Consider the following 111,316-nt stretch of genomic DNA (forward strand, 5'->3'; position numbering starts at 1 on the left):
ACCACGCTCGGTCACCTGTTTGACGGCTTCTGCCTTGAACTCAGCCGGGTATCGCACTCTCTTCATTTCTCACTCTCCAGTTCAATTTCGACCTTGATAGGTGTCTATTGAACCGGGTGAAGTCCAATCCCTGAGATCGGGAACGCTTGGCCGTGCACAGCGAACGCCAGACCGGCTCGCACAGCCGGAGGATCCTGCCGGCCCGCTACGCCTGCTACCATGTTGCACTGCAACATAGCCTGCGCCGATGAGATCATGGACCTCGACGACCCTTACCACGAACTTGGCCTGGAACCAGGCTCCAGCGATGCCGAGGTGAAGGTTGCGTGGCGCCGGCTGTCCGCACGCTGGCACCCGGATCGCAACAACAGCCCGCATGCCCTGCGAAAGATTCAGCGTATCAATCGGGCGCTGGAAATGATCCGCAACGCCCGGGCTGAACCAGAGGCTGAAACCGAAGATCCCACCCCCGGTGCGGAACAATCCACCGTCGAGCACACCATCAGCCTCACGCTCGAGGAGGTGGTGACCGGCTGCGTCAGGGAAGTTCGAGGCGAGGTGATCGAAGACTGCGCCGAGTGCACCGGAAGTGGACTGCAACTGCAGGCTACCGAGTGCAGTGAATGCGGTGGCGCTGGCCACAGCCGGCAGAATCTTTGGTTCGCCTGGATCTCGTCCACGGACAAATGCACAGCCTGCCAGGGACAGGGGAAGAAGCGCCATAGTTGCACTGCCTGCGCAGCGAGCGGTAAGGCACCGGCGAGCAAGTACCGCTGCCGGGTGCCGGTTGCGCCTGGCGCGCGCGCTGGCGACCTGCTCGATGTCACCGCCCGAGTGAAAGGCCATCGACGCCAGCACAAACTGGCGCTGCGCGTGCGCGTGGAGCTGCAGCCGCACGAATTCTTCACGGCTGAAGCCGGTGGGACCTTGAAGTGCGAGCTGCCCGTCGATGGTTTTGCATGGATGGCCAATCGCTGGATTGAGGTTCCGACCCCCCGCGGGCTGCAGCAGATGAAGCTGCGGCGTGGCCATCTGAACTACCGCATCAAAAACGCGGGCCTGCCGTGGACGAACGAGGCACAGGCTGGGGACTGCATTGTCACCGTCATACCGATGTTTCCACAGGAGTTCAGCCAGGAGCAGGAGGCCGTGATCGATCGGCTGGTGGTCGGCAACTCCGGGACAGCCGGCACGCCGGCAGGTGATCGCATGGCGGCATGGAGCCGGTTGGTGAACAACTGGCAGGATCGGCGCAGGTGAGATCCTCGATGACCATCAGCATGGTGGACTGATGGCGGCTCGCTTTGACCAAGATCATCGGTACCGAGCTATTGTTGGCCGCCAAGTTATGTCCGACCTGTTCAGGCTGGAAGCGACCGGTCTGGGTCACGCCTCCAGCGGCAGCTCTCATGAAGCCTCCCAGGGACGAAGTGCCTCGATCTCGTCCAGCCATGCGGTAAATACAGCCCGTGCCGCCTGCGGCAAGCGGGATTGCAAAGCTTGCGCTTGGCTGCGCAACGCACGCAGGTCGATGCCAGCCTGTACCAGTTCGTAGGCATGACCAACGAGCCAACGCTCAATTTGGCGCGGGTTGGCTTCCAGATGGCATTGCAGCGCCAGCACATTGCGCCCTTTGCTAAAAGCTTGGTTGGCACAGGTTTGTGTCCCCGCCAGCCTCGTTGCCCCGTCGGGAATGCCGAAGTGGTCGCCATGCCAGTGCAGCACCGGCGTTTGGCCCAGCGCCGCCAATGGTGACCCCTCGCCTTTCTGGGTCAGTGTCAGTGGCGCAAAGCCGATTTCCTTGACATCCATGCTGGCAACACTCGCGCCAAGTGCGCGGGCAATCAGCTGTGCACCCAGGCAGATGCCCAGCAGCGGGCGCCCGCTTGCCAGCCACTGTAGAACTACTGCCAGTTCGTCGCGGAGGAAAGGGTAGATGTGGTCATCGAAGGCGCCTATGGGACCACCCAGTACCACCAGCAGATCAGCCGCAGCCATGTCCACTGCATACAAGTCATCGGTGGGGGCATCCAGATAACGCACCGCATACCTACGTGCCGTCAGCAGCGGTTCGAGCGTACCGAGGTCTTCAAAATGCAGATGTCGCAGGGCAATGGCAGTTTTCACGGGCGTGGCTCCTTGCTACTGGGTTCATCGGGCCAATAGTGGCTATCCGTCAAGTGGCGAGCGCCAAAGATGGCTTGCCCAACACGGACCACCGTCGCGCCTTCCTCGATGGCGATCTCGAAATCGCCAGACATACCCATGGACAGTTCATCCAGGGCGATGCGGGCGGGTGCACTCTGGCGCAACCGGTCGCGTAAAGTGCGCAGCAGAACGAAGCACTGCCGCACCCGCTCACTCTCGGAAGAAAACAACGCGAGCGTCATCAACCCGCGCACGCGCAGCGCGTGGAAAGCAGGCAGCGCGTTCAGGAAGGCTGGCACGTCCTCGGGCGGCAGCCCGTACTTGCTGGCCTCGCCCGAGGTGTTGACCTGCACGAACACATCCAGCGCGCGGCCCTCAGCCTGCAGGCGCCGCTCCAGCGCCTCGGCCACGCGCAAACTGTCCAGCGCCTGGAACTCACTGGCGAAGCGCGCCACCAGCCTGGCCTTGTTGGTCTGCAGGTGGCCGATGACCGACCAATGCAGATCGGCCAGGTCTTGCATGGCGTCCCACTTGCCGAAGGCTTCCTGCACCTTGTTTTCACCCAGCACGCGGCAACCCGCCGCGTAGGCTAGGCGCAGACTGGGCTCAGGTTTGGTCTTGCTCACCGGCAGCAGGCGGACTCCGGTCGGATCGCGCCCGGCGCGGTGGCAGGCGGCGTCCATACGGGCCCGCACTGCAGCCAGGTTGCGCCGGAAGTCCTCGACGGAGACAGCCTGAGGATAGTCGCCATGCTGGTTGCGACGGGTCTGTGTGTGCGATGACTCAGGCATTTGCCCTCTCCCCCTTGATAGCGGTCTTGGCAATCGGTGTCGCGATGACCTGTCGCCCACGGCGCGGCAGTTGTCCGTTGAGCGCGGCATGGGCCACCAATCCAATGACCAGACCCCAGAACGCGCCACCGATACCCAGCAACGTGATGTTGGCCGCCGCGGCCAGGAAGGTGATCAGCGACGCTTCGCGGGTCTTCATGTCGGCCAAGGCGGTAGCCAGGCTACCGCCAATGGTGCCCAGCAGCGCCAAGCCCGCCAGCGTGGTGATGAAGGTCGCCGGGGGGGCCATGAAGACGGCGGTCAGCGTCACCCCGAACACGCCTACGAGGATGTAGCTCACACCTGCGGCGATGCCTGCAATCCAGCGCTTGGACGGGTCTTCATGCGCCTCCCGGCCCGTTGCAATGGCTGCCGTGATGGCGGCAAGATTGAAAGCGTGCGAACCGAACGGCGCCATCAGCAGGGAGCCGAGCCCGGTCAGCGTCACGATCGGACTGGCGCTGGTCTTGAACCCGTCGTTGCGCAGCACCAGCATGCCGGGCATGTACTGGCCGGTCAGCGTGATGAGAAACAGCGGCAGTGCTACGCTCAGCAGGGCATTGAGCGAAAACACCGGCATGGTGAAAACCGGCGCGGCGAGCTTCAACGCCAACCCCGACAAGTCCACCCGATCCTGCAGGCGCAGAAAGAGCAGCCCCAGCATCAGGATGCCAATGACGGCATAGCGCGCACTGAACCGCTTGAGCACCACATAGGTCACGATCAGCAAACCGGCCAGCAACGGGTCGACGTTCATGCCGCCGAAAGCCTTGGTCCCGAATGAGAGCAGGATGCCCGCCAGCAAACCTGCGGCCACGCCCGGCGGAATCAGCCGGATCAAGCGCTCAAACCAGCCTGACAGCCCCAGTGCCACAAAGGCCGCGGCAGATATCAGATAAGCGCCCACCGCTTCGGCATAGGGCGTAGTCGCCAGTGCCGTCACCAGGAACGCTGCAGCCGGCGTGGACCACGCGGTAATGATCGGCTCGCGCGTCAGCCAGCTCAGGAAGATTCCCGTGGCTCCCACGCCAATCGAAATCGACCACACCCACGATGCCGTCAACTCCGGGCTGAGGCCCGCCACCTTGGCCGCGTGGAATACCAAGATGAAGGTCCCGCCATAGTTGACGATGACCGAAATGAGACCCGCAACCATGGGATGGGTGAGATCAAGCAGGCGAGAGGATGGGGAGGACGAGGCGGATGACATGGCTTGTATCGGGCTCTTGAACGTGATCTATGGGGCTGAAGCAGGTAAGGGTTTATAGATCCTGAATGGCATACTGTGCCCCACCAATTTTTTGATGTGATACCAGCCAATTGTTCAAACACGCGCAACTCGAATCCGTCAAAGCCTGGGTTCTTGATCCGGCAAATGGGGCGTTGCCTCTGCACGCGCGCATCCAACGCGCGATCCGGCAACTGATACTCGGCGGCGCACTCGATGTCGCCACGCCGTTGCCTGCTTCCCGCGCCCTGGCGAAGTCGCTGGACGTGTCTCGCGACACGGTGGAGGCGGCCTACAACCAGTTGCACGCAGAGGGATTTATCGAGCGGCGCGTGGGCAGCGGGAGCTTTGTTTCGGAGCGGGCGCTACGTTTGCCTGGACGTGGCACAGCGCGGCGCCTTGGGCCACAGCGGGAACCTCTGCGACTGAGCCAGCGCGGAGCGGCCATGTACCGCGCTGGCGGGGTGCGAGACTTTCTGACTCCCCGCCCATTCGCTCCTGGCGTGCCGGAAACACGCACGTTCCCGCTGGCCACCTGGGAGCGGCTGGAGCGGCAGGTGTTGAAGGACTGGGGCACCACAGCACTGCTGCACAGCCCCCCACAAGGGATGGAGCCGCTACGGCGCGCGATTGCAAACTACGTCAACCTCGAACGCGGCGCGCATGCCACCCCCGAGCGTGTGCTGGTGGTCACCAGTTCTCAGCAAGCCTTGACCCTGTGCGCTACCGTGCTGCTGGACGCTGGCGACCGCATCTTCATTGAGGACCCCGTGTACCACGGTGCGCGCAAGGCGTTCGACGCTGCGGGGCTGGAATGCGTGCCCGTCCCGCTGGATGCCGAGGGAATGCAGGTGGAGCATCTGCGCAAGTTGCGACAACCGGGCAAGGCGGTGTTTCTCACGCCTTCGCACCAGTTTCCGACCGGGGCCACCCTGGCGCTGGACCGGCGGCTGGGCATCATCGAATGGGCCCGGCAGCACCAGACCTGGATCATCGAGGACGACTACGACAGCGAGTTCCACTACGCAGGCAAACCCACGGCCTGCGTGCAGGGGCTGGACCCGCATCAGCGAACGATCTACATCGGCACGTTCACCAAGTCGATGTTTCCGGGCTTGCGTATTGCCTTCATGGTGCTGCCACCCGAGCTAGTGGCCCCGATGACCGCTGCACGCACCTTGCTGGACGGACACAGCGCGCCAATTGCGCAACTGACCCTGGCACGCTTCATGGAGGGGGGGCATTTTGGAGCGTATGTGCGAACCATGCGTGCCGTTTATTGCGAGCGGCGCGACGTCCTGGCGCAGCTTGTGCGCAAGCATTTGGCAGACTTCGTGGAGCCAGAAGTGCCGGACGGTGGCATGCAAATGCCTTGTCGACTCATTCGCGACATTCCCGAACCGGAAGCCGTGGGCGCGGCGCAGCGTGCCGGTATCGATTTGCTGGGACTGACGCCATTGCATGCATCGGGCGCGTGCCGGCCCGGGTTCCTCATGGGCTTTGCGGCGTATGCGCCGAAGGAACTGGAGATCGCGGTGAAGAACTTTGCGGTTGTATTGCGTGCGCTAGACCGCTGAATCTGGAGGTCAGGCGAGGGCGAATTCATCCACCACTTCTTCGCTATTTGCGCCTGACATTTCACCACCGTAACCCGAGCGAGACAGCAGCCTGATTCACTACTCCGACAGGGGCTCGCAATACGTCAGCATTCGATTTACTGAACGCTTGGCAGAAGCTGGCGTCGAGCCCTCGGTGGGCAGCAAAAGCACTGCGACAACCATATACCCGAACTTCAACCAGACTTCGCTCGCTGGGTATCCGAAAAAGGCTTTTCCAGTAGCGTATAGACTTTTTCCAACGATTCCAGTTTCTCATCGAAGTAATCATGCTCGTCGTAGTGACGGGCTTGGACTCCGGCAATGCCGTGTGATTGCAGACGCCCCCGGATGTCGGAATTCATGTTCATCGGCATGTCGACCGGGGCGGCGCTGGGGGGCCGGATGGCGGGGCGGGCACGCTGATTTGAATGAAAATCGGCCCTGGCGCTTGTGATGTATGCGCTAATAGCTATCAAAAAAAGAGCAGCCATGGGGCCGCTCTTTTTACTGGCTGCGTTTTCCTGGCAGGCGGGCTCAGGCCTTCTTCACCTCAATGTGATACAGCCCCCAGGGGCACAGCCCAAAGCGTTCCTTCACCGGTTTGTCTTTGAAGGCCGGCAGCACATCGGCATCGTACACGGCCCACTGCGGGCCCAGGCCGCCCAGGGCCATGGGCTGGCCGTCGATGTGGGTGGCGACGATCATGCGGTAGGCCTGGGCGTCTGCCATGCTGATGTTGACGTTGTAGCCGTCCACCGCGCGCAGGCCCAGTTGCACGGGGCTGCCAGCGGCCACGCCAGCGGCGGCCAGCACGGTGGTGAGCAGGGGGCCCTTGAGTGTGTGGGGCTTGCTGTCGTATTCGACCGTGGGCTTGATGGTGATGGCGGGCATGCGCAGCAGGGCGGTAGCGTCCAGCGCCAAAGCCTTGTCAAACTGGATGCCGTGTTTGCCCATCATCTGGTCGATGGCGGGGTCTAGCGCGCCCCGGTTGGATTGGGCGATGGCGCCGCTGATGGTGAGCAGCGTGGGGCCCGAGGGGGCATTGGCTTGCGAGGCGGCTTGGCTGCTGCCGGTGGCAGACCAGAGGCCGACCAGACCCATGCCGGTGGCGACGAAGTTGCGCTTGTTCATGCTCATTTTTGGGGGCTCCTTGGTGGAAATCAGGGGCGCATGGTAAGCGCAGGCTAGGCACTTGCCACCATAAAAAATGGCCGTCGCCGGGGCGGTGCGCGCTCAACCTTGCACTACCGGGGTGCATGCTACCCCGCGCCAGCAACCTCGCGTCGGTCGCACCACAATCAGGTCATATGACCTCTTCTTCGACGATGCTGCGGGTGATCAGCCTGGCAGCCTTTTGCAGCATGGCTTCCATGCGAGTGTGCGACCCGATGCTGGTGTCTCTGGCACGCGAGTTTTCTGTCACCACGGGCGATGCGTCGGCCGTCATTGCCGCGTTTGCCGTGTCTTATGGCGTGCTGCAGTTGTTCTACGGCCCCTTGGGCGACCGGCTGGGCAAGGTGCGTGTGGTGATTGGTGCCACGTTTGCCTGTGCGCTCTTTAGCGGCGTGACGGCGCTGGCGCCCACTTTGCCGGTGCTGGTGGCGGCGCGTGCGGCCATGGGGGCGTCGGCGGCGGGGATCATCCCGCTGTCGATGGCGTGGATCGGTGACAACGTGCCGTACGAGCAGCGGCAGGAGACCCTGGCGCAGCTCATGGTGGCCACGGTGTCGGGGATGATGGCCGGGCAGTGGTTTGGCGGCTTTGCGGTGGAGGCGCTGGGCTGGCGGGCCGCGTTTGTGGTGCTGTCGCTGCTGTTTTTGACCGCCGCCAGCCTGCTGTGGCGGCAGGCCCGCGCCATGGCGGCCAGCACTCCGGCGCCCGCAGCTGGTAGTGCAGTGCCGCCCGCTTTTTCGCTGTCGGCTTACTTGGCCAACACGGCCGCGCTGCTGCGCATGCCCCGGGTGCGCTGGGTGTTGACCGTGGTGGCAGTGGAGGGCGCCCTGGCCTTTGGCACGCTGGCTTTTGTACCCGCACGCATGGTGGACGGGTTTGGGCTGTCGGCCTCGGCGGCCGGTGGGGTGATGGTGCTGTATGGCGTGGGTGGGCTCATCTACAGCCTGCTGGCGCGCCGCTGGCTGGCGCTGTTGGGTGAGCGGGGCCTGGCGCTGGTGGGCGCGTCGCTGATCGCCGCCGGGCTGCTGCTGCTGGCCTGGGGCCCGGTGGCCGCCTGGGGGGTACTGGGCTGCTTCTTTGCCGGGGTGGGTTTTTACATGTTGCACAACACGCTGCAGGTGCAGGCCACGCAGATGGCGCCCGAGGCGCGTGGCACGGCGGTCACGTTGTTTGCGTGCCTGCTGTTCCTGGGGCAATCGCTGGGGGTGCTGCTGGTGGCGGCCAGTGTGGACCGGGGCTGGATCGCACCGGTGTTCTCGGTGGCGGCCCTCGGGGTTTTGGTGCTGGGAGGGCTGGTGTCGCGCAAGGTGAACGGCCGGGTGGCGGCGCCTGCTGGCGCGTAGCTGTGCGCCTGGGGCGCACAGTGCAAATAACTTTGATGTCTTATTACTTTATTTTTTGATTGTTGGATTCTTTATGATGCAATAGTACATTCCCTTATCTTTGTGTCTTTTGGGGCCGAACCCACGCCGCCCGGCGTGTGGCGGCCCTTTGTGTTTCATGATCGAACTACGGGGTATCACCCAAACCTACCAGGGCCCACAAGGCCCGGTCGAGGCGCTCAAGGGCATCGACCTCACCATCCAGCCGGGCGAAGTGTTCGGCATCATCGGCAAGAGCGGCGCGGGCAAAAGCTCGCTGGTGCGGGTGATCAACCTGCTCAACCGGCCCACCACGGGCCAGGTCATCGTGGGCGGGCAGGACCTGACCCAGCTGAACGACGCGCAGCTGCGCGAGGCGCGCCGCGAGATCGGCATGGTGTTCCAGCACTTCAACCTGCTGTCTTCACGCACCGTGTTTGACAACGCCGCGCTGCCGCTGGAGCTGGCGGGCATGGACAAGGCCGCCATCCGCGAGCGTGTGAACCCGCTGCTGGAGCTGGTGGGCCTGTCGGCCCTGGCCGACCGCTACCCGGCGCAGATCAGCGGCGGGCAAAAGCAGCGTGTGGGCATTGCGCGTGCGCTGGCCAGCCGCCCCAAGGTGCTGCTGAGCGACGAGGCCACCTCTGCGCTGGACCCGGAGACCACACGCTCCATCCTCGACCTGCTGCGCCAGGTCAACCGCGAGCTGGGCCTGACGGTGGTGCTGATCACCCACCAGATGCAGGTCATCAAGCAGGTGGCCGACCGCGTGGCCGTGATCGAGGCTGGCCGCATCGTGGAGCAGGGCCGGGTGCTGGACGTGTTCACCCGCCCGCAGCAGGCCATCACCAAGAGCCTGATCGACGAGATCCTGCCGCAAGAGCTGCCCGCCAGCGTGCTGGACCATGTGCGCAAGCTGGCAGGCCAGCTGAGCGCAGGACGAACCGGCCAGCTGCTGCGCCTGTCGTACGCCGGAGACAGCGCCTACCAGCCCATCCTGTCGCAGCTGATCCGCCAGTTTGGCGTGGACATGAGCATCCTGCACGGGCAGGTGGACGAGATCCAGGACGAAACCTTTGGCTCGCTGGCCGTGTATGCCAGCGGCGAGGCCGACAGCGTGCGGGACGCCGTGGCGCACCTGCGCGCGGGTGGTGTCGAAGTAGAATAAGTGGCCGTGGCCGGTTAAGAGGGAGCACACATCATGTTCAACAACTTCACGCCAGCCATGCTGGATCTGTTTGCTTCGTCGCTGTGGGAGACGCTCATCATGGTCGGCATCTCCGGCCTGGTGGGCGGCTTGCTGGGGGTGCCGCTGGGCGTGTTCCTGCGCCTGACCGACGACGGCGGTGTGCTGGAGAACGGCCCCGTCAACAAACTGGTGGGCTGGCTGGTCAACGCCGTGCGGTCCACGCCCTTCATCATCTTGCTGGTGGCCATCATCCCGTTCACGCGGCTCATCACCGGCTCGTCCATCGGCACTGCCGCAGCCGTGGTGCCGCTGACCATTGCCGCCGCCCCGTTTGTGGCCCGTCTGGTCGAGGCCGCGCTGCGCGAGGTGGAGCACGGCCTGGTCGAAGCCGCGCAGGCCATGGGCGCCACCACCAGCCAGATCGTGTGGAAGGTTCTGCTGCCCGAGGCGTTGCCTGGCATCGTGGCGGGCCTGACCATCACGTTCGTGAGCCTGACCGGCTACTCGGCCATGGCCGGTGCCATTGGCGGCGGCGGCCTGGGCGACCTGGGCATCCGCTACGGTTACCAGCGCTTTTTGCCCGAGATCATGCTGGCCGTGGTGCTGGTGTTGATCTTCTTTGTGCAGGCCGTGCAAAGCCTGGGCGACTGGGCGGTGCGCAGGCTCAGCCACCGTTGAGTCGGTGGGCGCTATAAAAATAATAGCTGCAAGCGCATGATTTAAAAGCGCTTGCGGCCTTTTTTGCTTCAAACCACGCTTGGGGCGCTGCGCGGGCCGCAGCGCCGGTCTTCACTCCCTCTCCCCGTGCGGAAGAGGGCGGGGTGCAGGGGCATCAAAACCACCCTCAGCCCGGCACCCGGTAGTGGTAGCCGTAGGCCGTCTTGAACCCCATCGATTCATACAGCCGTAGCGCAGGCGTGTTCTGCGCCCGCACCTGCAGGTAGGCACTGCTCGCCCCGGCCTCGGCGCCCCAGTGCAGCAGGGCCTGCACCAGCGCGCGCCCGCGCCCGCTGCCCCGGTGTTCGGGCGCCACGGCCAAGTCGTACAGGCCCACGGCGCCGCGCTCCAGCACCGCCAGGCCAAAGCCCACGGCACGGCCCTGGGCGTCGTGTTGCAGCGCATAGCCCACCGGGTGGGCGATGGCGTTCAAGATGCTGCGGTGGTGTGCTGCCACGCCGTTGGCCGCAGCAAAACCTTCCAGCCACGCGGGCGATGGCGAGCTGCTGACCACGGTGCTGCCGTCGGGTCGGGGCACCGCGCCCGGCGCCAGCGGCCGGTGCAGGACCAGTGAGGGGTCGAAGTGCTGGTAGCCCGCGTCCGCCAGCTCCTGGTCGGCTTCAGCCGGGGCCAGGGGGGAGATGCGAAACACGGCGGGCAACCCATGCCGTGCATACAGCGCCGCCGCCGCCTCGCGCACGCCGTCAAACGGCGCGCCGGGCACGAGTGCGTTGACCGAATTGGCACGCTTGGTGTAGCCGCCCGACAGCCGGAACACCCAGCCTCGGTGAAACACCGTCTGGTGCGCGGGCCAGGCGTTGAAGGCGCGCTCTTCCAGCGCGCGGACGAGGGCTGCAGGTGCGGTGTTGGAAATGGCGGCGACGTCGGTCATCGTGGGTTTATACCAACCCACTTTGACCATTCGCCTTCAGTCGGTGGTGATCTTGTTGTCGGCCACCAGCTTGGCAAACCGTGCGGTGTCGGCCGCAATCTGCTCGGCCATCTGCGCGGGGGTGTTGCCGATGGGTTCGGCGCCAATGTCCTGCATGCGCTTTTGGAATTCGGGCGATTGGATGACCTTGACCATTTCGGTGTTCAGCCGTGCCACCACATCGGCGGGCGTGCGGGCGGGGGCCAGCACACCAAACCAGGTACCGATGTCAAAGCCCGCAAAGCCGCTTTCTTGCAGCGTGGGCACATCGGGCAGGGTGGACGAGCGCTTGGCCGTGGTCACCGCCAGCGCTCGCAGCTTGCCCGCCTTGATGTGCGGCAGCACGGGGGTGACGGTGTCGAACGACATCGACACCTGCCCGCCCAGCAGGTCGGTGGTGAGCGGGCCGCTGCCCTTGTAGGGCACATGCAGCATGGGCTGGCCGATGGACGTGGCGAACTGCGTGCCGATCAGGTGCTGCGCTGTGCCTGCGCCGTTGGAGCCGTAGGAGAACTTGTTGGGCATGGCCTTGATCAGCGCCACCAGCTCCTTCACGTCCTTGGCGGGCGTGGTGGCACTCACGGCCAGCACGTTGGGCACCAGCGCCACGGTGGTGATGGGGGCAAAGCTCTTTTGAAAGTCGTAGTTGAGCTTTTTGTACACGCTGGTGGCAATGGTGTGGTGCACCGCGCCCATCAGCAGTGTGTAGCCGTCGGCAGGGGCCTTGGCCACATAGTCGGCCCCGATGGTGGCGCCTGCGCCACCCCGGTTTTCCACGATCACGGGCTGGCCCAGGGCCGTGCCCAGTTTTTCGCCCAACGCGCGTGCCAGCACATCGGTGGTGCCACCCGCTGCAAAGGGCACAACGATGGTGACGGGCTTGGCTGGCCAGGCCTGCGCGTGCGCCGGTGCGCTGGGCAGGCCACAGGCAGCGCCAGCCAGGGCTGCCAGCGCCAGCAGGTGGTGCCGGCGTGTGGAGGGCGTTGTGGGCGGCGTTGACGGTGGGTGGTGGGGGGTTGCAATGCGTGGCATGGTTGTCTCCGTTGGGTTGTGTTTCTTGTGGTTGCTGGGCTAGGGACGTCGGTGCATGGCGTCAGCCCGTGGCTGCGATCAGGATCGCGCGGAAGTCGTTGACGTTGGTGCCCGTGGGCCCGGTGACCACGGCATCGCCCAGCGCGCCAAAAAAGGTGTGGGCGTCGTGTGCGTCCAGCGCGGCGGTGGCGCTGTGGCCCTGGGCCGTGGCGCGTTCCAGCGTGCCGGGCGTGGCAATGGCGCCTGCCACGGGCTCCAGGCCGTCGATGCCATCGGTGTCTCCGGCCAGGGCATACACGCTTGCCAGGCCCTTGAGCGACAAGGCCATGGACAGCAGGCATTCCACATTGCGCCCGCCGCGCCCTGGGGCTGGCATGGGTTGCCCTGGTACCGGTGTGCGCAGGGTGACAGTGCTTTCGCCGCCACTCAGCAGCACACGGTGCCGTGGTGACGGGGTCTTGGCAGCGTAGCGGGCGACACCGGCCAGCACGGTGCCCATGTCGCGGGCTTCGCCCTCCAGCGCGTCACCGAGCAGCGTGGGCTCGATGCCCGCCTGGCGCGCCACCTGGGCGGCTGCCTGCAGGGCCAGGTCGGGTGTTGCAATGACGTGGGTGGTGATGGGGCCCAGCCGGGTGTCGCCGGGCTTGATGCTTTCGCAGGCGGCAGTGTTCAGTGCGGCCAGTACGGCGGGCTGCAGCGCAATGCGGTAACGCTGCAAGATGGCCAGCGCCTGTGCGCGGGTGGTCGGGTCGGCCACGGTGGGGCCCGAGGCCACGTCCAGCGGGTCGTCGCCCGGCACATCGGACATCACCAGGTTGACCACGTGGGCAGGGCTGCAGGCCAGGGCCAGGCGCCCGCCCTTGATGGCTGAGAGGTGTCGCCGCACACAGTTCATCTCGCCGATGCTGGCGCCGCTACGCAGCAGGGCCTGGTTGAGCGCCTGCTTGTCGGCCAGCGTGACCCCCGGCAATGGCAAGGGCAGCAGTGCCGAGCCGCCGCCCGACCACAGGCCAATCACCAGGTCGTCCGCACTGAGCCCGTCCACTGCAGCCAGCATGTGCTGGGCGGCGGCCAGACCCGCCGCATCAGGCACGGGGTGGGCGGCCTCCAGCACGCGGATGTGCTGGCAGGCGGCAGCATGCCCATAGCGCGTGACCACCACGCCTGTGAGTGGTGCCGGCCAGTGGGCCTCCAGCACCTGCGCCATCTGCGCCGATGCCTTGCCCGCCCCGATCACCACCGTGCGGCCCCGGGGCGGGGCCGGCAGGTACGGCGGCAGGCATACGGCGGGCTGCGCCGATGCGATGGCGGCATCGAACATGCTGCGCAGCCAGTGGCGGGCCTGTGTGTCGATGTGCGGGTTCATCGGGTCGTGGGGCAGGGCGCAGTGCGTGGGAGCCACGCGGCTCAGGCGGCCTTTTGCAGCGGTGCGCTGCCGATCAGCGTGCACACGGCGTCGGTCACCTGCGCCGTGGTGGCCGTGCCGCCCAGGTCGCGGGTGTGCAGGGCGGGGTTGGCTGTGACCTGTTCGATGGCCTGCATCACGGCGCGGGCGGCGTCGGCCTCGCCCAGGTGCTCCAGCAGCATCACCACCGACCAGAAGGTGCCGATGGGGTTGGCGAGGCCCTTGCCCATGATGTCGAACGCCGATCCGTGGATGGGCTCGAACATGCTGGGGTAGCGGCGCTCGGGGTCGATGTTGCCGGTGGGCGCAATGCCCAGGCTGCCCGCCAGCGCGGCGGCCAGGTCGCTGAGGATGTCGGCGTGCAGGTTGGTGGCCACGATGGTGTCGAGCGTGGCGGGGCGGTTGACCATGCGGGCCGTGGCGGCGTCCACCAGCTCCTTGTCCCACTTCACGTCGGGGAACTCGGTGGCCACTTGCGCGGCGATCTCGTCCCACATCACCATGGCATGGCGCTGCGCGTTGCTCTTGGTGATGACGGTGAGTTGCTTGCGGGGGCGGGACTGCGCTAGGCGGAAGGCGTAGCGCAGGATGCGTTCCACGCCCACGCGGGTCATGATGGACACGTCGGTCGCCGCCTCGATGGGGTGGCCCTGGTGCACGCGGCCACCCACGCCCGAGTATTCGCCCTCGGAGTTTTCGCGCACGATGACCCAGTCCAGGTCCTTGGGTGTGCAGCGCTTCAGGGGCGCATCAATGCCCGGCAGGATGCGCGTGGGCCGCACGTTGGCGTACTGATCGAACCCTTGGCAGATCTTCAGGCGCAGGCCCCACAGGGTGATGTGGTCGGGGATGTCCGGGTCGCCCGCCGAGCCGAACAGGATGGCGTCCTTGCCGCGCAGCGCATTTAGCCCATCGGCCGGCATCATCACGCCGTGGGCGCGGTACCAGTCGCCGCCCCAGCCGAAGTTCTCGAACTGGAACTGCAGGCCCGCATGGCGGGCGGCCAGGGCTTCGAGCACACGCTGGCCGGCGGGAATCACTTCCTTGCCGATGCCGTCTCCGGGGATGGTGGCGATTTGGTAGGTTTTCATGAAGGTCTCTTGTCTTGGTGTGTGAAAGCGCCGGGGAAGGCCAGCGGGAATAGCGGGCCGCGAAAAATGGGTGAAACAAAAACAGTGAGAGCGACTGTAGGCATCCGCTCATTGGAAAAACGGCGACCAAGTGAATCCACCGTTAACTTGCAGTTGATAATGCGGCGATGAGCTCCACCATCCAGCCCGCAGAACTGGGCTTCTTCTCCGCGCTGGCCGCCAGCCCCAGCCTGAGCGCCGCCGGGCGCGAAATGGGCGTCACCACCGCAGCGGTCAGCAAACACCTGGCGCAGATGGAAAAGCGCCTGGGCGTGGTGCTCATCAACCGCACCACGCGGCGCATGAGCCTCACGCCCGAGGGCGAGCTGCTGCTGGAGCACGCGCGCCGCATCCTGCGCGAGATCGATGCGCTGGATGAACTCATCGTGCAGTCCAAGGCCACCCCCAAGGGCCTGCTGCGCGTGAATGCCACCCTGGGCTTTGGCCGCATGCACATCGCCCCCGTGATCTCCGACTTTGTGCGCCAGTACCCCGAGGTGGATGTGCAACTGCAGCTGTCGGTGCACCCGCCACCGATCACCGACGATGCCTACGACGTGTGCGTGCGTTTTGGCGAGCCGCCCGATGGCCGCGTGATTGCCCGCCGCATGGCACCCAACCGGCGCGTGCTGTGCGCCGCACCCGCCTACCTGGAGCAGCATGGCAGGCCCCGCGTGCCGCGCGACCTGATGGAGCACCACTGCATCGGTATCCGCCAGGGCGATGAGGCCTACGGCCTGTGGCGCCTGACCACCGGGCGTGGCAGCAAGGCGCACACCGAGTCGATCAAGATCACCGGCAACCTCACCACCAACGACGGCGAGATCGCTGTGCTGTGGGCGCTGCAGGGCCATGGCATCGTGATGCGCGCCGAGTGGGACGTGAACCGCCACCTGGCCCAGGGCCTGCTGGAGCCCGTGCTGCCGCAGTACCACACGCCTGCGGCCGACATCTATGCGGTGTACCCGCAGCGGCACCAGTTCTCCACGCGGGTGCAGGCGTTTGTGGGGTTCCTGTCCGAGGCGCTGGCTGCGTCGGGCACGCTGGCGGGGGTGGGCGTGGGCGCCCGTGTGAATAGAAAACGGGCCGTGCGGGTTTCTTGACCTGGTGGGGCGCGCGCGGGCCGCAGCCGGGTTAGGGTTAAGGTGTCACTGATGCCGCCGTGTGGTGCTTCTGTTCCCCTGGCGGCTGCACCTTGTTTTCTTCGCCCCCGCTTTGCCCATGAAAACGTTTTTGCTGCTCATCCCCTCACTGTTCGGCGCTCTGCTCGCCGGGCCCGTGCAGGCTGCCGATTCGCAGGTGGCGGCCGACTGGTCCCTGTCGGCCGATGGCGCCTACGTGCTGGACCAGCGCGCTGGCCTGGCCTGGCCGCGTTGTGTGGAGGGCATGCAATGGAGCGGCAAAAACTGCACGGGCCAGCCCCTGCTGCTGGACCGCGCCGAGGCCACCGCCCTGGCCGCTGACCGCTGGAAAGCCGAAGGCGTGGGCTGGCGCCTGCCCCGCGCTGCAGAGCTGCAGCGGCTGGTGGATAAATCGTTGTCACCGCCGGGCCTCAACCCCCTGCTGTTTCCGGCGGCGCCTGGCCAGTGGCACTGGTCATCCACCGCCAACGTGAGCGCGCCCAGCGTCAACCAGTACACCTACGGCAACATCGCCCAGGGCCGCGCAGGCGACAGTGCGCGGCAGGTCTCCATGATCAACGGCTGGGCCGTGAACCTGTCCAGCGGCGAGGCGCGGGGTGATGCGGCACGGGCCAGCAAGCTGCCCGTGCGGCTGGTGCGGCCAATGCCGGTGGGTGGGGCAGGGCGGTAGGGGCGTCAATCAGCCCGCGCCTCGTCGCCGCGCTGTCCCAGGCGCTCTTGCAAGAACTCGATGAAGCGCTGCACCTTGGCAGGCAGCAAGCGGGTTTCCGTCAACGCATAGACCGGCGTCGGCTTGCCCGTCCAGTCCGGCAGGATCTTCTGCAGGCGACCCGCCGCCACATCGTCGGCCACGATTTCTGCAGGCAGGAGAACGATGCCCATGTCCAATGTGGCCAAGCTGCGGAACATGCCCACGCTGTTGACCAGAAACCGCCCGCCCACATCCACCTTCACGGTTTCTTCGCCCCGGTGCAGCTCCCAGGTGGCGGCCTTGGCAAACCCGAGGCATTCGTGCCCGGACAGTTGCGACGGATGTTCTGGCGCACCCGACACCTTCAGGTAGCCGGGTGACGCATAGGCCTGCACCGACAGCCGGGCCAGCAGCCGGGCAATCAGATTGGAGTCGCGGAGTTCACCCATGCGGATGGCCACGTCAAACGGCTCGGAAACCAGGTCCACCCGCCGGGGAGTGAGGTCGAAATCGAAGCTGATGCCGGGATAGCGGCGCGCGAAGTCTGCCACCAGCGGCGCCATGTAGATGGTCGCGAAATCGACCGGTAGCGAAGCGCGCAGCACGCCGCTGGGCTGCGCGAGCATTTCGCTGAGCTGCTCGTGCGCAATGCGCGCTTCATCCACGATCCGTCGGCTGCGCTCGTAGTACAGCTGCCCGGCTTCCGTGAGTTCGACCTTGCGTGTCGTGCGATGCAGCAGTCGCAGGCCGATGGCTTTCTCCAGCGCGCTGATCCTGCGCGACAGGGTCGAGTTCGGTACGCCGGTCACATCGGCTGCGCCCCTGAAGCTGCGAGCGTGTGCCACCTCCACAAACAGCGCCATGTCATTCAGCAACTCCAATTGATTGCTCCATTTATGAATCAATGATTGCCATTTTGATGTATTTATCTCTTGGTGGGAATAATAAAAAATACCGACATCGCATTCACAGGACCGATTCGATGTTCACCAGCACGGCAGTTCTTCCTGCAGCGGCCCCAAAGCAAAAGGGACTGGCCGACCGGACGGGCTGCTTCTGCAGCCAGTGCTTGTGACACCGCCGTCGCGGCCTATTTGCCAACCCCAATCCCAACGCCCCAGGAATCCAGAATGAATCCACTTTTCACTCCCGTCCGCATCGGCCGCCTCGTCGCCCCGAACCGCGTCCTCATGGCACCCATGACACGCTCTCGCGCCAGCGAAGATGGCATCGTTGGTGATTTGACGGTGACCTACTACGCCCAGCGCGCCAGTGCCGGTTTGATCATCACCGAGGGCGTGTTTCCTTCGGCCTTGGGCAAGGGCTACGTCAACACGCCCGGCATCGAGACGCCAGCCCAAGTGGCGGCCTGGAGGAAGGTGACCGAAGCGGTGCACGCCCGTGGCGGGCGCATCTTCATGCAGCTCATGCACTGCGGCCGCGTGTCGCACCCTTCACTGCTCAATGGCCAGACGCCTGTGGCGCCCTCTGCCATCCAGCCCGTAGGCCAAGCCTGGACGCCTGCGGGCCAGGTGGACTTCGTGACACCCCGTGCGCTGGGGCTGGAAGAAATTGCCGAGGTCATCGACGACTACCGCCAGGCCACCCGCCGGGCCCTCGACGCGGGCTTTGACGGCGTCGAGTTGCACGCTGCGTCGGGGTACCTTCCCGAACAGTTCCTGTCCTCGGGAAGCAACCAGCGCACGGACTTGTACGGCGGCTCGGTCGAGAACCGCGCGCGGTTCGTTCTGGAGGTGCTGGACGCCATGACCGTCGAAGCTGGCGCAGACCGTGTCGGTATCAAGATTTCGCCGGAGATGAACTACAACAGCATCACGGATGCTGCGCCCCAAGAGACCTACACGTACCTCGTGGGCCAACTGCGCGAGCGGGGCCTGGCGTACCTGCATGTCGCACTGTTCGGCAACCCGGCCGTGGACTACCACGCCGTGCTGCGCCCCCTGTTCAACGGCACCTACCTGATGGGCAGTGGCCTCACGCAAGAAAGCGCCGAGAAGCTGCTGCAAGACCAGCAGGCCGACGCTGCCGTGTTTGGTGCACCGTTTCTTGCCAACCCCGACCTGCCGGAGCGTTTTCGCGTGGGTGCTGCGCTCAACGCACCCGACCGCAACACGTTCTTCGCACCACCCACTGCCAAGGGCTACATCGACTATCCCGCGCTGGTGCCCGCACCAGCCGCCTGAGGCGGCGCGACTCCACAAGGAGAAACCACCATGACCACCATTGCCCGCATGCAGCGCGCCAACCGGGGAACGCAGTTCCGCGCCTACCGCTTGCACGGCTCCGATCCCACGCTGCTCGACCCCTTCATGGGCATCGACCATGCCTGGATGAGTGCGCCCACGTTCCCGCCGCATCCGCATGCAGGGTTCTCCGCCGTGACCTACTTGTTCCTCGACTCGGAGACCGGCATTGCCAACCGCGACTCGCAAGGGAACAGGACGCTGATTGAGCCTGGCGGACTGCACTGGACGGCTGCAGGGCGCGGGGTGGTGCATGAAGAAAACCCGGCTGTCCTTGGCAGCACCACGCACCTGCTGCAAATCTTCGTCAACTTGCCACAGGCCCGCCAGACCGACGCACCGTTCGCATTGACCTTGCACCCGCAGGACGTTCCGGTCGTGCAACGCTCGGGGGGCCGAGTGCGCGTGCCATTGGGCAGCTTTGCAGAGGCGAAGTCGCCATTGAATCCGCCCACCGACGTCACCCTGCTGGACGTTGCATTGGAGCCATGGGCCTCGGTGGACATACCCGTGCCCGCCGGTCAACGGGCGTTCTTCATGCCCGTGTTTGGCAGCGCGGAGATCGACGGCGAGGTGTTCGGCCTCGACGACCTCAGTGCGCCCATCTTGCCGACCAGTGCGAAGGCGACGACTCACAAACTGATGGCCAGAGCGAGCGGAGCCAAGGTTGCCGTCTTCATCGGCCAACCCCTGCACCAGCCCATTCTGTCGAATGGACCGATGACGTTTGCTAACCAGGAGCACCTGGTCGCTGCAGCCGCCGCCTATCAACGTGGCGAGTTGGGAAGCCTGTAAAGGCGCCGCACACCGCCGGGGCAGGTGTCCCGCACGCCCCATCTACTACGTAAGGAGCTACATCATGAAAGTTGAACAATTTACCGCCGAGAACTCTGCCTTGCTGCTCATCGATCACCAGGTCGGCACCATGCAGCTCATCAAGAACATCGACAAGGAGCTGGCGGCCAAGCAGTCAATTGCACTGGCGAAGATGGCCAAGATTCTCAACATGCCGGTCGTCATCACGTCCAGCCAGGAAGACCGCGCCCAGGGCCCGATCCTTCCGGAGATTGCACAAATCCTGCCGCAGGCGCACGAGGCACGCATCAAGCGCCCTGGCGTGGTGAACGCGTGGGCCTATCCTGATTTTCGCAAGGCCGTGCTCGCCACCGGTCGCAAGAACCTCATCATGGCGGGCGTGACCACCGACGTCTGTCTTATCTTCCCCGCCATTGATGCCGCCAAGGAAGGCTTCGGCGTGCAGGCGGTGATGGATGCCTCCGGCTCGCCCAGCGACCTGTCCGAAGAATTCTCGCGCCAGCGCATGCACGATGCCGGTGTGGTGCTCACCGCCACCAACACGCTGATGGCTGAAATTGCACAAGACTGGTCCACCCCCACCGGCCAGCAACTGATCACCCTGCTGTTCACCGACGTGTTCCCGGCACTGGGTGCAGGCATTGTCTGACGATTGGCCCGGTCAGCGGGTAAGGCCGCAGTTGGTTGGGGGCGGGAAAGTGACCAGCGACGTCATGGTCACTTGGGCATAGGGGCGGCGCTTCAGGCCTCCACCGGTTCCGCATCGCCTGCTGCAAACACTTCGCGTGCCGCTGCCAGTCCGTTGAGCGCGGCGGGAAAGCCTGCGTACACCGCCATCTGCATGAGCACTTCCACGATCTCTTCGCGGGTGACGCCCACATTCAACGCTGCCTGCAAATGCACCTTGAGTTGCGGCGTGGCGTTGCCCAGCGCGGTGAGCGCGGCGATCACCGCAATCTCGCGGCTGCGCAGATCCAGGCCGGGGCGCGAATAGATGTCGCCAAACGGAAACTCGATCAGGTAGCGGGCAAAGTCGGGCGCAATGTCGGCCAGGCTGGCGACGACGCGCTCACCGGCGTGGCCGTCGATTTCGCGCAGCTTGGCGAGGCCCTGGAGATAGCGGGGTTGGGTTTCGGGGGACATGGGGGCTTCCTTGGTGAGGTGACGATGGCGTGTGGCGAAGGGAAGCCTCCAGATCCCGGTAGTGCCCGATCTTGGCTTGCAGCACCTGTGCGGCTTGCTGCATGGCGGTGATGGTGGCCAGCACCTGAGCCAGGTGTTGCTCCAGCAGCTCGCGTCGCTCGGGGGCGGTGGCGTTCCCTTCGCTGCGCAGCCGCGCGAAGGCCTGCATTTGCCCGATGGGCATTTGGGTCTCGCGCAGGCGCAGCAGGAATCCGATCCATTCCATGTCCGAAGCCGCATAACGGCGCTGGCCGCCCGGCGCACGCGCCACGGGCGCGATCAGCCCGGCGCGCTCGTAGTAGCGCAGGGTGTGTGCGGTCAGGCCGGTGCGTTCGGCGACTTCGGCAATGGTGAGGAGGGATGCCATGGGAACGATTCTGAAAGTTAGAGCGCACTCTAAGTCAAGTGCCAAGTGCAGGCCTTGGGGCTTGGCCGGACGGAGCACTTTTAGCCTGCGGCTGCGGCCCCCCTTTTTTGCATCTTTCGTCCCAGTGCATCGGGGCAGCCCAGCCGTGAACCCAGGGGACAGCGCGGTGGCGCCGCTTGGTCGAGAATGCGGGTTGGTGCTGCGGCGGCGCCGTCGAATACGACCCCCTTTCACCACACTGCGCGGTCCAGGGCGCAGGCCCTTAGTCCTATCTTCTCACTGCGAGTCCTCCATGAACCCCTCCATCCCTACCACCGCGCTGCAGCTGCGCTCGCTTGTGCAAGCCGATGGCACCTTGCAGATCAGCCTGGAGCCGACACCCGTGCCCACGCCGGGGCCTGAAGAGGTGCTGATCCAGGTGCAGGCCACGCCCATCAACCCGTCGGACATCGGCCTGCTGCTGGGCCCCGCCGATTTGTCCACCGTGCAGGTCACGGGCACGGCCGAGCGGCCGGTGGCCACGGCCCGCATCCCTGAGCGCGCCATGCCGGGCATGGCGGCACGCCTGGGCCAGAGCATGCCGGTGGGCAACGAGGGCGCGGGCCTGGTGGTGGCCGCTGGCGCTTCGCCCGCCGCGCAGGCGCTGCTGGGGCGCACGGTGGCTGTGATTGGCGGCGCCATGTATGGGCAGTACCGTGCCATGCCCGCCGCACAGTGCCTGGTGCTGCCGACCGGCACCACGGCGGCCGAAGGGGCGTCGTGTTTTGTCAACCCGCTGACGGCGCTGAGCATGGTCGAGACCATGAAGCGCGAAGGCCACACCGCGCTGGTGCACACCGCAGCGGCCAGTAACCTGGGCCAGATGCTCAACAAGGTATGCCAGAAGGACGGCATTGGCCTGGTCAACATCGTGCGCAAGCCAGAGCAGGCGGCGCTGCTGCGCGGGCTGGGCGCGCAGCATGTGTGCGACAGCAGCGCGCCTACCTTCATGGCCGAGCTGACCGACGCGCTGGCCGCCACCGGCGCCACCATTGCGTTCGACGCCACGGGCGGTGGCACGCTGGCCGGGCAGATACTGCAGTGCATGGAAGCCGCCATCAACCGCACGGCCAAGGAGTACAGCCGCTACGGCTCGGCCGTGCACAAGCAGGTGTACCTGTATGGCCACCTGGACACCCGCCCCACCGAAATCCAGCGCACCTTTGGCATGGCATGGGGCGTGGGCGGGTGGCTGCTGTTTCCGTTTCTGCAGAAGATTGGCGACGAGGCCACCCAGGCGCTGCGGGCGCGTGTGGCTGCAGAGCTCAAGACCACCTTTGCCAGCCACTACGCACGCACGGTGTCGCTGGCAGGTGCGCTGAGCGCGGATGCCATCGCTTTTTATGGGCCGCGCAACACCGGGGCGAAGGTGTTGATGGATCCGTCGATGTGATTTGGGGCCCCCAACTTTGCGCAATGCATGGTTGGCGGCCTTTTTGAAGCACTAACAACCATCTCCGTTTGATCAGCCAATGACCCTCAAACTTCTTGCCGCTGCAGCGCTTGTGGCGTTGCCTGTGTACTCGTTCAGCCAGACATTTGATTGCTCTGCGTATAGCAACGTGGCTGACAACATGGCGTGTAAAAACCCAGCCATCCAGCAGCAAAAAGCAACGTACGAAAACATGCTGATGCAATTGCGGCGAGCCAATCCTGAGGCGAACAGGGCCATTGCTCAAATTGACCGCCAGAAGAAGCTGGAGGTACAGGCTCAATGCCAGGATGCCCGGTGCGTCTCGGCTTGGTACGACGCCCAAATGGCTGCCTTGCGCGATGGCACATGGGCACCGAAGCCGCCACCACCTGTTCAGCGCGCTCCTCACCCCATCAGCAATGAGGAGCGCAACGGCCTGCCTGCAGCGGGCAAAAGCGCACCGCAAGAATTGCGAGACCACCCGCAGCCACCAAAGGTTTTGGCTCCGAAGCCATCCGCGCAGCCCAAACCTGAACCGATGGTGGTCTCAGAGGAAGACAAAGCCCAGATGGCCGATGTCGTAACGCGCTTTTGGACAGGCAAGAAGTGCGCGGACTTCAGAGGACTCATGGCCAAGGGGACGTGGGATGCGCTGGCCGAAAATCTTGGGGCGTCGGACGACGCGATTTGCCGCACCTATGAGTCCATGCATGCCAAGGTTCAACGGGTACAGATCACAAGGTTCAAAGCCGAGGCGAAGGGGGTAGAGGTGGAGTCTGAAGTCTTTCTGGCGGGGGGTGTTTCCATGAGCCAATCGGACTACTTGGAGAAAGACAGCGGTACATGGAAGTTTGGCTCCCGGCCTTCTTCCCGTCCAAGTCGTTAGAGCCAGTCAAGCCGCACCTCCCTGAGGGCGCGATGCTGTGTGTACATTGCATTCCTGTTCCATACCAACACCGGAGACAAACCCGCCATGACCCTGCCGCTTCACCCCCTGGATGCTGACCTGTTTGCCCGCGCGCAGCCGCTGCTGGACGACGAGTGGCTGGCCCGCGACCCCGAACTGGCCCCCGTGCTGCCCACCGTGCTGGCGCGCAATGTGGGGCAGGACTGGCACAAGGCGGGCACGTTTCGCCACCACCTGGTGGGCGTGACGCGCACGCTGACGGTGTGGCAGCAGCCGCGCGACGTGCGTCTGCTGGGGCTGCTGCACAGCGTGTATGGCAATGCGTTTGTGGACCTGGTGAAGTTTGACCCCGCCAAGGAGCGCGCCCGCGTGCGCGAGATTGCGGGCGAGTCGGCCGAGCATCTGGTGTATTTGTTCTGTACCCAGTCGCGCACGCAGTTTGTGCAAAAGGTGCTGGCCCACGCGCTGGAGGCCGACGGCAGCCTGGTGCTGCAAAAAGACGGGCAGGACCACGTGCTCACGCCGTATGAGGTAGCGGCCTTCATCATCGTGAGCATGGCCGACACCATTGAGCAGTGGTTCAGCTGGCAGGACGACATCTTTTCGCGCTTCCCCGAGGTGCAGCACCGCAACCAGAAGGCGCACTGGGCGGCATCGCTCTGGCCTGGGCCCATGCGGCCGTCGGGGCGCATGGTGCACCAGATCAACGGGCTGGCCAAGGCGCTGCAGCACCCTGGCCTGAAGGATGTGCTGCCCATGCCGCCCGTGTTTGCGCACTGCACGCAGCACCTGTCTGCCGCCAACGAGGCGGCGGCTACGTCGCTGTACTGGTCCGTCATCCAGCAAGACCAGCCCCTGGTGGACCTGGACGTGGCCACAGGCGTGCTGGAGTCTGCCGTGCGCCACAACCCCTGGGTAGGCGAGCCGCAGATGGTGCTGGCACAGCTGTACCTGTCGGCTGGCCGCAAGGACGACGCCAAGGCCGCTGCCGAGAGCGCGCTGCACCTGTTCAGCGCCTGGGGCAACTCTTGGGACAAGCGCGTGCAGTGGGACGCCTGGGTGGCCTGGACGCGCATTCTGTTGCAGGGCGCGACGGTGGAGGGCACCTGGCCTGAGCGCTTGGACAAGCTCAATAACGTGGCGTTGCGCGGGTGAACGCAGAAGCAGGCGCAGGCAGTTTGATATGCGATTGGGTTGGAACGAAATAAAAACTTATTCGTTCCTGTTTTAACGGGAAAACCCTAGGATACGAGTCATCTCTCAACGAAAGGTTTTCCCTGTGAACAACAAGCGCCTCCTCCTGCAATCCGCTCTGGCCCTGGCCGCCGCTGCAGCTTTCTCCACCGGCGCCATGGCCCAAGACAAGCCCATCAAGGTGGGTGTGACGGGTGGCCCCCACGCGCAGATCTTTGAGCAGGTGAAGAAGGTTGCCGAGAAGGATGGCCTCAAGATCCAGGTCATTGAGTTCAGCGACTATGTGCAGCCCAACGCCGCGCTGGCTGCGGGCGACCTGGACGCCAACAGCTACCAGCACAAGCCTTACCTCGATGCGCAAGTGGCAGACCGTGGCTACAAGCTGGTGTCGGTGGGCTACACCGTCAACTTCCCCATCGGCCTGTATTCCAAGAAGGTCAAGAAGCTCGAAGACCTGAAGGAAGGCGCCAAGTTCGGCATCCCCAACGACCCCACCAACGGCGGCCGTGTGCTGCTGGTGCTGCAGGACAAGGGCCTGATCAAGCTGCGTGACGGCGCGGGCCTCAAGGCCACGCCGCTGGACGTGGTGAGCAACCCCAAGAAGCTCAAGTTCGTCGAACTCGACGCCGCCCAGCTGCCCCGTTCGCTGGACGACCTGGACGCCTCGGCCATCAACACCAACTTTGCGTTGTCGGCGGGCCTGAACCCTGGCAAGGACGCGATTGCCCAAGAAAACGCCAAGAGCCCCTACGTCAACCTGATCGCGGTGCGCGAGGCCGACAAGGACAAGCCCTGGGTGGCCAAGCTGGTGAAGGCCTACCACTCGGAAGAGGTGAAGAAGTTCATCCAGACCGAGTTCAAGGGCTCGGTGCTGCCAGGGTTCTGAGACTGAGCGCTCAGCGCAGACACGTCATTTGCAGACACGTCATGGCAACGGGGCCGCAGCGGCCCTGGGCTGTGGCTTCCTCTCCCCAACCCTCTCCCGCAAGGGGAGAGGGGGCGGATGAGTGGTGACTTCAACAACAGTCACATATCCAAGCATTTTGGCTGCTGGCGCTTATCCATAAAGCGCAAGTAGCTATTTAAATGATAGCAAATAGCCGACCCCATTCCCCAGCGTTGCACTGGGAAAACAGCGGTGTCGCGCTTGCATACACAATGAGAGAGTAACGTCCGGTAACACCCACCCCCCTCCAACATGCCCTTCGCGGAACGAATCCTCACAGCGGTCTGGTTGAGTACGACCACGCTGTTGTTCGTTGCGTCGCTGTGGGCTCCGGCTCCAGGCGTGCGGCTGTTTTTGGACAATGCCTCCTGGACGCTGGCGTTTGGGCTATCGGCCTTCTGGGCCTGGCGCGGCTGGCGGCTGGTGCCACCCGCAGACCGCACGCTGCACACCGGCTTGCTCGCTTTTGCCGTGTTGCTGGCCCTGGGGCAGATGGTGTGGAACCTGCAGGTGGCGCTGGACTGGAACTCGTTCCCTGCACCCGCCGACCTGTTGTTTCTGGCCGGTGGGCCGCTGTGGGCCGCCACCGTCATCCGCGCCACGTTTGCTCGCCTCTCGCGCGACCGGGCCTACCCTGCAGCGCTGGACTTTGCCGGGGCAGTGCTGGCGCTACTGGCCTTCACGCTGGTGGTTTACCTGCCCTCGGGCGGGGTGGAGTCACTGGCCGTGGGCGCGGTGCTGGTGTTGTACCCGGCGGGGTTTCTTGCTGCGGCGGGTGTCACCGCGCTGGCCATTCCCACGGTGGGTGTGCGCATTGAGCGCGCCCACCTGCAGGTGCTGGCGGGTCTGCTGGGCTATGGCCTGAGCTGGATGCAGTGGAACATCATGGTCATCAGCGGCACGGTGCAGCCGGGCATCTGGTTCAACGCCAGCTTCAGCGTGTCGGCGCTGTTGTTGGGCTGGGGCTCGCGCTGGCTGCGTTTCGAGATATCGGCGGACGCCGACTACCGCCGCGAATGCGACCAGGCCATGAACTACGTGCCGCTGCTGTCGATGACGCTGGCGGCCATCACCCTGGTGCTTTTGTTTGTGGCGCCCGACGGGCGGGCCGGGCTGCAGGCGCTGATCCTGGCGTGCTGCCTGCTGGTGCTGCTGCTGGCCGCGCTGCGCCAGACCATTGTGGTCAGCCTGCTCAACCGCCTGCGCACGGCCGAGGCCGCTGTGCTGCGCAACGAAGAGCTGCTGTACCGGGTGGCGCACTTTGATGCGCTCACCGGCCTGCCCAACCGCCGCTACTTTGAAGACGCGCTGGAGCGCGCGGTGGCCGGGGCGGCCCGCGACACGCAGAGCACCAACCGCCGTGTGGCGCTGCTGCTGATCGACCTGGACCACTTCAAGAGCGTGAACGAAACCTACGGCCACCGCGTGGGCGACGCGTTGCTGAGTGAGGTGGCCCAGCGCATCACCCAGCTGCTGGCAGGGCAGGGCCTGGTGTCGCGGCTGGCCAATGACCAGTTCACCGTGATGCTGCTGCGCCCTGCGTCGCGCACCGAGCTGGCGCAGCTGGCCACCTCGCTGGTGGAGGGCCTGGCGCAGCCCTGGGATCTGTTGGAAGTGGGCGCGCAGTACATGGGCGCCAGCCTGGGCATCAGCCTGTACCCGGACGACTCTGCCAACAGCGTGGAGCTGGTGCGCCACGCCCATTCGGCGCTGCACGCCACCAAGAGCGCAGGGCGGGGCTCGTACCGCTTCTACATCGAGGAGTTCACGCAGATCACGCGCGACCGGCTGGAGTTGCGCCGCCGCCTGCACAGCGCGCTGCAGGGGGGCGAGTTCACGCTGGTGTACCAACCCCAGCTCAACCAGCAGCGCCAGACTGTGGGCGCCGAGGCGCTGCTGCGCTGGTCGGTGGACGGCAAGGTGGTGTCGCCCGATGAGTTCATCCCGTTGGCCGAAGAGAGCGGGCTCATCGTGCCGATTGGGCTGTGGGTGTTCGAGACCGCCTGCCGCCAGGTGGCGCAGTGGCGCGCCGAGGGCTGGCAGGTGCCGGTGGTGTCGGTCAATGTCTCCACCATCCAGCTGCGCGAGCCGGGGTTTACCCAGACCCTGCTGGGCGTGACCCAGCGCGCTGGGGTGGCACCTGCAGGCCTGGTGCTGGAGTTCACCGAGTCACAGTTGCTGGACGAGTCGCTGTACGCCATAGCGCTGGACTTGAAGAACGCGGGTTTTGCGCTGTCGATCGACGACTTTGGCACCGGCCACTCGTCGCTCATCAAACTGCGGCGCCTGCCGGTGAGCGAACTGAAGATCGACAAGGTGTTTGTGCGCGACATCGCGCACGACGTGAACGACCGCGAGATCTGCGCCACAGTCAACGCACTGGCCCGCACGCTGGGCCTGGAGGTGGTGGCCGAAGGCGTCGAGACCGAGGAGCAGCTGCAGTTCCTGATCCGCATGGGCTGCGATCGTTTTCAGGGCTGGTTGTTTGCGCCGGCCCTGGCGCCCCAGCAGCTGGCCCAGCAGTGGCTGCAGCGGCAGGCACCGCCCGCTACGCAGTGACTGTGGGCACCGTACGGTGTTGTGAGTGGTGGCGATTAATCAAAAATGATAGCTGTTCAGGCATATTCCACCGGCGCATCTGGCCACTTTGCCTTCATAAACGCCAAAACCCGGCGCAGGGCCGGGTTTCAGGGGCATCGCAGGGCTGGCGCCCTGGGCGTTGTCAGCTGTGCAGCACTTATGCGGCCTGCGACACGCGGGCCTGGTTGGCGGCCACGCTGGTGTGGGTGGTGATTTCCACATCGGCCGAGGCCAGGGCGGCGGCCTTGGCGTCGGGGCCCATGGCCACGCCTTCAGCGCGCACAAAGCGCACGTCGGTGATGCCGAAGAAGCCAAACACCACCTTCAGGTAGCTCTCCTGGTGTTCCATCGCCTGGCCGCCTTCGCTGGTCGAGTACACGCCGCCACGGGTGGAGGCCACGATCACCGTCTTGCCACCGGCCAGACCCACGGGGCCCTTGTCGGTGTACTTGAAGGTGCGGCCAGCCTGGGCCAGGCGGTCGATCCAGGCCTTGAGCTGGCTGGGGATGGAGAAGTTGTACAGCGGTGCGCCAATCACGATCACGTCGGAGGCCAGGAACTGGCTCACCAGTGCTTCAGACAGCGCGTTTTCAGCGCGTTCTGCCTCGGTGGTAGCGGCCTGGCCGGTGCGGAAACCCAGCGACTGGGCCGACAGGTGCGAAGGGGCCTGCTGTGCCAGGTCCAGGTATTGCACGGTGGTGGCGGGGTGAGCCGCTTGCCATGCAGCCACGGTGCGGGCGGTCAGTTGGCGGGACACGGATTGATCGCCCGTGATGGCTGAGTCGACGTGAAGCAGTTGCATGAGGGAACTCCTTGGGTTCTGTGGATCGGAGCCACAGCGTGTGGCCATGGGGTGAATTGTGAGGATGGATCAATTTGTTGATAAGGTAGTGAACTTGCGATAGATTGTTCTATCCATAGGACGATGAAGCCCATGCAAGATCTCAACGACATGCTGTATTTCGCCGAAGTGGTGGAGCGCGGTGGCTTTGCCGCTGCGGGCCGCGCGCTCGGTATCCCCAAGTCGCGCCTGTCGCGCCGGGTGTCTGACCTGGAAACGCAGCTGGGTGTGCGTCTGCTGCAGCGCACCACCCGCAAGCTCTCGCTGACCGAAGTGGGCGAAGCGTATCTGCGCCATTGCCAGGCCATGCGCGAGTCGGCTCAGGCGGCGGCCGACACCGTGGCCCAGGTGCAGACCACGCCGCGCGGCACCATCCGCGTGAGCTGCCCGGTGACGCTGGCGCAGACCGTGGTGGCCGAGCTGATGCCCCGGTTTCTCGCCCAGTACCCCGAGGTGCGCATCGACATGCTGGTGAGCAACCGCGCGGTGAACCTGGTGGAGGAGGGCATCGATGTGGCGTTGCGCGTGCGCCCGTCGGTGGACGACAGCGGCAGCATGGTTGTCAAGCGCCTGGACCACACCACACAGATCCTGGTGGCCAGCCCCGAGCTGCTGATCCGCCAGGGCACGCCCAAGACGCTGGACGATCTGGCCAAGCTCGACAGCATTGCCATGTCGGCCCCCGAGGGCCGGTCCACCTGGAACCTGATTGGCCCCGGCGGCGCGCACCAGGTGGTGCAGCACACCCCGCGCTATGTGGCCGATGACCTGCTCACGCTCAAATACGCCGCCGTGGCGGGCACGGGCGTGTGCTGGATGCCCGACTACATGTGCCAGGAAGAAATGCGCGAGCGCAAGCTGGTGCGGGTGCTGCCTGACTGGGCGCCGGCGCCGGCCATCGTGCACGCCGTGTTCCCCTCACGCCGGGGCCTGTCGCCCGCCGTGCGGCGGTTTCTGGACTACCTGGGCGAGGTGATGCCCGGACTCAGCAGCCTGAGCACGCGGCAGGCGCAGCAAGGGCTGGACGGAGCCAATATCTGAGCAAAGGCAACTGGCTGGCTCGGGTTCACTCAGCGTCGCGCCTTTTGGCGCCACAATGCAACGAATTGCAACTGTGCGGGACCTGCTCTGCGCGTACCGGTCGGTACGGTAAAGACATGGCCCCGGGGACTTCCTGTGACCACTTCTCACCCTATAGACGCCGACATCCGGCAAGCGCGCCTGCATCCCGCCGTGCGCGCCATTGTGGTCCCGCCGTGCCCTGAGTCGTTGTTGCGCCTGCAGCAGATCGTCGCGGCACCTGAGCTGGATTCAACCGCCCTGGAGCAACTGGCGTCGTCGGATGTGGCCCTGGCCGCTGCCGTCATGCGGCTGGCCAACAGCCCGCTCTATGGCCTGGCGCAGCCGGTGCCGACTGTGGGTATGGCGCTTACCGTGGTGGGGCTGCGGCCTGCGGTGGAGCTGCTGTCGGCATTCATCACGCGCAACGCACTGCAGGTGCGGTCCCCGCTGCTGGAGCATTTCTGGGAAAGCTCCCAGCGCCGGGCCATGGCCTGCGAACACATTGGCCACCAGCTCTACAGTTTTAACCCCGGCCTCGGCTACAGCTTCGGCCTGTTCTGCCATGTGGGCATGCCCGTGCTGGTGAAGGCCGTGCGTGGGTACGCAGGTACGGTGACCGAAGCTCTGGCCCGCAAGGATCGCACCTTCACGCAAACAGAAAACGCCAGCCACCGCACCGACCACGCCGTGATGGGCGCCATCGTGGCGCGCACCTGGCATCTGCCCGGTGACGTGGCCCAGGCTATCTGGTTGCATCACGACTTTGCGTGTCTGGATGACGAGCGTTTTGACCCCACCGTGCGCCACCTGGTGGCGATGGGCCTGCTGGCCGAGTTTCTGGTCAACCAGCACGACAACCTGCCGCCCACGCGCGAATGGCTGCAGCACGGGCAGGCCTGCATGGATCACCTGCATGTGACGCAAGATGAACTGGACCACTGGATCGACGCACTGCACCCGGCGTTTGAGGCCGTGCGGTTCTGAGGTTTGCTGATACAGGTTCGCGTTTGCTCCATCAAAACCGCGCGGGCTGAGCCCGCCGAAGCCGCCCTCAGCGGGCCGTGTTCATCAACTCGGCAAGGCGTGTATGCCCCCGCTGTGTGGCCCACTGCGCAGCAGTCAGGCCGTCGCGGTCCACCAGCTTGGGGTTGGCTCCCAAGGCCAGAAGCTTCTGGACGGTGGTGGTGTGGCCGTTCATGGCCGCCAGCATCAAGGCGGTCCTGCCCTCGTTGTCGCGGGTGTCCACGGGGGTGCCTTGCTGGATGAGGTTTTCCACCTGCAAGGCACTGCCTGCGCGGGCGGCGTCCCAAATACTGCCTGGCAACGGCTCGGCGAGTCTCTTTGATACCGAGGGAGTTGCGGCGGCGTTTGCAGCCTGGGGTGCTGGCGCTGCTTTCTGGAGGGCCTGGTCCGCGTGCGCCGTGGCGCGCTCCTGCCGGTCGGCACTGGGGGCTGCGGCCGTGGAGGGCGATGCAGGAAAGTCTGCCATGGCGCCGGTTGCGCGGGGCTCTGGTGCTGCTTCGGCCTCAGCGGTTGCTGGAGAGGCTGGTGCAGGCCAAGGTGCGGCCGCGGGTTTTGGCGCAGGCGCAGCCTTGGCCAATGGCTGGGTCGGTGCCGGTGTGGTGGACGGGGGGCGCGCGGCTCCAGCCTCAGCCGATGAACTGGTCGATGAACTGGTGGCGCCGCGAGTGCGCTCCTGCAGGCTTTCGGGGGCGGACGGGGTTGCCGGTGTGGGCTCGGCTGAAGGGGCTGAAGGGGCTGGGACGGGCAGTGTTGCGGGTGCCGGTGTCGCCGCCCGCCGGTGGCTGAAGGCCGCGTCCCTTTCTTCGGGCGTGCCGTGCTCAAACTGCAGCATCAGCAAACCGGTCAGGCCCACTACGGCCACTGTGGCCAGGGCGGAGATTTTCCAGCGCGGCTGGTTGGCGGCATTGTGTGCAGCGGCGGGCGTTGCAGGCTGTGGCGCCGAGGCAGCATGGCTTGCGGTTGCCATCATCTGCGCATGGGCCCGCACGGCCTCGCGCACATGCGCGCCGGGGCGGGCGCCCTCCTGCGCGCTGGCTTCGTGGTAGCGCCGGACCAGCTCGTCGTCCTGCCGGTTCATACAAACTCCTTGAGGTGCTGGCGCAGGCTGGCCCGCGCGTAACGCAGGCGGCTCTTGGCGGTTTCAAAGTTCACGCCGGTGGCCTCGGCAATCTCCTGCACGCTCAGGTCGCCCTCGGCCTGCAGCAAGAAGGCCTCGCGCTGCTCCAGCGGCAGTTGCTCCACGGCGGCGATGAGCGCGGTGGCTTGCTGGCGCGATTGCAGTTGTCGCACGGGGCCAAAGCCGGAGTCCGCCACCAGCGTGTCTGCCAGGCGGCGCGCGTCGTCGTCGCTGGCGTCCAGGCTGGTGTGGTGTTTGGCGGTGCGCAGGTGGTCCACCAGCCGGTGGTGTGCCAGGGTGAACAGCCAGGTGCGGAACTTGGCCTTGACTTCATAGCTACGGGCGTTGCGCGCCACGGCAAACCACACGTCCTGCAGCAGGTCGTCGGCCACCGCCTGCACCTTGACGCTGCGAAACACAAACCGCCATACGGCCAGTTCGTGCCGGGCGTACAGCGTGTCGAATGCGCCCAGGTCACCCCCGGCATAAAGCAGCATGAGTGTTTCGTCAGACCCGTCCGAATGGGTGGGGGCGGTGGAGGAGGCGGCTGGCACCCGCGCATTATGCGAGGCTCTCATGCCGCCCGTGGGCCCGTGCGCAGCGGGTGCTTTCAAGCCCTACCTTGGGTCGGGAACATAAGACAGGTTGTCCGACTGTGGAAACGCGCGGGGCGCATGGGGCCGCGCGATGGGTTCGCGGATCACACCCGCAGCGATCAGGTTCTCGCGGCTGTCGTAGCGAATGCTGATGACTTCGTTGGGGCGGTTCTGCAGTCGGGTGAAAGTGGTGTGCGAGACGACGGATGTCTCGCGCTGGCCGTGAGCCGTACCCAGCTTGGCCGATGGCATAGGCGCCGCCTTGGTCACGCTGTCTGCGGGTATTGAGCGCGCTGCAGACTCGGCTTCCGACGCCGGTGCAGGGGCTGCGGCGGCGGGCGCAGCCGGTGCAGCCCCCTGCGGCGAGGGAAGCAAGGGCGCGGGTTCTTGGCGCAGACGCCCCAGGCTGTTGCCGGTCTCGTTGCTGCTGTCGCGGCGCTGGCTGTAGGGCTCGGGGATGGCGGCAGGCAGGGGCAGCTGCTCGCGGAACAGCGCCACGCCAATCACCCCTACATGTGCCGGGCGCCCCGTGCGACTGGCATACGCGTTGGCAACGTGGGAGAACTCAAACGCGGCCACCTGGCTGTCGCTTTTGCGCCAGCCAGTGATCTGGTAGCGCTCGTAGGGCGAGAACACATACCCGCGCTGGTCCCACGCAGCGGTTTCGCCGCTGAGCACATTGACACCGTCCACCGACGGCACGGCCAGCACCCGCTCGCCCATCCGGTTGCGCACGGTGATGGCATACCGCGCACCGGGGCGCCCGGCCACCCAGTATTCGCCTTGGGCGTAATGCACCGGCAATGTGGCACCCGTGTCGCGGTCCACGATGGTGACGTCGGCCAGGCGGCCAATGGCATGGGCAGGAAGGTGGGCCAGGCCCAGCAGCGCGGCCAGTGCCGCAAGGGCGGGGAGGGTAAGGGACCAGGGTTTCATGGCAGCTCCATCAAAAAAGTGGTGGTGCTGGGTGAAACGAACGGGGCGGGTGAATGGGGTTAAACCCGGCGCAAAAAATACAGAGGCGCCAATGGCGCAGGAAATAGCGGGCGCTTTTAGATGATTTGGCGATTAAATAACAAAAATTAAGTCGTTTGGGTTTTAAGGCGCGGCTCGCAGAATGCCAGACCTGTGACCTCCACCACCTCCATCATCATCGTCCCCGGCTGGCGTGACTCAGGCCCCGGCCACTGGCAGAGCCTGTGGGCCGAGCGCCTGCCCCACGCGCGCCGTGTGGTGCAGGACGACTGGATCACGCCCACCCGCTCGGCCTGGGTGAGTCAGTTGGAAAAAACGGTGCTGGCCGCGCCGCACCCCGTGGTGGTCGTGGCGCACAGCCTGGGTTGTATTGCCACCACCCACATGGGCCCCGAGGCAGCGGCCAAGGTGTGTGGTGCGTTGCTGGTGGCCCCGGCCGACCCCGAGCGCCGCGCCATCCTGAGCGACTTTGCCCCCGTGCCCTATGCCCCGCTGCCTTACCGCAGCATCGTGGTGGCCAGCAGCAACGACCCGTTCTGTCCCATCCGCCTGGCGGGCGCCTATGCCAGGGCCTGGGGCAGCGAGTTTGTGCGCATGCAGAACGCAGGGCACATCAACATCGACTCCGGCCATGGCGAATGGCCCTTGGGCTGGGCGTTGCTGCAGTCGCTGGAGGGCGGCCATGCCACCGTCCAGCCAGCGGCAGGGTACTCGCACGCTTCTCCCGCTGTGGTTTGACTGCTACTTAATTGATAGCTGTCTGCGCATGTTGTACCTGCGCTTGAAGCTTTTTTGGCTTGAAAGTCCAGGCATGGGCCGCTGCTGACGGCTTGAGTGCCATGACGCCTGCACACCATCCTAAAAAACCATATGCCAATTTATGATTAATTAACAAGAATATATTCTTTTGAGTTTTAAGAGGTGCTCCGCACAATGCGGAATCTCCAGCATTTTTTGGGCGACCTCACCATGACTTCTTTGAAACTCAAGACCCTCCTGGCCTCCCTGGCCCTGGCCGCGAGCGGCATGGCTGCCGCACAAAACTCGCTGCTCAACGTGTCATACGACGTGGCCCGCGAGTTTTACAAGGACTACAACGCTGCCTTTGCCGCGCACTACAAGAAGACCACCGGCCAGGACGTGAAGATCGACCAGTCGCACGCAGGCTCCAGCGCCCAGGCGCGTGCCGTGAACGACGGCTTGGCGGCCGACGTGGTGACCATGAACACGACGACGGACGTGCAGTTTCTGGCCGACAGCGGCGTGGTCGCCAAAGACTGGGCCAAGAAATTCCCGCACGATGCATCGCCCACCACCTCGACCATGCTGTTCCTGGTGCGCAACGGCAACCCCAAGGGCATCAAGGACTGGGACGACCTCATCAAGCCCGGCGTGCAGGTGATCGTGGTGAACCCCAAGACCGGCGGCAACGGCCGCTATGCCTACCTGGCCGCCTGGGGCGCCGTGCGTGAAAAGGGCGGCACCGAGGCACAGGCCGCAGAGTTCGTGGGCAAGCTCTACAAGAATGTGCCCGTGTTGGCCAAGGGTGGCCGCGATGCTACCGCCACCTTTCTGCAGCGCAACCAGGGCGATGTGCTGATCACCTTTGAATCTGAAGTGGTCTCCATCGACCGCGAATTCGGCGCGGGCAAGGTCGATGCGATCTACCCCTCGGTGAGCGTGGTGGCCGAGAACCCCGTGGCCGTGGTCGAGCGCACCGTGGCCAAGAAGGGTACAGCCCAACTGGCCAAGGCGTATCTGGACTACCTGTATTCGGATGAGGCACAAGAGATCGCTGCCAAGCACGCCATCCGTCCGCGCTCGGAGAAGGTGCTCAAGAAGTACGAGACCACCTTCAAGCCGCTCAAGCAGTTCACCGTGGCCAAGTATTTCGGCTCGCTGACCGAAGCGCAGAAGGTGCACTTTAATGATGGCGGCCAGTTCGACAAGCTCTACACGCCCGGCGCCAAATAAATAGGCCCGGCGCTTCTCCCGTCTCACCACTGCATCTATGACCACTGCGACCGCTGTGGCCGCAGCCCCGGCCGGACGGCGCGCGCCCAAGCGCGTGCTGCCCGGCTTCGGGCTGTCACTGGGCTACACCCTTTTCTACTTGAGCATCATCGTGCTGATCCCGCTGTCGGCACTGATCTTCAAGACGTTCACCCTCACCTGGGACCAGTTCTGGGCCGCCATCAGTGCGCCGCGCGTGCTGGCGTCGTACCGGCTGACCTTCGGTGCCTCGTTTCTTGCGGCGTTGGTCAATCTGGTGTTTGGCCTACTGATCGCCTGGGTGCTGGTGCGCTACAAGTTTCCGGGCAAGAAAATCGTGGACGCGCTGGTGGACCTGCCTTTTGCGCTGCCCACCGCCGTGGCGGGTATCTCGCTTACGGCTTTGCTGGCGGGCAATGGCTGGGTGGGCAGCATTCTGGAGCCCATGGGCATCCAGCTGGCGTTCAAGCCCGCGGGCATCGTGATTGCGCTCATCTTCATCGGCCTGCCGTTTGTGGTGCGCACGGTGCAACCCGTGCTGGAAGACGCCGAGAAAGAGCTGGAAGAAGCCGCCACCTGCCTGGGCGCCACACGCTGGCAGACCTTCACCATGGTCATCCTGCCTTCCATCACACCCGCACTGCTCACCGGCTTTGCCATGGCGTTTGCGCGGGCGGTGGGTGAGTACGGCTCGGTCATCTTCATCGCAGGCAACATGCCCATGGTGTCGGAGATCACACCCCTCATCATCATCGGCAAGCTGGAGCAGTACGACTACGCGGGCGCTACGGCCGTGGCCGTGGTGATGCTCGTCATCTCCTTCATCCTGCTGCTCATCATCAATGCGCTGCAAGCCTGGCAGCGACGTCACGCGGGGGCACCAGCATGAGCGGCAACAACTCCCGGACCATTCGCCGCGCACAAGCGGGCACGACCGAAGCGCCTTGGGTGCGCTGGACGCTCATCGCCGTCGCACTGGCCTTCATGCTGCTGTTCTTGGTGCTGCCACTGGCCGCCGTGTTTGCCGAGGCACTGCGCAAGGGCTTTGGCGCGTACCTGGAAGGCCTGCGCGAGCCCGACGCCTGGTCGGCCATCAAGCTCACGCTGATCACCGCGCTGATTGCTGTGCCGCTGAACCTGGTGTTCGGCGTGGCGGCTGCCTGGTGCATTGCCAAGTACGAGTTCAAGGGCAAGGCGTTCTTGACCACGCTGGTGGACCTGCCGTTCTCCGTCTCGCCCGTGGTGGCGGGTTTGATCTACGTGCTGATGTTTGGCGCGCAGGGCTGGTTTGGCCCGTGGCTGCAGGCGCACGACATCAAGATCATCTTCGCCGTGCCCGGCATTGTGCTGGCCACCGTGTTCGTGACCTTTCCATTCATCGCCCGCGAGCTGATCCCGCTGATGCAGGCGCAAGGCAACGACGAGGAGCAGGCCGCCATCGTGCTGGGCGCTACCGGCTGGCAGACCTTTTGGTACGTGACGCTGCCCAACATCAAGTGGGGCCTGCTGTACGGCGTGATCTTGTGCAACGCGCGGGCCATGGGCGAGTTTGGTGCGGTGTCGGTGGTGTCGGGCCACATCCGGGGCCAGACCAACACCATCCCGCTGCACGTCGAAATCCTCTACAACGAGTACCAGTCCGTGGCTGCGTTCGCTGCCGCATCGCTGCTGGCCCTGCTGGCCCTGGTCACGCTGGTCATCAAGACGATTGCCGAACACCGCAACGAACAGGCCCTGAAGGCCGCCGCCGAACTTCCTCCCGAGCGGCCCTCCCAAGGAACGACACCATGAGCATTGAAATCCGTAACGTCAGCAAGCAGTTCGGCGACTTCCAGGCCCTGCGCGATGTGAGCCTGGACATCGCCTCGGGCGAACTCATCGCGCTGCTCGGCCCCTCGGGCTGCGGCAAGACCACGCTCTTGCGCATCATCGCCGGGCTGGAGACGGCCGATGTGGGCACTATCCACTTCAGCGGTGAAGACACCACCGACGTGCATGTGCGCGAGCGCAACGTGGGCTTTGTGTTTCAGCACTACGCTCTGTTCCGTCACATGACCGTGTTCGAGAACGTGGCCTTTGGCCTGCGAGTCAAGCCCCGCAGCGAACGCCCGAGCGAGGCGCAGATCAAGAAAAAGGTGATGGACCTGCTCAAGCTGGTGCAGCTCGACTGGCTGGCCGAGCGCTACCCCTCGCAACTGTCGGGCGGCCAGCGCCAGCGCATTGCGCTGGCCCGCGCCCTGGCGGTGGAGCCCAAGGTGCTGTTGCTGGACGAGCCCTTTGGCGCCCTGGATGCCAAGGTGCGCAAGGAACTGCGTCGTTGGCTGCGCCGCCTGCACGACGAACTGCATGTCACCTCGATCTTTGTGACCCACGACCAGGAAGAGGCGCTCGAAGTGGCTGACCGCGTGGTGGTGATCAACCAGGGCCGCATCGAGCAAAGCGGCTCGCCCCAGCAGGTGTGGGACCAGCCCGCCAGCCCGTTTGTCTACGGCTTTTTGGGCGATGTGAACCTGTTCCACGGCCGTGCCCATGAAGGCCTGGTGCACCTGGAGGGTATGCAGATCGACTCGCCCGAGCACAGCCAGGCGCAAAACGCCAAGGCCTTTGCCTACGTGCGCCCGCACGACCTGGATGTGGAGCGCTACTCCCCCGGCGCGGGCCTGGACGCCGCTGGCCGCCCCCGTGGCATCGTGGCCCAACTGAGCCGCGCCATTGTGGTGGGGCCTATTGCGCGGCTGGAACTTATTCCCTTGGGCGATCACAAACCAGCGGACAATGCGTCCCCAGACCCCTTGATCGAAGCGCAGATCCCTGCGCAGCAGTTCAAGGAAATGGGTTTCAAAGAGGGTGAAACGTTGGTGGTGACACCGCGCCGCGCCCGCGTTTTTCTGGATCACGCTGCTGGGATTTGACTCCCCCCTGAGCCGCTTCGCGTCTTCCCCCTGAGGGGGACGCACCCGGTGGACTGGCGGAGCCAGATCCACGGGTGCACTGGCATGGGCCGTGCCCGTATTGGACGGCGGCACCGTTTGCAACGGCTATTGGATGAGGGATAAGAATGATGGTGTTGAACTGGATTGATCAGGCCCCGCGCCGCGTGCTGGCACTGATCAGCGTGGCTTGCGTAGGCATGCTGGCTTTTGGCATGTACCTGCAACACGTGGTGGGCCTGGAGCCTTGCCCCATGTGCATCGTGCAGCGCTATGCTCTCATTGGTATAGCAATTTTTACAGGTCTGGCAAGCGTCAGGGGCAAAAAAGGCTGGTGGATGACCTGGGCGGTGTTGGCGGTGATCGCGGCCGGGTTTGGCGCCTTTGTGGCGGCCCGCCAGAGCTGGTTGCAGTGGTATCCGCCAGAAATCGCCACCTGCGGCCGTGACTTCTACGGCATGATCGAAAACTACCCCATCAGCCGCGCCATCCCGATGATCTTCCGGGGCTCGGGTGATTGCACGGCGATCGACTGGACCTTCCTGGGCGGCTCGATTGCCAACTGGTCGTTCATCTGCTTTGTGGGGTTTGGCCTGGTACTGCTGGTACTGCTGGTGCGGGCCCTGAAGGGCGGCAACCAGCGGGGCTCTGGTTACTCGATGGCTTGATGCTTGCCGATGCATTGGCTCTCATGAAATCATAAAAAGGCGCTCCATGGAGCGCCTTTTTCGTTGTGAGACGGGCTTCAAACGCCTAGCCGTCTGCTCCCGACCGCCCTTGTCGCCTGAGCGGGAGGAGGAGGCAGGGGGGGCTAGCCGAGCACGGCATCACCTGCGTCCAGCGACGGCGGACGCAGAAGGTCCTCGTTGATGCCCATGGTTTGGCTGGCGCGTTCCACGGCCTGCCACAGGGGCGCGGGCATTTGCAAGATCTCGTCAGGCGAGGAGGAGCGTGCTATCCATGCGCTGATTTGCACGTGCTGCTCGTGCGTGAGCAGGTCCAGGTTCAGCATCTCGTCGATGATCTTCATGTAGGGGCAATCTGGGGTTCTTGGACAGGGCTCTGCGCCGCGAAGGCCTGGAGGGCTGTGTAGCGTGTGCGCGGCCGACAGGGGGCGTTTGGGCCACCATGGGGCCTGGAGCGTGGTGTGGCCTGAAGAAGATGGTGCCCGCAGCAGCAATCTCAAGCAGGACCTGGACGACGGCGTCAGTGTGCCATCTCGGCACCGTGCGCAAATGGCACGCCTTCTGTGCCGTCCACCCATGCGGGCAGCTTGTGCATCACGCTTTCAAACAACGGGCTTGCCTGCCAATGCGCCAGCCAGGCCTGCAAGCGTGGCCAGGGCTGGGCGCTCCACCAGGTGGCGTCAATGCCCGCAAACTGCCGCACGAAGGGCGCAATGGCCGTGTCGGCAAGGGCTGCCCGGTCGCCAAACAGACAGGCGTGTCCAGCCAGTCGCGTCTCCAGCCGTTGCAACCACTCCATGGCCTGAGTGCGTGCCAGGGCAGCATCCGCATCGGGGTAGCGGCCGGGGTATTTGCACCGGTCCAGCGCCTGTTTGAATGGGCCATCGCATTGCGCAATCAGTGCCAGCATGTCTTGCAGATTGCCATGGCTGGGGGTGAGCCAGCCCTCGGGGTCATGCTGCCTCAGCGCCCAGAGCATGATGTCCAGGCTTTGCTCCAGCACCTGGCCGCTCGGCAGCACTAGCACGGGCACAGTGCCTTTGGGTGATGCCTGCAACAAACCCCGTGGCTTGTTCTTGAGCACCACCTCACGCAGCTCGCAAGCCTGGCCGCTCACCGCCAGGGCCAGACGGGCGCGCATGGCGTAGGGGCACCGGCGAAAGGAGTAGAGGACGGGCAGGGCGGTCATGCTGCGTCCTCTGGATGGCCAGCATCGGCTTTGCCGTCTTGGGTGCTGGGCCGCGCAACGCTGCCGGGCTGGCGTGCGCCAATGTGTTCCTGGCCACGTTGGGCGGCCAGCTGCATTTGCCGCTCGCGCTCTGCCAGGGCGCGTTCCTGCTCGGGCGTGCGGGTGCCGTGGCAATACGGGCAGCTCACGCCGGGTACGTAGTGGGGCGACTGCAGCTCGGCCTCGCCCAGCGGCATGCGGCAGGAGCGGCACAGCTGGTGCGGGCCGCGCACCAGGCCATGGCCTACGGAAACGCGCTCGTCAAACACAAAACAGTCGCCCTGCCAGCGGCTGGATTCTTCGGGCACGGTTTCCAGGTATTTGAGGATGCCGCCTTCCAGGTGGTACACCTCGTCAAAGCCCTGCGACCTGAGGAAGGCGGTGGATTTTTCGCAGCGGATACCACCGGTGCAGAACATGGCCACTTTGGGTTTGCCTGCCAGTACACCGCCCGGTTGTGACTGCTGCGCCACCCAGGCCGGAAACTCTGCAAAGCTCTTGGTGTGCGGGTTGATCGCGCGCTCAAACGTTCCAATGCCCACCTCATAGTCATTGCGTGTGTCCACCACCACCACATCGGGGGCGTCGATGAGCGCGTTCCAGTCACCGGGCTTCACGTAGGTGCCCGCGTTGCGCGCGGGGTTCAGGCCCGGTACGCCCAGGGTGACGATCTCGCGTTTGAGCCGCACCCGCATGCGGTAGAACGGCATGCGCTCTGCGAGCGCCTCCTTGTGCTGCAGGGCGGCAAAACGCGCATCGCTGCGCAGCCAGGCCAGCACGGTGTGTACGCCCTGCGGCTCGCCCGCGATGGTGCCGTTGATGCCCTCGGGCGCCAGCAGCAGCATGCCGCGCACGCCATTCGCGTCGCACAAGGACTGCAGGGGCTCACGCAGGGCAACAAAGTCCGGCAAGTCCACAAACTGGTAGAGCGCGGCGGTGAGAAAGTGGGGTGTGACCGAGTCCACGAAATGGGCGGTTTTGAAATAGAAAGGGTGATGATAGCTGTCACCTTTCGTTACGATGCGGGGTTACCAACGCTGCTTGCAAGGTGGTCGCATGAGCAAGGAATCCACTCTCAATCTGTTCCGTCGGCTGGAGCAGCTCAACGGCATCGGTGCCGCTCTCTCGCGCGAGCGGGACATCGACCGGCTGCTGGAGAACATCCTGGAGGCAGCCAAGACCATCACCGGTGCCGATGGCGGCACGCTCTACAGCGTGACGGAAGACCAGTCGGCCCTCAAGTTCGAGATCTTGCGCACCGACTCGCTGGGCATCCGCCTCGGCGGCACCACGGGCAAACCCATTGACCTGCCGCTGCTGCCCCTGCGCACGGCCGATGGCGCGCCCAACGATTCGCTGGTGGCGGCCCACTCTGCCATCCACGACCGCACGGTGAACATTGCCGACGCGTACAGCGCAGCGGGGTTTGATTTTTCGGGCACCCGGGCGTTTGACTTGCGTACTGGCTACCGTTCGCAGTCGTTCCTGACGGTGCCGATGAAGAACCACGACCGCGAGCTCATCGGCGTGCTGCAACTCATCAACGCGCGCGACCCAGTGACGGGGGATGTGATCACCTTCTCGCAAGCCGACCAGAGCCTGGCCGAGTCGCTGGCATCGCAGGCGGCCATTGCGCTGACCAACCGGCTGCTCATCACGCAGCTGGAGCGCCTGTTCGAGTCGTTCGTGAACCTCATCAACTTGGCCATCGACGAAAAATCGCCCTACACCGGTGGCCACTGCCAGCGCGTGCCCGCCCTCACGATGATGCTGGCCGAGGCTGTGGATGCCAACCGCGAGGGGCCGCTGGCGGCGTTCAAGATGAGCGACCGCGACCGCTACGAGCTCAAGATGGCGGGCCTGCTGCACGACTGCGGCAAGATCACCACGCCCGTGCATGTGGTGGACAAGGCCACCAAGCTGCAAACCCTTTACGACCGCATCGGCCTGGTGGACACGCGGTTTGAAGTGCTCAAGCGCGACGCTGAGCTGGCGGCGCTGCGCCGCCAGCTGGCACTGCGCCCGGTGGTGGACGCGCGTGCCGAGGGGCAGGAGCTGCAGGCCCTGCAGCACGAGATCCATGCGCTGGAGGAAGACCGCGAGTTTCTGCGTCGCAGCAACACCGGCACCGAGGCCATGCGCCCCGAGGACCAGCAGCGCGTGCGCGACATCGCTGCCATGCGCCACTGGCGCAACCCGCAGGGCGTGCAAACGAGCTTTTTGACGGCCGAGGAGGTGGAGAACCTCACCATCCGTGCGGGCACGCTGACCCAGGCCGAGCGCGACACCATCAACTACCACATCGTCGCCACCATCAAGATGCTGGAGACGCTGCCCTGGCCGCGCCACCTCAAGAACGTGCCCGAATACGCAGGTGGTCACCACGAGCGCATGGACGGCAAGGGCTACCCGCGTGGCCTCACGCGCGACCAGATGTCGGTGCAGGCTCGCATGATGGGCATTGCCGACATTTTTGAGGCGCTGACCGCCGCAGACCGCCCTTACAAGAGCGGCATGCCACTGTCCCAGGCCTTGGCCATCATGCAGAAAATGATGCGCAACGGGCACATCGACCCCGACCTGTTCGATGTATTCATCCGCGGGCGCGTGTACCAGAGTTACGCCGAGCAGTTTCTCGACCCGGCCCAGGTCGATGAGGTGGACCTGGCCAGTCTGGGATATGCAGATATGCTATGAAATTAATAGCTTCTAGCGCTTATTGGGAGGCGCCAGGGCCTTTTTTGCATGACATCCCGGCCCAGGCTTGCACCAGGGTGTGTGCGCACGGTTGGAGGCGCAGGTTCGCGAACGTGGCAGTCAGAAGCCGAGCGAAGCGAGCAGGTCGTCTACGTCGTCTTGCTTGAGGGCCTTTTCCGGCACCTGCGGTCCGGCCAGTTCGTTCTTGGACTGGATCAGCGGGGCGCTCAAGTGCTCCGGCGCGCTGTGCATCAGCAGTTCCAGCAACTGCTGCTCCGTCTGGCCAATGATGTCGATGACCTTCTTGATGATCTGGCCTGACAGGTCCTGGAAGTCCTGCGTCATCATGATGTCGACCAGGAGCTGGTTCTGCCGCTCGGCGAAGCTGGCTGCCTGCGCGCCATAGGTCTCACAGCGGGTCAGCATGTCATGCACTTCGGCGTTGATCGGGCCGGTGTGTTGGCGCAGTTGCCTCAGCGTGGAGGCGAAGTGGTGGCTGTCGGCCTGAAAATTCCGGCACGCAGGCTGGCCGGCGTCGATGAGGTTCAGCACCTTGTTGGCGGCGGCCTCCGTCATGTGGCCCACATGGGTGAGGCGGTCGCGCGCATCCGGGAACTCCTGGGCGATGGCGTGGAGACTGTTGCTCAGCCCGAGCTCGGACATGGCCTCGTGCAGCGAGCGCGTGATGCGGCCCAGACGCTCGAATGCCTCGGTCGATGCATTGGCCGGCATGCTGGTCGGCGAAACGGCGGATACGGCGGTGACAGTCATGCTGCTGCTCCCTTTCTTTGCAAGATGGCTTTGATTTTTTCGTGCAAGGTGCCTGCCGTGAACGGCTTGACGATGTAGCCGTCTGCACCAGCCTGGGCGGCGTCCACGATGTTTTCCTTGCGCGCCTCGGCCGTGACAAGCAGAAACGGCAGGGGGGCCAACTGGGAGGATCCGCGCACGGCTTGCAGCAGCTCCAGCCCGTTCATCTGGGGCATGTTCCAGTCACTGATCACAAACTTGATGCCGCCGGCCTCCAGTTTGCGCAGGGCCTCGGCGCCGTTTTCAGCTTCGGTGATGTGGGTGACTCCGGCTTCGCGCAGCAGATTGCTGACGATGCGGCGCATGGTGGCAAAGTCGTCAACCACCAAGAACGTGTGCGCGGACAGGTTCATGGATGTGTTGTCGCTGGGTGGGCGCGCATGGTCTCCCGCACCTGAGGGATGCTGCCGCCGCAGTCTTCCTGGCCTTGGCGAAAGGTCAGGCGCCAATCTGGACCGGTCTCTCCGCCGGCAATGAAGGATGGATTGAACATTTTTCAATTCTATCAAATTAATCAAAGTGTTCAATCATTTATTGCATTTGAGATGTTTTCTGCGGCACGTAGAGGCGGGGGCTCGCCAGCATTCACTGTCGATTGCGAGCATGGAAGGATCCAACACGCACTCCGATCGTGGGAGAATTTGCTATGTATTTGAGAGCATTTGGCGCTTGCTGTAAAAGCGCTGGAGGGGCATTTTCCCCATTATTCGTCTGGGGCCGCGTTGGCCTGGGTCAGGAGCCATACCCTGAACGCCGCCATGGCTGCGGTCACTGGCCGTGATTGCAGGCAAGTCAGCCAGTAGGCGCCCCGGTGCAGCTCTTGCGCAAAAGGCTGCGCCAATCGGCCCTGCTGCAGTTCGCGCATGAACATCTTCACCGGCAACAACGCCATGCCCGCGCCCTGCGCTGCCGCCTCGGCCAGCGTGAGGGACGAGTCGAACACCGCGCCGCGCACCACGGGGCAGGGCGCACCTGCGGCCTCGAACCAGGCCGTCCATTCGTCGGTGCGGTAGCTGCGCAGCAAGGGCTGGCGCGCCAGGTCGGCCGCTGTGCGCAGGCCGTGGGCCAAGGCGGGCGAGCACATCACGGACATGGGCGCGTCCATGATGCGGTCGGCATGCGTGCCGTGCCAGGCGCCGTCGCCAAAGCGGATGGCGTAGTCCAGCCCTTCGCCCGCCATGTCCACCCGGTTGTTGTGCGTGAGCAAGCGCAGGTCCACAAAAGGGCAGGCCTGCTGAAAGTCGCGCAGCCGGGGCAGCAGCCAGCCCACCGCAAACGTGCCCACGGCGCCCACGGTCAGCACCTCGCGCGGGCGGGTGTCGCCCAGCTTTTCCAATGCGCGCTGCAGGTTGCCAAACGATTCCACCACCACCGGTAGCAGCGCCTGGCCTTCGTCCGTCAACGCCAGGCCGCGCGGCAGGCGCCGGAACAGCGCCTTGCCCAGTCGGGCCTCCAGTTTGCGAATGTGCTGGCTCACGGCGGTCTGGGTCACGTGCAACTCCTGGGCGGCGCGCGTGAGGTTCAGGTGGCGTGCCGATGCCTCAAAGGCACGCAGGGCGTTGAGCGGCAGGTGCATGGTGCTTTGAGCTCAAAGTTTTTCTTGGGGTTGGCGGCAATTATTGTCGATGGTGCTGCGGGCGAAGTCTCTTTATCGTTCGGGCCTTGCTTCAACTTCTGCAAAATTTTCTATGCAAAGACGACAGTTTTCCTTGGGTTTGATGGCTGCCACAGCTGCTGTGCCGCTGTGGGGCTGCGCAGGCTCCAACCAAACCGGCCACCGCCGCGACACCATGGCGCGCCAGTGGAACGATGCGCTGGCAGACATCGAGCGCAGTGCGCAGGGCCGCCTGGGCGTGGCCATGCTCGATACCGGATCGGGGTTGGCGCTGGGCTGGCGGCAGGATGAGCGGTTTGCCATGGCCAGCACCTTCAAGCTGGTGTTGGCAGGCTGGATGCTGGCACTGGTGGACCAGGGCAAGGAGCGCCTCGACAACCGCGTGCGTTATGCCAGCAGCGACGTGGTGGCCTATTCGCCCGTCAGCGGCCCGCGCGCGGGCGATGGCGGCGGGCTGACGGTGGGCGAGTTGTGTGCGGCCACCGTCAGCCTGAGCGACAACACGGCGGCCAACGTGCTCATGGCGCGCCATGGTGGCCCGGCCGGGTTCACTGCGTTTGCGCGTTTGCTGGGCGACGAGGTCACGCGGCTGGACCGCACCGAGCCCACACTGAACGAGGCTGCCGTAGGCGACCCGCGCGACACCACCAGGCCGTTGGCCATGCTGCAGACGATGCAGAAACTGGTGCTGGGCAATGCGCTCAGCCCCGCATCACGCGCCTGGCTGCAGCGCTGGCTGGTAGAGACGAGCACGGGTGACAAGCGCCTGCGCGCCGGTGTGCCGGGCTGGAAGGTGGGCGACAAGACCGGCACGGCGGGCGACAGCGGCACGGCCAACGACATTGGCGTGCTGTGGCCGCAGGGCGGCGGCGCGCCGTTGCTGGTGACCTGCTACCTCACGCGGTCTGCAGCTTCACCCGAGCAGCGTGACGCAGCCATTGCGCAGGTGGCGCGGGCTGTGGTGGCCGCGCGCAATACGTTCAGAGCTTCTTGACCAGCACCTGGCTCTTGCGGTCCCAGTTGTACTTGCGCTTGCGTGCGTCTGGCAGCCAGTCCGGGTCCACGGGCTGGAAGCCGCGTTTGATGAACCAGTGCATGGTGCGCGTGGTCAGCACAAAAATGCTGTCCAGTCCCAGCAGGCGCGCGCGCTGCTCGATGCGTTTGAGCAGCTTCTCGCCATCGCCCGTGCCCTGGCTTTGGGGTGACACGGTCACGGCGGCCATCTCGGCCGTCTTGGCTTCGGGGTAGGGGTACAGCGCGGCGCAGCCAAAGATCACGCCGTCGTGCTCGATGATGGTGTAGGTGGCGATGTCGCGCTCAATCTCGGTGCGGTCGCGCTTGACCAGCGTGCCGTCCTTCTCGAAAGGCTCGATCAGCTGCAGGATGCCGCCCACGTCGTCGATGGTGGCCTCGCGCAGCTCTTCGAGCTTTTCGTCGATGACCATGGTGCCGATGCCGTCGTGCACATACACCTCCAGCAGCAGCGAGCCATCCACCGCAAACGGCAGGATGTGGCTGCGCTCCACCCCGGCCTTGCAGGCCTTCACGCAGTGCTGCAGGTAAAAGCCCGTGTCAGTGGGCTGCTGGGCGGGCGGCAGCTGGGCCAGCAGGGCTTGCGCGGCGGCCAGTGGCAGCTCGGTGTCGATGGGGTTGTCGTCGCTCTCGGGCTCGGTGGGCGACATGCGGATGCCCTGCACCTCGGTCAAGAAGATCAGTTTGTCGGCCCGCAGCTCGATGGCCACGCTGGTGGCCACCTCTTCCATGCTCAGGTTGAAAGCCTCGCCCGTGGGCGAGAAGCCGAACGGCGACAGCAGCACCAGCGCGCCCATGTCCAAAGTACGCTGGATGCCGGCCACATCCACCTTGCGTACCAGGCCCGAGTGCTGAAAATCCACGCCGTCCACAATGCCCACGGGCCGCGCCGTGAGAAAGTTGCCCGAGATCACCCGCACCGTGGCGCCCGCCATGGGCGTGTTGGGCAGGCCCTGGCTGAAGGCGGCCTCGATCTCATAGCGCAGCTGGCCCGCAGCCTCCTGCGCGCAATCGAGCGCCACGGAGTCGGTGATGCGGATGCCGTGCGAATACTTGGCTGCATGCCCTTTGGCCGCCAGTTGTTCGTTCACCTGCGGGCGAAAGCCGTGCACCAGCACGATCTTGACGCCCATGGCCTGGATCAGCGCCAAGTCCTGCGCAATGTTGTGCAGCTTGCCCGCCGCAATCGCCTCACCCGTCAGCCCGATCACAAACGTCTGGTTGCGGAACTTGTGGATATAGGGCGCCACCGAGCGGAACCAGGGGACGAAGGTGAAGTTGAAGACGGCGGACATGACTGTGCGAACGGTGGGGCGGGCTGTGAAATGGCGGAATAAACGGCGGCGGCGGGCGGCCCCGCAGGGCCACCAAACCGCGCATCATAAGCATGCTGAGCTTTGGGGCGCCACATTCAGCGCCACATAGGGTGCAGCCGTGCCGTCTGTGTGTTGCCGAAACGCCGCCAGCCGTGCCGCAAACGGCTCCAGCACCAGGGTTTCGTCCGGCCCGCAAGCGGGTGGCACGGCAATGTGGATGCCGCTGCGGTCCATCAGCGCCTGCATCTCGTGGCGGGCGATCATGCCGTGGTCCATCAGCGCATCGACCAGATGGTTCAGCGCACCCTGGTGCTGGCGCAGCAGGGCACCTGCGCGCTGGTACTGGGCCTGTAGCAGCTCCTCGATGGCGGCATTGCTGGGCGCCACGTCGGTGTTGATGTGGTGGTCTATCTCCACCGTCACATCGGTGCGCGCCAGGCGGGCACCAAAACCGTGGTGGCGGATGTAGCGCGCGGCCTCTGCCGTCACCTGTTTGTAGTCTTGCTCGGCGCCCGTGGTGCAGGCCATCTCGCCAAACACCAGCTCCTCGGCCACGCGGCCCGCCAAGCCTACGCACATCATGTCCAGTGCGTTCTGACGCGTGGTCACCTTCAGGCCCGCGAAGCTGTTGTAGCCGCCTTCAAACGACGCAATGTTGATCTTCACCTCCTGCGGGGCCTGGCCCAACAGCAGGCCGTACACCAGTGCGTGGCCCGCCTCGTGCACCGCCAGCAGCGCGCGAAAGTCGGCGTTGGCGCGCTGCTTGAGCCGGTTCAGCTCCAGAGTGACCGGGAAGAGGGCCTGCTGCGCCCCGGCCTGCACCGCCAAGTGTCGCTTGTCCGCCGACAGGGTGATGGCGTAAGTCGTGCCAAGTGGCAGCGCCTGCTCCAGCACCCACAGCGCGGCCTTGACGAGGTTGGCGCTCAGGATGGCGTGCACCGACGAGAACAGCGGCCGCGTGCCCTGGGCAGGGAACACGGCGTTGGCGTACAGCTCGTCGTGCACATCCTGGGCAATGGCAAAGCGCACGCCACAGTGGGCCGCAATGTCGTCGCAATAGCGCGCACACAGGTTGCGGATGAGCTGCTCGTAGGTTGCCTTGTTGAAGGACGGATAGACCACATGCTCATTGCCCAGGCGGGCAATCTGCTCGGGCTTGAAGCGCTCGCTCAGGGCCTTCTTCACGTCGATGAGCGAGAGCTTGCGCGTAAGGCGGTGGAAGATGTCGGCATCGGTGTCGCAGTCTTCCACGCGCTGTGCGGTCTCGTGGTACATCTCGTCCAGGTTGCCGCACACGAACACCAGCAGTTTGCTGAAGTCGGTTTCCCAGGACGACAGCGACTGCTGAAACCGCGTGAACAGCGCCTGCACCTGCGCGGGCGGCCATTGCATGATCTCGGCCAGGGGCTCTTGCAGCTTGAGCATGCGCTTGAGTTCCTGTGCGTCCCAGGCGTCGAGTTGAAAGCGGTAGGGCTTCTTGCCCGCGCGTTCACCCTCGTCGTCATCGGCGCGTTCGGCTTCATAGTGGGCATCGGCCAGCTTGCGTTCGATGTTGGTGAGCGCGCTCAGGGCAGGGGGCAGGCGCCCGTCGGAGAGCAGCGTCCACACATCCTGGTAGCGCTCCACCTTCACGTCCTCGCCCTTGCGGTCCACGGTGCGAAAGCGCTGAAACTCGTCCAGCACCAGGATGCCGGGCGTGCCCTCGTGGATGCCCGAGTCGCCCAGCATGCCCGAGATGGACGAGCTGCGGTAGCTGGCGCCGTGGCTGAAGCCGTCCATCTGCACTTCGACAAAGCGGTCGTAAAAGCCCAGCAGTTGCGCCAGGCGCCGCGTGAGCTGCGTTTTGCCCGTGCCCGTCAGGCCCCACAGGCAGACGATGACGGGCCGGGTAATGAGCTGGGGCAGCACATACCAGGCGCGGATGGCATCGATCACGCGGTCGATCACGTCGTCGATGCCAAACAGCTCGGTCTTGAGTTGCTCGGCCGCCTGTGTCAGCGCCTGTTGGCGCTGGGCCAGCAGGGCCCGATGGGCCTGCGCTGGCGGGTGCTGCCCATGTGGTATTTGCTGCACTTCGCGCAGCGGTAGGGTGGGGGTTGAAAGGTCCATGGTGTTCAATCGTTCTTGTCAGTCGCTCTCGGTAAAGCGAGTGTTCAGGGTCGCCTTGCGCAGGGCGACGTTGTCCGCACGGCGCTGGGCGCCACGGGCTCGGATGTGTTTGCCTGCTGCGCTGGACAGGCTGCGTTGGGCCAGTGCGATGGCCACAGGGTTTCGGGGCGGGCCCGAGGCTTCGAGCTTCAGCACCAGGGGCTGCTTCATGCGGCGCAGCTTTTTGATTTCACCCTGGGCGAAGGCCCGAGACAGTTTTTTGGCACTCATGATGTGCACGTACTCCACAAACAAAAAACCCCGGCGATAGAGCCAGGGCTTGCGGAGCGCGTGAAAGAGTGCGCGGGTGCATTTGCCATGGCTGAACTGTGTGTGCACAGTCCAGCCGGGGCGGTGGACTGTGGTCAGACGGGTGCGGTGTAAAAGGCAGACATGTCGGGGGACCTCCAGGGGTTCGTTCGGGCCGTGCGCCGAGGGTGGCGCGGTATGCAGGCTTGCGAAGAATGGGCGCGATTTTGGCGGCGCTGGTGGGCTTTGGCAACGAAAAGCGCTGAAAACGCCGCGAAATGTCGCTCCAAAAGCACAGATGCGGCCCAGGGGGCAGGGTGCCGCTACCGATAATGCGGGCCTATGTCTTCTTCTGATCCGCGTTTGCCTGCGTCGTCCCGCGTTCCTGCTCCTGCCCCCGTACCTGCACCCGCCGCGCCGCCAGCGCCGCTGCGCATCACGTTCCCCGAGTCGTTGCCTGTATCGGGCAAGCGTGACGAGATCATGGAGGCTATCACCCAGCACCAGGTCATCATCGTGTGCGGCGAAACCGGCTCGGGCAAGACCACGCAGTTACCCAAGATTGCGCTGGCCCTCGGCCGTGGCAAGTGCAACGCCAAGCCGGGCCAAAAAGGCCAGCTCATCGGCCACACCCAGCCGCGCCGTATTGCCGCCAGCAGCGTGGCCAAGCGCATCGCCGAAGAGCTGAACACGCCACTGGGCGACGTGGTGGGCTTCAAGGTGCGGTTCCAGGACCGCTTGAGTCGCGATGCCTCCGTCAAGCTCATGACCGACGGCATCTTGCTGGCCGAGACGCAGACCGACCCGCTGCTCAAGGCCTACGACACCATCATCATCGACGAGGCGCACGAACGCAGCCTGAACATCGACTTCCTGCTGGGCTACCTGCGCCAGATCCTGCCGCGCAGGCCTGACCTCAAGGTCATCGTCACCTCGGCCACGATTGATGCGGACCGGTTTGCCAAGCACTTTGAAAGTGCCAAGGGCCCGGCCCCGGTCATCATGGTGTCTGGCCGTACCTTTCCGGTGGAGCAGCGCTACCGCCCGTTTGAAGAAAGCCGCGACTACGGCCTGAACGAGGCCATTGCCGATGGCGTGGACGACCTTTGGCAGGGCAATGCGGCAGGGGACATCCTGGTCTTCTTGCCCGGCGAGCGCGAGATTCGCGAGGCCGCCGACCACCTGCGCAAGCACCTGGCGCACCAGCCCGTGATGCGCAATGCCGAGGTGTTGCCACTGTTCGCGCGTCTGTCGCAGGCCGAGCAGGACCGCATCTTTGACGGCCACACGGGCCGCCGCATCGTGCTGGCCACCAACGTGGCCGAGACCTCGCTCACCGTGCCCGGAGTCCGATACGTCATTGACGCAGGAACAGCGCGCGTCAAGCGCTACAGTTTTAGAAGCAAGGTGGAGCAACTGCTGGTCGAGCCTGTCAGCCAGGCGGCGGCCAACCAGCGCGCAGGCCGCTGCGGACGTGTGGCCAACGGCATCTGCATTCGCCTGTACGACGAGGCTGGTTTCAACGGCCGCCCGCGTTTTACCGATCCCGAAATTTTGCGCAGCTCGCTGGCAGGCGTCATCCTGCGCATGAAGTCGCTGCACCTGGGCGACGTGACGCAGTTCCCCTTCATCGAGGCGCCTTCGGGCCGCGCCATTGCCGACGGCTACCAGCTGCTGGCCGAGCTGGGCGCGGTGGACGATGCTAACGAACTCACCCCCATGGGCGTGGAGCTGTCGCGCCTGCCGCTGGACCCGCGCGTGGGCCGCATGATCATCGAGGCGCGCGACCGCAAGGCGCTCGATGAAGTCCTGGTGATTGCCAGCGCCCTGAGCGTTCAGGACGTGCGCGACCGTCCCATGGAGGCGCAGCAGCAGGCTGACCAGGCGCACGCCAAGTTCGACGACGATAAGAGCGAGTTCAGCGGCTACCTCAAGCTGTGGAAGTGGATCAACGAAGCGCGGGGCGGAGCGCCCAGCCTGCCGTCGGCCCGTGCCCAGAAGGCGATGGCCGCGCAGAAAGCGCCTTCGCAGGCCTACTTGCCGGTGGCGCAGCGCAGTGGCGGGGGCAGTCCTGCCGCAGCGCCTGCTGTACCCGCCGCCGTCCCCGCTGCGACTCACAAACTCAGCAACCGCCAGTACGAGCAGCTGCTGCGCCAGAACTTCATCAGCATCCGGCGCCTGCGCGAGTGGCGCGACATCCACACCCAGCTGCTCACGGTGGTCACCGAGCACAAGTGGCAGATCAACACCCAGCCCGCCAGCTACGAGCAGCTGCACCTGTCGATGCTGGCCGGGCTGCTGGGCAACGTGGGCGCCAAGAGCGACGAGGAAGACTGGTACCTGGGCGCGCGCGGCATCAAGTTTTACAAGCACCCCGGCGCGCACCTGAACAAGAAGCCCGGCCGCTGGATCGTGGCGTCCGAACTGGTGGAGACCACGCGTCTGTTTGGGCGGGGCATTGCGGCCATCGAGCCGCAGTGGCTGGAACAGATTGGCGGGCATGTGCTGCGCAAGCAGTTGCTCGACCCGCACTGGGAGAAGAAGTCTGCCGAGGTGGTGGCGCTGGAGCGCGCCACGCTCTACGGCATCGTGGTCTACAACAACCGCCGCGTGAACTTCGGCAAGGTAGACCCTCATGCCGCGCGCGAAGTGTTCATCCGCGAGGCGCTGGTGGACGGCAATTGGGAGACCAAACTGCCCTTCCTGGCTGCCAACCAGAAGATGATCGCCAAGGTCGAAGAGCTGGAGCACAAGTCCCGCCGCCAAGACGTGCTGGTGGACGATGAGCTCATCTACGCCTTCTACGACCAGCAGCTGCCGCCCGAAGTGTGCAGCGGCCACAGCTTTGAGGCGTGGTACCGCGAGGAAAGTAAAAAGCAACCCGACCTGCTCAAGCTCACCCGCGACGAGCTGATGCGCCACGAGGCTGCAGGCATCACCACCAACGCGTTTCCCAAAACCGTGCGCCTGGGTGGCGTGGACTGCGCTGCCAGCTACCTGCACGAGCCCGGCGACGCGCGCGACGGCATCACCGTGACCATCCCGCTCTTCGTCCTCAACCAGGTGAGCGACGAGCGCTGCGAATGGCTGGTGCCCGGCATGCTCAAGGACAAGATCCAGGCCCTGCTCAAGAGCCTGCACCAGCGCCCGCGCAGCCGCTTTGTGCCGCTGCCCGAGTCGGCCACGCGGCTGGCCGAGCTGTTCAACGCGCCTGAGCGGTTTGGTACCGGCAGCCTGACGGACGCTTTGCTCAAGCAGGTGCGCGATGAGACCTCGCTTGATGTGAAGCGCGCGGACTTCAAGCTCGACATGCTCAGCCCGCACCTTTTCATGAACTTCCGCGTGGTGGACGAGCACGGCCGCCAGCTGGGCCACGGACGCAACCTGGGCGCACTCAAGGCTGAGTGGGGCGCCAAGGCGCGTGGTGCGTTCCAGGCGCTGGCAGGTCTCAAGCTGGGTACTGTGGCGGCACAAAGCGAGAAATCTGAATCAAATATGCCTCTAGCGCTTGATGGTAAAGCGCAGGCAGCTATCAAATCAGGAGTAAAGGGTGCAGCCCCCGTTGCGGCGAGACCCGCGAGCGCTGCGCCATCGGCCCCGGCAGGCCAGCGCTACACGGCCTGGACGTTTGGTGAGCTGCCCGAGCTGATGGAGATCAGGAAGGCTGGCCAGACACTGATCGGCTTCCCGGCGCTCATCGACGGCGGTGACGCCGTCACCATCGAGGTCTTCGACGAGCCCGAAGTCGCCGCCGCCAAACACCGCGCGGGCCTGCGCCGCCTGTTTGCGATGCAGATCAAGGACGCGCTCAAGTACCTCGAAAAAAACATCCCCGACCTGCAGAAGATGGCCGTGGCCTACATGCCCCTGGGTACACAAGAAGAGCTGCGCACCCAGATCATCGACGTGGCGCTGGACCGGGCCTTTTTGCTCGACCCGCTGCCTACCGACGAATACGCCTTCAAACGCCGCGTGGAAGAGGGCAGAGGCCGCCTCACGCTGATCGCGAACGAGGTCGCCCGCCTGGCTGCCACCATCCTTACCGAATACGCCGCCGCCGCCCGCAAGATCAAGGACACCAAGAACGCCCCCGAGGCCACGCAGGATGCGCAGCAACAACTGCAGCGCCTGGTGCCCAAGAACTTCATCGCCGTGGCGCCGTGGGCCCAACTGGCCCACTACGCCCGCTACCTCAAGGCCATCACCCTGCGCCTGGACAAATACCGCGCTGACCCCGCCCGCGACGCCGCCAAGCTGGCCGAACTGCGCCCGCAAGAGCAGCGCTACTGGCGCCTGGTGGCCGAGCGCAAGGGCGCGGTGGATGCGCGCATGCAGGAGCTGCGCTGGCTGCTGGAGGAGCTGCGCGTGAGCTTCTTCGCACAAGAGCTGCGCACTCCGCAGCCGGTGAGCGTGAAGCGGCTGGACAAGCTGTGGGAGCAGGTCAATAGCTGACGAAGAGGGCTTGCCGGTGGCCGATCGTGACGAGGCTGGCGTCACATGGGCGACGATGCATCGGGGCATCCCCCTTGCTTGGCTTTGGTGGGGCATCTAGGCTGGAGGGCACAAGGAGTCTGTTTGCCCCATGCGCCCTCACCACAAGTTCTGGCCCCGTCGCCTTCCCCACGCCATCACGCTGCCCGCCACCTCGCTGTGGGACAACCTGGCCATCAATGCACGCCGCTACCCTGACAAGGCGGCGCTGGTGTTTTTTGGGACCACCACCAGCTACCGGCAACTGATGCAAGGCGCGGAGCGCCTGGCCGCGCGGCTGGCTCAACTGGGTGTGCAGCGGGGCGACCGCGTGGTGCTGTGCATGCAGAACTGCCCGCAGCTCGTGATGGCGCACTTTGCCATCCTGCGGGCCAATGCGGTGGTGGTGCCGGTCAATCCCATGAACCGTGCCGAGGAGCTCAAGCACTACATCACCGACCCCGACACCAGGGTAGCCATCACCACCGGTGATCTGGCTCCCGAGATGGCCAAGGCCAGCGATGCGTTGGCCCCTGGCGAGCGCCTGGCGCATCTGGTGGTCACGCAGTTTTCGGACGCGTTCGATGTGGCCGTGACCGGCATTGATGCGCCGCCTGAGGCCTGGATGAACTGGCTGGGCACGCGCCACCCGCTGCCAGCCCTCGATGGTGGGCAGGTTCATGCCTGGACGGATGCTCTGGCCTGTGCGGACTCGCCGCCCGCCTTGTCGGTAGGTCCGGCCGATCTGGCGCTGCTGCCCTACACCAGCGGCACCACGGGGCTGCCCAAGGGCTGCATGCACCTGCACAAAAGCATCATGCACAACGCGGTGGCGGGTGCGCTGTGGGGCAATGGGTCTGCCGACAACGTGACACTGGCGGTGGTGCCCATGTTTCACATCACCGGCATGGTGAGCGTGATGCACACGGCCATCTACTGCGGCGCCACGCTGGTCATCATGCCCCGGTGGGACCGCGACCTGGCGGGGCGCCTGATATCGCGCTACCAGGTCACCACCTGGACCAACATTCCCACCATGGTCATCGACCTACTGGGCAGCCCGAACTTTGCCAGCTATGACCTGTCCAGCCTGGCCTACATCGGCGGTGGGGGCGCGGCCATGCCGCAGGCGGTGGCGCAGCGCCTGCTGGAGCAATACAGCCTGCGATATGCCGAAGGCTATGGCCTGACCGAGACGGCGGCCCCCTCGCACTCGAACCCGCCGGACCACCCCAAGCAGCAGTGCCTGGGCATTCCGTTCATGAGCACGGATGCGCGTGTGATCGACCCCGACACGCTGCAGGAGCTGCCCGTGGGTGAACAGGGCGAGATCATCATCCATGGCCCCGAGGTATTTGAGGGCTACTGGAAGCGGCCCGACGCCACGGCCTCGGCCTTCATCGAGTTCGAGGGCAAGCGTTTCTTTCGCTCCGGCGACCTGGGCCGCATGGACGAGGACGGCTATTTCTTTTTGACCGACCGGCTCAAACGCATGATCAACGCCAGTGGCTTCAAGGTCTGGCCGGCCGAGGTCGAGGCCCTGATGTTTCGCCACCCCGCCATCCAGGAGGCCTGCATCATTGCGGCCAAGGACAGCTACCGGGGCGAGACGGTGAAGGCGGTGGTGGTGCTGCGCGCTACCCACAAAGACACAACCGAGCAGCAGATCATGGACTGGTGCCGCGAGAACATGGCGGTCTACAAGGTGCCGCGCATCGTGCAGTTTGTGAGCGCGCTGCCCAAGAGCGGCAGCGGCAAGGTGATGTGGCGCACCCTGCAGGAACAGGAATCGCAATAATAGTAAACAATTCGATGCTATCTAATAGATAGCATTGCGTGGTCGATTTTGTTCAAGTACGAAAAATGTACGAAAAACAACACTACGCGACCGCCTTGCACATCAGCACCAGCTCGCGGTGGTCTGAGCGCACGTCCACCATGCTCTCAATGCCGTAGATTTTGCCGTTGTGGATCACACGATCCTCGGCGGTCATCCATGGCCTAAACCGCATCCTGATTCGGGCCGTCACCTCAGATTGCGCGGCCTGCGCTGCGATGAACTCCCGGCCCGTCAGCGGCTCCACAGCCGCCCAGCAGGTGAACAGGGGTGCCCAGGACTGGATGGGCTGGCCTAGCTCGTCCTCGGTGCTTGTGTAGCGCTCCACCGTCACGCGCTGGTCAAGGTCGCCCGCCTTCATGCGTACACCCGATAAGGTGCCAGCAGGCGGTCGAATGCCTGATTGCGGAACAGTTGGCGGTCGGTCTGAGCTTCCCTGTTCTCGTACAGGTCGCCCACCAGCAGCAGAGCGGCGGCCTTGATGGGTGGTGCGGCGGTGTCGTCCAGGCTGGCCACGCCCAGCTCGTTGGCCACTGCGGTGGTGCTGGCGGTAATGAGTGCGCCCAGCAGAGCGTCTTCGTCGTTGGTGTCGATGCGGCAGTGCAGCTTCACGTCTGCCAGGGTCAATAGTGCGGCCATGTCGGTTCCTCAGTTGTAGGGGTGCCAGCGCCGTGGTGAAAGGTCAGGGCCAGGCCCGCATTGGTGAATCACTCACTTCTGCACGCCGTCCGTGAAGCCCACTCGCTGGCTGTCGGGGTTTTGCTGAAACGCGGCACTGCCCGACTAATCCGCGTCCTGGCTTACCTTGCGGCCCCCCAGGCTAGGGTGAATCAAACGAACGTGAAGGCGTCAAACCCCACGAACTGCGCTTGCTCTGCTCTGGATGCCGCGCCCATGGCCATCGCCAGGGCCTGCAATCCGTCAATCCGTCCTGTTGCCTTCGCCTTGTCCAGCTTGCGCGCGCCGGTCGGGTCTTTGGTCACCACGGCATTGGCGGCGCACATGGTCAGCACCGGGTGGCCACCGTGGGCAATGCGCCCATTCAGCAGCTCGGCTTCCAGCGCATCCAAGGCCGGGGCCATGTCTTTGAACCCTTGCCCCCACTCGGTCAGTGGCAGGTCTGCGCCCAGCTTCTCCAGCTCCTTGCGCAGCAGGTCGATGCGCCAGCGGTCGTACCCAATGCCCAGCACGTCCAGGCCGTCGAATATCTCCAGCATGTCGGCCGCAACGTGTTCATAGTCCACCGTGGCCCCCGGCGTGGTGCGCAAAAAGCCTTGGCGGTGCCACAGGTCATAGGGGGCGCGGTCACGGCGGGCGCGGTCGTGCAATCCCTGCTCGGGCGTCCAGAAGTGCGGGTGCACATGCCACACCCCATCCACCTGGCCCACCAGCACCAGGGCTGTCAGGTCGGTGCGGGCCGATAGGTCCAGGCCAGCATAAACAGGGGTACATCCGAGATTGGAGACACCCTCGCCGCAAGCCTTCCACACGGTTTGCGAGATGAATGGCGAGACAGTCGAAACCCGCTGATTGAGCAGCAGATTGCGGGCGGTGTTCTCCATGCTGGGCATGCGCTGGGCCTGCGTCAGTTGCTCGCGCAGGTCGTCCAGGCTGCGGAAGGTGCCAAGGGCGGGATTTGCAGCCCTCCAGGCGTCAGCGTCCAGCAGGTTGCAGCCCTCGGGCGCGGCGTACAGGTGGCACACAATGCGCGGATCGTCGCTGCGCTGGGCGTCGTCAATCCACTGTGAAAGCAGGTCGGCGTCGTTTGCGGCTTGGGTGCTGATAGCGATCAGCAGCGGCGCTTCGTGTGCCCCCTGTTGAATATCGCGGCGTACCCGGTCAGCGTCTTACCGTTGCTGCTCAGGCCGCCTGTTGAGCGGATCTCCAACATTCGCAACCCCTTACAGCGTCAGGTCGTCAGCGACCACGAACGCCTTGGGCTGGCGCACGACTGCATCCATGGTGTGCAGGATGCGGATTCGGTAACGTTGCAGTAACGGTGCAAGCTCCATGCAAGGGCCTTGGAAGATTTGGGAGGGGGTGATGGTTTGCAAACACCCCCTACAAGGGGGTGTTTGAATCTTTACGCGATTCGCCATCCTGTACGCAGCACTGAGGGCGTTAATTCGGCCCTCTAGCCCGTACAAACCTGTTCTTCCCCTTTACGAGAATTAGGAGGCCGGTGGCTGGAGTTGCAGGCTCACCCCCGGAAGTTGATAGAGCAGGCAGCCGCCGTTTAGGCGCTTGGGCTGTTTGTGTTTTGCAGGTGCTGGCGTTGGCTCTTTGTTCAGTGCGGCTGTTTGTGCCATGCAGTCGATATACATGCGGGCGGCGGTTTTTCGGATAGCTTTCATTTTTCCCCGTGTGTGCGAAAGGTGGCCGCGCGCGAAGCGTGCGGGGTTGCTCTTACTTTTCTTTGATAAAACCTTGATGAATACATTGAGGAAACCTTGATTAATACCTTGATGTCTTCCCGATGCTCAAAACAGATCAAAATCAAAGGTGCCGGTGCCTTTCGAGCTTGGCGCTCCTGCCTGCGCTTTCGGTGCTGCTAGGGCGTTGTACTGCTCCGTAAAGGCGCTGCACACGCTGTGATGCTCTGCCCACCATGCGCTAGTCAGGGTGGTGTGCGGGCGGTATCTCAGGCGGGCAATGCCGATCATGGTGGCCTCTGCAATGTGCGTTTGCACTGGCACTGCAATCCCCTCGATGCTTTGTGCCCACGACTCGCCAATCATCCTTGCGGCGGCGTCTGTAGCGGCTTCGTACAGAGCTTTTTCTGCTTGCAGGCCATTACATGCCAGCGCGTGCATGGGCTCACCGTTGGGGCCGTCGTAGAGGTAGGGCACCCACTCGATCAACCCAAGTGCCTCCAAGGTTTTGAGCCTGCGGAAAAAGTCCACGGCACGCACATCTTCCGGCTTCTTGCCTGCCATCTTTTCCTCGGCCGTCAGCGCTTCGCGTCGGTGTGCTTTGGCGGCATCGGAATTCATGAAAACCCACTGTGATCCGCTGCTGGTGAAGTCCCACACCGTGTAAGCGCCTTGCTGGCCTGCTTTGCGACGATCAAAGGCTTGATACACCGTCTTTGCGTTGATCCCGCCGTCCTCGCGCAGATTCTGGGCGGTGTACAGCTCCACCAGTAGGCGTAGTGCCATGGGGTCTTGAGTCTGGCGCATCTTGGCAACGGGTGCCACTTCATTGGCCGCGCCTTCCACAAGCGTCCTTGGCAACCAGATCAAGTCGCCATCTTTTTGCAGCTTGTAACTAGGCCTGGCTGGCTTTCCTCCCTTGGTAGCTATGCCGTGGCTACACAGCGCCTCTATGGCCTCTTTTGCCGCACTCCAGCGCATGCCCACATGGCTTCCCACGGCCTCGGCACTCCAGCGCGTAGATACATTGTCTTTGCCGGTGCCGCACGCCATAACGAGAAACGCGCAAGCTGGGTTCATGCCCAGCTTGCACGCTGCTGTAAAGCTGTTGCGACCTACGGCGAAAAAGCCGGTGGTGCTCATTATTTCCCTTCAAGTGATAAGACGCCATCCAGTGGCTTCAGAGCGTTTTTGATGTGCTGGTGCAAACCATGCCGGTCAGTTGCTGCTGCGGCTGCTTTTGCGGCCATGGCGCAGCCAACTGCGAGGATGCTTTGCTGTAACTGGCCAGCACTGGCGCGTTGCCCAGGCTGCACCCCCGCAAGCCGGTTCAGTTCCTTATTGGCATTCATATGCATGAAGCGCTCATTTGGTGAGCCGTTGGCGGCGCGCTTGATGGCGTCGTGCAGTGCGTGATAGCTGGGCAGATATTCGGTCTGGCGCACCTCGGCGGCGCGGCGGGCATCGCGGAACGCCTGCACCATCTTCACCTTGAGGGCTCGCACCTTTGGAGTGTTGCGGCTGTAGGTCAGCAGAAGGTAGGCTTGATCCTCGTTCAGCAGGGCGAACTTCTCCGACTGCCCGCTGGGCAAGGCCTCCGTTTGAAACGTAACCTTTCCGATCTGCTCGAAGTCGGCTTTGTAGTTCTTCACCATCTCGAAAACGTTCTTATGCTGGTTGCCCAGGTGCTGCGCGAGTAGGCGGGTATCTGCGCGCGGCTCCTCCTTGATGGTGGTCAGACCAAAGTCCACGGCGCCAGTATTGGCAATGGATCCCTGCGCTACTACGCATGGAATCTTTTTCTTTTGTGGCTTGGTCATTACGCCACCTCCACTCGTTGCGATGTGGCTTGTTTGCGTATCCATGCGTCGATTTCCGCTTTCACCCAGCGGGACGACTTGCCGACTTTTATTGGCTTGGGAAATTCATCAGCCGCGATTAGCTGATAGATGCGACTACGGCCAAAACTGACGTAATGCGAGAGAGGCTCAAACGCGAGTAGCGCAGGCGGGAAAGATGGGTGTGATGATTTAGAACGTGGGCGGCTTCGTCGGTCTGAGTCGGGGTCGCCGTCACCATCCCCATCCTTATCGTCCGATGCTGCCACCTCCGGGGCACCCGATGCGCTCTCTCCACCTCCACCGGCTTCTGGCATGTCGTCGGAGATGCTCAACGTTGGAGTATGGCCACTGCCAGTCAAGTGACGCTGAACCATGCCCGCAATGGCGGTGTTGACGATGTCGTAATAAGGATCGCGGCCCAGGTTGCCGATGATGATGACTTTGTTTATGGATGCCATTTTTCACTTTCCACCCAACTTTTTTGGGTACTGTGGTTTTGTCCAGCCTCATCCAAAGAGGCGGGCGCATAATATCTCGTAATCCATGGTTGTGCAACACTATCTGTAGTGAATTTTTTGTGATTGAGCACTATAGGTAGTGTTTTCGGGCAAAAAGGCCCTGAGGGGCCTCTCGGTTTTATGTGCCTCTCGCCAGCCTTTTCGCCAATCCTTCTACTTGGCTCGCCAGGTCTGCGCACGTCCACAAATAGGCGTCTTGGAGACTGTCGTTCATGTTGCGAAACGCTTCGCCAGAGTTGCCATAGGTGTGGATGAGCAGCGCGTGCAACTTTTGCGCAGCTTCGCCTAGAGTGTCTGCATCATCTATCGTCAGGCCGTGTGTGTACTGGTTTACAGTTTGAGTAGCCATTTGTCGATCCTCCTAGATCGTTGAGTGGTCAGGCAGCCTTGGCGGTTCCGTCGCCCTGGCTGTCGCCTTTGCCGCACATGAACCGGCGTGCGGCTTGCCGGGTATCTCAAAGGGCCAATGCTGCCAAGGCGGAGCGCGCATGGTCGCGGGTCAAGTGCCCATAATGTTTTTCGATCATCGCCACGCTGGTGCCCGCCAGTTGCGCCACCGTCATGCTGTCAACGCCCGCATGAATCAGGTCGGTGATGGTGCTGTGCCGGATGCTGTAAGCGGTCGCCTTGGGCGGCAGCTCTGCCAGCGTTGCGGCCTTGTCGAACTGATAGCCCCATGTGTCCCGGCCCCATGGGCGACCCGCTGAGTTGGTGAGGATGTGTGCGCCTGGCAGCTTGTCCTTGCAGTGCTTGGTGAAGAATGTGGCCGTGCTGTCAGGTAGGGAGATTTTGCGATCCCCTCCAGCCTTGTCCTTGCCGATGGTCAGCACGCTCAGGCGCTTGTCGAAGTTGCCCACCGTTAGCGCAGCAAGCGCACCAGGGCGCAGGGGCAACATGCATAGGGCGCGCAGGAAATCCGCCATATCCGGCGCTGCGGCCTCAATCAGCTTCTTTCTCTGCGTTCGGTCGAGATACACGTCCCGGCGCTTATCGGCGTTCTTGATGGGCGCCAGCTTGCCGCGCCATGCGAAGTCCGATGTTGTCAGACCGTCCTTGTAGGCATGATTCAGGGATGCGCGAAACGTGTTCATGTCCCGATTGATGGCGCTGTCGGAGCGCTGCTTCCCTCTGTTGGCGCCGGTAGGTGTTGGCTTTGCCCGAAGCGCTTTGCGCCATGCGTCGATGTGGGCGGGCGTCAGTTTTGTCAGTTCCACCCCAGATAGTTTCTGGTCATTCAGGACGTGGCGATCAAAGCGGGCTTGAGCATCGTCTGCGGCCTTGTCGCCCTTGGTCTCGCGCAGGTTCTGCACATAGCGCTTGCACGCACCGGCCACCGTCATGGCCTCGTTGCTGCCGCCTTTGCCAAGGTGCTCAAACCACGCCTGCGCCGCCTTGGACGCCGCGTCATAGCGCTGGTGGTCGGGCAGGTCAGTGAAGTCTCCCAGCGCCTTGAATTGCTGCTTGCCGCTGGCCTCATCCAGATTGCGCGCAGCCCAGGTTCCCGAGGTCCCTGCGGTCATCTTGCGGAACCCCACAAAGCAACCCTTTGCGATCTTGGCCCAGTAGGGTTCCCGGCGCGGCTTCAGCTTCGCGCGGTCTGAGACTTTGGATATGTTTGGCATGACGGCTTTGTACGAAAAGAGTACGAAAAACCATTATGTCTAAACATGGACAAACGTGGACAAAAAATCGCGCTCTCATAGGGAGAACGCTGTCCAAGAGGGTCTCAATTTGTCTATTTTGCTGCCCAAGAGCGGCAGCGGCAAGGTGATGTGGCGCGCGCTGCAGGAGCAGGAAGCGCAATGACCGGCCTATCTCAACCGGTCTGACAATCGCAGGGGAAGGGGGGCGCCGCTTTGCGGCGGCTCTTGGGGCTGACGCGGTGGTGGTTAGTGCGCTGCGCTGGCCATGGTCAATTCGCCCAGGTCCCGCTCCAGCAGGGCAGGGTCACCCAGCTGAAGTTCGATCAGGCGGCGCAGGTGGGTGACGCTGTCCAGGTCAATGCCTTTGCACAGCAGCCCGGTGTGCAGGCCTTGCACATGGGCCACCTCGGTGGACATGGCAATGTGGTTGCCGGTGTCGGCCAATGGAATGGTCAGCTGGCACAACATGCCTTGCCTCAGCGCGGCCTGTGCGGGCACCATGATCAACGCACCCTTGAGGGACAAATCCAGCACATGCACGCTGAACGCATCGGTGGAGGTGGTCAGCAGGGCCGGTGCATCAAAACCAACGCGGACGAAGTGGCGGCGTTCATGGGGCATCGCTGTCTCCTGGGCGAAGCGGGGGTGGGCACATGCTAACTCAACCGGAGCGTGGCAGTTAATCTTTGGAGGTTTTTGCAAGCATTCGTTAGCATAGTTTCTCCATTACCTGTGGGGTCCGGTGTGAAACTTGGCGCGAACTGGTTGGCGCGGCGCTGGGCCGCATGGCTACAAGGCATCGTGTGGGTGGCCGTCTTGACTGCTAGCGCCAGCATTGCGGCTGCCACACGTGAGTTGCGTGTAGGCGTGTACTCCAATGAGCCCAAGGTTTGTGGATGCCGATGGCAAGGCTGCGGGCATTTTTGTGGACCTGCTGCAAGTGGTGGCTGCGCGCGAGCAGTGGACCATCAAATACGTGCCCTGCAGCTGGCAGGACTGCCTGGATGCGCTGCGCCAGGGGCAGCTCGACTTGATGCCCGACGTGGCACGCTCGCCCGAGCGCGAGATGCTGTACGACTTTCACAGCCTGCCGGTGCTGCACAGCTGGTCGCAGATTTACCGGACATCGGGCTCGCCCATTTACTCGTTGTTTGACTTGCAAGGCAAGCGGGTGGCGGTGCTCAAGGGATCCGTGCAGCGGTCCACGTTCTTGAACATGGTGGACAGCTTTGGTATTCAGGTGAGCCTGGTGGATGCACCCAGTCTCATCGATGCGTTTGCCATGGTGCAGCGGGGCGAGGCGGATGCGGTCATCTCCAACCACCTGTTCGGCAACTTTCATTCTGCCCGCTATGGGGTGGTGGACACGGGCATCGTGTTCCAGCCCGCTGCGTTGTTCTTTGCGACAGGCCCCAGGCGCGGTGCCGACGTGTTGGCAGCCATTGACCGATCCGTTGAGGACTGGCGCAGTGGTGCTGACCCGTCCTATGCCCAGGTGATGCGCCACTGGGGTGGGCAGAACCCCGAAGTGCAGATTTCTCCCTGGGTGTGGCGGGGGCTGGCGGGTCTGGTGGCGTTCAGTTTGCTGGCAGCGCTGACGGCCGCGATCTTGCGTCGCCAAGTACAGGAGCGTACGCGTCACCTGCGGGATAGCGAGCAAAAGCTCGCCACCATTTTGGACAGTGTGGGGGCGTCTATCTACATCAAGGGCAAGGACTACCGTTACCAGTACGTCAACCACCATACGCTGCGTTACTTTGGCCGGCCAGCGCACGAGGTGCTGGGCCGTGATGACGCGGCATTTTTTGATGCAGCCACGGCGCAGCAGCTGCGAGCCAATGACCGGCGGGTGTTGGAAGAGGGCGAAACCTTGGAGGCGGAGGAGGTGAACACACCGTCCGCAACGGGTGAGACACGCGCGTTCCTGTCCGTCAAGATTCCGCTGCGCCACGCCGATGGCAGCATTTATGCACTGTGTGGCATCTCGACCGACATCACCGAGCGCCGCAAGGCCGAAGAGTCGCTGCAGATTGCGGCCACGGTGTTTGAGTCGTTCGAGGGCATGATCGTCACTGGGCCAGACCAGCGCATCCTCAAGGCCAACCAGGCCTATGCGCGGCTGACCGGCTACACGGTTGACGAGCTGGTGGGGCAGACGCCGCGCCTGCTGCACTCGGGCCGCCAGGACGCATCCTTTTACGCCGCCTTGCAGAACAGCTTGCATGCCACGGGCATGTGGCAGGGGGAGGTGTGGAACCGGCGCAAGGACGGCTCCGAATACCCGGCCTGGATCACCATCACCACCGTGCGCTCGCCGCGCGGCGAGATCACGCACTATGTGGGCACGCAGACGGACATCTCCAGCCGCAAGGCGGCCGAGGAAGAGATCCGGCTGCTGGCCTTCTATGACCCGCTCACGGGCCTGCCCAATCGCCGGCTGATGAATGACCGCTTGCAGCACAGCCTGGCCGCCAGCGCGCGGTCGGGCGCAGGCGGCGCGTTGCTGTTTGTGGATCTGGACAACTTCAAGGACCTGAACGACACCCAGGGCCACGAGCTGGGCGACCAGCTGTTGCGCCAGGTGGCCGCGCGCCTGGGGGGCTGCGTGCGCATGGGCGACACCGTGGCGCGCCTGGGTGGGGACGAGTTTGTGGTGTTGCTGGAGGGGCTGAGCCCCCAGGTGCACGAAGCTGCCGCTCAGGCCGAGACGGTGGGACGCACGGTGCTGCAAGCGCTCAGCCAGAGCTACCCGCTCGACGGCCATGCGCACCACAGCTCCTGCAGCATCGGCATTGCGCTGTATGCCGATGCGCGCGGCTCGGTGGATGAACTGCTCAAGCACGGCGACATGGCCATGTACCAGGCCAAGGGTGCTGGCCGCAACACCTTGCGCTTCTTTGATCCGCGCACCCAGGCCAACGTGACGGCGCGCACACTGCTGGAGGCCGGGTTGCGCGAGGGGCTGCGCGAGGGGCAGTTTTTGCTGCACTACCAGGCGCAGATCAGCCAGCAGCAAGGTGTCGTGGGCGCCGAGGCACTGGTGCGTTGGCAGCACCCGCAGCGTGGGCTGGTGTCGCCGGCCGAGTTCATTCCGGTGGCAGAGGCGTCGGGCCTCATCGTGCCGCTCGGCGTGTGGATTTTGCGCACGGCCTGCCAGCAACTGGTGGCATGGGCCCGCGACCCGCAAACCGCCCACTGGACCCTGGCAGTGAACGTGAGCGCGCGGCAGTTCCGCCACAGCCATTTTGTGGATGAAGTGCTGGGCCTGCTGGAAGAAACCGGCGCCAACCCGCACCGGCTGAAGCTGGAGTTGACCGAGACCCTGCTGCTGGACGATGTGGAGGACACCATACAGCGCATGGACACCCTGCGTGCGGCAGGGCTGGGCTTCTCGCTGGACGACTTTGGAACGGGGTATTCCAGCCTGAGCTATCTCAAACGCTTGCCGCTGGACCAGCTCAAGATCGACCAGAGCTTTGTGCGCGATCTGCTCACCGATGCCAACGACGCCAGCATTGCCCGCACCATCGTGACACTGGCCCAGAGCCTGGACCTGGGGGTGATTGCCGAGGGCGTCGAAACCCTGGAGCAACGCGACATGCTGGCGGGGCTGGGATGCCACACCTGGCAGGGCTACCTGTTCGGCCGCCCGGGACCGGCTGAGGCGCTGTTGCAGGCGGCGGCCGCTGCGCAGACGTCGTGACACCGGTTGACGTATTTGGCGCCTTAGCCAGAGCGTCCACAGCGTTGCGCTACCTCATGGCTTGCCAACAACTGTCGCCATTGGCTGACATTGTGTAGCGCGTGGACGGTGTAAGGTATGGCAGGTCTTGTGACCGGCACAGGGCTGCCCTCCCTATGTACGCACTGTCTGCGTGCACGGTGTGGCAGTCAGCAGGAGCTTTCCATGAAAAACACTATGTTTCCCACGATCCGTCTTCTTGTTTCTGGCGCGGCAGCGGCCGTGTTGTTCGGCCTGGCGGGCGGCGCCCACGCGCAGGCCTACGTCAATGCCACCGTGGGGGGCGAACTGGCACCCGGCGTGTATGGCCGTATCAACATCGGCAACGCGCCCCCGCCCCCGCTGCTCTACGCAGAGCCCGTCATCATCCAGCGCCCCGCCGTGGTGATGCCGCGCGCCCCCATCTACCTGTATGTGCCGCCGGGCCATGCCAAGAACTGGGGCAAACATTGTGCCCGCTACAACGCCTGCAGCCAGCCGGTGTACTTTGTGCAAGAGCCGCCTCCACGCCGTGGCAACCCGTACCAGGGCCCGCGCGGACGCGATGACCTGCGCTGGGACGACGACCACGGGCGCGGTGGCAAACACGACCGTGACCATGACCGTGGGCATGGCCGGGGCGAAGGCCGTGGCAAGGGCCATGGCAACCGGGACTGAGCGGCCTTCTCAACCTGGGGCTGCAACCGTATTGAGCCGGGCGCAGCCCCGCACCACACCCTGTTTGCGCCACCGCAGAGCCTGTGGGGGCGCCTGCGGTTAAGCTCGGGCCCCTATGGCCCAAGTCTCCTTTTCTCCCCCTTTCACCACACCGTCTGACGTCGCCAGCCAACTGCGCAGCAGCGGCTTTGCCGTGCTCGGTCCCGCGGCCGTTGCCGAGTGGGTTGGCTGTGATCTGTCTGCTCTGCAGGCCTTGAACAGCGACTGGGCAGCCTTGCCGCCCGATGAGTTCTTGAAGGACGGTGGCCGCTACCGGCGTCGTCGCCACGCCTGCTTTGTGCTGCAAGGTGGTCAGATGCAGCAGGTGCCGCACCGCGCCCACTGGCAGCCGGTTGAGTACAACGCGTTGCATGGTGGCATGGAGCGCTGGTTTGCGCCCATGGAGCCCGCCACGGTGGCGCAGCCCGTGTGGCAGCAATTGCTGGCCGCGCTGGCGGGTGTGTCGGACGCCGTGTTTGCCGGGCCGCAGGCACCGGTGCCCTGGTTTGTAGAGGCGCACCAGTTTCGCATCGACACCACCGACGGCATTGGCCGCCCCACACCCGAAGGTGCCCACCGCGACGGGGTGGATCTGGTGGCGGTGTTTCTGGTGGGGCGCGAAGGCGTCAAGGGTGGTGAGACGCGTGTGTTTGAGGCCAACGGCCCTGCCGGGCAGCGCTTTACGCTGACCGAGCCGTGGTCGCTGCTGCTGCTGGACGATGCGCGCATGATCCATGAGTCCACCCCCATCCAGCCGCTGGCCGAAGGGGGCTACCGCGACACCCTGGTGGTGACCTGCCGACGGGGCAACTTTCAGGGCGCAGACGTGGTGGGGCTGGCGCCATTGGGGACTTGAACGCCCTCCGCAGGAGTGCATCCGATTTGATGCGAATCAAGATGCGCGGTAAGGTAGGCGTTCACACTGATCACTGTGGGGCCACAAGCCCGTCACACCATTCAACCCAAGGAGATGCACCATGTTCAAGCACATTCTGGTTCCTGTCGATGGTTCCAAGACCTCGATGCTGGCCGTATCCAAGGCCGCAGGCCTGGCCAAGACCTTCGGCAGCGCCGTCACGGCGGTGTACGTGATCGACCCGTATCCCTTCACTGGCGTGGGCGCTGACTTTGCCTACGGCCAGGCGCAATACATCAGTGCCGCCACGGCCGAGGCCAATGCAGCGCTGGATGCCACCAAGAAGGCCATGGCCGATGCGGGGGTGCAGGTCACCGCCGTGGTGGGCGAGGGCCATGCGGTGCACGATGGCATTTTGCGGGCCCTGGAGGGCTCGGGCGCCGACCTCATCGTGATGGGCTCACACGGCCGTCGTGGCCTGGAAAAGCTGGTGCTGGGCAGCGTCACGCAGCGTGTGCTGGGTGTGGTGCACATCCCCGTGCTGGTCGTGCGGGACTGAGTGCCCTTGCCTCATGAAAAACGGCTCCGAAAGGAGCCGTTTTTATTTCAGTTCTCGATGACGCTGCGCACCACCCGTAGCCATCTGCGCTTGGAATAGGCACGCCCCAGGCCAGTGCACCCGTGGAGCTGGCTTTGCCAGTCCACCGGGTGCGTCCCCCTCCAGGGGGAAGGCGCGAAGCGCCTCAGGGGGTCACTCAATCTTTGCGCCAGAGGCTTCAACAATGCCCTTCCACTTGGCGTAGTCGGTCTTGAGCAGGGTATTGAACTGAGCGGACGACATGGCCTCCGGCTCGGCGCCTTGGGCATGGATGGCGGCCTTCATTTCGGGGGTGGTCAGCAGTTTGTTGATTTCTGCGTTGACGACGTTCACCACGGTGGCCGGTGTGCCGGCGGGAGCAAACACGCCGTACCAGGTGCTCACATCAAAGTCTTTGAAGCCCGACTCGGACACGGTGGGTACCTCGGGCATGGACGAACTGCGCTTGGCCGAGGTCACGGCCAGCGGGCGCAACTTGCCCGACTTGATCTGGGCCATGGCCGACGGCACCGAGGACATGAGCAGGTCCACGTTGCCGGACAGCGCATCCATCAGCGCAGGGTTGGAGCCCTTGTACGGGATGTGGCTGAGCTTGATGCCCGCAGCCTTCTCGAACAGGTCGCCCGCCAGATGGATGGAGGTGCCGTTGCCGGGCGATCCGTAGGTGATGGTGCCGGGCGCAGCCTTGGCGGCAGCCACCACGTCGGCCAGCGTCTTGAACTTGGAGTTCGCGCTGGTCGCAATGACCACGGGCGTGTAGGCCACATGGGCCACGGCGGTCAGGTCCTTGGTGGGGTCCCAGGGCAGGTTCTTGTAGAGCCAGGGGCCGATCACCAGGTTGTCTTTCTGGCCCATGACGAGGTCATAGCCCGTGGGCGCGGCCTTGACGGCCTCGCCAATGCCGATGGTGCCGCCCGCGCCGGCCTTGTTGTCTGCCACCACGGTCCACTTGGCGCCTTCGGTGAGCTTGGTGGCCACCAGGCGCGACAGGATGTCGGTGCCGCCGCCGGGTGGGAAGGGCACGATCAGGCGGATGGGCTTGGTGGGGTAGGCCGCTGCCGGTGCGGGCGCCTGTGCGTGGGCCGTGGTACCCAGCGCAAAGGCGAGGGCGGTGAAGGAAAGCAGGGTGCGAATCATAGTGAGCAATGTCTCCGTCGTTTCATGGGATGTGCAGGCCGCCGTTCGGGGCCCACTACACGGCTGATCTGGGTCAGCGGGCGCCAATGATCGCTGATCACCGGCGGCGGCTGCCTTGCCAATAGCGGGTGGCAGCATCGCCGCTGGCGATGGCGTTCTGCGCAACCCGCAGTCCCCTGTCAGTTGCCAGATGGCAGGTTCAGAGGCGTTCAAAAATGGCCGCAATGCCCTGGCCGCCGCCAATGCACATCGTCACCAGCGCGTAGCGGCCCTGGATGCGTTGCAACTCGTAGATGGCCTTGACGGTGATGAGCGCACCGGTGGCGCCGATGGGGTGGCCCAGCGAAATGCCCGAGCCGTTGGGGTTGACCTTGGCCGGGTCCAGGCCCAGGTCCTTGGTCACTGCGCAGGCCTGGGCGGCAAAGGCTTCGTTGGCTTCGATCACGTCCAGGTCGTTGATGGTGAGGCCAGCCTTCTTCAGCGCCAGTTGCGTGGCGGGCACGGGGCCAATGCCCATGTACTTGGGGTCCACTCCCGCATGGGCATAGGCCACCAGGCGGGCCAGGGGCTTGGCGCCGCGCGCCTTGGCCGCGCCAGCCTCCATCAGCACCACGGCGGCGGCGGCGTCGTTGATGCCCGATGCGTTGCCTGCGGTCACCGTGCCGTTTTCCTTGATGAACACGGGCTTGAGCTTGGCCAGGTCTTCCATCGTGGCGCCGGGGCGGAAGTGCTCGTCGGTGGCGTACAACACGTCGCCCTTCTTGCTCTTCAAGGTGACGGGGACGATCTGGTCCTTGAACACGCCAGCCTGCGTGGCGCGCTCGGCGCGGTTGTGGCTTTCGACTGCCAGCTTGTCCTGGTCTTCGCGGCTGATGCCCCACTTGGCGGCGATGTTCTCGGCCGTCACACCCATGTGGATGTTGTGGAAGGGGTCGTGCAGCGCGCCGATCATCATGTCCACCATCTTGGTGTCGCCCATGCGGGCGCCCCAGCGCATGTTCAGGCTGGCAAAAGGCACGCGGCTCATGTTCTCGGCACCACCGCCAATCGCTACATCGGTGTCGCCCAGCAGGATGGACTGGCTGGCGTTGACGATGGCCTGCAGGCCCGAGCCGCACAGGCGGTTCACGTTGAAAGCAGGCGTGCCTTCGCCGCAGCCGCCGTGGATGGCCGCCACGCGCGACAAGTACATGTCCTTGGGCTCGGTGTTGACCACGTGGCCAAACACCACGTGGCCCACGTCCTTGCCCTCTACGTTGGCGCGCGCCAGCGATTCGCGCACGACGAGCGCGCCCAGATCGGTGGGGGGCACGTCCTTGAGGCTGCCGCCAAAGGTGCCAATGGCGGTGCGCACTGCGCTGACGACGACGACTTCACGGGTCATGGGGAGGTCCTTTCAGTTGAATTTCAGGTCAAATTGGCCGCTAGCGCTTGTCCATAATGCGCGAGTAGCTATAAAAACAGGAGTATCTGGGCTTCATGCATCCCTGACATCGGCCACTGGGTTGGTGCCGAAGTCTGCGCGCTCCAGCCAGGCGAGCACGCGGATAGCGGCGTCGGCAGGCGATGTGAGCTGGCCACCCGTCTTGAGGTTGGCGAAATTCTGGCGGTCCGGGAAGGCGGCCGGGTCGGCACCGCGCAGCTGGACCTGCATGTCGGTGTCGATCACACCGGGAGCCAGCGAGCATACCTTGGCACCATGGGGCTTGATGGCTTCGTCCAGCGCCACGCAGCGCGTGAAATGGTCCATGCCCGCCTTGGCGGCGCAGTACGCGGCCTGTGAGGCCATGGCCCGGCGGCCCAGGCCTGAGGAGATGTTGAGCACCTTGCGGGGTACCGTCCAGCTGTCCGTTGCGCCCAGAAACGCGGCGGTCAGCTGCATGGGCGCCTCCAACCCTACACGCAGGGCGGTGGCCAGGTCGTCCACATCGCTGCCTGACAGCGGCGCAATGCGCGGGATCATGCCCGCGTTGTTGATGAGGGTGGCGCTGGCAAACGCCTGTGGGCCTTGGGCTTGCAGCCACGCTTGCAGCTTGTGGGCGGCCTGCTCGCCCTGCGACAGGTCTTGTTGCCACTGTTCGAGGGTGACGCCTGCGGCCCGGGCCTCGGTGGCCAGGTCGTCATTGGCACTGCGCGCGATGCAGATCAGGGTGTTGCCGCTGCGCAAAAGCTGCTGGGCCATGGCCAGGCCCATGCCGCGCGATGCGCCGGTGAGGATGTAGAGGTGGTTTTGAGGCATCCCGCCATGTTACTGCGCAGTACACAGGTCCGGGTACTGCTACAGGCGCGGGGGAGACTCCAGCGCAGCCAGCAGCAGTGCCAGCCGCGTGTCCAGCGCCGCCAGGTCGGCCGCCTTGAGGGCTGAGAGGATGCGGTGTTCGTTGGCCACATGGGCTTCCACGGCGCGGTCGATCAGTTCCAGCCCCTGGGGCGTGAGCTGCACCAGCGAGCTGCGTGCGTCGGCGGGGTTGGGCAGGCGTTCGATCCAGCCTTGGGCCTCAAGCTTGGTCATGCGATGCGTCATGGTGCCAGAGGTGACCATGAGGGTGGAGAACAGCGTGGTCGGGGCCAGGCAGTAGGGTGCGCCACTGCGGCGCAGCGTGGCCAGCATGTCGAACTCCCAACTGCTCAGGCCGAACTCGGCAAAGGTTTCGTCGAGCCGCCGCTCCAGCAGCACGGCGCAGCGCTTGATGCGCCCGATGGGGCCCATGGGGCTGGCGTCCAGGTCGGGGCGCTCGCGTTGCCACTGGGCCAGGATGGCATCGACGGCATCGGGTTGGCGTGTGGTGACCATGAGGGTGTGTGGGTTGATTTATCTTGAATTCGAGATTGTATGGTAGAGTTTTTGTCTTGATATAAAGATAAATAAATGACTTCTGCACGTTCTTTTGAAAGTTCTTCAGCACGTTCTGTTGCCTGGTTGGATGCGCTCACCACGGCCCTCGGGCCGGTCATCTGGGGCTCGACCTACATCGTTACCACTGAGCTGCTGCCGCCCGACAGGCCTTTTACCGCCGCGCTGCTGCGCACCTTGCCTGCCGGTTTGCTGCTGGTGTTGTGGTGCCGCCGCTGGCCGGCCTGGGGCGACTGGGTGGGGTGGCGGCGCCTGTTGGTGCTGGCGGCGTTGAACATTGGCGTGTTCCAGGCGCTGCTGTTTGTGGCGGCTTACCGGTTGCCCGGTGGCGTGGCCGCGGTGGTGGGGGCCGTGGGGCCACTGGTGGTGATGGGCCTGACCTGGGCGCTGGACCACCGGCGACCGCCCGGGCTGGCGCTGGTGGCCGGGGCGCTGGGTGTGCTGGGCATGGCGGCGCTGCTGTTGTCGCCCGGTGCGCGCTGGGACATGGTGGGTGTGGCCGCCGCGCTGGTGGGCACGTTGTGCATGGCGGCAGGCACGTTCTGGTCGCGGCGCTGGCGGTCTGACCTGCCGGTGCTGGCGTTTACCGGCTGGCAGTTGTTGGCGGGCGGCGTGATGCTGGCGCCTGTGGCCTGGGCGGTGGACCCGCCTTTGCCTGCGCTCACCCCCACCAACATCGCGGGTTATCTGTACCTCAGCCTGGCGGGTGCGCTGGTGGCCTATGCGCTGTGGTTCCGTGGCATTGCGCGCTTGCCGTCGGTGGCTGTGTCGTCGCTGGGGCTGCTGAGCCCCGTCACGGCCGTGCTGTTGGGTTGGGCACTGCTGGGGCAGTCCATGACGGGCGTGTCGCTGATGGGCATGCTGGTGGTGCTGGCGAGCATCCTGGCGGTGCAGTGGGCGATGTCGCGCGCCGTGCCGCCGGCCGGGCGCTGACCAGCAAATATTGTTTGCTATTGAATAGATAGCGTTTGGTGCTTATTCCACTAGCGCTAACGGGCAATTTGGCTAGAAATCGGCCGCCCACTCCAGCGCTACCTGCTCCCTGGTGGTGGGGTGCGCAAAGGCCAGATGACTGGCATGCAGCAGCAGGCGCGGGGCTTGCGCCAGTGTGGCGGCATCGGCGTACAGCGCGTCGCCCAGGATGGGGTGGCCAATGGCGGCCAGGTGCACACGCAGCTGGTGGGTGCGGCCGGTGATGGGCTCCAGTTCGATGCGGGTGGTCTGGGCCGCCGCATCGTGCGCCAGGGCGCGCCAGCGGGTCAGGCTGGGTTTGCCCACGGCATGGTCGATGACGCGCAGCGGGCGGCGCTCCCAGTCGGCAGCGATGGGCAAGTCGATCTCGCTCCAGTTGCCGTCAGCCGTGCCCAGCAGCCCCTGCACCACGGCCTGGTAGCGCTTGTGCACTTGGCGCTCGGCAAAGGCGTGGCTCAGGCGTCGCTGTGCGTCGATGTGGCGGGCCATGAGCACCAGGCCCGATGTGGCCTGGTCCAGCCGGTGCACGATGAGTGCCCCGGGCCAGCGCTGCTGGGCGCGGGCGCTCAGGCAGTCTTGCTTGTCGGGGCCCCGGCCGGGCACGCACAGCAGGCCCGAGGGCTTGCACAGCACCAGCAGGTCGTCGTCTTCGTACAGCGCCTCTACGCCAACTGCCACGGGTTCAGGCAGGGTCATGGCCCACGATCAGGCGCTGCACGGTGGCGCAGAGTTCTTCCACGTCGTTGGGTTTATGGATCAAGGCCTGGGCGCCTTCGGCCAGCGCGGCCTGTTCGATCTCTGCCGTCACATAGCCCGAGGCCAGGGCCACGGGCAGGTCGGGGCGGATGAGGCGGGCCTCGCGCACCAGGTCCACGCCACAAAAGCCGGGCATGTTGTAGTCGGTGACCAGCAGGTCATAGGCCTGCGGGGCGGCCCGTAGCGCGGCTGTGGCCTCGTGCGGGTCGGTGTAGCCGCTGACCTCGTAGCCCCGTCGGCGCAACAGGCGTTGCACCAAAAAGACCAGGGCCTGGTCGTCGTCCACGTACATCACGTGGTGCTTCTTGCCCGGTGCACTGCTGGGGGCTTCGGCGGCCACTGGCGCAGAGCCCGTGGCCGCCAGCGGTGCCGCCTGCGCGGCAGGGCTGAGCTGCGCACCCGCACCGGTGGCCACCGGAAAGTACAGCGTGAAGCGGCTGCCCTGGCCTGGCGCGCTTTGCACATCCACGCCGCCTTCGTGCGTGCGCATCACGCCATGCACCACCGCCAGGCCCAGGCCGGTGCCCTGGCCCACGGGCTTGGTGGTGAAGAAGGGCTCGAAGATGCGCGCAAGCAGGGCCGCGTCCATGCCGGGGCCGGTGTCGCGCACCGTCAGTGCCACGTAGTCGATGGGCGCGAGGCCCAGGCGCTCGGTCAGGCGCTGGTCGGGCTGCACCGTGGCGGCCTCTACGTGGATGCTGCCGCGCTCGGCGCCCTGGCTCTGAATGGCATGGACTGCGTTGGTGCACAGATTGAGCAAGGCTTGCTCGACCTGTGTGGCATCGGCCAGCACCGGTGGCAGGCCTGCCTGCAGCTGCATGTGCAGCTCAATGGCCGGGGGCAGGGTGACGCGCAACAGGCGCTCGGTGTCGTGCACCACTTCGGCCAGCGACACGGCCGAGCGCTGTGGCGGCTCGTTGCGGCTGAAGGTGAGGATCTGGCGCACCAGGTCGCGCGCGCGGCGGCCAGCCTTGTCGATCTCCAGCAGGCTCTCCAGCACGGGCGAGCCTGGCACGCAGTCGGCTTTGGCCAGTTCCACATTGCCCAGGATGGCGCCCAGGATGTTGTTGAAGTCGTGCGCAATGCCCCCGGCCATGGTGCCCACGGCCTGCATCTTGTGCGACTCGCGCAGCTGGGCTTCCAGCTCATTGCGGTGCGCCTCGGCCTTCTTGCGACCGGTGAGGTCGCGCGCGAACACGGTGGTGGTCTCGCCGTCGGCATGGCGCTCGAACGACACACTGACCTCCACCGCCAGCTCTTTGCCGCTGGCGGTCAGCGCGGTCATCTCGCCCAGCAGGGCCTGCGTGGTGAGCTGGGCAAACGCGAGGGCCTGCGCTGCGTCGGGCAGAAAACGGTCCAGGGTGCTGCCCAGCGCGTCGCTGGCGCTGCACTGGAACAGCGCCGCCGCCGTGGGGTTGAACACGGTGATGCGCTGGTGCTGGTCCACGCAGATGATGGCGTCCAGCGCGGAGTTGATGACGGCCTCCAGCCGCTTTTCGCTGGCGCGGATCTGCTCGTTGCGCTGCTGCAGGGTCTCGGCGCTGTGCTGCAGCGCCTGGCGCTCGGCCAGCAGCGGGCCCTGGTCGATCACGGCGCACAAGAACTGCGACAGCGGCGGGCCGCTGGTCTGCGGCGCGTCGATGTGGGCGATGTGCAGGTCGCCGGTGATGCGCGTGGCATCGCTGATGGTGAACACCACCTCCTTGACCTCGCTGTGCCCCAGGTCCTGTGCTTGGGCAAAGGCCTCGCGCACGCGGGCGGCGTCTTGTGGGCACACAAAGGGCATCAGCGCGGTCAGGGGCCGGTCGCGTTCGGTGGGCTGGAAGGACCGGTGCGCCATCGAGTTGGCCTGCACCACCATGTCTTGGTCGTCCACCACCATGAGGGCCAGGGGCACGCTGGCAAACAGGGTCTCGAAGCGTTCGTACGCGCTCTCGGCCACGGCCTGGCTGTAGCGCAGCACCTTGTTCTGGTTTTCCAGCTCGCCCTGGTAGGCGCGCAGCTCGGCCACCAGGCCCTCCGCCGATGCGCCGGGGGTGCGGGGATGGGGGGCGGGCGGGCGCGGCGCGGGCTCTGCGGCTGCACTTTGGCGGCCTGCAGGGTCCAGAAAAGACAGGTCGGGTTCACTCATGAAGGTGCGCGTTCAGCCGGGGGCTCACCCGGGCAATCACTGCGCATGAGTGTACGCCCGCCTGTCTGGGGGACACGTGATGGCATCTGCGCCAAAACGCCTGATTACAGCGTGCCACCGGATCGATTGTTGATGAATTGCGAACAATCCTTTTCTTCGGCAGGGCTTACCGAACCGAAGCCTGGTGCCTACAGTTCCACCATCAACGCATCCATCGATCCATCACCTCTTTCAGGACCTTGCCATGACCATCGACACATCCGCCGCCCAACCCCTGCTGAACAAGCTGCAATGGCGCTACGCTGCCAAGAAGATGAACCCCGCCAAGGCGGTTCCGCAGGACAAGGTGGAGCGCATTCTCGAAGCCGCGCGCCTGGCACCTACTTCCAGCGGCCTGCAGCCGTTCGAGATCATCGTGGTGACCGACCCCGCAGTGCGCGCCCGCATCCAGCCCATCGCATGGAACCAGGCGCAGATCACCGACGGCTCGCACTTGCTGGTGTTTGCCGCGTGGGACAACTACACCGCCGACCGCATCAACATGATGTTTGACCTGACCAATGACCAGCGTGGCTTCAAGAACGAAGGCTGGGAAAACTACCGCCAGATGCTGCTGAGCAGCTACCCCCAGCGCGATGCCGAGCTCAACTTTCAACACGCGGCACGCCAGGCCTACATCGGCATGAGCGCAGCGCTGATTGCCGCCGCGTTTGAAGAGGTGGATTCCACCCCCATGGAAGGCTTCGATCCCAACGCGCTCGATGAGATCCTGGGTCTGCGTGCACGTGGCCTGCGCAGCGTGTCCATCCTGCCGCTGGGCTACCGTGCCGATGAAGGCGACTGGCTGGTGAGCCTGAAGAAGGTGCGCCGCCCCCGCGAGCAGTTCGTGACCGAAGTCTGAGTCGTTCGCTTTCAGGCATCAACAAGGCCGGGCAGCAGCTGCCCGGCCTTTTTTGCGTGTGCGGCATCAGCGCATGGCAGGCGCCGCATCCGTTACGCGGCGCATGGGCGTCAGCACCAAGGCCAGCGCAGCCAGCACCACCAGCGTGCCGCCGCTGGCCGCAAATAGCTGGGGCAGCGTGACGCTTTTCATCACCCAGCCGGTGACGGCTGCGGAAATGGGGGCCAGGCCCATGAAGATGAACATGAACAGGCTCATCGCGCGGCCCAGCAGAGCGGGTGGTACGCGCTGCTGGATCCAGGTGAACACGCTCACCTGCATGAAGCCGCCGAGCAGGCCGATGACCAGCATCAGCGCCGCACCTTGCCACACGGCGGTGATCAGCCCCATGGGCATGAACAACGCACCGATGATGGCATCGAACGCCAAAATGGTCAGGCCCAGGCTGCCGAACCGCAGCCGGGGCACCATGCCCGACACCACCATGCCCAGCAGCGTGCCCGCGCCATGGGCGCCCACGATGATGCCGAAGGCGGCGGCACCCAGCTGGGGGCTGCTGCTGGCCAGCACCGGGATGGCGATGTGGATAGGGCCCATGATGAACAGGGCGATGGCGCTCCAGTACAAGAAGCAGGTGCGCAGCTCGCTGTCGCGCCAGAAGTGGCCCAGGCCCTGCGCCACCGAGGCCAGCACCGCTTGCGGCGCAGCGGCGGGGGGCGACATGCCCGCATGCGTCTGCACGTTGGAGAGCGTCCAGGCAGACACGGCGAAGCTCAGCGCATCGAGCGCAAAGGCCAGGCCGATGCCGGTGGCGTTGGCATGGGCTGGTGCATCGGAGGCAGCCTTGATCGCGTCGCCCGCACCAAACAGTGCAATCAACAGCCCCGCCAGCAAGGGCCCCAGGAACATCGTCAACTGCCGCAGGCCCAGGCTGATGCCGTTGGCGGCCTGCAACTGAGGGCGCGCCACCACGGACGGCATCATGGCCGTGCCTGCAGGAATGCTGAAGGCCGTGGCCAGGCCAATGCCCAGCGACAGCGCGTACACCATCCACAGCGACAGCGTGCCCGCAAACACCAGCCCCGCCAGTGCGGCCAGCAGCACCAGGTTGACGTATTTGGTGATCATCAGCACCTGCTTGGGCGAATGGCGGTCCACCAGCGCGCCACCGATCAGGATGAACAGTGCGCGCGGCACGCTGATGAGGGCCAACACGGTGCCCAGCACCAGGGTGTCACCAGTCATCTGCAGCACCAGCCAGGGCAGCGCGATCAGCGTGAACTGGTCGCCCAGCATGGATAGGGCTGAGCCGCCAATCATCCAGCGGAAGTTGCGGTCCTGCAGCAGCGCGGCGCGCGGGTCTGCGGACGGACTTGCAGGGCCCGTACCGGGTGGGTGGGCAGGGTGGGGTGCGGTGTCAGGTCGCATGGACAGGGTCTCCTAAAGAGTGACGGATGTGCGCCCGCCTGGTGAGCCATCGGCCCACGGCGGTAAAACGCACGCACAGGTGGTAGCTGGCAAGGCACAGGGCGGTGGTGGCCAGCACGTTGATCAGCATCTTGGCCAGGGCCGGAATCGGCAGGCCGTACAGCAGCGCACCCAGGCCGATCGTGAGCGGCAGATGCACGAGGTACACCCAGTACGAGCTGTCGGCCAGGTAGGCCAGCCAGGCGCGGGGCTGGCCGACATGGCGCAGAAAGAGCCCAATCAGTGCAAAGCTCCAGAGCCACGATGCGCTGTTGTAGGCCAATGCCATCCAGAACTGCAGGTGCCGGGTGGCAGACACGGGCGTGGCCAGCACGTCGGTAAAAGCCCCGGTGACCAGGACCAGCGCAAAGGCCGATGCCTCCGGCTGTGCCAGGACCTCGGACAGCAGCGCAGTGACCAGAAAGCCCACCAGCCCCAGGCCCGCCAGCGCAGGCCAGTGCCGTTCGTAGCGCGCCATCAGCGCCTTGCGGTGCACGTGCAGGCACAGGCCGAAGCTGTAGAACAGTCCGTTGTGAATCCACTCCGCCAAAGGCGGCAAGAAAGACCCGTTGGGCGTGACGATGCCATGGTCGTAGCCCGCGCCAATCCAGGCCAGCGGCAGCGTGAGCACCACCAGGCCCAAAGGGGTTCCACCCAGCCAGAGGGCACAGCGCTGCAGCGCCTGCTGCACCGCTGCGGGCAAGGCGCGCACGGCAGTCCATGCCACCGGCGTCAGAACCGCCAGCCACAGCAGCATCCACAAAAACCACAGGTGCATGGTGGCTGGGCCCTGGGGCACGTTGGGGCCTCGGGGCAACAGGCTGCGATCCACACCCCAGGTGCCATAGGCCATGCGGTGCAGGAACAGCAGCCCGAGCAGCGCGCAAGCGACGAACAGCGGTGGCCAGAACAGCGCAAACGGCAGGCCCAGGCGGCGCAGCCGGTTGCGCACCATGCCGGTCAGCCCATGCCGGTGCACCAGCGCCGCCACAAAGAACCCGGCGAGGATAAAAAACAAGGGCATGCGGAAGGCATGAATCACAGCCACCAGCAGGTCTGCCAGAGAGCTGGACTGGTCGTCGTGCCAGGGCAGGGGTGAGGGCCGGCTCATGTAGATGACCGAGACATGCAGCACGATGCCCAGCCACATCATGGTGGCGCGCAGGTTGTCCAGGGCGTGCACCCGCCGGGTGGGGGTGGAGGGGCCGGGGGAGGAAGTCGATCCGTTCATGGGGGCCGACTGTGGGGCCTCACGTTGCGTGAGGGTCAAGCACTTTTCAGTGGTTTTTTGGAGACTGTGTGATCGTCTCAGCGGTGCGCGGAGACCTCAGCGGCGCCACGGCAGGGGTCGGCATCGCTTGCGCCAGCGCCGCCTGCAGGTAGGTGCGCACGGGGGCACTGAGGGGTGAGCCTGCTTGCAACAGCGGCTCGTTGGCCGACGCCGTGAGCAGCTTCTGGCGCAATTGCGCATCGCCGCGGCTCAGCTGGTCGAACAGCGCATTCCAGCGCAGGGCGGCCGCCGCCGCATCGGCATGGTCTGTGGGCACTTGGCGGGCCAGCAACTGCTGTACGTCGCGCTCCAACGCCGCCCAGGCGGTGTGTGGCACGTGGCCCAGTGTGCGCAGGTCGTCGCGGGTCAGGTACTTCTCCAGCAAGGCCAGCCGCAGCTTGATGGCTGTTTCCACATACTCGATCATGTCGCCGGGTGGTGCGTGGTTGCGCCCCTGGGCGCTGGGCTCGGTGCGGAACATGTGGCCCCAGCGCTCCAGCAGGTCCAGATCGCCCCCCATCCAGTGCAGCATCAGTGCCATCCAGCGGTAGGCAAGTGCCTGCATCTCGGGCGTGTCGGGCTGCAGCTGGCGGTCCATGGCGCTGCGCACCAGGTCCTTGACAACCATCCAGTCGGCTTCGATCAGGCTCCAGTTGGTGAAGATCTGCTTGAGTTCTGTGGTGCTGAAGTATTTGCCATAGGTGGTCATGAGCGCGAGCGCTTCCAGCCAGTTACCCATATCAGGCTCGGCACCGGCCATGAGGCCGTCGCGCAGCATGGTCAGGCGCCCGCGCAGTTCGGTGGCCTGGGTGATCTGCTGGTCCAGCGCACGGATCTGCTGACCAATGATGCGCTGGGGCGCCACCCCTTCGCCCGCCAGCAACTCGGCGATGTCGCTGAGCGCCAAGCCCATCTGGCGCATGGTCTGGATGCCATGCAGTCGCTGCACATCGGCCTGGCTGTACAGGCGATACCCCGCGTCAGACCGGCCCGAGGGCTTGAGCAGGCCGATCTCGTCGTAGTGGTGCAGCGTGCGCACCGTGAGGCCGGTGCGCCGCGCGAGATCACCGACCTTGAGCAGCATGGGTTCAGCGGCCGATGGAGAGGAGTTCGATCTCGAAGTTCAGCGTGGCGTTGGGTGGGATCACGCCACCGGCTCCCCGGGCGCCATAGGCAATGCCGGGCGGGCAGGTCAGCTTGGCCTTGCCGCCTGGCTTCATGCGTTGCACGCCTTCGGTCCAGCAGGGAATCACGCCGTTGAGCGGAAACGAGGTGGGTTCGCCGCGCTTGTAGGAGCTGTCGAACTCCTTGCCGTCCAGGAACGTGCCCTTGTAATGCACCTTGACGGTGTCGGTGGCTTTGGGCGAGCCGCCCGTGCCGTCCTTTAGGGACTCATAGACCAGCCCGCTGGCCGTGGTGACGGGCTGGGATTGGGCGTGGGAAAAGGCAAAGGGGCTGGCCAGCAGGCCGGCGAATACGAGGACGGTGGAAAAGCGCACGGGTGTCCCTTGAAAGAGTAAAAAGGAAGAGGATGAATAAAAGGTTGCCTGCGGCATAAGCGCCTGCGCAGCGACAGCCGCGTGGGCGGCGTGCAAGTGTATAGGGCCGCTGCTTGGGTTGGTTCGCTGGACCAGGCAGTGATCTATGGGAACGCCACGCGACACAGCAGACGCCGCCAGGCACTGCACGGCCTGAATGGCTTGCGCATGGGGGAATGGAATGGTGACGCGCCCTATCGCCCATCCGTTGCGGGCGCGTTAACACCTGTTAATGCGCTACGCCTGGGCCGCAGCAACACTGCCGCTGCGGCCGATGGGCGCCGCTGGTAGATGAATGCGGGGCGTGGACATGTTTTCAAATGGGGGCCCAAAGCAGCTGGGCCGGAGGGAGTTTTTGGGCGCGTTGGCGGTTGGTGGGGCCAGCGCTGCCGGGCAGGCCGCGCCGCCGTTGGCTACAAGCCTGCCTGAACCCATGGCCCGCCCAGGCGGTGCAGACCTGGCCTACGGCCTGCCCGCACCCGAGGAGGCGCATGTGGAACGCGCGCTGTCGATGACCGCAGGCTTTCCGGTGTGGCGCACGCCGTTGCAGCGCCAGCGCGGCGTCATCACCCCCAGCGGGCTGCATTTTGCGGTGCATCACAACGGTGTGCCAGAGATCGACCCGAGGCGGCACGTGCTGCTTCTGCACGGCCTGGTAAACCAGCCGCTGCGCTTTGATCTGGAGCGCTTACTGCGCTACCCCATGGTCAGTCGCGTGCATTTTCTGGAATGTGCGGGTAATTCTGCGGCCAATGCGCTGTCGCCCACCGCGCTGGATCAGACCCTGGGCGAAATCGCAGGCGAGGTGTCCTGCTCGGAATGGACGGGCGTGCCGTTGTCCTACCTGCTGCGCGAGGCGGGTCTCAAGGACACCGCGCAGTGGGTGGTGGCCGAAGGCGCCGACGGTGGGTCGCACAGCCGCAGCCTGCCGCTGAAGGCGCTGCTCGAAGACGGCATGGTGGCACTCTTCCAGAACGGCGAGCGCCTGCGGCCCTCACAGGGCTACCCCATGCGCCTGTTCATGCCCGGCTGGGAGGGCAACGTCAACATCAAATGGCTACACCGGCTGGAGGTGACCGACGCCCCCGCCTACACCAAAGACGAGTCGGGCCTGTACACACAGGTGCTGGCCGACGGGGGCATCGAACGCTTTGCTTTCCACATGGAGGTCAAGTCGGTGATCACGCATCCCTCGGGGCAGCAGCGGCTCCACGAGCCCCATGGGTTCTATGAAATCTCGGGCCTGGCTTGGTCAGGCCGGGGGCGTATCGCGCGGGTGGATGTGTCGGTGGACGGGGGGCGCAGCTGGACACCGGCGCAGCTGCATGCGCCGGTGCTAGACCGGGCCTTCACCCGGTTCACGCTGCCCTGGCAATGGAGAGGCCACCGGGCTGAGCTGATGAGCCGGGCCACCGATGAACAAGGCCGCACCCAGCCGCTGCGCAGCGAATGGAAGCGGCGCTACGCCATGCACTCGTTCAACCACTACAACGCGGTGCAGGCCTGGCGCGTGCAGGTCGACGGCCGGGTGGAGAACCTGTATGCATGAAAACGATTGCTGCCGACTACAGCCCGGCTTACGGGCCGCTCTGCGACGGGGTGTTGCTACGGTCAGGGCTGCGGTTGTGGCGGCGTTTGTGGGGCTGCTGAGTGTGGGCTGGGCCAGCGAAACGCAGACCGCTGCGGCGCCTTCCTCGCTGCCGCCGCAGGTTATCGGCTTGGGGCTACCCGCTGCGCCTGCTGAGGTGGAGCGGTATGCCATCACTATCTTCCCCGATGGCCGCAACCTGCCGGCGGGCCGAGGCAGCGTGGGGCAGGGCGCCAGGCTGTATGCGATGCACTGCGCGGCCTGCCACGGTGCGCAGGGCATCGAGGGGCCCGCCGCGCGCCTGGTGGGCACGGATGGCTTCATCGGCTGGACCGATCCGCTGCGACCCCTGCGCGTGCGCAAATACCCGTTGCAGGTGCTCTCGGTGGGGGCGATGTGGCCGTATGCCACCACCGTGTTCGACTATGTGCGCCGGGGCATGCCGCTGTACGCGCCCAAGAGCCTGAGCGATGACGAGGTGTATGCCGTGACGGCCCACCTGCTGCACTGGAACGGACTGGTGGCCGCCAACGCGGTGATGGACAAGGAAAGCTTGCCCCAGGTGGTGATGCCGGGGCGGGCTCGCACCGTTAGTGCGTGGCCGCTGGCGCGGTGAGGTCTGGGTGTTTCAGCCGTTGCGCGCTGTGTCCACCATGCCCAGCCGGGCGCGGATGCGCGACAGCGATACGGGCGAAATGCCCAGGTAGCTCGCCACGTGGTGTTGCGGCAGGTGCAGGGCCAACTCGCCGTGCGCGGCCAGAAAGGACTGGTAGCGCACCTCGGGTGGGTGGCTCAGCAGATCGGCCTCGCGTTGGGCTTGTTGCTGGAAGACATAGCCTAGGGCTTGCTCCAGCGGCGGCCCGATGTGGGGAAAGTGGCTCTGCCACTGTTGCAAGGTCGAATACGCCAGTTCCACCGCTTCGACCGGGGCGAGCGTCTCTATGGCGTAGGGGCTGGGCAGGGTCAGCGGCGGCGGGCTGCCAGCCACCCAGTGCCCAGGGCCGTGAAAGGATCGGTTGCGCTCGGTGCCGTGTTCGTTCAAGTAGAAAAACCGCACCATGCCGCTACGCAGGTGCCAGCACCGCGTGCTGGCCTCGCCTGCGACCTGCAGCACCGCGCCCGCGCTGAATTGGCGGCGGGGCAAGGCCTGCCACAGTGCAGCCAGGGCCGGGGTGGTCTGCAGCAGGGCCTCCAGCGCGGGGGGCTGGCAGACGGTGCAGGCGCTGGCCGCTGGCTTCACACCCACCCGTCAGGCGTAGTCCGCCACCGGGATGCAGCTGCAGCTCAGGTTGCGGTCACCCCACACGTTGTCCACGCGGCCCACGGGCGACCAGTATTTGTTGCTGCGCAGCGCGGCCACTGGGTAGGCTGCGGCCTCGCGGGTGTAGGGGCGGGCCCATTCGCCACTCAGCAGGCTTTCGGCGGTGTGTGGTGCGTTCTTGAGCGGGTTGTTGTCTTGCGGCAAGGCGCCGTTTTCGATCTGGCGGACCTCTTCGCGGATGGCGATCATCGCGTCGATGAAGCGGTCCAGTTCGAACAGGGTTTCGCTCTCGGTGGGCTCCACCATCAGCGTGTTGGGCACGGGGAAGCTCAGCGTGGGCGCGTGGAAGCCGTAGTCGATGAGGCGCTTAGCCACGTCTTCGGCCATCACGCCGCTGGTTTCCTTGAGGCCACGCAGGTCCAGGATGCACTCATGGGCCACATGGCCGTTTTCGCTCGCGTACAGCGTGGGGTAGTGGTCCTTGAGGCGGGCGCTGATGTAGTTGGCACTGAGGATCGCCGTCTCGGTAGCGGCCTGCAGGCCGTCCGCGCCCATCATGCGGATATACATCCAGCTGATGGGCAGTACGGCGGCATTGCCCAGCGGGGCGGCGCTGACGGCACCCACGCCACCCGCTACGCCTGCTGTGGCATGGCCGGGCAGGAAGGGCACCAGGTCTTGCACCACGCACACGGGGCCCACGCCGGGGCCGCCGCCGCCATGGGGAATGCAGAAGGTCTTGTGCAGGTTCAGGTGGCTCACATCGCCGCCGAACTCGCCAGGGGCGGCCACACCCACCAGGGCGTTCATGTTGGCGCCGTCCACATACACGCGGCCGCCATGGCTGTGCACCAGGGCGCACAGCTCTTTGACGCTGGTTTCAAACACGCCGTGGGTGCTGGGGTAAGTGATCATGACCGCCGCGAGGTTCGCGCTGTGCTGCTCGCACTTGGCTTTCAGGTCTACCAGGTCCACGTTGCCGCTGGCGTCGCAAGCGGTCACCACCACCTGCATGCCGGCCATCTGGGCGCTGGCGGGGTTGGTGCCATGGGCGCTGCTGGGAATGAGGCAGATGTTGCGATGACCGTCGCCGCGCGACTCGTGGAAGCCCTTGATGGCCAGCAGGCCGGCGTACTCGCCTTGTGAACCCGCGTTGGGTTGCAGGCTGATGCCAGCGTAGCCTGTGGCCTGGCACAGCCAGGCGCGCAGTTGTTCGTCCAGCTCCTTGTAGCCCACCAGCTGGTCAGCGGGAGCAAAAGGGTGCACGTTGGCGAACTCGGGCCAGGTGATGGGGATCATCTCGCTGGTGGCGTTGAGCTTCATGGTGCACGAGCCCAGCGGGATCATGCTGCGGTCCAGCGCCAGGTCCTTGTCGGACAGCTGGCGGATGTAGCGCAGCATGCCGGTTTCGGAGTGGTGGGTGTTGAACACCGGGTGCGTCAGATAGCTGCTGGTGCGGCGCAACTCGGCGGGAATGAGAGGCTCCACTCCCTTTTCAAAGGCATCGAAGGTGGGGAGTGCCTGGCCGTCCTTGGCGAAGATCTTCCACAGCAGCTCGATGTCGGCGCGTGTGGTGGTCTCGTCCAGCGAGATGCACAGGTACTCTTTGAAGTAGATCCGCAGGTTGGCGCCCAGGCTGATTGCCTTGGAAGCTATGGATTGTGTAGCGTTTTGGGTGTGCAGGCTCACGGTGTCGAAGGTTGCCTGTGCACGCACGGGCGCACCCAGTTGCTGCAGCCCTTGCGTGAGGATGGCGGTGTAGCTGGCCACACGCTGCGCAATGCGCTTGAGGCCTTCAGGGCCGTGGTACACGGCATACATGCTGGCAACCACGGCGGGCAGCACCTGGGCCGTACAGATGTTGGAGGTGGCCTTTTCGCGGCGGATGTGTTGCTCGCGTGTTTGCAGGGCCAGGCGGTAGGCGGGCTTGCCATGCACATCAACGCTGACGCCCACCAGGCGGCCTGGCATGGAGCGCTTGAATTCGTCGCGGCAGGCCATGTAAGCGGCGTGGGGGCCACCTGCGCCCATGGGCATGCCAAAGCGTTGGGTGGTGCCCACAACGATGTCGGCGCCTTGTTCGCCGGGTGGCGTGATGAGGGTCAGCGCCAGCAGATCGGCCGCCACGATGAAGGCGGCCTGCTTGGCGTGGGCCTTTTCCACATCGGCGCGCAGGTCGTCGATGCGGCCGCTGGTGGCGGGGTACTGGGCCAGCACGGCAAAGTAGTCGCCATCCAGCAAGGTGTTCCATTCGTCGGCCGAGTTGGCCAGGCGCACTTCCAGGCCCAGGGGTTTGGCGCGGGTCTGGATCACTTCAATCGTCTGCGGGTGTGCGTCGCCCGCCACCACAAACACGTTGCTCTTGGATTTCACCGAGCGCTTGGCCAGCGTCATGGCCTCGGCGGCGGCGGTGGCCTCGTCCAGCATCGATGCGTTGGCAATCGGCATGCCGGTGAGGTCGCACACCATGGTCTGGAAGTTGACCAGGGCTTCCATGCGGCCTTGCGAAATTTCGGCCTGGTAGGGCGTGTAGGCGGTGTACCAGGCGGGGTTTTCCAGAATGTTGCGCAGGATGACGCCGGGGGTGTGCGTGCCGTAGTAGCCCTGGCCGATGAAGCTCTTGAGCAACTGGTTCTTGCCCGCGATGGCCTTGAGTTCGGCCAGCGCTGCGGCCTCGGCGGCGGCGGGCGGCAGGTCCATGGCGCTGCTGCGTGCGATGGAGCGCGGCACGATGGAGTCAATGAGTGCGCGGCGCGAGGCCTCGCCAATCACCGAGAGCATGTGCGCTTCATCGGCCGCATCAATGCCGATGTGGCGGGGCAGGAATTCGGCGGCGTTTTCCAGCGCGGACAACGGCAGGGATGTGGACAGGTCGGCAGTCATGGCGGGCGTAGGGGTGCTATGAAAAGAGAAGCTGCTTGCGCTTGTATTTTGTGCGTTTCAAGGACTTTTGCCTTGAAACCCAATGGAATCAAGCGCTGGCAGCTATGGTTTTTGAAACCGGAGAGTGACCAAGTGCCAATCAGGCGTTGGCGGCGAAGGCGGTGTAGGCCGTTTCGTCCATCAGCTCGGCCAGCTGGCCCGCGTCGGCCAGCTTGACCTTGAAGAACCAGCCAGCGCCCAGCGGGTCGGTGTTGGCCAGGGCGGGGTCGGCGCGCAGGGCTTCGTTCACTTCCACGATCTCGCCCGCGACGGGCATGTACACATCGGCAGCAGCCTTCACGGATTCGACCACGCCTGCCACGTCGCCTTGGTTGAACGTGGCGCCCACTTCGGGCAGGTCCACAAACACCACATCGCCCAGCGCGTCTTGCGCGTGCACGGTGATGCCCACCACAGCGGCGGCGGCGTCAGCGGCGTTGATCCACTCGTGTTCTTTGGAAAATTTGACGGTCATGAGGGGCTCCTCGAAATGGGTTGAAAAGGGTTTGAAAAAGCGAAACCTGAATGTAGCGGCTGAAGCGGGGGCGGCGTATGACGCCCCATCGCCCCGCTGGCTTCAGCCGCGGAAATAGTTGGCGGGCGTGAAAGGCATGGCACGCACTTCCATCGGCACGGCCTTGCCACGCACGATGGCGTTCACGCGGGTGCCGATGGCTGCAAAGGCCGGGGTGACATAGCCCATGGCCACGGGTTCGTTCACTGTGGGGCCGAGCAGGCCGCTGGTCACTTCGCCAATCTTCTGGCCGTCGGTGCTCTGCAGCTCGGTGTGTTCGCGCACGGGCACGCGCTCCAGCGCGACCAGGCCCACGCGCTTGCGGGGCAGGCTGGCGGGGGTGTCGATCTGCGCGAGCACCTTGTCCGCACCGGGAAAACCGCCTGCGCGTGCACCGCCCGTGCGGCGCACCTTCTGAATGGCCCAGTTCAAGGCGGCCTCGGGCGGCGTGGTGGTGGTGTCGATGTCGTTGCCGTACAGGCACAGACCGGCTTCGAGCCGCAGCGAATTGCGCGCGCCCAGGCCAATGGGCTTGACCTCGGGCTGGGCTAGCAGCGCGCGGGCCAGGGTGTCGGCCTGCGCTGCGGGCACCGAGATTTCAAAGCCGTCTTCGCCCGTGTAGCCGCTGCGGGTCACAAAGCAGTCGCAGCCAGCGATGGTGAAGTGCCCCCCGGTCATGAACACCAGCTTTTCCACTCCGGGCGCCAGACGGGCGAGGGCGGTGACGGCCTGCGGGCCTTGCAGCGCTAGCAAGGCATGGTCAGGCATGGGTACCACCTTGCAGCGCTGGCCGATGCGGGCCTGGATGTGAGCGATGTCACCCACTTTGCAAGCACCGTTGACGATGACAAACAGCGTGGGCTCGCCATCCACGGTGCCTTGGTTGAAGAACATCAGATCGTCGATGACCGTGCCCTCATCGGTCAGCAGCAGGCCGTAGCGCTGCTTGCCCACCGGCAGGTCAATCACATCCACGGGCATCAGGGTTTCAAAGGCTGCAGCGGCATCGGGGCCGATGAGCTTGAGCTGGCCCATGTGTGAGACATCGAACAGGCCCGCAGCGCTGCGCGTGTGCAGGTGTTCGGCCATCAGGCCAGCGGGGTATTGCACAGGCATGGAATAGCCTGCAAACGGCACCATGCGGGCGCCCAGTTCGATATGCAGGGCGTTCAGGGGCGTGGTGAGCAGGGGGGCGGTGGCTGACATGGCGGACTCCGGGGCAAATAGGGGCCGCGACCACAGTGTGGCCACGGGATTTGCCCTGCTGTCCGCTTTACCTGAGAGATTCACCGCAGCGCCCTGGCTGGCCGTGCGGTTTGCTCCTTCGGTGGATGGATGCCACATTGCGATGCATGGGCGGTCCATCTCTCTCCAGCAAGGGAACGCCCGCATCACTGCGGGCGTTTGTCAGTCCTTTTGCCTGAGCGTTCGGCTGCTGCCTGCGCCTTCGGCGGTGCTGCGCGTCTTGGTGGCAAGACGGAGCACTCTCTCCTGACCCGGCGATTCTAACTACTTTGCGTAGACCCAATCGCGCAGCGCGAGCGAGATCGACGGCACATAGGTGATGACCAGCAGGCATACCAGGATCACGCCCACAAAGGGCAGCAGGTGTTTGACGATGCGGTCCAGCGATATGCGGGCCACCGTGCAGGCCGCAAACAGGTTGACCCCAAAGGGTGGTGTGATCATGCCCAGCGCCAGGTTCACCACCATGATCAGGCCGAAGTGCACGGGGTCCACCCCAAAATGCATGGCCACGGGCGCCAGGATGGGCGCCAGCACGATGATGGCGGCGCTGGTCTCGATGAACATGCCGATGAGGAACAGCGCTGCATTCACGCCCAGCAGGAACAGGGCAGGGGACTGCAGCACCGCCTCCAACCAGCGGCCGATGGCATCGGGCACACCAGCGCGTGTGATGAGGAACGCAAACAGCCCGGCATTGGCGATGATGAACATGATCACCGCCGACGAGATGGCTGACTTGCGCAGAATGGCGAACAAGTCCTTGAGCTTGATCTCGCGGTAGATGACCACGCCCACGATCAGCGCATAGAACACCGCCACGGCCGAGGCCTCGGTGGGCGTGAAGACGCCGCCGTAGATGCCACCGAGGATGATCACAGGCATCAGCAACGCCCACCCGGCCTGCAGCGTGGCCTTACCAAAAGGCATGCGGCCGTCCCCGTCGTTCTTGCCCCAGCCCTTGTACTTGCAGTACGCCCATACAAAGAGCATCAGGGCTGCGCTGATGAGCAGCCCTGGGCCAAAGCCCGCGATGAACAGCTCGCCAATCGACACCTCGGCACTCACGCCGTACAGAATCATGGGGATGGAGGGCGGGATGATTACACCCAGCTCAGCGCTGGTGGCCTGTAGCGCAGCCGCATAGCTCGTGGGGTAGCCGTGCTTGATCAGCGCCGGAATCAGGATGGCGCCAATCGCGAACGTGGTAGCCACCGACGAGCCCGACACGGCCGCAAAAATCATGCAGGTCAGCACGCAGGTCATGGGCAGACCGCCCTGCACGCCGCCGACGATGCTCTTGGCAAACTCGACCAAGCGGCGCGAGATGCCGCCGGTTTCCATCAGATTGCCCGCCAGGATGAAGAACGGGATGGCAGCCAGTGGAAACTTGTTGATCGCACCGAACATCTCCTTGACGGAAATGAGCATGTTCGCATTGGATGCCTGGATGCCCAGGATAGAGGCCAAACCGATGGACACTGCCACCGAGACGGTGAGTGCAAAGCACAGCACCATCGTTGAAATCATGACCAAACTCATTGGGCAGTCTCCAGTTCCATACGCAGGGGATCAATGAGGTTGCCAATGATGCCGATCACACAAAACAGCCCCCCCACCGGCATGGCGAGGTAGGCCCAGAACATGGACACGGATTCCAGCCCGGCCATGCTTTGCACGCCACCACGGCGCGCGTAGTCCCAGCCATACCAGATGATGATGCCGATCAGGGCCAGGGCGGCCAGAGCCACCACCCAGTCCAGCACCCGCTTGATGCGGGGCGGACTCCATCGGTACAGCACATCCACGCTCACCATCGCGCCCTGGCGAAAGGCGGCGGGGATGGCCAGGAACACCATCCAGATCAGGCTGAAGCGGATCAGAACTTCGGTCCATTCGGCGGGCTGCTCCAGCACAAAACGCGTCACGATCTGGAACATCCCCAGGGCAGAGGCCAGAGTGAGCATGGCGCAAGCGCCCAGCATGGCGATGAAGGTGGTCCATCGCTCGAAGGTGAGAAAAACATTTTTCATGGGGCAGTGCCAACCATGGGCAAGTGGTAAAAATTTGGAGGAATAAGAATAAAAACGCCCGATAGCGCAATGGCTACGGGCGTTGGGTGCTATTTTAGTAATAGCGTCTGCGGGGGTTACTTGACGTCACGGATCTTGTCGATGGCAGCCTTGCTGAACTGCTTTTCAAACTCGGCATTGACCGGCGCCAGTGCCGCCACAAATTTGGTCTTGTCCACGTTGTCGATCACGGTCATGCCTTTGGCGCGGAGGTCGGCCACGCCTTTGGCGTCGTCCTCGTCCACACGGGCGCGGTTGGCTTTGGTGCCTTCCTTGGCGGCATCGACGAAGGCCTGCTTGTCGGCCGCCGACAGTTTGTCGAACGCCGCCTTGTTCATCACAAAGATACAGGGCGAATACACGTGGCCGGTGAGCGTCAGGTGTTTTTGCACTTGGTCGAACTTGGCCGAGATGATGACCGACAGCGGGTTCTCCTGGCCGTCTACCGTGCCTTGCTGCAGCGCCGTGAACACTTCAGGGAAGGCCATGGGCGTGGTGATGATGCCAAAGCCCTTGTAGGCGGCGATGTGCACGGGGTTCTCCATGGTGCGCATCTTCAGGCCCTTCAGGTCGCCGGGCTCCTTCACGTCGCGCTTGCTGTTGGTCATGTGGCGGAAGCCGTTCTCGGCCCATGCCAACGCCTTGAAGCCCTTGGCGTCAAACTTGGCCAGCAGGTCTTGGCCAATAGGGCCATCCAGCACTGCGCGGGCATGTGCCTTGTCGCGGAACAGGAATGGCACGTCCAGGATCTTGGTCTCGGGCACAAAGTTGGGCACCGGGCCGGTGGAGCTGAACGCCAGCTCTTGCGTGCCCAGCTGCACGGCTTCAATCGATTCGCGCTCGCCGCCCAAGGCGCCGTTATAGAAGGTCTGCACCTTGTAGCGGCCGCCCGTGCGTTTTTCCACTTCCTTGGCAAACGTGTCGATGGCGACGCCCTGGTGGGAGTTCTGGGCCGTCGAGATGCTGATGCGCATGGTGGTCTGCGCGGCAGCGGTGGCCACAAAGCCGAGCGCGAGGCTCAGGCCAACGACGAGTTTGGTCAATTGCATGGTGTCTCCTGTTGATGGTGGGCCAGGGTGAAAGGGTGCGCTGTAGCTCCTTGCGAAGCCACCCCCAGGCTCGCTCAAATTATGGCGGTGCAGCATGGCCGCAGGCATCGGGGTTTGTGCTGGTAAGCGTGCTTATCAACTGGGCCAGAAGGTGTTTGCAGTTGCATTGGCGACACCTGTGGCGCTGCGCTGGTCCGTGGTGGTGCGCAGCCAGCGCTGCCGCCTGCTGGTATTGGCATGCCACGCCCTGACCCCGGGGCGGCCTTCATGGATGAAGGGACTGGAATGCCAAGGGCCCCGTGCTGGCGGTAACCAGCCGGGGCCTTGTCAATTTGTGCGCTCCGGTAAGAGCGCCTTGATGGAAGAAGTATGCGCTGAGGGTTGTAGATGAATTTGCTGAATTTGGTGCAATTTTCTTCTGTTGCAGAATAATTTTCTGCATTTTGATAATTTATTGAATAATCAGGCCGATGGATCGACTCGATAGAAAAATTCTCGCTGTGCTGCAAGCCAACGCGCGCGCCAGCCTGCAAGAGATCGGGCAGGCCGTGGGCCTGAGCCCGTCGCCGTGCTGGGGCCGCATCAAAAAGATGGAAGAGGCTGGCGTCATCCAGGGCTACACGGTGCGGATCAATCCGCAGTCGCTGGACCTGGCCGATACGGTGCTGGTGCAGGTCACGCTCGACAGCCACTCCGACAACACGCTTGAAAAGTTTGGCGAGACACTGGCCAGCATCCCGGAAGTGATCGAGGCGCATCTGGTTTCTGGCGACTACGACTACCTGCTGCGCATCGTCGTCAAGGACACCCGCGACTACGAGCGCCTTCTGCGCGAGAAGCTCTACAAGATCAAAGGCATACGCCACAGCCGCTCCAGCTTTGTGCTGCGAACCTTGAAGAAGGCAGACCTGCCACTGTTCACGGGCTAATTCAGCTTTCGGGTACCTGGTTGAGGGCCGTGGTTTCCTTGCAGAAAGCTGGCAACGCATCGTTGGCGCGTGCACTGCAAGCGTGCCGTTCGGCGTCTGGCACGCGAAATGCGGCTGCACAATGGTTTTCCATCGCTGGGTCGACACGGGCGCCAACGGGTGATGCCGGCTTTGCGCACCAATGCAGTGCGCTCGTTCGACTGGCGTGCCGAGCACCTGAACCACAGAGACACCCGAAGAACACCATGAACCTGCGTTTTGTCGAAGCCTTCTACTGGGTCGCGTCTCTCAAAAGCGTGACACGCGCTGCCGAGAAACTGTTTTTGACCCAATCAGCCATGTCCAGCCGCATCTCCGCGCTGGAAGATGAGCTGGGTGTGCTGCTGCTGGACAGGCGCGACAAACACTTCAAACTGACGGTGGCGGGAGCCCGGTTTTTGGTATACGCCAAGCGCATGCTGGAACTGCAGCGCCAGCTCAAGACCGAGATGGGATCAGGAGGCCCCCTGGAGGTATCGATCCGCCTGGGGGCCATCGAATCGGTACTGCATTCGTGGCTCATTCCGTGGGTGGAGCAACTGCGCAAGGACAACCCACTGCTGGAGTTGGAGCTGACGGTGGAAACCACGCCCGTGCTGCTCGACCAGATCCGCCGGGGCACGCTGGATGCCGTGTTTGCGGCGTTGCCTGCGTCGGCCGATGGCATCCGCAGCCAGGCGGTGACACCCATGGAGATGGTGTTTGTGGGCAATGGCAAGACGCACCGCAAACGCCGCTATGCGCTCGAAGACTTTGCAGGCGCCGACATCCTGACTTTTCAGCGCGGCTCGCAGCCGCATGTGTCCTTGCTCGACACGCTGCGCCAGGCTCAGGTGGAGCCGCGTTGTGTGCACACCATTTCTTCCATTTCGGCCATGGTGCAACTGGTGCAGGGCGGCTTTGGCGTGGCCACACTGCCGCGCTTGGCGGTGCAGCGGCTGCTGGCATTTCCGGACCTGCGTGCGCTGGTGTGCGACACCGCACTGCGGCCACTGCCCATCCATGTGAGCTACCGCGAAGACCCCTCGTCTCCGGCCATGGAGGCTGTCGTGCGTTCGGCGCTCGACTTCATCGAGCAGCAACAGCCTGCGCCAGCCCGCAAACCGCGCAAAGCCTGAGCCTTCACATCAACGCGGCACGGCACTTGATGCGGAGCCGCGAGCCGCGCGTCATGCGCCTGCGTGACGCGTGCACCAAAGTGAATCCAAACCCCTCGGGTTTACCCTTTGTTTTGCTGTCAGGGTTTTCCCTTGGCACCAACTTGGATTGCCTTTCCCCAATGGGGTGCATTGAAAAAATCGATGAGCTGATAGAAATTTTTTGAATTTGCCAGGGTCGGTGACGCCCCAACACAATCTGCCCAACGTCATGCAATTGACATTTCTCAATGCAAGGAAAAACGGTGGATTCAGCTCAACACACAGCGCTCGCAGTGTTTGGTTCGGAGGGGATCGAGAACCCTCGCCATGTGCGCAGCGTCATACGCCAAGGGCTCTGGTCTTCGCACACCAGCGGCCTGGCCCACGGACGGGTTCAGGGCAACCTGGTGATCTTGCCTGAGGTGCTGGCAGGAGACTTTCTGCGCTTTTGCCAGCGCAACCCCAAACCCTGCCCGGTGTTGGCGGTGAGCGAGCCAGGCCAGGTCGCTCTGCCCACGCTGGGGGAGGGCATCGACATCCGCAGCGACCTGCCGCAGTACCGCATCTGGCGCCACGGCGAGATGGTCCAGGAGGTGGGCGACATTGGCGACCTGTGGCGCGATGACCTGGTCACGTTCGTGCTGGGCTGTTCGTTCTCGTTCGAGGCGGCGCTGCAAGAAGCTGGCATCAGCCTGCGCCATATCAATGAAGGCAAGAACGTGGCCATGTACCGCACCAGCATTGCCACCGAGCCCGCTGGGCCCTTCGGCGGCGCCATGGTGGTCTCCATGCGGCCCATGCCCGCCGCCGATGTGATCCGTGCGGTGCAGGTCACCTCGCGGTTCCCGAATGTGCATGGCGCGCCGGTGCACATCGGTGACCCCACGCTCATCGGCATTGCCGATATTGCCAAGCCCGATTACGGCGATGCCGTGACGCTGCTGCCCGATGAGATTCCCGTGTTCTGGGCCTGTGGTGTCACGCCGCAGTCCGCCATCCTCAATGCTCAACCGGCGTTCTGCATCACCCACGCCCCGGGTTGCATGCTGGTCACCGATCTTCTTAACCACCAACTCGCCAGCTTCTAAGCGGCTTACTCCCAGGAGTCTCCCCATGAAAAAATTTGTACTGTGTATGACAGCCGCCCTCGGCGTGTGCGCGGCCCAGGCCCAGGTCAAGTGGGACCTGCCCACCGGCTACAGTGCCAACAGCTTTCAGACGCAGAACGTGCAGCAGTTTGCCGATGAGGTGGACAAGCTCACCAGCGGCAAACTCAAGATCACTCTGCACCCTGGTGGCTCGCTGTACAAGGCCAACGAGATCAAGCGGGCGGTGCAGACGGGGCAGGTGCCTTCGGCCGAGTTCATCCTGTCGGGCGCCACCAATGAGAATGCACTTTTTGGCGTGGATTCGATCCCCTTCCTGGCCACCACCTACGCAGAGTCCAAGCGCCTGTTCTTTGCCGCCAAGCCCGCGCAAGAGAAGCTGCTGGCTGCCCAGGGCGTGAAGGTGCTGTTTTCGGTGCCATGGCCCGGTCAGTCGCTGTATTCGCTCAAGCCAGTGAGCACGCCGGCTGACTTTGCAGGCACCAAGATGCGCGCCTACAACCCCGCCACCACGCGCATTGCACAGCTTCTCAAGGCACAGCCGGTGACGATCCAGCTGTCGGAGCTCGGCCAGGCCCTGGCCACCAACACCGTGCAAAACTTTCTGACGTCGAGTGCAAGCGGCGTGGAGTCCAAGCTGTACGAGCAGGTCAAGTACTTCTACCCCGTCAGCGCCTGGTTGCCACGCAATGCCACGGTGGTGAACCAGAAAGCCTTTGATGCCCTCGAAAAACCTTTGCAGGACGCGGTGTTGAAGGCAGCCGCTGCCGCCGAAGAACGTGGCTGGGCCACGAGCGAACGTGTGGACAAGGAGTTCATCAAGGAGCTGTCCGCCAAGGGCATGACGGTGGCCGTACCCAGCGACAGCATCAAGAAGGAGCTGGCGAGCATTGGCGAATCCATGACCGCTGACTGGGCGAAGTCGGCCGGGGCCGAGGGGCAGGCCATCATCGACGCCTACCGCAAGAAGTAGTCGTGTCTGAAGGCCCCCACGGGGCCGGGTAGCGCACCGCGCGCTACCCCCGCAATCTCGTTACCGCTCCCCTTCTTTTTCAAGCGTTACAGGAGTACGCCATGGACAAACTCGTCCGAAATTTCTACAGGCTGCTGATGCTGCTGTCTGGCCTGTCGATGCTGGCTGCGTTCGGCGCAGTCACGCTGGGCGTTTTTGCCCGCGAAGTCATCCACCTCAACATCGACGGACTCGACGCCTACGCGGGCTACGCCATTGCAGCCGCCTTGTTCTTTGCACTGCCCAGCACGCTGCAAAACGGCGACCACATCCGCGTGACGCTCATCTTGGACCGGTTGCCCGCCCGCTGGCGCAGCGCCTTTGAGTGGTTCTGCCTGGTCAGCGCGCTGGTGTTGTCGGTGTACATCGCCTGCTATGCCGTGCGGTCGGTGTGGATCTCCTACATCACCCATGACATCTCGCCTGCAGCCGACGCCTCGCCGCTGTGGATTCCCCAGATCAGCATGGCCATGGGCTGTGTCGGTTTTGCGCTGGCGTTTGCCCACGCGCTGGTGTTGCGCTTTCAGGGTGTGGCCTTCATGGCCGTCTCCGAAGCAGCACGTTCTGAATAACCCGATCCAGGAGACCTCATCATGGACGTCATCATCGCTTTGGGTCTGATCGTGGTGCTGTTCGCAGTGCTCGGATCGGGCCTGTGGATCGGCCTGTCACTGCTGGCAGTGGCCCTGGTCGGCATGGAGTTTTTTACCAATCGCCCGGTGGGCGACAGCATGATGCTGACCATCTGGGGGTCTACCTCCAGCTGGACGCTCACTGCCTTGCCACTGTTTTTGTGGATGGGCGAAATCCTGTTCCGCAGCAAGCTGTCGAGCAGCATGTTCAAGGGCCTGGCCCCGTGGCTGGAGCGCCTACCGGGCCGCCTGTTGCATGTGAATGTGGTGGGCTGCACCATCTTTGCCGCGATCTCGGGCTCATCGGCCGCCACCTGCGCCACCATCGGCAAGATCACGCTGCCTGAACTCAAGCAACGCGGCTATCCCGAAGATATCTCGGTCGGCACGCTGGCCGGTGCGGGCACCCTCGGGCTGTTGATTCCGCCATCGATCATCATGATCGTCTATGGCGTGGCGGCGAATGTATCGATCTCCAAGCTGTTCCTGGCCGGGGTGATTCCGGGGCTGATGCTGGCTGCGCTGTTCATGGGCTACATCATCGTCTGGGCCCTGTTCAACAAAGACAAGGTGCCTGCGCCTGACGCCCGCCTGAGCTTTGTGCAAAAGCTCTATGCGTCGCGCCATCTGATCCCTGTGGTGTCGCTCATCGTGGTGGTGCTGGGCGCCATCTACAGCGGCATCGCCACCGCCACCGAGGCTGCGGCGCTTGGTGTGGCCGGGTCGCTGATCCTGGCCAAGATCGAGGGCTCGCTGAATTGGGATCGCTTCAAGGAAGGGCTGGTCGCTGCCTGCCGCGTGTACTGCATGATCGGCCTCATCCTGGCGGGTGCCGCGTTCCTCACGCTGGCGATGGGCTTCATTGGCCTGCCACGGCACCTGGCCGAGTTCATCGGTGCGCTGCACCTGTCGCCCTTTGCGCTGATGCTGTTGCTCATTGTGTTCTTCATTGTGCTGGGCTGCTTCCTGGACGGTATCTCCATGGTGGTTTTGACCATCGCGGTGCTGCTGCCCACGGTAGAGGCTGCAGGCTTTGACCTGGTGTGGTTCGGCATCTTCATCGTGCTGGTGGTCGAGATGGCGCAGATCACGCCACCCGTGGGCTTCAATCTGTTCGTATTGCAGGGCATGACACGGCGCGAAGTGACCTGGATCGCCCGCACTGCGCTGCCTTTGTTCGCTCTGATGATCGTTGCGGTCGTCATGACGTACTTCGTGCCCGATGTCGTGCTCTGGCTGCCACGCCAGATGCAAGGCTGACCCCAAGCACTCACGCCTGAAGCGTCCGCGCAGGAGTTCCTCATGAAGACCTTTGTGATGTTGGCCGCGTTCGCCGTGGCCCCGGTGGCGCACGCCCAAACCCAGTGGAAACTGGCCACCGGCTACCGCGCGGAGTCGTTCCACACGCGCAACATCGTGCAGTTTGCGCAGGACGTGGAGCGTGCCTCGGCAGGCGCGCTGCGCATCGAAGTGCATGCCAACAACGCCTTGTTCAAGCTGGGTGATATCCCGCAGGCGGTGCAGGAGGGCAAGGCCCAGGCGGGAGAGACCATCATGACCAACCTGGTGCGGGACATCCCCATCGCCGGGGCGGATGCCGTGCCCTTTGTGGTGCGCAGCTATTCCGACGCGCGGCGCATGTGGGATGTACAGCGGCCGTTGATTGAGGTGCACATGGCCAGCAAGGGGCTCAAGGCTCTGTATGCCGTGCCGTGGCCACCGCAGGGGCTGTTTTCGATCAGCTCGGTGCGCTCGTCGGCGGACTTCAAGGGCACACGCATGCGCACCTACAACCCTGGCACGGTGCGCATTGCCGAGCTGCTGGGTGCCACACCTGTGGACGTGCCTATGGGCGAAGTCAACCAGGCCCTGTCAGCCGGCAAGCTCGACTCCATGATCACCTCGGCCCTCACCGGGGTCGAGAACCAGGTCTGGGGCCAGATCAAACAGTTCTACGGCATCAACGCCTGGTTTCCCAAGAACATCGTTTTTGTGAACCAGCAGGCCTTTGACGCATTGCCTGCGCCCACGCGCCAGGCCGTGACCAAGGCAGCCGCTGAGGCCGAAACACGCGGCTGGGCCCTGAGTGCGGCCGTGGCCGAAGAGTCGGTGGGTGAGTTGCAGCGCAAGGGCATCAAGGTCGAGCGCGCATCTGCCGAGCTGGACACCGAACTCAAGCGCCTGGGCGAACGCTTTTCCCGGGAATGGGTGCAGTCGGTTGGCAACGAGGCCAACAAGATTTTCATTCCCTACTACTTTCAACGTTAGTCAGTTAACCAGTGAGTCTCATCACCATGCAAGCATCCTCCACCATGACCACCGCACCGGCTGGCAACCGCTGGCAGTTCTGGATCGACCGGGGCGGCACATTCACCGACATCGTGGCCAAACGTCCCGATGGCTCGCTCACCACGCACAAGCTGTTGTCCGAAAACCCCGAGCAGTACAAGGACGCCGCCGTGGCGGGCATCCGCCACCTGCTGGGGCTCAAACCGGGTGAGCCGGTCACGCCCGCGCTGGTGGAATGCGTGAAGATGGGCACCACCGTGGCCACCAACGCGCTGCTGGAGCGCAAGGGCGAGTCCACGCTGCTGGTCACCACGCGCGGCTTTCGCGATGCACTGCGCATTGCCTACCAGAACCGCCCGCGCCTGTTTGACCGCCACATCCAGCTGCCCGAGCTGCTTTACTCCGAGGTGATCGAGGCCCGCGAGCGCATGGGCGCCCATGGCGACGTGTTGCAGAACCTCGACGAAGCCACCTTGCGCGGTGACCTGCTGGCTGCCTACGGGCGCGGCCTGCGCAGCGTGGCCATTGTGTTCATGCACGGCTACCGCTACACCCAGCATGAGCAGGCGGCCCAGCGCATCGCCAAAGAGGTGGGGTTCACTCAGATCAGCACCTCGCACGAAACCAGCCCCATGATGAAGTTCGTGAGCCGTGGCGACACCACGGTGGTCGATGCCTACCTGTCACCCATCCTGCGCCGCTACGTGGAGCAGGTGGCCAGCGAGATGCCGGGCGTCAAGCTGTTCTTCATGCAGTCCTCCGGTGGTCTTACCGATGCGGGCACCTTCCAGGGCAAGGACGCGATCCTCTCCGGCCCAGCAGGCGGCATCGTCGGCATGGCACGCACGGCAGGCCTGGCCGGGCACGAAAAGGTCATCGGCTTTGACATGGGCGGCACGTCCACCGACGTGAGCCACTACGCTGGTGCGTTCGAGCGCGAGTTTGAGACTCATGTCGCCGGTGTGCGCATGCGTGCCCCCATGATGAGCATCCACACGGTCGCAGCCGGTGGTGGCTCTGTGCTGGCCTACGACGGTGCCCGTTTTCGCGTCGGCCCCGAGAGTGCAGGCGCCAACCCCGGCCCCGTGAGCTACCGCCGTGGCGGCCCACTGGCGGTGACTGATGCCAACGTGATGGTCGGCAAGGTGCAGCCCCGTTACTTCCCCAGCGTGTTTGGCCCCGCCGCCAACGAAACGCTGGATGCCGAGGCTGTACGCGCCCGCTTTGAGGAGATTGCGAAGCAGACCCAGCGCAAGCCCGAAGAAGTGGCCGAAGGCTTCATTCAGATCGCTGTGCAGCAGATGGCCAACGCCATCAAGAAGATCAGTGTGGCGCGCGGTTACGACGTGACACGCTACACGCTGCAGTGTTTTGGCGGAGCGGGCGGCCAGCATGCCTGCCTGGTGGCCGACGCTTTGGGCATGTCGCGTGTGTTTGTGCACCCGCTGGCCGGTGTGCTCAGCGCCTACGGCATGGGCCTGGCGGATCAGACCGTGATTCGCGAGCAGGCGGTGGAGATGCCGCTGGCCGCCGCATCGCTGCCGCTGATTGCCGAGCGCCTGGATGCACTGGGCTCTGCGGCCCAGGCCGAGCTGGAGCGCCAGCAGGTCAGCGCCAACCCGGTGCAGGTGCGCCACAACGTGCACGTGCGCTACGAGGGCACCGATTCGGCCCTGGTGGTGCCGTTTGGCGACATGGCCGGCATCCAGGCCGCTTTTGAAGCCGCCTACCGCCAGCGTTTTGCCTTTCTCATGGCGGGCAAGGGCCTGGTGGTGGAGGCCGTGTCGGTCGAAGCCATGATCGCGGGCGATGCCCCCGCCGAGCCACGCCTGCCTGTGCACCCCCACCGCAAGCACCCGCAGCGCGAGGTGGTGAAGATGTACTCGGGCAGCGCCTGGCACGACGCCGCCCTGGTGGTGCGCGAGGATCTGCGCCCCGGCGACGTGATCCCCGGCCCGGCCATCATTGCAGAGAAGAACACCACCACGGTGGTGGAGCCCGGCTGGTCCGCCCGCCTGACTGACCTGGACCACCTGGTGCTGGACCGCGTCACGGCCCGCAAGGTGCAGTACGCCGCAGGCACCACGGTGGACCCGGTGCTGCTCGAAGTGTTCAACAACCTGTTCATGAACATTGCCGAGCAGATGGGTCTGCAACTGCAGAACACGGCGTACTCGGTGAACATCAAGGAGCGCCTGGACTTCAGCTGTGCGCTGTTCGATGCCACCGGCAACCTGATCGCCAACGCACCCCACATGCCCGTACACCTGGGCTCCATGGGCGAGAGCATCAAGACTGTGATTCGGGAGAACGCGGGCAAGATGCACCCGGGCGATGTGTACATGCTCAACGACCCGTACCACGGTGGCACCCACCTGCCCGACGTGACGGTGATCACCCCGGTGTATGTGGCCGAGGGCAACGAGCCCACGTTCTACGTGGGTAGCCGGGGCCACCATGCCGACATCGGAGGCACCACGCCGGGCTCCATGCCGCCGTTCTCCACGCGCATCGACGAAGAGGGCGTGCAGATCAACAACGTGAAGCTGGTGGACCGGGGCATCTTTCTGGAAGAAGAGGTGCGCAGCCTGTTGACGACGGGTGGCGGCACCACGCCATACCCCAGCCGCAACCCGCAGCAGAACCTGGCCGACCTGCGCGCACAGATCGCCGCCAACGAGAAGGGCGTGCAGGAGCTGTCGAAGATGGTGGACCAGTTTGGCCTGGATGTCGTGCAGGCCTACATGCGCCATGTGCAGGACAACGCCGAAGAGTCCGTGCGCCGTGTGATCACGCAGCTCAAAGACGGCCAGTTCACGCTGCCGCTGGACAACGGCGCGCAGATCGGCGTGTCGGTCAAGGTCAATGTGGCAGAGCGCAGCGCGGTCATCGACTTTGCGGGCACCAGCCCCCAGCAGATGAACAACTTCAACGCCCCGCGTGCCGTGTGCATGGCGGCCGTGCTGTATGTGTTCCGAACGCTGGTGGACGACGACATTCCGCTCAACGCCGGGTGCCTCAAGCCCCTGCAGGTGATCATTCCGCAGGGCTCCATGCTCAACCCCAACCCGCCAGCCTCGGTGGTGGCGGGCAACGTAGAGACCTCCACCTGCATCACCAACGCGCTGTTTGGCGCATTGGGCGTGATGGCGGGCAGCCAGCCCACCATGAACAACTTCACCTTCGGCAATGCGCAGTACCAGTACTACGAAACCATTGCGGGTGGCAGCGGTGCGGGGGCCGAGCTGGATGCCTCGGGCCGGGCTGTGCGTGGCTTTGAGGGCACCAGCGTGGTTCAGACCCACATGACCAACTCGCGCCTCACCGATCCCGAGGTGCTGGAGTTCCGCTTCCCGGTGGTGCTCGACAGCTACGAGATCCAGCGTGGTTCTGGCGGTGCGGGGCGTTGGGCGGGGGGGGATGGTGGTGTGCGGCGTGTGCGCTTCCTGGAGGCGATGACGGCCAGCATCCTGTCCAACGGGCGCCTGAACCCTGCGTTTGGCATGGCGGGTGGCCAGCCCGGCAGGCCCGGCGCCAACCGCGTGTTGCGTGCCAACGGCCAGGTCGAAGAGCTGGGTCACATCGGCGCGGCACTGATGGAGCCGGGTGATGTGTTCGAGATCGCCACCCCCGGCGGTGGCGGCTTTGGCGAATGCGTCACGTCATGACGTGATAGGCCGCTGACCCCAGTGGGGCAGGTGCTGTGCGCGAGGAGGGGTTGTGGGGCCCTCCGGGCACGGCGCTTGCAACCGCTGGATTCGTCCCCCGCACGGTGCGGGAAATGAACCTGGAGAATGCTCATGAACTATTTGCCTGCCACTTCCGGGGTGCCTGGCGGTGCCTCCGTTTCCGCCGTACCAACTGGCGCGGAGATCAGCCGCGTCGCACCAGCAGTTACGGCGCAGGGCCCCGCGCCTGTGCGGCGTAGCCGCACCCTGAGCGTGGGGCAGAAACTGGCGGCCAGCTTTGGCATTCTGGGCTTCGCGGTGGCCTTGCTCGGCGCCACCACCTGGCTGACGGGTATGGACACCAGCCGCCAGGCCACCCTGCTGACTGCGGAGCAACTGCCCATCGAGCGCTCGGTGCGCGACTGGAAAACGCAGTCGGTCACCATCGGCCAGATTGCATTGCGTGCCACGCTGTCGTCTGACGTATTCCCGCTGGTGGCAGAGATGCGCAACCAGATTGCCGCCGAAGACGCGATGCGCAAGCGCATCGAAGCAGCGATGGCCAAGGCGTCTTCCAGCGAGAGCGCTGGGCCACTGTGGACCGAGGCCCAGGCGCAACGCCAGAAATATGCAGTGCTGCGGGATGCGTTGGTGCAAAACGCTCTCGAAGCCAAGATCATCAGCCAAAAGGAGCTGCAGGAACACGCTGCGGCGTTGACCCAATACCTGCAGTCCATCGACCAGTTGCTCGCAGCCTCCGAGCAGTCATCGCTGAAGGCGGGAGACAGCATGATTGCCGACGCGTCCCGCGCACAGTGGATCAGCGCCGTGGCGGTGCTGGTGGTGGTGGCGCTGTCGGCGCTGTTTGGCTGGCTGCTGCGGCGCTCCATCGTGCTGCCGCTGCGCCAGGCGTCTGAAGCAGCCGCTGTGGTTGCGCGGGGCGACCTGACGGTGCGCATGCAAACCCAGCGCACCGACGAGATTGGCCAGCTGCTCACGGCGCTGGACAAGATGGTCGAGTCGCTGCACTACGTGGTGACCGAGGTGCGCGACTCGGGCGAATCCATCCATGTGGCCAGCTCTGAAGTGGCAGCGGGCAACACCGACCTGAGCGCACGGACCGAACATGCCGCCAGCAACCTGCAGCAGACGGCGGCCAGTATTGCCCAGCTGGCGCAGATGGTGGCAGCCAATGCCGACAGCACGCGCCAGGCCAATGTCCTGGCGCTGAACGCCACCGATGTGGCCAGCAAAGGCGGCGAAGTGGTCAATCAGGTGGTCAAGACCATGGAGGAGATCAATGCCAGCAGCAAGAAGATCGCCGACATCGTGGGCATCATCGACGGCATTGCGTTCCAGACCAACATCCTGGCGCTCAACGCCGCAGTGGAGGCTGCCCGCGCGGGTGAGCAGGGGCGCGGCTTTGCCGTGGTGGCCAGCGAGGTGCGCGGCCTGGCCGGACGCAGCGCCAATGCGGCACGCGAGATCAAGGCGCTGATCGCCACCAGCGTGGACAAGGTGAGTGATGGCGCCCGGCTGGTGGTGACCGCAGGCTCCACCATGGGCGACATCGTGCAGAGTGTGGAGCGCGTGACCACGCTCATGTCCGAGATCAACGAGGCCAGCAGTGAGCAGAGCACGCAGATCGGCCAGGTAAGCCAGGCGGTGGACCAGCTCGACCACATGACCCAACAAAACGCCGCGCTGGTGGAAGAGGGCGCTGCAGCTGCCCAGAGCCTCAAGGACCAGGCCAACCGGCTGGCGGGTGCGATGGGGCAGTTTCAGCTCACGCGCGCCGTTGCGTGACTGCCAAGACGAGAAATTCAATAAAAAAGGGCCTGCAGCGCAGGCCCTTCAAACACAAGGTGCTATGAATTTTGATGGTGCTTACATGCCCGCGTAGTTCGGGCCGCCGCCGCCTTCGGGGGTGACCCACACGATGTTCTGCGTGGGGTCCTTAATGTCGCAGGTCTTGCAGTGCACGCAGTTTTGCGCGTTGATCTGCAGGCGCTGGGCATCGCCGCCCTTAGCCACGTCGGGCACAAACTCGTACACCCCCGCCGGGCAGTAGCGTGCCTCGGGCCCTGCGTATTTGGCCAGGTTGATGCTGACCGGCACGCTCGCGTCCTTGAGCGTGAGGTGGGCGGGCTGGTTTTCTTCGTGGTTGGTGTTGCTGATGAACACGCTGGAGAGGCGGTCGAAGGTCAGCTTGCCATCGGGCTTGGGATAGACGATGGGCTTGCACTCTGCGGCGGGCTTCAGGTATGCGTGGTCGGGCTTGTCGCGGTGCAGCGTCCAGGGGATGTGGCCGCGCAGCACGAACTGCTCGAAACCGTTCATCAGCGTGGCTGTGGTCAGGCCGTACTTGAACCAGTTCTTGAAGTTGCGGTCCTTGTTCAGCTCGGTGTGCAGCCAGCTCTTTTCGAAGGCTTCGGGGTAGGCGGTCAGTTCGTCGTGCTGGCGGCCTGCCACCACGGCATCGTAGGCGGCCTCAGCCGCCAGCATGCCGGTCTTGATGGCCGCATGGCTGCCCTTGATGCGGCCCACATTTAGGTAGCCCGCGTTGCAGCCCACCAGGGCGCCGCCGGGGAACACGGTCTTGGGCAGGGCGTTGATGCCGCTGGCATTGATGGCACGCGCGCCGTAGGACAGGCGCTTGGCCGTGATCTCACCCTTTTCGTTTTCGAAGTAGTAGCGGACGTTGGGGTGTGTCTTCCAGCGCTGGAATTCCTCAAACGGGCTCAGGTAGGGGTTGGCATAACCCAGACCGGTGACGAAGCCCAGGGCCACCTTGTTGCCCTCCAGGTGGTACAGGAAGGCGCCGCCGTAGGTGTCGTTCTCCATGGGCCAGCCAGCGGTGTGCATCACAAAGCCGGGCTGGTGCTTCTTGGGGTCGATCTCCCACAGTTCCTTCACGCCGATGCCGAAGCTTTGTGGGTCGCGGTCCTTGTCGAGGTGGAACTTGGCGATCAGCTGTTTGCCCAGGTGGCCGCGCGCGCCTTCGGCAAACACGGTGTATTTGCCCAGCAGCTCCATGCCGAGCTGGAAGTTCTCGGTGGGCTCGCCATCCTTGCCAATGCCCATGTTGCCGGTGGCCACGCCCTTGACGGAGCCGTTGTCGTTGTAGAGCACCTCGGCGGCGGTGAAGCCGGGGAAGATTTCCACGCCCAGGGCTTCGGCCTGTTCACCCAGCCACTTGGTCAGGTTGCCCAGGCTGATGATGTAGTTGCCGTGGTTGTGCGCAAACGGCGGCAGGAACATGTTGGGCACGCGAACGCCCGATTTTTCGCTGAGGAAGATGTAGGCGTCGTCGGTGACGGGCTGGTTCAGCGGCGCGCCGCGCTTTTTCCAGTCGGGGATCAGCTCGGTCAGCGCCTTGGGGTCCATGATGGCGCCCGAGAGGATGTGAGCGCCGGGTTCGGAGCCTTTTTCGAGCACCACCACCGAGACATCCTGGCCTTTTTCGGCCGCCAGTTGCTTCAGGCGGATGGCTGTGGCCAGGCCGCCGGGGCCGCCGCCCACGACCACCACGTCGTATTCCATGGATTCGCGGGGGCCGTATTGGGCGAGGATTTCTTCGTTGGTCATGGGCTTCTCGTCGGGCGTTTGATAATGGATTATTTTCTACAGAGCGGCGACCGCGCCCTGTCTGTCTGGCGACTGATTGTATTCACGGAATATAGACAATCGAACGACCGTTCTATTTTGATCAGTAGGGAGACTCTAAATGGCATACAGCATCGACTTGTCCGGCCGCGTGGCCTTCATCACGGGCGCATCCAGCGGCCTGGGCGCACAGTTTGCCCGCACGCTGGCCCACGCTGGCGCGGGCGTGGTGCTGGCCAGCCGCCGGATCGAAAAACTCAAGGAGTTGCGCGCGCGAATCGAAGGCGAGGGCGGTGATGCCCATGTGATCGAGCTGGACGTGACCGACCACGACTCCATCAAGGCCGCCGTGGCGCATGCCGAGACCGAAATGGGCTCGATTGACATCCTGGTCAACAACTCGGGTGTGAGCACCACGCAGCGTATCCAGGACGTGACGCCCGAGGACTATGACTTCATCTTCGACACCAATGTGAAGGGCGCCTTTTTTGTGGCGCAAGAGGTGGGCAAGCGCATGCTGGCCCGCTCGCGTGGCGCGGCGCCGGGCAGCTTTACGGGCGGGCGCATCATCAACATTGCCTCGATGGCGGGCCTCAAGGTGCTGCCGCAGATCGGCGCCTATTGCATGAGCAAGGCCGCCGTGGTGCAGATGACCCGGGCGATGGCACTGGAGTGGGGCCGGTTCGGCATCAACGTGAACGCCATTTGCCCCGGCTACATCGACACGGAAATCAACCACCACCATTGGCAAACCGAGCAGGGCAAGAAGCTCATGGACATGCTGCCGCGCAAGCGTGTGGGCCAGCCGCAGGACCTGGATGCGCTGCTGGTGATGCTGGCCAGCGACCAGAGCCATTTTGTGAATGGCGCGGTGATCGCTGCCGACGACGGTTTCGCGGTCTGATCCCTGGGGCATAAGCGGGTATGAAGATCGAAATCCCCGAGGTCAAGAAGCTGGTCTTTGAGATGCGGTTCCCAGTGCGCTGGGGCGACATGGATGCGATGGGCCATGTCAACAACACCGTGTACTTTCGCTACCTGGAAACCGCGCGCATCGAGTGGATGGTGTCGGTGGGCTGCAACCCCGACCCGCGCGGGCAGGGGCCGGTTATCGTCAATGCGTTCTGCAATTTCTACAAGCAACTCGAATATCCGGCCGATGTGCTGCTCAAGCTCTACGTGAGCGACCCTGGCCGCACCACGTTCGAAACCTGGGGCACGATGGAGCGCGTGGACCAGCCCGGCGTGGTCTGTGCGGCGGGTGGCGCCACCACCATCTGGGTGGATTTTCCGCAGCAGAAGGCCGCGCCGCTGCCCGACTGGATGCGGGCACTGGTCACTGCAGAATGAAATTTGAATGAAATAGGGCTCTAGTGCTTATTGAATAAGCGCTGGTAGCTATCAAATCAATAGTAAATGGCCTGCCGCGCTTACTTCTGTTTGGGCACGCGGCCCATCAGATAGAACTCGGGGTTGGGCAGCATGCCCGCAAAGCTGGCCATGCGGTTGGACAGGCCGAAGAACGCAGTGATGGCTGCGATGTCCCAGATGTCTTCGTCATCGAAACCGTGGGGGTGCAGGGCCTCGAAGTCCGCGTCGTCGATCTCGTGGGCGCGTTGGCAGACTTTCATCGCAAAGTCGAGCATGGCGCGCTCGCGTGGGCTGATGTCTGCCTTGCGGTAGTTCACCGCCACCTGGTCGGCGATGAGCGGCTTCTTTTCATAGATGCGCAGGATCGCGCCGTGCGCCACTACGCAGTACAGGCATTGGTTGGCGGCGCTGGTGGTGGTGACGATCATCTCGCGCTCGCCCTTGGTCAGGCTGCCTTCTTCCTTGAGCATGAGCGCATCGTGGTACGCGAAGAACGCGCGCCATTCGGCGGGGCGGCGCGCAAAGGCGAGGAACACGTTCGGGATGAATCCAGCTTTCTCCTGCACTTCCAGAATCCGCGTGCGGATGTCTTCGGGCAAGGTGCTGAGGTCGGGGAAAGGGTAGCGGCTCACGTGGGTCTCCTGGGTGGTTATCTGTGGGATCGTCAACACGTTCTCAGCGAGGTCTCGGTCTGCCAGTATCAGGGATGCCACTGGGTGGCGCGCACTGGGGCTTGGGCTGGCGCTGTGGGCCTGCCTGCCAGCGCATACGACAACTGGGTGGCCGCTGCGATCACGGTCTGGGCCAGGGACTCCAGCTTTTCGGCCGGCAGGCGCGAGGCCGGGCCCGAAATGCACACCGATCCCATCAGGCGCCAGTGAATGCCAAACACCGGGGCGGACACCGTGGCCACGCCCTGTTCGCGTTCACCGATGGACCAGTGGTAGCCCTTCTTGCGGATCTCTTCATAGGCCTTGCCCGGCTCGCCCGAAAACGCCAGGATCACGCGGCCTGGCGAGCCTTTGTCCAGCGGTAGGCCTTCGCCCATGCGTGCGTGGTGGCGCAGGGCCTGCGGGCCTTCCACACGCACGAGGCAAGTGCGCACGTTGCCTTCGCGTACGTAAAAGGCCGCGCTTTCGCCCGTGGCAAGGGTCAGCTCGCGCAGCGCGGGCTCCAGCACGTTCTGCACGTCAAAGCCTGCTTGGTAACGCGCGCCCAGCCAGCCTGCGGCCGGGCCCAGGCGCCAGTCGCCGTCCTCGCGTTGCACCATGAAGCCCGACTGCGCCAGCGTGCGCGCCAGGCGCAGCACGGTGGTCTTGTGCAGGCCACAGCGGCGGCTCAGCTCGGCCAGCGGCAGGCTCGATTCGCCCAGCGCAAAGGCCTCCAGCACCTGCAGTGCGCGCGTGACAGCGATCACTCCACCGGTGTCCTTGGTCCCGGCGTCTGCGCTGGCATCTACGTCGGGTGCGGGCGCGGGTGCAGCGGGCATGGGGGCCTTGCGTGGGGCAGGGCGCACGGGCTGGATGGGAGGGTTGCTCATGGCGCAATTCGTTTCATTGTATGCAACTGCATTGTACGGGTTGAAACGCGTGCGTACAGTCGCACCCCACGGCGCCCGGCCCGAACAGGCCTTGGCAGACCGGCGTGACGAACCACCATAACGGAGACAAATCCATGACCGCTTTTTCATCGCTTTCGCGTTCTGTTGGCGTGCACCTGTGCGCCGCTTTCCTGGGCCTTGTGGCCGCTGCCGTGCCCCAGGGCGCAGCACTGGCGCAGGCGGCCTATCCGGCCAAGCCCATCCGCTTGATCGTGCCTTTCCCGCCCGGTGGTGGCACCGACATGATTGCCCGCGCCGTGGCACAGAAAGTGGCCGACCAGAACAAGTGGAACGTGATCGTGGACAACCGCCCCGGCGCTGGCGGCAACCTGGGCGTGGATGCCGCCGCCAAGGCCGAGCCCGATGGCTACACCCTGGTGATGGGGCAGACCAGCAACCTCGCCATCAACCCCACGCTGTACAAGAAGCTGCCTTACGACCCGCTCAAGGACCTGGCCCCCGTGGCTTTGGTGTCGTCCTCGCCCATCGTGATGGCGGTGCCGGTCAACTCGCGCTTCAAGAGCTTTGCCGATGTGGTGGCGGCCTCCAAGGGCAAACCCGAAGCGCTGACGCTGGGCTACCCGGGCAACGGCACCGTGGCCCATCTGTCGGGGGAGCTGGCAGAAAACGCCGCAGGCATCCAGTTGCGCCACATCCCCTACAAGGGGGCCGCTCAGGCGATGACGGACCTGATGAGCGGGCAGATCGACTTGTACATGTCGTCCGTGCCCACGCTGCTGGGCCATGTGCGCAACGGCAAGCTCAAGGTGATTGCCATCACCTCGGCCAGGCGCTCTGCGCAGTTGCCGGATGTGCCCACGCTGGCCGAATCGGGCTACAAGGGTTTCGAGGCCGTGACCTGGTTCGGCGTGCTGGCACCCGCCAATACGCCCGCCGCCATCGTGGCGCAACTCAACAAGGCCATCAACCAGGCGCTGCAGCAGCCCGACGTGGCCGACAAGCTGCGTTCGGAAGGGGGCGACGTGCTGGGCGGTACATCGGAACAGTTCGGCGCATTGCTGCGCACCGAAGTCCCTCGTTGGGCCAAGATCGTGAAGGACTCGGGCGCTAGCC

101 protein-coding genes and 2 riboswitches (1 of these 103 cut by a window edge) are annotated in these 111,316 nt (G+C 64.5%); of the genes, 47 read left to right on the forward strand and 54 right to left on the reverse strand.

What is annotated here, in order from left to right; genetic code table 11:
• Positions 1-255: 255 nt before the first annotated feature.
• Positions 256-1,260: a DnaJ C-terminal domain-containing protein gene (locus tag OIN59_RS19680; RefSeq protein ID WP_274113028.1), complete on the forward strand. Its 1,005-nt coding sequence runs from the start codon at positions 256-258 to the stop codon at positions 1,258-1,260.
• 147 nt (positions 1,261-1,407) lie between these two features.
• Here the strand turns inward: OIN59_RS19680 and OIN59_RS19685 are convergent, their stop codons facing one another.
• The 3 genes from OIN59_RS19685 to OIN59_RS19695 are packed head-to-tail and all read right to left on the reverse strand — an operon-like array spanning position 1,408 to position 4,188.
• Complete coding sequence (locus OIN59_RS19685) at positions 1,408-2,127, reverse strand: glutamine amidotransferase (protein ID WP_274113030.1); 720 nt, start codon at positions 2,125-2,127, stop codon at positions 1,408-1,410.
• Entirely contained in the window at positions 2,124-2,939 is an 816-nt protein-coding gene (locus OIN59_RS19690; protein ID WP_274113032.1) for a YggS family pyridoxal phosphate-dependent enzyme, read from the reverse strand. The genes OIN59_RS19685 and OIN59_RS19690 overlap by 4 nt, the downstream gene beginning before the upstream one ends.
• The gene (locus OIN59_RS19695; RefSeq protein ID WP_274113035.1) at positions 2,932-4,188 is read right to left on the reverse strand and encodes a benzoate/H(+) symporter BenE family transporter; all 1,257 of its coding nucleotides are present in this window, start codon (positions 4,186-4,188) and stop codon (positions 2,932-2,934) included. Before OIN59_RS19695 ends, OIN59_RS19690 begins: the two co-directional genes overlap by 8 nt.
• A 110-nt stretch (positions 4,189-4,298) precedes the next feature.
• Between OIN59_RS19695 and pdxR the strand changes: the two genes are divergently transcribed.
• Complete coding sequence (gene pdxR / locus OIN59_RS19700; RefSeq protein ID WP_274113037.1) at positions 4,299-5,783, forward strand: MocR-like pyridoxine biosynthesis transcription factor PdxR; 1,485 nt, start codon at positions 4,299-4,301, stop codon at positions 5,781-5,783.
• Between the two features lie 215 nt (positions 5,784-5,998).
• On the opposite strand, the gene OIN59_RS19705 is transcribed toward pdxR, so the two are convergent.
• Together OIN59_RS19705 and OIN59_RS19710 are read right to left on the reverse strand one after the other, a co-directional pair.
• On the reverse strand, positions 5,999-6,295 hold the full coding sequence (locus OIN59_RS19705; protein WP_274113039.1) for a site-specific integrase: 297 nt from the start codon (positions 6,293-6,295) through the stop codon (positions 5,999-6,001).
• Positions 6,296-6,338: 43 nt separating this feature from the next.
• Positions 6,339-6,935 carry a molybdopterin-dependent oxidoreductase gene (locus OIN59_RS19710; protein ID WP_274113225.1) on the reverse strand — a complete coding sequence of 199 codons (597 nt, stop codon included), beginning with the start codon at positions 6,933-6,935 and terminating at the stop codon, positions 6,339-6,341.
• Between the two features lie 176 nt (positions 6,936-7,111).
• On the opposite strand from OIN59_RS19710, the gene OIN59_RS19715 reads away from it, so the two are divergent.
• From OIN59_RS19715 to OIN59_RS19725, 3 genes are all read left to right on the forward strand, one after another.
• A complete protein-coding gene (locus OIN59_RS19715; protein WP_274113041.1) occupies positions 7,112-8,320 on the forward strand; it encodes an MFS transporter in 1,209 nt (402 codons plus the stop codon).
• 157 nt (positions 8,321-8,477) lie between these two features.
• Complete coding sequence (locus OIN59_RS19720; RefSeq protein WP_274113043.1) at positions 8,478-9,506, forward strand: methionine ABC transporter ATP-binding protein; 1,029 nt, start codon at positions 8,478-8,480, stop codon at positions 9,504-9,506.
• 33 nt (positions 9,507-9,539) lie between these two features.
• Positions 9,540-10,205, forward strand: a complete 666-nt coding sequence (locus OIN59_RS19725) for a methionine ABC transporter permease (RefSeq protein WP_274113045.1) — start codon at positions 9,540-9,542, stop codon at positions 10,203-10,205.
• A gap of 166 nt (positions 10,206-10,371) precedes the next feature.
• Here the strand turns inward: OIN59_RS19725 and OIN59_RS19730 are convergent, their stop codons facing one another.
• From OIN59_RS19730 to OIN59_RS19745, 4 genes are all read right to left on the reverse strand, one after another.
• A complete protein-coding gene (locus tag OIN59_RS19730) occupies positions 10,372-11,136 on the reverse strand; it encodes a GNAT family N-acetyltransferase (protein ID WP_274113047.1) in 765 nt (254 codons plus the stop codon).
• A 36-nt stretch (positions 11,137-11,172) separates the two neighbouring features.
• On the reverse strand, positions 11,173-12,207 hold the full coding sequence (locus tag OIN59_RS19735) for a Bug family tripartite tricarboxylate transporter substrate binding protein (protein WP_274113049.1): 1,035 nt from the start codon (positions 12,205-12,207) through the stop codon (positions 11,173-11,175).
• A 61-nt stretch (positions 12,208-12,268) separates the two neighbouring features.
• Positions 12,269-13,573, reverse strand: coding sequence for a glycerate kinase type-2 family protein (locus OIN59_RS19740; protein WP_274113227.1), 1,305 nt, complete (start codon positions 13,571-13,573; stop codon positions 12,269-12,271).
• A gap of 41 nt (positions 13,574-13,614) precedes the next feature.
• Positions 13,615-14,703, reverse strand: a complete 1,089-nt coding sequence (locus OIN59_RS19745; protein ID WP_274113051.1) for a tartrate dehydrogenase — start codon at positions 14,701-14,703, stop codon at positions 13,615-13,617.
• Positions 14,704-14,870: 167 nt separating this feature from the next.
• Between OIN59_RS19745 and OIN59_RS19750 the strand changes: the two genes are divergently transcribed.
• On the forward strand, positions 14,871-15,845 hold the full coding sequence (locus tag OIN59_RS19750; protein ID WP_274113053.1) for a LysR substrate-binding domain-containing protein: 975 nt from the start codon (positions 14,871-14,873) through the stop codon (positions 15,843-15,845).
• 118 nt (positions 15,846-15,963) lie between these two features.
• Entirely contained in the window at positions 15,964-16,554 is a 591-nt protein-coding gene (locus tag OIN59_RS19755) for an Lcl C-terminal domain-containing protein (RefSeq protein ID WP_274113055.1), read from the forward strand.
• A 5-nt stretch (positions 16,555-16,559) separates the two neighbouring features.
• Here the strand turns inward: OIN59_RS19755 and OIN59_RS19760 are convergent, their stop codons facing one another.
• Positions 16,560-17,456, reverse strand: coding sequence for a LysR family transcriptional regulator (locus tag OIN59_RS19760; protein WP_274113057.1), 897 nt, complete (start codon positions 17,454-17,456; stop codon positions 16,560-16,562).
• A 249-nt stretch (positions 17,457-17,705) separates the two neighbouring features.
• On the opposite strand from OIN59_RS19760, the gene OIN59_RS19765 reads away from it, so the two are divergent.
• The 3 genes from OIN59_RS19765 to OIN59_RS19775 all read left to right on the forward strand — a co-directional run bounded on the left by OIN59_RS19765 (position 17,706) and on the right by OIN59_RS19775 (position 20,304).
• Positions 17,706-18,779: an alkene reductase gene (locus OIN59_RS19765; protein WP_274113059.1), complete on the forward strand. Its 1,074-nt coding sequence runs from the start codon at positions 17,706-17,708 to the stop codon at positions 18,777-18,779.
• A 30-nt stretch (positions 18,780-18,809) separates the two neighbouring features.
• Positions 18,810-19,634 carry a pirin family protein gene (locus tag OIN59_RS19770; RefSeq protein WP_274113061.1) on the forward strand — a complete coding sequence of 275 codons (825 nt, stop codon included), beginning with the start codon at positions 18,810-18,812 and terminating at the stop codon, positions 19,632-19,634.
• A gap of 64 nt (positions 19,635-19,698) precedes the next feature.
• Positions 19,699-20,304, forward strand: coding sequence for an isochorismatase family protein (locus OIN59_RS19775; RefSeq protein WP_274113063.1), 606 nt, complete (start codon positions 19,699-19,701; stop codon positions 20,302-20,304).
• A 92-nt stretch (positions 20,305-20,396) separates the two neighbouring features.
• Here OIN59_RS19775 and OIN59_RS19780 read toward each other — a convergent pair whose 3' ends face one another.
• Together OIN59_RS19780 and OIN59_RS19785 are read right to left on the reverse strand one after the other, a co-directional pair.
• Positions 20,397-20,798 (reverse strand): carboxymuconolactone decarboxylase family protein, encoded by a 402-nt coding sequence (locus tag OIN59_RS19780; RefSeq protein WP_274113065.1) that lies wholly within the window; start codon positions 20,796-20,798, stop codon positions 20,397-20,399.
• Positions 20,725-21,204, reverse strand: a complete 480-nt coding sequence (locus tag OIN59_RS19785; protein WP_274113067.1) for a MerR family transcriptional regulator — start codon at positions 21,202-21,204, stop codon at positions 20,725-20,727. The genes OIN59_RS19780 and OIN59_RS19785 overlap by 74 nt, the downstream gene beginning before the upstream one ends.
• Positions 21,205-21,496: 292 nt before the next feature.
• On the opposite strand from OIN59_RS19785, the gene OIN59_RS19790 reads away from it, so the two are divergent.
• From OIN59_RS19790 to OIN59_RS19810, 5 genes are all read left to right on the forward strand, one after another.
• Positions 21,497-22,636: a zinc-binding dehydrogenase gene (locus OIN59_RS19790; RefSeq protein WP_274113069.1), complete on the forward strand. Its 1,140-nt coding sequence runs from the start codon at positions 21,497-21,499 to the stop codon at positions 22,634-22,636.
• A 79-nt stretch (positions 22,637-22,715) separates the two neighbouring features.
• A complete protein-coding gene (locus tag OIN59_RS19795) occupies positions 22,716-23,543 on the forward strand; it encodes a lysozyme inhibitor LprI family protein (protein ID WP_274113071.1) in 828 nt (275 codons plus the stop codon).
• 87 nt (positions 23,544-23,630) lie between these two features.
• Positions 23,631-24,719, forward strand: coding sequence for a DUF6817 domain-containing protein (locus OIN59_RS19800; protein WP_274113073.1), 1,089 nt, complete (start codon positions 23,631-23,633; stop codon positions 24,717-24,719).
• A gap of 124 nt (positions 24,720-24,843) precedes the next feature.
• Positions 24,844-25,644 carry a MetQ/NlpA family ABC transporter substrate-binding protein gene (locus tag OIN59_RS19805; protein WP_274113092.1) on the forward strand — a complete coding sequence of 267 codons (801 nt, stop codon included), beginning with the start codon at positions 24,844-24,846 and terminating at the stop codon, positions 25,642-25,644.
• A gap of 312 nt (positions 25,645-25,956) precedes the next feature.
• Positions 25,957-28,263: a putative bifunctional diguanylate cyclase/phosphodiesterase gene (locus tag OIN59_RS19810; RefSeq protein ID WP_274113094.1), complete on the forward strand. Its 2,307-nt coding sequence runs from the start codon at positions 25,957-25,959 to the stop codon at positions 28,261-28,263.
• A gap of 178 nt (positions 28,264-28,441) precedes the next feature.
• On the opposite strand, the gene OIN59_RS19815 is transcribed toward OIN59_RS19810, so the two are convergent.
• On the reverse strand, positions 28,442-29,086 hold the full coding sequence (locus OIN59_RS19815; RefSeq protein WP_274113095.1) for an FMN-dependent NADH-azoreductase: 645 nt from the start codon (positions 29,084-29,086) through the stop codon (positions 28,442-28,444).
• A 132-nt stretch (positions 29,087-29,218) separates the two neighbouring features.
• Here OIN59_RS19815 and OIN59_RS19820 point away from each other — a divergent pair, with 132 nt between their 5' ends.
• The gene (locus OIN59_RS19820) at positions 29,219-30,166 is read left to right on the forward strand and encodes a LysR family transcriptional regulator (RefSeq protein ID WP_274113097.1); all 948 of its coding nucleotides are present in this window, start codon (positions 29,219-29,221) and stop codon (positions 30,164-30,166) included.
• 135 nt (positions 30,167-30,301) lie between these two features.
• Complete coding sequence (locus OIN59_RS19825) at positions 30,302-31,171, forward strand: HDOD domain-containing protein (protein ID WP_274113099.1); 870 nt, start codon at positions 30,302-30,304, stop codon at positions 31,169-31,171.
• A 67-nt stretch (positions 31,172-31,238) separates the two neighbouring features.
• On the opposite strand, the gene OIN59_RS19830 is transcribed toward OIN59_RS19825, so the two are convergent.
• The 3 genes from OIN59_RS19830 to OIN59_RS19840 form a co-directional block, all read right to left on the reverse strand.
• Positions 31,239-32,288, reverse strand: a complete 1,050-nt coding sequence (locus tag OIN59_RS19830) for an ankyrin repeat domain-containing protein (protein WP_274113101.1) — start codon at positions 32,286-32,288, stop codon at positions 31,239-31,241.
• Positions 32,285-32,824: a sigma-70 family RNA polymerase sigma factor gene (locus tag OIN59_RS19835; RefSeq protein ID WP_274113104.1), complete on the reverse strand. Its 540-nt coding sequence runs from the start codon at positions 32,822-32,824 to the stop codon at positions 32,285-32,287. The genes OIN59_RS19830 and OIN59_RS19835 overlap by 4 nt, the downstream gene beginning before the upstream one ends.
• A 120-nt stretch (positions 32,825-32,944) precedes the next feature.
• Positions 32,945-33,859, reverse strand: a complete 915-nt coding sequence (locus tag OIN59_RS19840; protein ID WP_274113106.1) for a hypothetical protein — start codon at positions 33,857-33,859, stop codon at positions 32,945-32,947.
• 192 nt (positions 33,860-34,051) lie between these two features.
• Here OIN59_RS19840 and OIN59_RS19845 point away from each other — a divergent pair, with 192 nt between their 5' ends.
• The 6 genes from OIN59_RS19845 (at position 34,052) to OIN59_RS19870 (ending at position 39,488) form a co-directional block, all read left to right on the forward strand.
• Positions 34,052-34,636 carry an RBBP9/YdeN family alpha/beta hydrolase gene (locus OIN59_RS19845; protein WP_274113108.1) on the forward strand — a complete coding sequence of 195 codons (585 nt, stop codon included), beginning with the start codon at positions 34,052-34,054 and terminating at the stop codon, positions 34,634-34,636.
• Positions 34,637-34,867: 231 nt separating this feature from the next.
• A complete protein-coding gene (locus OIN59_RS19850) occupies positions 34,868-35,872 on the forward strand; it encodes a sulfate ABC transporter substrate-binding protein (protein WP_274113110.1) in 1,005 nt (334 codons plus the stop codon).
• Positions 35,873-35,909: 37 nt separating this feature from the next.
• A complete protein-coding gene (gene cysT, locus OIN59_RS19855) occupies positions 35,910-36,779 on the forward strand; it encodes a sulfate ABC transporter permease subunit CysT (protein WP_274113112.1) in 870 nt (289 codons plus the stop codon).
• A complete protein-coding gene (gene cysW, locus OIN59_RS19860; RefSeq protein ID WP_274113114.1) occupies positions 36,776-37,681 on the forward strand; it encodes a sulfate ABC transporter permease subunit CysW in 906 nt (301 codons plus the stop codon). The genes cysT and cysW overlap by 4 nt, the downstream gene beginning before the upstream one ends.
• Positions 37,678-38,802 (forward strand): sulfate/molybdate ABC transporter ATP-binding protein, encoded by a 1,125-nt coding sequence (locus OIN59_RS19865; RefSeq protein ID WP_274113116.1) that lies wholly within the window; start codon positions 37,678-37,680, stop codon positions 38,800-38,802. Before cysW ends, OIN59_RS19865 begins: the two co-directional genes overlap by 4 nt.
• A gap of 149 nt (positions 38,803-38,951) precedes the next feature.
• The gene (locus tag OIN59_RS19870; RefSeq protein ID WP_274113229.1) at positions 38,952-39,488 is read left to right on the forward strand and encodes a disulfide bond formation protein B; all 537 of its coding nucleotides are present in this window, start codon (positions 38,952-38,954) and stop codon (positions 39,486-39,488) included.
• Between the two features lie 143 nt (positions 39,489-39,631).
• Here OIN59_RS19870 and OIN59_RS19875 read toward each other — a convergent pair whose 3' ends face one another.
• From OIN59_RS19875 to trhO, 3 genes are all read right to left on the reverse strand, one after another.
• On the reverse strand, positions 39,632-39,850 hold the full coding sequence (locus OIN59_RS19875; protein WP_274113118.1) for a hypothetical protein: 219 nt from the start codon (positions 39,848-39,850) through the stop codon (positions 39,632-39,634).
• A 176-nt stretch (positions 39,851-40,026) separates the two neighbouring features.
• Positions 40,027-40,695, reverse strand: a complete 669-nt coding sequence (locus OIN59_RS19880; protein WP_274113120.1) for a glutathione S-transferase — start codon at positions 40,693-40,695, stop codon at positions 40,027-40,029.
• Positions 40,692-41,699 carry an oxygen-dependent tRNA uridine(34) hydroxylase TrhO gene (gene trhO, locus OIN59_RS19885; RefSeq protein WP_274113121.1) on the reverse strand — a complete coding sequence of 336 codons (1,008 nt, stop codon included), beginning with the start codon at positions 41,697-41,699 and terminating at the stop codon, positions 40,692-40,694. The genes OIN59_RS19880 and trhO overlap by 4 nt, the downstream gene beginning before the upstream one ends.
• 91 nt (positions 41,700-41,790) lie before the next feature.
• Between trhO and OIN59_RS19890 the strand changes: the two genes are divergently transcribed.
• Entirely contained in the window at positions 41,791-43,431 is a 1,641-nt protein-coding gene (locus OIN59_RS19890) for an HD family phosphohydrolase (protein WP_274113123.1), read from the forward strand.
• Positions 43,432-43,551: 120 nt separating this feature from the next.
• Here the strand turns inward: OIN59_RS19890 and OIN59_RS19895 are convergent, their stop codons facing one another.
• From OIN59_RS19895 to OIN59_RS19905, 3 genes are all read right to left on the reverse strand, one after another.
• Positions 43,552-44,202, reverse strand: a complete 651-nt coding sequence (locus OIN59_RS19895) for a protein phosphatase CheZ (protein WP_274113125.1) — start codon at positions 44,200-44,202, stop codon at positions 43,552-43,554.
• Entirely contained in the window at positions 44,199-44,594 is a 396-nt protein-coding gene (locus tag OIN59_RS19900) for a response regulator (RefSeq protein ID WP_274113127.1), read from the reverse strand. The genes OIN59_RS19895 and OIN59_RS19900 overlap by 4 nt, the downstream gene beginning before the upstream one ends.
• A gap of 350 nt (positions 44,595-44,944) precedes the next feature.
• A complete protein-coding gene (locus OIN59_RS19905; RefSeq protein ID WP_274113129.1) occupies positions 44,945-45,817 on the reverse strand; it encodes a LysR family transcriptional regulator in 873 nt (290 codons plus the stop codon).
• A gap of 112 nt (positions 45,818-45,929) precedes the next feature.
• Between OIN59_RS19905 and blaACA the strand changes: the two genes are divergently transcribed.
• A complete protein-coding gene (blaACA, locus tag OIN59_RS19910; protein ID WP_274113130.1) occupies positions 45,930-46,850 on the forward strand; it encodes an ACA family class A beta-lactamase in 921 nt (306 codons plus the stop codon).
• On the opposite strand, the gene argA is transcribed toward blaACA, so the two are convergent.
• The 3 genes from argA to OIN59_RS19925 all read right to left on the reverse strand — a co-directional run bounded on the left by argA (position 46,837) and on the right by OIN59_RS19925 (position 50,583).
• Complete coding sequence (argA, locus tag OIN59_RS19915; RefSeq protein WP_274113132.1) at positions 46,837-48,183, reverse strand: amino-acid N-acetyltransferase; 1,347 nt, start codon at positions 48,181-48,183, stop codon at positions 46,837-46,839. The genes blaACA and argA overlap by 14 nt on opposite strands.
• A gap of 84 nt (positions 48,184-48,267) precedes the next feature.
• Positions 48,268-50,313, reverse strand: coding sequence for an AAA family ATPase (locus tag OIN59_RS19920; RefSeq protein WP_274113134.1), 2,046 nt, complete (start codon positions 50,311-50,313; stop codon positions 48,268-48,270).
• A gap of 18 nt (positions 50,314-50,331) precedes the next feature.
• Positions 50,332-50,583 carry a hypothetical protein gene (locus tag OIN59_RS19925; protein ID WP_274113136.1) on the reverse strand — a complete coding sequence of 84 codons (252 nt, stop codon included), beginning with the start codon at positions 50,581-50,583 and terminating at the stop codon, positions 50,332-50,334.
• A 360-nt stretch (positions 50,584-50,943) separates the two neighbouring features.
• Between OIN59_RS19925 and hrpA the strand changes: the two genes are divergently transcribed.
• The gene (hrpA, locus tag OIN59_RS19930; protein WP_407655123.1) at positions 50,944-55,053 is read left to right on the forward strand and encodes an ATP-dependent RNA helicase HrpA; all 4,110 of its coding nucleotides are present in this window, start codon (positions 50,944-50,946) and stop codon (positions 55,051-55,053) included.
• Positions 55,054-55,183: 130 nt separating this feature from the next.
• Positions 55,184-56,869, forward strand: a complete 1,686-nt coding sequence (locus OIN59_RS19935; RefSeq protein ID WP_274113138.1) for a long-chain fatty acid--CoA ligase — start codon at positions 55,184-55,186, stop codon at positions 56,867-56,869.
• 82 nt (positions 56,870-56,951) lie between these two features.
• On the opposite strand, the gene OIN59_RS19940 is transcribed toward OIN59_RS19935, so the two are convergent.
• The 9 genes from OIN59_RS19940 to OIN59_RS19980 all read right to left on the reverse strand — a co-directional run bounded on the left by OIN59_RS19940 (position 56,952) and on the right by OIN59_RS19980 (position 63,903).
• Positions 56,952-57,269: a phage head closure protein gene (locus OIN59_RS19940; protein ID WP_274113139.1), complete on the reverse strand. Its 318-nt coding sequence runs from the start codon at positions 57,267-57,269 to the stop codon at positions 56,952-56,954.
• On the reverse strand, positions 57,266-57,547 hold the full coding sequence (locus OIN59_RS19945; protein ID WP_274113140.1) for a head-tail connector protein: 282 nt from the start codon (positions 57,545-57,547) through the stop codon (positions 57,266-57,268). Before OIN59_RS19945 ends, OIN59_RS19940 begins: the two co-directional genes overlap by 4 nt.
• A gap of 191 nt (positions 57,548-57,738) precedes the next feature.
• Positions 57,739-58,611, reverse strand: a complete 873-nt coding sequence (locus tag OIN59_RS19950; RefSeq protein ID WP_328517988.1) for a terminase TerL endonuclease subunit — start codon at positions 58,609-58,611, stop codon at positions 57,739-57,741.
• 777 nt (positions 58,612-59,388) lie between these two features.
• Positions 59,389-60,423 carry a hypothetical protein gene (locus tag OIN59_RS19955; protein WP_274113141.1) on the reverse strand — a complete coding sequence of 345 codons (1,035 nt, stop codon included), beginning with the start codon at positions 60,421-60,423 and terminating at the stop codon, positions 59,389-59,391.
• Positions 60,423-61,100, reverse strand: coding sequence for a Rha family transcriptional regulator (locus OIN59_RS19960; protein WP_274113142.1), 678 nt, complete (start codon positions 61,098-61,100; stop codon positions 60,423-60,425). The genes OIN59_RS19955 and OIN59_RS19960 overlap by 1 nt, the downstream gene beginning before the upstream one ends.
• Complete coding sequence (locus OIN59_RS19965) at positions 61,100-61,579, reverse strand: helix-turn-helix transcriptional regulator (RefSeq protein ID WP_274113143.1); 480 nt, start codon at positions 61,577-61,579, stop codon at positions 61,100-61,102. Before OIN59_RS19965 ends, OIN59_RS19960 begins: the two co-directional genes overlap by 1 nt.
• Before the next feature lie 178 nt (positions 61,580-61,757).
• On the reverse strand, positions 61,758-61,988 hold the full coding sequence (locus tag OIN59_RS19970; RefSeq protein WP_274113144.1) for a hypothetical protein: 231 nt from the start codon (positions 61,986-61,988) through the stop codon (positions 61,758-61,760).
• 106 nt (positions 61,989-62,094) lie between these two features.
• The gene (locus OIN59_RS19975; protein ID WP_274113145.1) at positions 62,095-63,261 is read right to left on the reverse strand and encodes a tyrosine-type recombinase/integrase; all 1,167 of its coding nucleotides are present in this window, start codon (positions 63,259-63,261) and stop codon (positions 62,095-62,097) included.
• A 267-nt stretch (positions 63,262-63,528) separates the two neighbouring features.
• Entirely contained in the window at positions 63,529-63,903 is a 375-nt protein-coding gene (locus OIN59_RS19980) for a PilZ domain-containing protein (RefSeq protein WP_274113146.1), read from the reverse strand.
• Positions 63,904-64,159: 256 nt separating this feature from the next.
• Between OIN59_RS19980 and OIN59_RS19985 the strand changes: the two genes are divergently transcribed.
• The 4 genes from OIN59_RS19985 to OIN59_RS20000 all read left to right on the forward strand — a co-directional run bounded on the left by OIN59_RS19985 (position 64,160) and on the right by OIN59_RS20000 (position 69,135).
• Positions 64,160-66,985 carry an EAL domain-containing protein gene (locus OIN59_RS19985; protein ID WP_274113147.1) on the forward strand — a complete coding sequence of 942 codons (2,826 nt, stop codon included), beginning with the start codon at positions 64,160-64,162 and terminating at the stop codon, positions 66,983-66,985.
• Positions 66,986-67,189: 204 nt separating this feature from the next.
• The gene (locus OIN59_RS19990) at positions 67,190-67,681 is read left to right on the forward strand and encodes a hypothetical protein (RefSeq protein WP_274113148.1); all 492 of its coding nucleotides are present in this window, start codon (positions 67,190-67,192) and stop codon (positions 67,679-67,681) included.
• Between the two features lie 115 nt (positions 67,682-67,796).
• Positions 67,797-68,576, forward strand: a complete 780-nt coding sequence (locus tag OIN59_RS19995; protein WP_274113150.1) for a 2OG-Fe dioxygenase family protein — start codon at positions 67,797-67,799, stop codon at positions 68,574-68,576.
• 121 nt (positions 68,577-68,697) lie between these two features.
• Entirely contained in the window at positions 68,698-69,135 is a 438-nt protein-coding gene (locus OIN59_RS20000; protein ID WP_274113151.1) for a universal stress protein, read from the forward strand.
• A gap of 192 nt (positions 69,136-69,327) precedes the next feature.
• Here OIN59_RS20000 and OIN59_RS20005 read toward each other — a convergent pair whose 3' ends face one another.
• The 4 genes from OIN59_RS20005 to OIN59_RS20020 form a co-directional block, all read right to left on the reverse strand.
• The gene (locus tag OIN59_RS20005; protein ID WP_274113152.1) at positions 69,328-70,311 is read right to left on the reverse strand and encodes a tripartite tricarboxylate transporter substrate binding protein; all 984 of its coding nucleotides are present in this window, start codon (positions 70,309-70,311) and stop codon (positions 69,328-69,330) included.
• A 199-nt stretch (positions 70,312-70,510) separates the two neighbouring features.
• Entirely contained in the window at positions 70,511-71,695 is a 1,185-nt protein-coding gene (gene bktB, locus OIN59_RS20010; RefSeq protein WP_274113153.1) for a beta-ketothiolase BktB, read from the reverse strand.
• A gap of 93 nt (positions 71,696-71,788) precedes the next feature.
• Positions 71,789-72,550, reverse strand: coding sequence for an SDR family NAD(P)-dependent oxidoreductase (locus OIN59_RS20015; RefSeq protein ID WP_274113154.1), 762 nt, complete (start codon positions 72,548-72,550; stop codon positions 71,789-71,791).
• A gap of 39 nt (positions 72,551-72,589) precedes the next feature.
• Positions 72,590-73,105 carry a MarR family winged helix-turn-helix transcriptional regulator gene (locus OIN59_RS20020; protein WP_274113155.1) on the reverse strand — a complete coding sequence of 172 codons (516 nt, stop codon included), beginning with the start codon at positions 73,103-73,105 and terminating at the stop codon, positions 72,590-72,592.
• Positions 73,106-73,180: 75 nt separating this feature from the next.
• On the opposite strand from OIN59_RS20020, the gene OIN59_RS20025 reads away from it, so the two are divergent.
• Positions 73,181-74,098, forward strand: coding sequence for an EamA family transporter (locus OIN59_RS20025; RefSeq protein ID WP_274113156.1), 918 nt, complete (start codon positions 73,181-73,183; stop codon positions 74,096-74,098).
• Positions 74,099-74,170: 72 nt separating this feature from the next.
• Here OIN59_RS20025 and OIN59_RS20030 read toward each other — a convergent pair whose 3' ends face one another.
• Complete coding sequence (locus OIN59_RS20030) at positions 74,171-74,833, reverse strand: RluA family pseudouridine synthase (protein ID WP_274113157.1); 663 nt, start codon at positions 74,831-74,833, stop codon at positions 74,171-74,173.
• On the reverse strand, positions 74,820-77,024 hold the full coding sequence (locus OIN59_RS20035; RefSeq protein ID WP_274113158.1) for a PAS domain-containing hybrid sensor histidine kinase/response regulator: 2,205 nt from the start codon (positions 77,022-77,024) through the stop codon (positions 74,820-74,822). The genes OIN59_RS20030 and OIN59_RS20035 overlap by 14 nt, the downstream gene beginning before the upstream one ends.
• A 244-nt stretch (positions 77,025-77,268) precedes the next feature.
• On the opposite strand from OIN59_RS20035, the gene OIN59_RS20040 reads away from it, so the two are divergent.
• Positions 77,269-77,925: an NAD(P)H-dependent oxidoreductase gene (locus tag OIN59_RS20040; RefSeq protein ID WP_274113159.1), complete on the forward strand. Its 657-nt coding sequence runs from the start codon at positions 77,269-77,271 to the stop codon at positions 77,923-77,925.
• A gap of 66 nt (positions 77,926-77,991) precedes the next feature.
• Here OIN59_RS20040 and OIN59_RS20045 read toward each other — a convergent pair whose 3' ends face one another.
• Genes OIN59_RS20045 through OIN59_RS20060 form a run of 4 tightly spaced genes read right to left on the reverse strand, consistent with a single transcriptional unit; the run spans position 77,992 to position 82,128 of the window.
• The gene (locus OIN59_RS20045) at positions 77,992-79,353 is read right to left on the reverse strand and encodes an MFS transporter (protein ID WP_274113160.1); all 1,362 of its coding nucleotides are present in this window, start codon (positions 79,351-79,353) and stop codon (positions 77,992-77,994) included.
• Positions 79,343-80,623: an acyltransferase family protein gene (locus tag OIN59_RS20050; RefSeq protein WP_274113161.1), complete on the reverse strand. Its 1,281-nt coding sequence runs from the start codon at positions 80,621-80,623 to the stop codon at positions 79,343-79,345. The genes OIN59_RS20045 and OIN59_RS20050 overlap by 11 nt, the downstream gene beginning before the upstream one ends.
• Positions 80,624-80,669: 46 nt before the next feature.
• Entirely contained in the window at positions 80,670-81,746 is a 1,077-nt protein-coding gene (locus tag OIN59_RS20055; RefSeq protein WP_274113162.1) for a MerR family transcriptional regulator, read from the reverse strand.
• A 4-nt stretch (positions 81,747-81,750) separates the two neighbouring features.
• The gene (locus tag OIN59_RS20060; protein WP_407655125.1) at positions 81,751-82,128 is read right to left on the reverse strand and encodes an FKBP-type peptidyl-prolyl cis-trans isomerase; all 378 of its coding nucleotides are present in this window, start codon (positions 82,126-82,128) and stop codon (positions 81,751-81,753) included.
• A 382-nt stretch (positions 82,129-82,510) separates the two neighbouring features.
• Here OIN59_RS20060 and soxC point away from each other — a divergent pair, with 382 nt between their 5' ends.
• Together soxC and OIN59_RS20070 are read left to right on the forward strand one after the other, a co-directional pair.
• The gene (gene soxC, locus OIN59_RS20065) at positions 82,511-83,749 is read left to right on the forward strand and encodes a sulfite dehydrogenase (protein WP_274113233.1); all 1,239 of its coding nucleotides are present in this window, start codon (positions 82,511-82,513) and stop codon (positions 83,747-83,749) included.
• Positions 83,742-84,404 (forward strand): c-type cytochrome, encoded by a 663-nt coding sequence (locus tag OIN59_RS20070; protein ID WP_274113164.1) that lies wholly within the window; start codon positions 83,742-83,744, stop codon positions 84,402-84,404. Before soxC ends, OIN59_RS20070 begins: the two co-directional genes overlap by 8 nt.
• A 12-nt stretch (positions 84,405-84,416) precedes the next feature.
• Here the strand turns inward: OIN59_RS20070 and OIN59_RS20075 are convergent, their stop codons facing one another.
• The 7 genes from OIN59_RS20075 to OIN59_RS20105 form a co-directional block, all read right to left on the reverse strand.
• Positions 84,417-85,028 (reverse strand): Crp/Fnr family transcriptional regulator, encoded by a 612-nt coding sequence (locus tag OIN59_RS20075; protein WP_274113165.1) that lies wholly within the window; start codon positions 85,026-85,028, stop codon positions 84,417-84,419.
• Between the two features lie 9 nt (positions 85,029-85,037).
• Entirely contained in the window at positions 85,038-87,932 is a 2,895-nt protein-coding gene (gene gcvP / locus OIN59_RS20080) for an aminomethyl-transferring glycine dehydrogenase (RefSeq protein WP_274113167.1), read from the reverse strand.
• Positions 87,933-88,071: 139 nt separating this feature from the next.
• Positions 88,072-88,446 carry a glycine cleavage system protein GcvH gene (gene gcvH, locus OIN59_RS20085; protein WP_274113168.1) on the reverse strand — a complete coding sequence of 125 codons (375 nt, stop codon included), beginning with the start codon at positions 88,444-88,446 and terminating at the stop codon, positions 88,072-88,074.
• A 102-nt stretch (positions 88,447-88,548) separates the two neighbouring features.
• Positions 88,549-89,691 carry a glycine cleavage system aminomethyltransferase GcvT gene (gcvT, locus tag OIN59_RS20090; RefSeq protein ID WP_274113169.1) on the reverse strand — a complete coding sequence of 381 codons (1,143 nt, stop codon included), beginning with the start codon at positions 89,689-89,691 and terminating at the stop codon, positions 88,549-88,551.
• Positions 89,692-89,739: 48 nt separating this feature from the next.
• Positions 89,740-89,870, reverse strand: a riboswitch (glycine riboswitch).
• Between the two features lie 13 nt (positions 89,871-89,883).
• Positions 89,884-89,989, reverse strand: a riboswitch (glycine riboswitch).
• Positions 89,990-89,994: 5 nt separating this feature from the next.
• Positions 89,995-91,272 carry a TRAP transporter large permease gene (locus OIN59_RS20095; RefSeq protein WP_274113170.1) on the reverse strand — a complete coding sequence of 426 codons (1,278 nt, stop codon included), beginning with the start codon at positions 91,270-91,272 and terminating at the stop codon, positions 89,995-89,997.
• On the reverse strand, positions 91,269-91,763 hold the full coding sequence (locus OIN59_RS20100) for a TRAP transporter small permease (RefSeq protein WP_274113171.1): 495 nt from the start codon (positions 91,761-91,763) through the stop codon (positions 91,269-91,271). Before OIN59_RS20100 ends, OIN59_RS20095 begins: the two co-directional genes overlap by 4 nt.
• Before the next feature lie 116 nt (positions 91,764-91,879).
• The gene (locus OIN59_RS20105; RefSeq protein ID WP_274113172.1) at positions 91,880-92,851 is read right to left on the reverse strand and encodes a TRAP transporter substrate-binding protein; all 972 of its coding nucleotides are present in this window, start codon (positions 92,849-92,851) and stop codon (positions 91,880-91,882) included.
• A gap of 470 nt (positions 92,852-93,321) precedes the next feature.
• On the opposite strand from OIN59_RS20105, the gene OIN59_RS20110 reads away from it, so the two are divergent.
• From OIN59_RS20110 to OIN59_RS20150, 9 genes are all read left to right on the forward strand, one after another.
• The gene (locus OIN59_RS20110; RefSeq protein WP_056067700.1) at positions 93,322-93,780 is read left to right on the forward strand and encodes an Lrp/AsnC family transcriptional regulator; all 459 of its coding nucleotides are present in this window, start codon (positions 93,322-93,324) and stop codon (positions 93,778-93,780) included.
• A 245-nt stretch (positions 93,781-94,025) separates the two neighbouring features.
• Positions 94,026-94,937 (forward strand): LysR family transcriptional regulator, encoded by a 912-nt coding sequence (locus OIN59_RS20115; protein ID WP_274113176.1) that lies wholly within the window; start codon positions 94,026-94,028, stop codon positions 94,935-94,937.
• 269 nt (positions 94,938-95,206) lie between these two features.
• Positions 95,207-96,046, forward strand: a complete 840-nt coding sequence (locus OIN59_RS20120) for a putative hydro-lyase (RefSeq protein ID WP_407655124.1) — start codon at positions 95,207-95,209, stop codon at positions 96,044-96,046.
• 25 nt (positions 96,047-96,071) lie between these two features.
• On the forward strand, positions 96,072-97,037 hold the full coding sequence (locus OIN59_RS20125; protein WP_274113179.1) for a TRAP transporter substrate-binding protein: 966 nt from the start codon (positions 96,072-96,074) through the stop codon (positions 97,035-97,037).
• A 101-nt stretch (positions 97,038-97,138) separates the two neighbouring features.
• Entirely contained in the window at positions 97,139-97,648 is a 510-nt protein-coding gene (locus OIN59_RS20130; protein WP_274113181.1) for a TRAP transporter small permease, read from the forward strand.
• Positions 97,649-97,669: 21 nt separating this feature from the next.
• A complete protein-coding gene (locus OIN59_RS20135) occupies positions 97,670-98,968 on the forward strand; it encodes a TRAP transporter large permease (RefSeq protein WP_274113183.1) in 1,299 nt (432 codons plus the stop codon).
• A 42-nt stretch (positions 98,969-99,010) separates the two neighbouring features.
• Positions 99,011-99,976, forward strand: a complete 966-nt coding sequence (locus tag OIN59_RS20140; RefSeq protein WP_274113185.1) for a TRAP transporter substrate-binding protein — start codon at positions 99,011-99,013, stop codon at positions 99,974-99,976.
• A 26-nt stretch (positions 99,977-100,002) separates the two neighbouring features.
• Complete coding sequence (locus OIN59_RS20145; protein WP_274113187.1) at positions 100,003-103,665, forward strand: hydantoinase B/oxoprolinase family protein; 3,663 nt, start codon at positions 100,003-100,005, stop codon at positions 103,663-103,665.
• A 132-nt stretch (positions 103,666-103,797) separates the two neighbouring features.
• Positions 103,798-105,471 carry a methyl-accepting chemotaxis protein gene (locus tag OIN59_RS20150; RefSeq protein WP_274113189.1) on the forward strand — a complete coding sequence of 558 codons (1,674 nt, stop codon included), beginning with the start codon at positions 103,798-103,800 and terminating at the stop codon, positions 105,469-105,471.
• A gap of 81 nt (positions 105,472-105,552) precedes the next feature.
• Here the strand turns inward: OIN59_RS20150 and OIN59_RS20155 are convergent, their stop codons facing one another.
• Positions 105,553-107,253, reverse strand: coding sequence for an electron transfer flavoprotein-ubiquinone oxidoreductase (locus tag OIN59_RS20155; protein ID WP_274113191.1), 1,701 nt, complete (start codon positions 107,251-107,253; stop codon positions 105,553-105,555).
• Between the two features lie 139 nt (positions 107,254-107,392).
• Here OIN59_RS20155 and OIN59_RS20160 point away from each other — a divergent pair, with 139 nt between their 5' ends.
• Positions 107,393-108,175: an SDR family oxidoreductase gene (locus OIN59_RS20160; RefSeq protein ID WP_274113193.1), complete on the forward strand. Its 783-nt coding sequence runs from the start codon at positions 107,393-107,395 to the stop codon at positions 108,173-108,175.
• A 20-nt stretch (positions 108,176-108,195) separates the two neighbouring features.
• A complete protein-coding gene (locus OIN59_RS20165; protein WP_274113195.1) occupies positions 108,196-108,621 on the forward strand; it encodes an acyl-CoA thioesterase in 426 nt (141 codons plus the stop codon).
• Between the two features lie 80 nt (positions 108,622-108,701).
• Here OIN59_RS20165 and OIN59_RS20170 read toward each other — a convergent pair whose 3' ends face one another.
• A complete protein-coding gene (locus tag OIN59_RS20170) occupies positions 108,702-109,274 on the reverse strand; it encodes a peroxidase-related enzyme (protein WP_274113197.1) in 573 nt (190 codons plus the stop codon).
• Between the two features lie 68 nt (positions 109,275-109,342).
• A complete protein-coding gene (locus tag OIN59_RS20175; RefSeq protein ID WP_407655126.1) occupies positions 109,343-110,131 on the reverse strand; it encodes an IclR family transcriptional regulator in 789 nt (262 codons plus the stop codon).
• Positions 110,132-110,316: 185 nt separating this feature from the next.
• Here OIN59_RS20175 and OIN59_RS20180 point away from each other — a divergent pair, with 185 nt between their 5' ends.
• On the forward strand, positions 110,317-111,316 hold the 5' portion of the coding sequence (locus tag OIN59_RS20180) for a tripartite tricarboxylate transporter substrate binding protein (protein ID WP_274113201.1). It continues 8 nt past the right edge of the window; only the first 1,000 of its 1,008 coding nucleotides appear in the window; it begins with the start codon at positions 110,317-110,319; the stop codon falls past the right edge of the window.

Origin of the sequence: Acidovorax benzenivorans, assembly GCF_028680575.1 — a bacterium.
GTDB classification, from domain to species: domain Bacteria; phylum Pseudomonadota; class Gammaproteobacteria; order Burkholderiales; family Burkholderiaceae_C; genus Acidovorax; species Acidovorax benzenivorans.

What these genes read in the sequence shown, in the direction of transcription:
- OIN59_RS19680 (WP_274113028.1), top strand. Translation starts at nt 256, where the DNA reads ATGGACCTCGACGACCCTTACCACGAACTTGGCCTGGAACCAGGCTCC.
- OIN59_RS19690 (WP_274113032.1), bottom strand. Translation starts at nt 2,939, where the DNA reads ATGCCTGAGTCATCGCACACACAGACCCGTCGCAACCAGCATGGCGAC.
- OIN59_RS19695 (WP_274113035.1), bottom strand. Translation starts at nt 4,188, where the DNA reads ATGTCATCCGCCTCGTCCTCCCCATCCTCTCGCCTGCTTGATCTCACC.
- OIN59_RS19705 (WP_274113039.1), bottom strand. Translation starts at nt 6,295, where the DNA reads ATGGCTGCTCTTTTTTTGATAGCTATTAGCGCATACATCACAAGCGCC.
- OIN59_RS19710 (WP_274113225.1), bottom strand. Translation starts at nt 6,935, where the DNA reads ATGAACAAGCGCAACTTCGTCGCCACCGGCATGGGTCTGGTCGGCCTC.
- OIN59_RS19715 (WP_274113041.1), top strand. Translation starts at nt 7,112, where the DNA reads ATGACCTCTTCTTCGACGATGCTGCGGGTGATCAGCCTGGCAGCCTTT.
- OIN59_RS19720 (WP_274113043.1), top strand. Translation starts at nt 8,478, where the DNA reads ATGATCGAACTACGGGGTATCACCCAAACCTACCAGGGCCCACAAGGC.
- OIN59_RS19725 (WP_274113045.1), top strand. Translation starts at nt 9,540, where the DNA reads ATGTTCAACAACTTCACGCCAGCCATGCTGGATCTGTTTGCTTCGTCG.
- OIN59_RS19730 (WP_274113047.1), bottom strand. Translation starts at nt 11,136, where the DNA reads ATGACCGACGTCGCCGCCATTTCCAACACCGCACCTGCAGCCCTCGTC.
- OIN59_RS19735 (WP_274113049.1), bottom strand. Translation starts at nt 12,207, where the DNA reads ATGCCACGCATTGCAACCCCCCACCACCCACCGTCAACGCCGCCCACA.
- OIN59_RS19740 (WP_274113227.1), bottom strand. Translation starts at nt 13,573, where the DNA reads ATGAACCCGCACATCGACACACAGGCCCGCCACTGGCTGCGCAGCATG.
- OIN59_RS19745 (WP_274113051.1), bottom strand. Translation starts at nt 14,703, where the DNA reads ATGAAAACCTACCAAATCGCCACCATCCCCGGAGACGGCATCGGCAAG.
- OIN59_RS19750 (WP_274113053.1), top strand. Translation starts at nt 14,871, where the DNA reads ATGAGCTCCACCATCCAGCCCGCAGAACTGGGCTTCTTCTCCGCGCTG.
- OIN59_RS19755 (WP_274113055.1), top strand. Translation starts at nt 15,964, where the DNA reads ATGAAAACGTTTTTGCTGCTCATCCCCTCACTGTTCGGCGCTCTGCTC.
- OIN59_RS19765 (WP_274113059.1), top strand. Translation starts at nt 17,706, where the DNA reads ATGAATCCACTTTTCACTCCCGTCCGCATCGGCCGCCTCGTCGCCCCG.
- OIN59_RS19770 (WP_274113061.1), top strand. Translation starts at nt 18,810, where the DNA reads ATGACCACCATTGCCCGCATGCAGCGCGCCAACCGGGGAACGCAGTTC.
- OIN59_RS19775 (WP_274113063.1), top strand. Translation starts at nt 19,699, where the DNA reads ATGAAAGTTGAACAATTTACCGCCGAGAACTCTGCCTTGCTGCTCATC.
- OIN59_RS19780 (WP_274113065.1), bottom strand. Translation starts at nt 20,798, where the DNA reads ATGTCCCCCGAAACCCAACCCCGCTATCTCCAGGGCCTCGCCAAGCTG.
- OIN59_RS19785 (WP_274113067.1), bottom strand. Translation starts at nt 21,204, where the DNA reads ATGGCATCCCTCCTCACCATTGCCGAAGTCGCCGAACGCACCGGCCTG.
- OIN59_RS19790 (WP_274113069.1), top strand. Translation starts at nt 21,497, where the DNA reads ATGAACCCCTCCATCCCTACCACCGCGCTGCAGCTGCGCTCGCTTGTG.
- OIN59_RS19795 (WP_274113071.1), top strand. Translation starts at nt 22,716, where the DNA reads ATGACCCTCAAACTTCTTGCCGCTGCAGCGCTTGTGGCGTTGCCTGTG.
- OIN59_RS19800 (WP_274113073.1), top strand. Translation starts at nt 23,631, where the DNA reads ATGACCCTGCCGCTTCACCCCCTGGATGCTGACCTGTTTGCCCGCGCG.
- OIN59_RS19810 (WP_274113094.1), top strand. Translation starts at nt 25,957, where the DNA reads ATGCCCTTCGCGGAACGAATCCTCACAGCGGTCTGGTTGAGTACGACC.
- OIN59_RS19815 (WP_274113095.1), bottom strand. Translation starts at nt 29,086, where the DNA reads ATGCAACTGCTTCACGTCGACTCAGCCATCACGGGCGATCAATCCGTG.
- OIN59_RS19820 (WP_274113097.1), top strand. Translation starts at nt 29,219, where the DNA reads ATGCAAGATCTCAACGACATGCTGTATTTCGCCGAAGTGGTGGAGCGC.
- OIN59_RS19830 (WP_274113101.1), bottom strand. Translation starts at nt 32,288, where the DNA reads ATGAACCGGCAGGACGACGAGCTGGTCCGGCGCTACCACGAAGCCAGC.
- OIN59_RS19835 (WP_274113104.1), bottom strand. Translation starts at nt 32,824, where the DNA reads ATGCTGCTTTATGCCGGGGGTGACCTGGGCGCATTCGACACGCTGTAC.
- OIN59_RS19840 (WP_274113106.1), bottom strand. Translation starts at nt 33,859, where the DNA reads ATGAAACCCTGGTCCCTTACCCTCCCCGCCCTTGCGGCACTGGCCGCG.
- OIN59_RS19850 (WP_274113110.1), top strand. Translation starts at nt 34,868, where the DNA reads ATGACTTCTTTGAAACTCAAGACCCTCCTGGCCTCCCTGGCCCTGGCC.
- cysT (WP_274113112.1), top strand. Translation starts at nt 35,910, where the DNA reads ATGACCACTGCGACCGCTGTGGCCGCAGCCCCGGCCGGACGGCGCGCG.
- cysW (WP_274113114.1), top strand. Translation starts at nt 36,776, where the DNA reads ATGAGCGGCAACAACTCCCGGACCATTCGCCGCGCACAAGCGGGCACG.
- OIN59_RS19865 (WP_274113116.1), top strand. Translation starts at nt 37,678, where the DNA reads ATGAGCATTGAAATCCGTAACGTCAGCAAGCAGTTCGGCGACTTCCAG.
- OIN59_RS19870 (WP_274113229.1), top strand. Translation starts at nt 38,952, where the DNA reads ATGGTGTTGAACTGGATTGATCAGGCCCCGCGCCGCGTGCTGGCACTG.
- OIN59_RS19875 (WP_274113118.1), bottom strand. Translation starts at nt 39,850, where the DNA reads ATGAAGATCATCGACGAGATGCTGAACCTGGACCTGCTCACGCACGAG.
- OIN59_RS19880 (WP_274113120.1), bottom strand. Translation starts at nt 40,695, where the DNA reads ATGACCGCCCTGCCCGTCCTCTACTCCTTTCGCCGGTGCCCCTACGCC.
- OIN59_RS19890 (WP_274113123.1), top strand. Translation starts at nt 41,791, where the DNA reads ATGAGCAAGGAATCCACTCTCAATCTGTTCCGTCGGCTGGAGCAGCTC.
- OIN59_RS19895 (WP_274113125.1), bottom strand. Translation starts at nt 44,202, where the DNA reads ATGACTGTCACCGCCGTATCCGCCGTTTCGCCGACCAGCATGCCGGCC.
- OIN59_RS19900 (WP_274113127.1), bottom strand. Translation starts at nt 44,594, where the DNA reads ATGAACCTGTCCGCGCACACGTTCTTGGTGGTTGACGACTTTGCCACC.
- OIN59_RS19905 (WP_274113129.1), bottom strand. Translation starts at nt 45,817, where the DNA reads ATGCACCTGCCGCTCAACGCCCTGCGTGCCTTTGAGGCATCGGCACGC.
- blaACA (WP_274113130.1), top strand. Translation starts at nt 45,930, where the DNA reads ATGCAAAGACGACAGTTTTCCTTGGGTTTGATGGCTGCCACAGCTGCT.
- argA (WP_274113132.1), bottom strand. Translation starts at nt 48,183, where the DNA reads ATGTCCGCCGTCTTCAACTTCACCTTCGTCCCCTGGTTCCGCTCGGTG.
- OIN59_RS19920 (WP_274113134.1), bottom strand. Translation starts at nt 50,313, where the DNA reads ATGGACCTTTCAACCCCCACCCTACCGCTGCGCGAAGTGCAGCAAATA.
- OIN59_RS19925 (WP_274113136.1), bottom strand. Translation starts at nt 50,583, where the DNA reads ATGAGTGCCAAAAAACTGTCTCGGGCCTTCGCCCAGGGTGAAATCAAA.
- hrpA (WP_407655123.1), top strand. Translation starts at nt 50,944, where the DNA reads ATGTCTTCTTCTGATCCGCGTTTGCCTGCGTCGTCCCGCGTTCCTGCT.
- OIN59_RS19935 (WP_274113138.1), top strand. Translation starts at nt 55,184, where the DNA reads ATGCGCCCTCACCACAAGTTCTGGCCCCGTCGCCTTCCCCACGCCATC.
- OIN59_RS19940 (WP_274113139.1), bottom strand. Translation starts at nt 57,269, where the DNA reads ATGAAGGCGGGCGACCTTGACCAGCGCGTGACGGTGGAGCGCTACACA.
- OIN59_RS19945 (WP_274113140.1), bottom strand. Translation starts at nt 57,547, where the DNA reads ATGGCCGCACTATTGACCCTGGCAGACGTGAAGCTGCACTGCCGCATC.
- OIN59_RS19955 (WP_274113141.1), bottom strand. Translation starts at nt 60,423, where the DNA reads ATGAGCACCACCGGCTTTTTCGCCGTAGGTCGCAACAGCTTTACAGCA.
- OIN59_RS19960 (WP_274113142.1), bottom strand. Translation starts at nt 61,100, where the DNA reads ATGACCAAGCCACAAAAGAAAAAGATTCCATGCGTAGTAGCGCAGGGA.
- OIN59_RS19965 (WP_274113143.1), bottom strand. Translation starts at nt 61,579, where the DNA reads ATGGCATCCATAAACAAAGTCATCATCATCGGCAACCTGGGCCGCGAT.
- OIN59_RS19970 (WP_274113144.1), bottom strand. Translation starts at nt 61,988, where the DNA reads ATGGCTACTCAAACTGTAAACCAGTACACACACGGCCTGACGATAGAT.
- OIN59_RS19975 (WP_274113145.1), bottom strand. Translation starts at nt 63,261, where the DNA reads ATGCCAAACATATCCAAAGTCTCAGACCGCGCGAAGCTGAAGCCGCGC.
- OIN59_RS19980 (WP_274113146.1), bottom strand. Translation starts at nt 63,903, where the DNA reads ATGCCCCATGAACGCCGCCACTTCGTCCGCGTTGGTTTTGATGCACCG.
- OIN59_RS19985 (WP_274113147.1), top strand. Translation starts at nt 64,160, where the DNA reads ATGAGCCCAAGGTTTGTGGATGCCGATGGCAAGGCTGCGGGCATTTTT.
- OIN59_RS19990 (WP_274113148.1), top strand. Translation starts at nt 67,190, where the DNA reads ATGAAAAACACTATGTTTCCCACGATCCGTCTTCTTGTTTCTGGCGCG.
- OIN59_RS19995 (WP_274113150.1), top strand. Translation starts at nt 67,797, where the DNA reads ATGGCCCAAGTCTCCTTTTCTCCCCCTTTCACCACACCGTCTGACGTC.
- OIN59_RS20000 (WP_274113151.1), top strand. Translation starts at nt 68,698, where the DNA reads ATGTTCAAGCACATTCTGGTTCCTGTCGATGGTTCCAAGACCTCGATG.
- OIN59_RS20005 (WP_274113152.1), bottom strand. Translation starts at nt 70,311, where the DNA reads ATGATTCGCACCCTGCTTTCCTTCACCGCCCTCGCCTTTGCGCTGGGT.
- bktB (WP_274113153.1), bottom strand. Translation starts at nt 71,695, where the DNA reads ATGACCCGTGAAGTCGTCGTCGTCAGCGCAGTGCGCACCGCCATTGGC.
- OIN59_RS20015 (WP_274113154.1), bottom strand. Translation starts at nt 72,550, where the DNA reads ATGCCTCAAAACCACCTCTACATCCTCACCGGCGCATCGCGCGGCATG.
- OIN59_RS20020 (WP_274113155.1), bottom strand. Translation starts at nt 73,105, where the DNA reads ATGGTCACCACACGCCAACCCGATGCCGTCGATGCCATCCTGGCCCAG.
- OIN59_RS20025 (WP_274113156.1), top strand. Translation starts at nt 73,181, where the DNA reads ATGACTTCTGCACGTTCTTTTGAAAGTTCTTCAGCACGTTCTGTTGCC.
- OIN59_RS20030 (WP_274113157.1), bottom strand. Translation starts at nt 74,833, where the DNA reads ATGACCCTGCCTGAACCCGTGGCAGTTGGCGTAGAGGCGCTGTACGAA.
- OIN59_RS20035 (WP_274113158.1), bottom strand. Translation starts at nt 77,024, where the DNA reads ATGAGTGAACCCGACCTGTCTTTTCTGGACCCTGCAGGCCGCCAAAGT.
- OIN59_RS20040 (WP_274113159.1), top strand. Translation starts at nt 77,269, where the DNA reads ATGACCATCGACACATCCGCCGCCCAACCCCTGCTGAACAAGCTGCAA.
- OIN59_RS20045 (WP_274113160.1), bottom strand. Translation starts at nt 79,353, where the DNA reads ATGCGACCTGACACCGCACCCCACCCTGCCCACCCACCCGGTACGGGC.
- OIN59_RS20050 (WP_274113161.1), bottom strand. Translation starts at nt 80,623, where the DNA reads ATGAACGGATCGACTTCCTCCCCCGGCCCCTCCACCCCCACCCGGCGG.
- OIN59_RS20055 (WP_274113162.1), bottom strand. Translation starts at nt 81,746, where the DNA reads ATGCTGCTCAAGGTCGGTGATCTCGCGCGGCGCACCGGCCTCACGGTG.
- soxC (WP_274113233.1), top strand. Translation starts at nt 82,511, where the DNA reads ATGTTTTCAAATGGGGGCCCAAAGCAGCTGGGCCGGAGGGAGTTTTTG.
- OIN59_RS20070 (WP_274113164.1), top strand. Translation starts at nt 83,742, where the DNA reads ATGCATGAAAACGATTGCTGCCGACTACAGCCCGGCTTACGGGCCGCT.
- gcvP (WP_274113167.1), bottom strand. Translation starts at nt 87,932, where the DNA reads ATGACTGCCGACCTGTCCACATCCCTGCCGTTGTCCGCGCTGGAAAAC.
- gcvH (WP_274113168.1), bottom strand. Translation starts at nt 88,446, where the DNA reads ATGACCGTCAAATTTTCCAAAGAACACGAGTGGATCAACGCCGCTGAC.
- gcvT (WP_274113169.1), bottom strand. Translation starts at nt 89,691, where the DNA reads ATGTCAGCCACCGCCCCCCTGCTCACCACGCCCCTGAACGCCCTGCAT.
- OIN59_RS20095 (WP_274113170.1), bottom strand. Translation starts at nt 91,272, where the DNA reads ATGAGTTTGGTCATGATTTCAACGATGGTGCTGTGCTTTGCACTCACC.
- OIN59_RS20100 (WP_274113171.1), bottom strand. Translation starts at nt 91,763, where the DNA reads ATGAAAAATGTTTTTCTCACCTTCGAGCGATGGACCACCTTCATCGCC.
- OIN59_RS20105 (WP_274113172.1), bottom strand. Translation starts at nt 92,851, where the DNA reads ATGCAATTGACCAAACTCGTCGTTGGCCTGAGCCTCGCGCTCGGCTTT.
- OIN59_RS20110 (WP_056067700.1), top strand. Translation starts at nt 93,322, where the DNA reads ATGGATCGACTCGATAGAAAAATTCTCGCTGTGCTGCAAGCCAACGCG.
- OIN59_RS20115 (WP_274113176.1), top strand. Translation starts at nt 94,026, where the DNA reads ATGAACCTGCGTTTTGTCGAAGCCTTCTACTGGGTCGCGTCTCTCAAA.
- OIN59_RS20120 (WP_407655124.1), top strand. Translation starts at nt 95,207, where the DNA reads ATGCAAGGAAAAACGGTGGATTCAGCTCAACACACAGCGCTCGCAGTG.
- OIN59_RS20125 (WP_274113179.1), top strand. Translation starts at nt 96,072, where the DNA reads ATGAAAAAATTTGTACTGTGTATGACAGCCGCCCTCGGCGTGTGCGCG.
- OIN59_RS20130 (WP_274113181.1), top strand. Translation starts at nt 97,139, where the DNA reads ATGGACAAACTCGTCCGAAATTTCTACAGGCTGCTGATGCTGCTGTCT.
- OIN59_RS20135 (WP_274113183.1), top strand. Translation starts at nt 97,670, where the DNA reads ATGGACGTCATCATCGCTTTGGGTCTGATCGTGGTGCTGTTCGCAGTG.
- OIN59_RS20140 (WP_274113185.1), top strand. Translation starts at nt 99,011, where the DNA reads ATGAAGACCTTTGTGATGTTGGCCGCGTTCGCCGTGGCCCCGGTGGCG.
- OIN59_RS20145 (WP_274113187.1), top strand. Translation starts at nt 100,003, where the DNA reads ATGCAAGCATCCTCCACCATGACCACCGCACCGGCTGGCAACCGCTGG.
- OIN59_RS20150 (WP_274113189.1), top strand. Translation starts at nt 103,798, where the DNA reads ATGAACTATTTGCCTGCCACTTCCGGGGTGCCTGGCGGTGCCTCCGTT.
- OIN59_RS20155 (WP_274113191.1), bottom strand. Translation starts at nt 107,253, where the DNA reads ATGACCAACGAAGAAATCCTCGCCCAATACGGCCCCCGCGAATCCATG.
- OIN59_RS20160 (WP_274113193.1), top strand. Translation starts at nt 107,393, where the DNA reads ATGGCATACAGCATCGACTTGTCCGGCCGCGTGGCCTTCATCACGGGC.
- OIN59_RS20165 (WP_274113195.1), top strand. Translation starts at nt 108,196, where the DNA reads ATGAAGATCGAAATCCCCGAGGTCAAGAAGCTGGTCTTTGAGATGCGG.
- OIN59_RS20175 (WP_407655126.1), bottom strand. Translation starts at nt 110,131, where the DNA reads ATGCCCGCTGCACCCGCGCCCGCACCCGACGTAGATGCCAGCGCAGAC.